General features: G+C 62.0%; 108 protein-coding genes and 2 tRNA genes (1 of these 110 running past the window's edge). 55 read left to right on the top strand and 55 right to left on the bottom strand.

The genetic code is table 11. The features are described 5' to 3' along the window. A partial coding sequence (locus AB5Y54_RS12980; protein ID WP_368153273.1) for an IS1595 family transposase occupies positions 1 to 678 on the bottom strand: 678 nt, incomplete at its 3' end. Positions 679 to 790: 112 nt separating this feature from the next. Then, positions 791 to 2635, bottom strand: coding sequence for a signal peptide peptidase SppA (gene sppA, locus AB5Y54_RS12975; RefSeq protein WP_045525758.1), 1845 nt, complete (start codon positions 2633 to 2635; stop codon positions 791 to 793). 322 nt (positions 2636 to 2957) lie between these two features. On the opposite strand from sppA, the gene AB5Y54_RS12970 reads away from it, so the two are divergent. The 3 genes from AB5Y54_RS12970 to AB5Y54_RS12960 all read left to right on the top strand — a co-directional run bounded on the left by AB5Y54_RS12970 (position 2958) and on the right by AB5Y54_RS12960 (position 7259). After that, a complete protein-coding gene (locus AB5Y54_RS12970) occupies positions 2958 to 4985 on the top strand; it encodes an NADPH-dependent 2,4-dienoyl-CoA reductase (protein ID WP_324018491.1) in 2028 nt (675 codons plus the stop codon). 107 nt (positions 4986 to 5092) lie between these two features. Then, positions 5093 to 5641, top strand: a complete 549-nt coding sequence (locus AB5Y54_RS12965) for an NAD(P)H nitroreductase (protein WP_104455425.1) — start codon at positions 5093 to 5095, stop codon at positions 5639 to 5641. Between the two features lie 538 nt (positions 5642 to 6179). Continuing rightward, positions 6180 to 7259, top strand: coding sequence for a methyl-accepting chemotaxis protein (locus AB5Y54_RS12960; RefSeq protein ID WP_010675414.1), 1080 nt, complete (start codon positions 6180 to 6182; stop codon positions 7257 to 7259). A gap of 20 nt (positions 7260 to 7279) precedes the next feature. Here AB5Y54_RS12960 and AB5Y54_RS12955 read toward each other — a convergent pair whose 3' ends face one another. The 3 genes from AB5Y54_RS12955 to AB5Y54_RS12945 all read right to left on the bottom strand — a co-directional run bounded on the left by AB5Y54_RS12955 (position 7280) and on the right by AB5Y54_RS12945 (position 10532). Continuing rightward, positions 7280 to 7828 carry a sugar O-acetyltransferase gene (locus AB5Y54_RS12955; RefSeq protein WP_201996379.1) on the bottom strand — a complete coding sequence of 183 codons (549 nt, stop codon included), beginning with the start codon at positions 7826 to 7828 and terminating at the stop codon, positions 7280 to 7282. Between the two features lie 277 nt (positions 7829 to 8105). Next, on the bottom strand, positions 8106 to 8984 hold the full coding sequence (gene prmA, locus AB5Y54_RS12950; RefSeq protein ID WP_010675412.1) for a 50S ribosomal protein L11 methyltransferase: 879 nt from the start codon (positions 8982 to 8984) through the stop codon (positions 8106 to 8108). 531 nt (positions 8985 to 9515) lie between these two features. Further along, positions 9516 to 10532, bottom strand: a complete 1017-nt coding sequence (locus AB5Y54_RS12945) for a zinc-binding alcohol dehydrogenase family protein (RefSeq protein ID WP_010675411.1) — start codon at positions 10530 to 10532, stop codon at positions 9516 to 9518. Positions 10533 to 10632: 100 nt separating this feature from the next. On the opposite strand from AB5Y54_RS12945, the gene AB5Y54_RS12940 reads away from it, so the two are divergent. After that, positions 10633 to 11505, top strand: coding sequence for a LysR family transcriptional regulator (locus AB5Y54_RS12940; RefSeq protein WP_368153895.1), 873 nt, complete (start codon positions 10633 to 10635; stop codon positions 11503 to 11505). On the opposite strand, the gene AB5Y54_RS12935 is transcribed toward AB5Y54_RS12940, so the two are convergent. The 12 genes from AB5Y54_RS12935 to AB5Y54_RS12880 all read right to left on the bottom strand — a co-directional run bounded on the left by AB5Y54_RS12935 (position 11506) and on the right by AB5Y54_RS12880 (position 23067). Then, a complete protein-coding gene (locus AB5Y54_RS12935; protein ID WP_109112679.1) occupies positions 11506 to 12930 on the bottom strand; it encodes a PTS transporter subunit EIIC in 1425 nt (474 codons plus the stop codon). 87 nt (positions 12931 to 13017) lie between these two features. After that, complete coding sequence (panF, locus tag AB5Y54_RS12930) at positions 13018 to 14475, bottom strand: sodium/pantothenate symporter (RefSeq protein ID WP_042014456.1); 1458 nt, start codon at positions 14473 to 14475, stop codon at positions 13018 to 13020. Further along, positions 14465 to 14713, bottom strand: coding sequence for a YhdT family protein (locus AB5Y54_RS12925; protein WP_039040309.1), 249 nt, complete (start codon positions 14711 to 14713; stop codon positions 14465 to 14467). The genes panF and AB5Y54_RS12925 overlap by 11 nt, the downstream gene beginning before the upstream one ends. 268 nt (positions 14714 to 14981) lie before the next feature. Beyond that, a complete protein-coding gene (accC, locus tag AB5Y54_RS12920) occupies positions 14982 to 16322 on the bottom strand; it encodes an acetyl-CoA carboxylase biotin carboxylase subunit (RefSeq protein ID WP_039040308.1) in 1341 nt (446 codons plus the stop codon). A 15-nt stretch (positions 16323 to 16337) separates the two neighbouring features. Beyond that, positions 16338 to 16799 (bottom strand): acetyl-CoA carboxylase biotin carboxyl carrier protein, encoded by a 462-nt coding sequence (accB, locus tag AB5Y54_RS12915; protein WP_010675405.1) that lies wholly within the window; start codon positions 16797 to 16799, stop codon positions 16338 to 16340. A 36-nt stretch (positions 16800 to 16835) separates the two neighbouring features. Continuing rightward, positions 16836 to 17285: a type II 3-dehydroquinate dehydratase gene (gene aroQ, locus AB5Y54_RS12910; RefSeq protein WP_039040307.1), complete on the bottom strand. Its 450-nt coding sequence runs from the start codon at positions 17283 to 17285 to the stop codon at positions 16836 to 16838. A gap of 283 nt (positions 17286 to 17568) precedes the next feature. Next, positions 17569 to 19515: an acetate--CoA ligase gene (acs, locus tag AB5Y54_RS12905; protein WP_201932513.1), complete on the bottom strand. Its 1947-nt coding sequence runs from the start codon at positions 19513 to 19515 to the stop codon at positions 17569 to 17571. Between the two features lie 176 nt (positions 19516 to 19691). Next, the gene (locus AB5Y54_RS12900) at positions 19692 to 21029 is read right to left on the bottom strand and encodes a putative bifunctional diguanylate cyclase/phosphodiesterase (RefSeq protein ID WP_368153894.1); all 1338 of its coding nucleotides are present in this window, start codon (positions 21027 to 21029) and stop codon (positions 19692 to 19694) included. Further along, positions 21026 to 21478 carry a PAS domain-containing protein gene (locus tag AB5Y54_RS12895; protein WP_368153893.1) on the bottom strand — a complete coding sequence of 151 codons (453 nt, stop codon included), beginning with the start codon at positions 21476 to 21478 and terminating at the stop codon, positions 21026 to 21028. The genes AB5Y54_RS12900 and AB5Y54_RS12895 overlap by 4 nt, the downstream gene beginning before the upstream one ends. 106 nt (positions 21479 to 21584) lie before the next feature. Continuing rightward, on the bottom strand, positions 21585 to 21953 hold the full coding sequence (locus tag AB5Y54_RS12890; protein ID WP_042014461.1) for a hypothetical protein: 369 nt from the start codon (positions 21951 to 21953) through the stop codon (positions 21585 to 21587). A 7-nt stretch (positions 21954 to 21960) separates the two neighbouring features. Further along, a complete protein-coding gene (gene torD / locus AB5Y54_RS12885; RefSeq protein WP_368153892.1) occupies positions 21961 to 22629 on the bottom strand; it encodes a molecular chaperone TorD in 669 nt (222 codons plus the stop codon). Positions 22630 to 22779: 150 nt separating this feature from the next. After that, complete coding sequence (locus tag AB5Y54_RS12880; protein ID WP_010675399.1) at positions 22780 to 23067, bottom strand: hypothetical protein; 288 nt, start codon at positions 23065 to 23067, stop codon at positions 22780 to 22782. A 341-nt stretch (positions 23068 to 23408) separates the two neighbouring features. On the opposite strand from AB5Y54_RS12880, the gene glyA reads away from it, so the two are divergent. The 14 genes from glyA to AB5Y54_RS12810 all read left to right on the top strand — a co-directional run bounded on the left by glyA (position 23409) and on the right by AB5Y54_RS12810 (position 37648). Beyond that, complete coding sequence (gene glyA / locus AB5Y54_RS12875; RefSeq protein ID WP_010675397.1) at positions 23409 to 24662, top strand: serine hydroxymethyltransferase; 1254 nt, start codon at positions 23409 to 23411, stop codon at positions 24660 to 24662. Between the two features lie 87 nt (positions 24663 to 24749). Continuing rightward, positions 24750 to 25184, top strand: coding sequence for a hypothetical protein (locus tag AB5Y54_RS12870; protein WP_201984957.1), 435 nt, complete (start codon positions 24750 to 24752; stop codon positions 25182 to 25184). A gap of 134 nt (positions 25185 to 25318) precedes the next feature. Further along, entirely contained in the window at positions 25319 to 25768 is a 450-nt protein-coding gene (nrdR, locus tag AB5Y54_RS12865; RefSeq protein ID WP_010675395.1) for a transcriptional regulator NrdR, read from the top strand. A 277-nt stretch (positions 25769 to 26045) separates the two neighbouring features. Then, positions 26046 to 27155, top strand: coding sequence for a bifunctional diaminohydroxyphosphoribosylaminopyrimidine deaminase/5-amino-6-(5-phosphoribosylamino)uracil reductase RibD (gene ribD, locus AB5Y54_RS12860; RefSeq protein ID WP_039040300.1), 1110 nt, complete (start codon positions 26046 to 26048; stop codon positions 27153 to 27155). A gap of 55 nt (positions 27156 to 27210) precedes the next feature. Further along, positions 27211 to 27864 carry a riboflavin synthase gene (locus AB5Y54_RS12855; protein ID WP_039040359.1) on the top strand — a complete coding sequence of 218 codons (654 nt, stop codon included), beginning with the start codon at positions 27211 to 27213 and terminating at the stop codon, positions 27862 to 27864. A gap of 137 nt (positions 27865 to 28001) precedes the next feature. Further along, positions 28002 to 29111 carry a bifunctional 3,4-dihydroxy-2-butanone-4-phosphate synthase/GTP cyclohydrolase II gene (gene ribBA, locus AB5Y54_RS12850; RefSeq protein WP_039040299.1) on the top strand — a complete coding sequence of 370 codons (1110 nt, stop codon included), beginning with the start codon at positions 28002 to 28004 and terminating at the stop codon, positions 29109 to 29111. A gap of 133 nt (positions 29112 to 29244) precedes the next feature. Continuing rightward, positions 29245 to 29715: a 6,7-dimethyl-8-ribityllumazine synthase gene (gene ribE, locus AB5Y54_RS12845; protein ID WP_010675391.1), complete on the top strand. Its 471-nt coding sequence runs from the start codon at positions 29245 to 29247 to the stop codon at positions 29713 to 29715. A gap of 14 nt (positions 29716 to 29729) precedes the next feature. Further along, positions 29730 to 30143, top strand: a complete 414-nt coding sequence (nusB, locus tag AB5Y54_RS12840) for a transcription antitermination factor NusB (protein WP_010675390.1) — start codon at positions 29730 to 29732, stop codon at positions 30141 to 30143. A gap of 57 nt (positions 30144 to 30200) precedes the next feature. After that, positions 30201 to 31160 (top strand): thiamine-phosphate kinase, encoded by a 960-nt coding sequence (gene thiL, locus AB5Y54_RS12835; protein WP_109112126.1) that lies wholly within the window; start codon positions 30201 to 30203, stop codon positions 31158 to 31160. Continuing rightward, positions 31157 to 31645, top strand: a complete 489-nt coding sequence (locus AB5Y54_RS12830) for a phosphatidylglycerophosphatase A (protein ID WP_109112127.1) — start codon at positions 31157 to 31159, stop codon at positions 31643 to 31645. Before thiL ends, AB5Y54_RS12830 begins: the two co-directional genes overlap by 4 nt. A 647-nt stretch (positions 31646 to 32292) precedes the next feature. Beyond that, positions 32293 to 34017: an ABC transporter ATP-binding protein gene (locus tag AB5Y54_RS12825; RefSeq protein ID WP_010675387.1), complete on the top strand. Its 1725-nt coding sequence runs from the start codon at positions 32293 to 32295 to the stop codon at positions 34015 to 34017. A gap of 58 nt (positions 34018 to 34075) precedes the next feature. Beyond that, positions 34076 to 35632, top strand: a complete 1557-nt coding sequence (locus tag AB5Y54_RS12820; RefSeq protein WP_010675386.1) for an ABC transporter substrate-binding protein — start codon at positions 34076 to 34078, stop codon at positions 35630 to 35632. Positions 35633 to 35728: 96 nt separating this feature from the next. Continuing rightward, positions 35729 to 36703, top strand: a complete 975-nt coding sequence (locus AB5Y54_RS12815; protein WP_201921277.1) for an ABC transporter permease — start codon at positions 35729 to 35731, stop codon at positions 36701 to 36703. Between the two features lie 3 nt (positions 36704 to 36706). After that, positions 36707 to 37648: an ABC transporter permease gene (locus AB5Y54_RS12810; RefSeq protein WP_029314771.1), complete on the top strand. Its 942-nt coding sequence runs from the start codon at positions 36707 to 36709 to the stop codon at positions 37646 to 37648. 221 nt (positions 37649 to 37869) lie between these two features. On the opposite strand, the gene dxs is transcribed toward AB5Y54_RS12810, so the two are convergent. The 3 genes from dxs to xseB are packed head-to-tail and all read right to left on the bottom strand — an operon-like array spanning position 37870 to position 40899. Then, on the bottom strand, positions 37870 to 39735 hold the full coding sequence (gene dxs / locus AB5Y54_RS12805; RefSeq protein WP_010675383.1) for a 1-deoxy-D-xylulose-5-phosphate synthase: 1866 nt from the start codon (positions 39733 to 39735) through the stop codon (positions 37870 to 37872). 21 nt (positions 39736 to 39756) lie between these two features. Next, positions 39757 to 40647, bottom strand: a complete 891-nt coding sequence (gene ispA / locus AB5Y54_RS12800) for a (2E,6E)-farnesyl diphosphate synthase (protein ID WP_324034137.1) — start codon at positions 40645 to 40647, stop codon at positions 39757 to 39759. Continuing rightward, positions 40648 to 40899 (bottom strand): exodeoxyribonuclease VII small subunit, encoded by a 252-nt coding sequence (xseB, locus tag AB5Y54_RS12795; protein ID WP_010675381.1) that lies wholly within the window; start codon positions 40897 to 40899, stop codon positions 40648 to 40650. Between the two features lie 233 nt (positions 40900 to 41132). Between xseB and pomA the strand changes: the two genes are divergently transcribed. The 3 genes from pomA (at position 41133) to greA (ending at position 43417) form a co-directional block, all read left to right on the top strand. Beyond that, entirely contained in the window at positions 41133 to 41891 is a 759-nt protein-coding gene (pomA, locus tag AB5Y54_RS12790) for a flagellar motor protein PomA (protein ID WP_029314770.1), read from the top strand. A 10-nt stretch (positions 41892 to 41901) separates the two neighbouring features. After that, complete coding sequence (locus tag AB5Y54_RS12785) at positions 41902 to 42795, top strand: flagellar motor protein MotB (RefSeq protein WP_042878323.1); 894 nt, start codon at positions 41902 to 41904, stop codon at positions 42793 to 42795. A 145-nt stretch (positions 42796 to 42940) separates the two neighbouring features. Continuing rightward, entirely contained in the window at positions 42941 to 43417 is a 477-nt protein-coding gene (gene greA / locus AB5Y54_RS12780; protein ID WP_045525791.1) for a transcription elongation factor GreA, read from the top strand. 47 nt (positions 43418 to 43464) lie between these two features. Here the strand turns inward: greA and AB5Y54_RS12775 are convergent, their stop codons facing one another. Together AB5Y54_RS12775 and yhbY are read right to left on the bottom strand one after the other, a co-directional pair. Then, the gene (locus tag AB5Y54_RS12775; protein WP_109112129.1) at positions 43465 to 44058 is read right to left on the bottom strand and encodes a PilZ domain-containing protein; all 594 of its coding nucleotides are present in this window, start codon (positions 44056 to 44058) and stop codon (positions 43465 to 43467) included. Between the two features lie 105 nt (positions 44059 to 44163). After that, entirely contained in the window at positions 44164 to 44460 is a 297-nt protein-coding gene (gene yhbY, locus AB5Y54_RS12770) for a ribosome assembly RNA-binding protein YhbY (RefSeq protein ID WP_010675376.1), read from the bottom strand. Between the two features lie 97 nt (positions 44461 to 44557). On the opposite strand from yhbY, the gene rlmE reads away from it, so the two are divergent. From rlmE to AB5Y54_RS12690, 16 genes are all read left to right on the top strand, one after another. Next, positions 44558 to 45187 (top strand): 23S rRNA (uridine(2552)-2'-O)-methyltransferase RlmE, encoded by a 630-nt coding sequence (gene rlmE, locus AB5Y54_RS12765; RefSeq protein WP_010675375.1) that lies wholly within the window; start codon positions 44558 to 44560, stop codon positions 45185 to 45187. A gap of 45 nt (positions 45188 to 45232) precedes the next feature. After that, positions 45233 to 47185, top strand: coding sequence for an ATP-dependent zinc metalloprotease FtsH (gene ftsH, locus AB5Y54_RS12760; RefSeq protein WP_041212504.1), 1953 nt, complete (start codon positions 45233 to 45235; stop codon positions 47183 to 47185). 84 nt (positions 47186 to 47269) lie between these two features. Then, positions 47270 to 48115, top strand: a complete 846-nt coding sequence (gene folP / locus AB5Y54_RS12755) for a dihydropteroate synthase (RefSeq protein ID WP_128313236.1) — start codon at positions 47270 to 47272, stop codon at positions 48113 to 48115. An 18-nt stretch (positions 48116 to 48133) separates the two neighbouring features. After that, complete coding sequence (gene glmM / locus AB5Y54_RS12750) at positions 48134 to 49468, top strand: phosphoglucosamine mutase (protein ID WP_201984951.1); 1335 nt, start codon at positions 48134 to 48136, stop codon at positions 49466 to 49468. A gap of 131 nt (positions 49469 to 49599) precedes the next feature. Further along, a complete protein-coding gene (gene tpiA / locus AB5Y54_RS12745; protein WP_041215672.1) occupies positions 49600 to 50364 on the top strand; it encodes a triose-phosphate isomerase in 765 nt (254 codons plus the stop codon). After that, entirely contained in the window at positions 50365 to 50691 is a 327-nt protein-coding gene (gene secG, locus AB5Y54_RS12740; protein ID WP_010633113.1) for a preprotein translocase subunit SecG, read from the top strand. It begins immediately after the preceding gene. 7 nt (positions 50692 to 50698) lie between these two features. Further along, a tRNA-Leu gene (locus AB5Y54_RS12735) sits at positions 50699 to 50783 on the top strand. A gap of 91 nt (positions 50784 to 50874) precedes the next feature. Further along, positions 50875 to 50951: transfer RNA gene (locus AB5Y54_RS12730), tRNA-Met, on the top strand. 166 nt (positions 50952 to 51117) lie between these two features. Continuing rightward, entirely contained in the window at positions 51118 to 51576 is a 459-nt protein-coding gene (gene rimP / locus AB5Y54_RS12725; protein ID WP_010675370.1) for a ribosome maturation factor RimP, read from the top strand. A gap of 14 nt (positions 51577 to 51590) precedes the next feature. Continuing rightward, positions 51591 to 53093, top strand: a complete 1503-nt coding sequence (gene nusA, locus AB5Y54_RS12720) for a transcription termination factor NusA (protein WP_201984949.1) — start codon at positions 51591 to 51593, stop codon at positions 53091 to 53093. A gap of 20 nt (positions 53094 to 53113) precedes the next feature. After that, on the top strand, positions 53114 to 55816 hold the full coding sequence (gene infB / locus AB5Y54_RS12715; protein ID WP_043153231.1) for a translation initiation factor IF-2: 2703 nt from the start codon (positions 53114 to 53116) through the stop codon (positions 55814 to 55816). Positions 55817 to 55871: 55 nt separating this feature from the next. Continuing rightward, entirely contained in the window at positions 55872 to 56306 is a 435-nt protein-coding gene (gene rbfA / locus AB5Y54_RS12710) for a 30S ribosome-binding factor RbfA (RefSeq protein ID WP_010675366.1), read from the top strand. A gap of 1 nt (position 56307) precedes the next feature. Further along, positions 56308 to 57258, top strand: coding sequence for a tRNA pseudouridine(55) synthase TruB (gene truB / locus AB5Y54_RS12705; RefSeq protein ID WP_010675365.1), 951 nt, complete (start codon positions 56308 to 56310; stop codon positions 57256 to 57258). Positions 57259 to 57393: 135 nt separating this feature from the next. Further along, a complete protein-coding gene (gene rpsO, locus AB5Y54_RS12700; protein ID WP_010675364.1) occupies positions 57394 to 57663 on the top strand; it encodes a 30S ribosomal protein S15 in 270 nt (89 codons plus the stop codon). Positions 57664 to 57843: 180 nt separating this feature from the next. Next, positions 57844 to 59982, top strand: a complete 2139-nt coding sequence (pnp, locus tag AB5Y54_RS12695) for a polyribonucleotide nucleotidyltransferase (protein WP_029314766.1) — start codon at positions 57844 to 57846, stop codon at positions 59980 to 59982. 142 nt (positions 59983 to 60124) lie between these two features. Then, positions 60125 to 61336 carry an MFS transporter gene (locus AB5Y54_RS12690; protein ID WP_201984948.1) on the top strand — a complete coding sequence of 404 codons (1212 nt, stop codon included), beginning with the start codon at positions 60125 to 60127 and terminating at the stop codon, positions 61334 to 61336. A 3-nt stretch (positions 61337 to 61339) separates the two neighbouring features. Here AB5Y54_RS12690 and AB5Y54_RS12685 read toward each other — a convergent pair whose 3' ends face one another. Then, positions 61340 to 61693: a DsrE/DsrF/TusD sulfur relay family protein gene (locus tag AB5Y54_RS12685; RefSeq protein ID WP_010675361.1), complete on the bottom strand. Its 354-nt coding sequence runs from the start codon at positions 61691 to 61693 to the stop codon at positions 61340 to 61342. 160 nt (positions 61694 to 61853) lie between these two features. Between AB5Y54_RS12685 and AB5Y54_RS12680 the strand changes: the two genes are divergently transcribed. Beyond that, positions 61854 to 62246: a DUF1090 domain-containing protein gene (locus AB5Y54_RS12680; protein ID WP_039041125.1), complete on the top strand. Its 393-nt coding sequence runs from the start codon at positions 61854 to 61856 to the stop codon at positions 62244 to 62246. Positions 62247 to 62444: 198 nt separating this feature from the next. Here the strand turns inward: AB5Y54_RS12680 and AB5Y54_RS12675 are convergent, their stop codons facing one another. Together AB5Y54_RS12675 and yegQ are read right to left on the bottom strand one after the other, a co-directional pair. Further along, positions 62445 to 62693: a YfhL family 4Fe-4S dicluster ferredoxin gene (locus AB5Y54_RS12675; protein ID WP_201984944.1), complete on the bottom strand. Its 249-nt coding sequence runs from the start codon at positions 62691 to 62693 to the stop codon at positions 62445 to 62447. 1 nt (position 62694) lies between these two features. Beyond that, a complete protein-coding gene (yegQ, locus tag AB5Y54_RS12670; protein ID WP_010675357.1) occupies positions 62695 to 64059 on the bottom strand; it encodes a tRNA 5-hydroxyuridine modification protein YegQ in 1365 nt (454 codons plus the stop codon). Between the two features lie 443 nt (positions 64060 to 64502). Between yegQ and AB5Y54_RS12665 the strand changes: the two genes are divergently transcribed. Next, complete coding sequence (locus tag AB5Y54_RS12665; RefSeq protein WP_041212511.1) at positions 64503 to 65429, top strand: L,D-transpeptidase family protein; 927 nt, start codon at positions 64503 to 64505, stop codon at positions 65427 to 65429. Positions 65430 to 65500: 71 nt separating this feature from the next. On the opposite strand, the gene AB5Y54_RS12660 is transcribed toward AB5Y54_RS12665, so the two are convergent. The 4 genes from AB5Y54_RS12660 to fldB all read right to left on the bottom strand — a co-directional run bounded on the left by AB5Y54_RS12660 (position 65501) and on the right by fldB (position 69789). After that, entirely contained in the window at positions 65501 to 65878 is a 378-nt protein-coding gene (locus AB5Y54_RS12660; protein WP_010673739.1) for a VOC family protein, read from the bottom strand. A 142-nt stretch (positions 65879 to 66020) separates the two neighbouring features. Next, the gene (locus tag AB5Y54_RS12655) at positions 66021 to 67361 is read right to left on the bottom strand and encodes a TldD/PmbA family protein (RefSeq protein WP_368153889.1); all 1341 of its coding nucleotides are present in this window, start codon (positions 67359 to 67361) and stop codon (positions 66021 to 66023) included. Between the two features lie 106 nt (positions 67362 to 67467). Beyond that, a complete protein-coding gene (locus AB5Y54_RS12650; protein ID WP_045525639.1) occupies positions 67468 to 68868 on the bottom strand; it encodes a TldD/PmbA family protein in 1401 nt (466 codons plus the stop codon). A 402-nt stretch (positions 68869 to 69270) separates the two neighbouring features. Continuing rightward, positions 69271 to 69789, bottom strand: coding sequence for a flavodoxin FldB (fldB, locus tag AB5Y54_RS12645; protein WP_045525638.1), 519 nt, complete (start codon positions 69787 to 69789; stop codon positions 69271 to 69273). Positions 69790 to 69972: 183 nt separating this feature from the next. On the opposite strand from fldB, the gene xerD reads away from it, so the two are divergent. Beyond that, positions 69973 to 70872: a site-specific tyrosine recombinase XerD gene (xerD, locus tag AB5Y54_RS12640; RefSeq protein WP_368153888.1), complete on the top strand. Its 900-nt coding sequence runs from the start codon at positions 69973 to 69975 to the stop codon at positions 70870 to 70872. A 72-nt stretch (positions 70873 to 70944) separates the two neighbouring features. Here xerD and mscL read toward each other — a convergent pair whose 3' ends face one another. After that, a complete protein-coding gene (gene mscL, locus AB5Y54_RS12635) occupies positions 70945 to 71355 on the bottom strand; it encodes a large-conductance mechanosensitive channel protein MscL (RefSeq protein WP_010673746.1) in 411 nt (136 codons plus the stop codon). Positions 71356 to 71614: 259 nt separating this feature from the next. Between mscL and AB5Y54_RS12630 the strand changes: the two genes are divergently transcribed. From AB5Y54_RS12630 to nqrE, 6 genes are all read left to right on the top strand, one after another. Next, on the top strand, positions 71615 to 72319 hold the full coding sequence (locus tag AB5Y54_RS12630; RefSeq protein WP_039041117.1) for a disulfide isomerase DsbC N-terminal domain-containing protein: 705 nt from the start codon (positions 71615 to 71617) through the stop codon (positions 72317 to 72319). Next, complete coding sequence (recJ, locus tag AB5Y54_RS12625) at positions 72285 to 74015, top strand: single-stranded-DNA-specific exonuclease RecJ (RefSeq protein ID WP_368153887.1); 1731 nt, start codon at positions 72285 to 72287, stop codon at positions 74013 to 74015. Before AB5Y54_RS12630 ends, recJ begins: the two co-directional genes overlap by 35 nt. 151 nt (positions 74016 to 74166) lie before the next feature. After that, positions 74167 to 75348, top strand: coding sequence for a MerR family transcriptional regulator (locus tag AB5Y54_RS12620; RefSeq protein ID WP_368153886.1), 1182 nt, complete (start codon positions 74167 to 74169; stop codon positions 75346 to 75348). A 40-nt stretch (positions 75349 to 75388) separates the two neighbouring features. Beyond that, positions 75389 to 75892 carry an N-acetyltransferase gene (locus AB5Y54_RS12615; RefSeq protein ID WP_319895061.1) on the top strand — a complete coding sequence of 168 codons (504 nt, stop codon included), beginning with the start codon at positions 75389 to 75391 and terminating at the stop codon, positions 75890 to 75892. A gap of 306 nt (positions 75893 to 76198) precedes the next feature. Further along, positions 76199 to 76492 carry a hypothetical protein gene (locus AB5Y54_RS12610; protein ID WP_010673751.1) on the top strand — a complete coding sequence of 98 codons (294 nt, stop codon included), beginning with the start codon at positions 76199 to 76201 and terminating at the stop codon, positions 76490 to 76492. A 191-nt stretch (positions 76493 to 76683) separates the two neighbouring features. Continuing rightward, the gene (nqrE, locus tag AB5Y54_RS12605) at positions 76684 to 77283 is read left to right on the top strand and encodes an NADH:ubiquinone reductase (Na(+)-transporting) subunit E (protein ID WP_010673752.1); all 600 of its coding nucleotides are present in this window, start codon (positions 76684 to 76686) and stop codon (positions 77281 to 77283) included. 33 nt (positions 77284 to 77316) lie between these two features. Here nqrE and AB5Y54_RS12600 read toward each other — a convergent pair whose 3' ends face one another. From AB5Y54_RS12600 to leuS, 15 genes are all read right to left on the bottom strand, one after another. Then, positions 77317 to 77805 (bottom strand): GNAT family N-acetyltransferase, encoded by a 489-nt coding sequence (locus AB5Y54_RS12600; RefSeq protein ID WP_202015367.1) that lies wholly within the window; start codon positions 77803 to 77805, stop codon positions 77317 to 77319. A 145-nt stretch (positions 77806 to 77950) separates the two neighbouring features. After that, entirely contained in the window at positions 77951 to 78916 is a 966-nt protein-coding gene (gene lipA / locus AB5Y54_RS12595) for a lipoyl synthase (protein WP_151028001.1), read from the bottom strand. A gap of 85 nt (positions 78917 to 79001) precedes the next feature. Further along, positions 79002 to 79694 carry a lipoyl(octanoyl) transferase LipB gene (gene lipB / locus AB5Y54_RS12590; RefSeq protein ID WP_010673755.1) on the bottom strand — a complete coding sequence of 231 codons (693 nt, stop codon included), beginning with the start codon at positions 79692 to 79694 and terminating at the stop codon, positions 79002 to 79004. A 93-nt stretch (positions 79695 to 79787) separates the two neighbouring features. Then, positions 79788 to 80051, bottom strand: coding sequence for a DUF493 family protein YbeD (gene ybeD, locus AB5Y54_RS12585; RefSeq protein WP_010673756.1), 264 nt, complete (start codon positions 80049 to 80051; stop codon positions 79788 to 79790). A gap of 280 nt (positions 80052 to 80331) precedes the next feature. Next, a complete protein-coding gene (locus tag AB5Y54_RS12580; RefSeq protein WP_010673757.1) occupies positions 80332 to 81561 on the bottom strand; it encodes a D-alanyl-D-alanine carboxypeptidase family protein in 1230 nt (409 codons plus the stop codon). Between the two features lie 165 nt (positions 81562 to 81726). Next, positions 81727 to 82650, bottom strand: coding sequence for a septal ring lytic transglycosylase RlpA family protein (locus tag AB5Y54_RS12575; RefSeq protein WP_323899739.1), 924 nt, complete (start codon positions 82648 to 82650; stop codon positions 81727 to 81729). Further along, entirely contained in the window at positions 82592 to 83590 is a 999-nt protein-coding gene (gene mltB / locus AB5Y54_RS12570; protein WP_368153885.1) for a lytic murein transglycosylase B, read from the bottom strand. The genes AB5Y54_RS12575 and mltB overlap by 59 nt, the downstream gene beginning before the upstream one ends. After that, the gene (gene rodA / locus AB5Y54_RS12565; protein WP_010673760.1) at positions 83590 to 84693 is read right to left on the bottom strand and encodes a rod shape-determining protein RodA; all 1104 of its coding nucleotides are present in this window, start codon (positions 84691 to 84693) and stop codon (positions 83590 to 83592) included. Before rodA ends, mltB begins: the two co-directional genes overlap by 1 nt. Beyond that, on the bottom strand, positions 84690 to 86603 hold the full coding sequence (mrdA, locus tag AB5Y54_RS12560; RefSeq protein ID WP_010673761.1) for a penicillin-binding protein 2: 1914 nt from the start codon (positions 86601 to 86603) through the stop codon (positions 84690 to 84692). Before mrdA ends, rodA begins: the two co-directional genes overlap by 4 nt. Before the next feature lie 64 nt (positions 86604 to 86667). After that, positions 86668 to 87135: a 23S rRNA (pseudouridine(1915)-N(3))-methyltransferase RlmH gene (gene rlmH / locus AB5Y54_RS12555; protein WP_005298242.1), complete on the bottom strand. Its 468-nt coding sequence runs from the start codon at positions 87133 to 87135 to the stop codon at positions 86668 to 86670. 21 nt (positions 87136 to 87156) lie between these two features. Further along, positions 87157 to 87498 carry a ribosome silencing factor gene (gene rsfS, locus AB5Y54_RS12550; RefSeq protein ID WP_010673762.1) on the bottom strand — a complete coding sequence of 114 codons (342 nt, stop codon included), beginning with the start codon at positions 87496 to 87498 and terminating at the stop codon, positions 87157 to 87159. Positions 87499 to 87710: 212 nt separating this feature from the next. Further along, positions 87711 to 88364 carry a nicotinate-nucleotide adenylyltransferase gene (gene nadD, locus AB5Y54_RS12545; protein ID WP_134996977.1) on the bottom strand — a complete coding sequence of 218 codons (654 nt, stop codon included), beginning with the start codon at positions 88362 to 88364 and terminating at the stop codon, positions 87711 to 87713. Beyond that, positions 88358 to 89392, bottom strand: a complete 1035-nt coding sequence (gene holA, locus AB5Y54_RS12540) for a DNA polymerase III subunit delta (RefSeq protein WP_109111906.1) — start codon at positions 89390 to 89392, stop codon at positions 88358 to 88360. The genes nadD and holA overlap by 7 nt, the downstream gene beginning before the upstream one ends. A gap of 27 nt (positions 89393 to 89419) precedes the next feature. Continuing rightward, complete coding sequence (gene lptE, locus AB5Y54_RS12535) at positions 89420 to 89902, bottom strand: LPS assembly lipoprotein LptE (protein WP_010673765.1); 483 nt, start codon at positions 89900 to 89902, stop codon at positions 89420 to 89422. A gap of 112 nt (positions 89903 to 90014) precedes the next feature. Beyond that, positions 90015 to 92591, bottom strand: coding sequence for a leucine--tRNA ligase (leuS, locus tag AB5Y54_RS12530; RefSeq protein ID WP_039041103.1), 2577 nt, complete (start codon positions 92589 to 92591; stop codon positions 90015 to 90017). 242 nt (positions 92592 to 92833) lie between these two features. Here leuS and AB5Y54_RS12525 point away from each other — a divergent pair, with 242 nt between their 5' ends. After that, positions 92834 to 93322, top strand: a complete 489-nt coding sequence (locus AB5Y54_RS12525) for a zinc ribbon-containing protein (protein WP_160838694.1) — start codon at positions 92834 to 92836, stop codon at positions 93320 to 93322. An 85-nt stretch (positions 93323 to 93407) separates the two neighbouring features. On the opposite strand, the gene lnt is transcribed toward AB5Y54_RS12525, so the two are convergent. The 5 genes from lnt to miaB form a co-directional block, all read right to left on the bottom strand. Further along, complete coding sequence (lnt, locus tag AB5Y54_RS12520; RefSeq protein ID WP_323899745.1) at positions 93408 to 94937, bottom strand: apolipoprotein N-acyltransferase; 1530 nt, start codon at positions 94935 to 94937, stop codon at positions 93408 to 93410. Between the two features lie 180 nt (positions 94938 to 95117). Then, positions 95118 to 95999, bottom strand: a complete 882-nt coding sequence (gene corC, locus AB5Y54_RS12515; protein ID WP_368153884.1) for a CNNM family magnesium/cobalt transport protein CorC — start codon at positions 95997 to 95999, stop codon at positions 95118 to 95120. Between the two features lie 95 nt (positions 96000 to 96094). Continuing rightward, complete coding sequence (gene ybeY, locus AB5Y54_RS12510; protein WP_042865109.1) at positions 96095 to 96559, bottom strand: rRNA maturation RNase YbeY; 465 nt, start codon at positions 96557 to 96559, stop codon at positions 96095 to 96097. After that, a complete protein-coding gene (locus AB5Y54_RS12505; protein ID WP_368153882.1) occupies positions 96556 to 97614 on the bottom strand; it encodes a PhoH family protein in 1059 nt (352 codons plus the stop codon). The genes ybeY and AB5Y54_RS12505 overlap by 4 nt, the downstream gene beginning before the upstream one ends. Before the next feature lie 50 nt (positions 97615 to 97664). Then, entirely contained in the window at positions 97665 to 99098 is a 1434-nt protein-coding gene (gene miaB / locus AB5Y54_RS12500) for a tRNA (N6-isopentenyl adenosine(37)-C2)-methylthiotransferase MiaB (RefSeq protein ID WP_010673772.1), read from the bottom strand. Between the two features lie 224 nt (positions 99099 to 99322). Here miaB and AB5Y54_RS12495 point away from each other — a divergent pair, with 224 nt between their 5' ends. Continuing rightward, entirely contained in the window at positions 99323 to 100486 is a 1164-nt protein-coding gene (locus AB5Y54_RS12495) for an FAD-dependent monooxygenase (RefSeq protein WP_201984930.1), read from the top strand. A gap of 140 nt (positions 100487 to 100626) precedes the next feature. Continuing rightward, positions 100627 to 101202: a cysteine hydrolase family protein gene (locus AB5Y54_RS12490; RefSeq protein WP_201984928.1), complete on the top strand. Its 576-nt coding sequence runs from the start codon at positions 100627 to 100629 to the stop codon at positions 101200 to 101202. 36 nt (positions 101203 to 101238) lie between these two features. Here AB5Y54_RS12490 and AB5Y54_RS12485 read toward each other — a convergent pair whose 3' ends face one another. Further along, entirely contained in the window at positions 101239 to 102120 is an 882-nt protein-coding gene (locus AB5Y54_RS12485) for a LysR family transcriptional regulator (protein ID WP_201984927.1), read from the bottom strand. Between the two features lie 114 nt (positions 102121 to 102234). On the opposite strand from AB5Y54_RS12485, the gene AB5Y54_RS12480 reads away from it, so the two are divergent. Together AB5Y54_RS12480 and AB5Y54_RS12475 are read left to right on the top strand one after the other, a co-directional pair. Beyond that, complete coding sequence (locus tag AB5Y54_RS12480; protein WP_010673776.1) at positions 102235 to 102459, top strand: hypothetical protein; 225 nt, start codon at positions 102235 to 102237, stop codon at positions 102457 to 102459. Beyond that, positions 102456 to 103127 (top strand): HAD-IA family hydrolase, encoded by a 672-nt coding sequence (locus tag AB5Y54_RS12475; RefSeq protein ID WP_143237187.1) that lies wholly within the window; start codon positions 102456 to 102458, stop codon positions 103125 to 103127. The genes AB5Y54_RS12480 and AB5Y54_RS12475 overlap by 4 nt, the downstream gene beginning before the upstream one ends. Here AB5Y54_RS12475 and AB5Y54_RS12470 read toward each other — a convergent pair. Both AB5Y54_RS12470 and AB5Y54_RS12465 read right to left on the bottom strand, forming a co-directional pair. Next, the gene (locus tag AB5Y54_RS12470) at positions 103091 to 104608 is read right to left on the bottom strand and encodes a diguanylate cyclase (protein WP_367142329.1); all 1518 of its coding nucleotides are present in this window, start codon (positions 104606 to 104608) and stop codon (positions 103091 to 103093) included. The genes AB5Y54_RS12475 and AB5Y54_RS12470 overlap by 37 nt on opposite strands. Positions 104609 to 104713: 105 nt before the next feature. Continuing rightward, on the bottom strand, positions 104714 to 105316 hold the full coding sequence (locus tag AB5Y54_RS12465) for a nitroreductase family protein (RefSeq protein WP_109111898.1): 603 nt from the start codon (positions 105314 to 105316) through the stop codon (positions 104714 to 104716). A 290-nt stretch (positions 105317 to 105606) separates the two neighbouring features. On the opposite strand from AB5Y54_RS12465, the gene AB5Y54_RS12460 reads away from it, so the two are divergent. Then, a complete protein-coding gene (locus AB5Y54_RS12460; protein WP_109111897.1) occupies positions 105607 to 107151 on the top strand; it encodes a sensor domain-containing diguanylate cyclase in 1545 nt (514 codons plus the stop codon). A 241-nt stretch (positions 107152 to 107392) separates the two neighbouring features. Continuing rightward, a complete protein-coding gene (locus AB5Y54_RS12455; RefSeq protein ID WP_039041096.1) occupies positions 107393 to 107866 on the top strand; it encodes a YMGG-like glycine zipper-containing protein in 474 nt (157 codons plus the stop codon). An 86-nt stretch (positions 107867 to 107952) separates the two neighbouring features. On the opposite strand, the gene AB5Y54_RS12450 is transcribed toward AB5Y54_RS12455, so the two are convergent. Together AB5Y54_RS12450 and AB5Y54_RS12445 are read right to left on the bottom strand one after the other, a co-directional pair. Continuing rightward, positions 107953 to 108909 carry a D-2-hydroxyacid dehydrogenase gene (locus AB5Y54_RS12450; protein ID WP_039041095.1) on the bottom strand — a complete coding sequence of 319 codons (957 nt, stop codon included), beginning with the start codon at positions 108907 to 108909 and terminating at the stop codon, positions 107953 to 107955. A 121-nt stretch (positions 108910 to 109030) separates the two neighbouring features. Continuing rightward, complete coding sequence (locus tag AB5Y54_RS12445) at positions 109031 to 109801, bottom strand: DUF3530 family protein (protein WP_109111961.1); 771 nt, start codon at positions 109799 to 109801, stop codon at positions 109031 to 109033. Positions 109802 to 110110: 309 nt separating this feature from the next. On the opposite strand from AB5Y54_RS12445, the gene AB5Y54_RS12440 reads away from it, so the two are divergent. Continuing rightward, positions 110111 to 111151, top strand: coding sequence for an isopenicillin N synthase family oxygenase (locus tag AB5Y54_RS12440; RefSeq protein WP_109111960.1), 1041 nt, complete (start codon positions 110111 to 110113; stop codon positions 111149 to 111151). Positions 111152 to 111172: 21 nt separating this feature from the next. Next, positions 111173 to 111778: the 5' portion of a MetQ/NlpA family ABC transporter substrate-binding protein gene (locus AB5Y54_RS12435; RefSeq protein WP_010673785.1), read on the top strand. It continues 207 nt past the right edge of the window; 606 of the gene's 813 nt are visible here — the first part of the coding sequence; the start codon lies at positions 111173 to 111175; its stop codon lies off the right edge, out of view.

The raw sequence follows: 111778 nt of genomic DNA, 5'->3' as shown, positions 1-111778 counted from the left end.
GCCGTCGCTACACAACACCGCATCTGACGAGACAAGGGGTGTCAAAACAGCTATCACCGTCTCGGCATTCATTTTCTCCAACTGAAAATCCGCATGGTGACCAGCCCGGTCCTGAACCACCATCACCGGGATGTAATCCGGCCCTGTGCCTCGGGTACGGCCTTTGCCCCCACGGTGGCGGGCCGGGCGGGGCAAACCACGTTGCCCTTTAAACGACTCCAAGAAGAAGGTCTCATCAACCTCGACGATACCCCCTTCCCGTGCCGCCTGGTGACTCGCCATGGCTTTCAGGAAGCGGTGACGCCACAAGAAGGCGGTGTTTTTACAGACTCCGCAGCGGACGGCAGCCTGTCGGACGGTCAGACCGTCGATGAGGGCCTGGGCGTAGTCTTCCCAGCATTGTGCCTTGCGAAGTCGAGCCAGAGGCGTCTTGGTGAGAACGGAACTGGTGCGCAGACACTGCTTGCAGCGATAACGACGCAGCCCTCGACTCCAACCCCAGGGAGCCAACTGCGTAGCCTCGGCCTGACAGTGAGGGCAACATCGACAAGCGGGGAGTTGAGCGGCCAGCGAGGTGATTGGGTGAGGGGTAGTGAGTTCATGTTGCGCGAGGCGACGCTGGCGCATGGTGAGCTGTGGAAAGAGAGACAGTAGATGTTGAAAGGCTTGGGTATCCATGATGGAGGCCCTCAGGGTGATGACCTACTTCAAGGTTAGCCTTTCAACATGTAATTGGGACAGCGCCTAAAAAAACCGCCTGTCGGCGGTTTTTTTATGGCTGTCCCCGGCGTCAGGGGAGACAGACCGGGCAGAAGGCGTAGGTGCCCTGGGGATCGTTGAAGCGGGTCAGCGGGTCCAGAGTGCGGTTCATCTCCAGCAGCGCCTTGCCAAGCCCGGCGGGCAGCCAGCTTTGCAGGTGCGGGGCCAGCGCCTGGGCGCTGCTGTCAAACAGCTCGCGCAGGAACTTGTCCCTGGCAGACTCTTCCGGTGCGATGGGGGTGACCTGCCAGCTCTTGAGGTTGGCGAGATCGGCGGCCGCCTTGAGGGCGTCATCCAGATTGCCGAACTCGTCCACCAGCCCCAGTGCCTTGGCATCCTGCCCGGTCCAGACCCGGCCTTCGGCGGCTTTTTCCGCCTCTTCCGGGCTAAGGCCCCGGCCTTTACCCACCAGGCCGACAAAGCGCTGATAGGTGTCTTCCACGCTCAGTTGAATGGCTTCACCCACGTGATCCGGCAGGGCACGGGTCAGCCCGACCCCCACGAAGTCGGTGGTGCCGACGCCGTCGGTGTGTACTCCGTACTGGGAGAGCGCCTTGTCGATGGTGGCGAACATGCCGAACACCCCGATGGAGCCGGTGAGGGTGGTGGGGGAGGCGAAGATCTTGTCCGCATCGGCGGAGATCCAGTAGCCACCGGAGGCGGCGTAGCTGCCCATGGAGATGACCACCGGCTTGCCCGCCTGTTTCAGGGCCAGCAATTCGGCGCGGATCTGCTCGGCGGCAAAGGCGCTGCCGCCGGGGCTGTCCACTCGCAGTACCACGGCTTTCACCTGATCGTCACGGCGGGCCTCGGCCAGCAGATCGGCAAGGCTGTCGCCGCCGATGGTGCCGGCAGGCTGGACGCCATCCATGATGGCGCCGCTGGCGGTGATGAGGCCAACCTCATCCTTGCCGCTCTGGGGGTACTGTTCCGGGATGGCGGCCAGATACTCTTTCAGGCCCACGCCCTTCCAGCCGTGATCATCGGCCTCGCCCACTTCCTTGATCACCGCCTGGGTCATCTCGTCGCGGGTGGCGAGCTGATCCACCAGACCGTTGTCGAGGGCGTAGCTGGCCGCATTGCCGCCGGCCTTGCGCAGCAGTTCGAGGAAGTGATCCTTGTTCGGTGCGACGGCATCCGGCTCGATCTCCCGCTGCTCCGCCACGTCGGCCACATAGGATTGCCACAGCTGATCCAGCCAGCGCTGGTTCGCCTCCTTGCTCTCGGGGGACATCTCGTCCCGGGTGTAGGGCTCGACGAAGGACTTGTAGGTGCCGACCTTGAAGACGTGCGGGGTGATGTTGAGCTTCTCCAGTGCCGACTTGAAGTAGGTCTGGTAGACACCCAGCCCCTCGATCAGCACGGCACCACTCTGGTTGAGCAGCACGTGGTCGGCGTGGGCGGCGAGCAGATAGGCCCCCTGGCTGTAGTAGTCCGCCATGGCGATGACCGGCTTGCCGCTCTCCTTGAAGGCGTCGATGGCGGCCGTCACCTCCTGCAGTTTGGAGAGGCTGGCCCCTTGCAGACCCTGGGGCTTGATCACCAGCGCCTTGATGCGATCGTCATTCCCCGCGCTCTTGATGGCCCACAGCAGATCGGAGAGGACAATTTCGCTTGGCTGCTCGTCCCCCTTGTCCATCTGCCTGAGCAGTTGCACCGTGGGATCGGTCTGGGTGCGCTGTTCTACCAGCACACCGGAGAGATTGAGGGTGAGCGCCCCCTCGATGGGGGTGCTTGGGGTCTCGCTCTGGCTGACGCTGAAGACAATGACCAGCACGACGAGAAGAAACAGCAGGTTGACCAGCATCAAGCGGGTAAAGTTGAGCAGGCGCCAGAGGCTGCGAAAGAGCCATCCCAGACCTTTGAAAATAGACATAGCTGCGTTGTCGCCCTGTTAATGGGTTGAGAGCAGCCATTATTAACCAGTTGCGCAGCCAATTGCCATTTCCCCTTGAGTCGACTGCCTCCCCGCCACTTCGGAACACGGCTGTTCGCTGAAAAAATGTCCAAACATTTGTTTGAAAAAGAGTTTTCGATTCTTTACTCTAGCTCCAGTTTGATAACAAAAAATTAACTGAAAGGCCCGATGAGCCGGCCCCATCTCCACCCACCCCCTTCTTTTTACTGCCCGTCACCCGAGGCAGCCAGGAAGGCTGGAGCATGACCACGTGTACATCGACCTCGACAAGGAGTGCATCATGAGCCGTTATCCCACGCTGCTGACCCCCCTCGATCTGGGTTTTACCCAGTTGCGCAACCGCGTACTGATGGGGTCCATGCACACCGGCCTCGAGGAGGAAAAGGGGGGCTTTGACAAGCTGGCCGCCTTCTATGGTGAGCGGGCCCGTGGCGGGGTCGGTCTCATCGTGACCGGCGGTATCGCCCCCAATTTGCGGGGGCGGCTGGTGCCCCACGGCTCCCAGCTGAGCTTTCCCTGGCAGGTAGCCAAACACCGCAAGGTGACCGAGGCAGTGCACCAGGAAGGGGGCAAGATAGCGCTGCAGATCCTTCATGCGGGCCGCTACGCCTACCATCCGTTCAGCCTGGCGCCGAGCGCCCTCAAGGCTCCCATCTCCCCGTTCAAGCCGCGGGCCATGAGCGAGCGGCAGATCCGCGGCACCATTCGCGACTTCGCCGCCACTGCGGCGCTGGCCAAGGCGGCCGGTTATGACGGGGTCGAGGTGATGGGGTCGGAAGGCTATCTCATCAACCAGTTCATCTGCGAGCGCACCAACAAGCGCACCGATAGCTGGGGCGGCAGCAGCGAAAACCGCATGCGCTTCCCGGTGGAGATTGTCCGCGCCATCCGTGAGCGGGTGGGCACGGATTTCATCATCATCTTCCGCCTCTCCATGCTGGACCTGGTGGAGCAGGGATCCTCCCTTGAGGAAGTGATCGCCCTTGGCCGGGCACTGGAGCAGGTGGGGGTGACCCTCATCAACACCGGTATCGGCTGGCACGAGGCGCGCATTCCCACCATCGCCACCAGCGTGCCGCGCGGTGCCTTCAGCTGGGTGACCGCCGAGCTGAAAAAGCACCTCAAGGTGCCCCTCATCACCACCAACCGCATCAACACCCCTGAGGTGGCGGAGCGCATCCTGGCGGGCGGGGAGGCGGACATGGTCTCCATGGCGCGCCCCTTCCTGGCAGACCCCGAGTTCGTCATCAAGGCGGCTGAAGAGAGGGCGGACGAGATCAACACCTGCATCGCCTGCAACCAGGCCTGCCTCGACCACGTGTTCAAGCAAAAGCGTGCCTCCTGCCTGGTCAACCCCCGCGCCTGTTTCGAGACCGAGTTGACGTTTGGCCGGGTGCCCCAGCCCAAGAAGCTGGCGGTGGTGGGGGCGGGTCCTGCCGGGCTGGCGTTTGCCTGCTACGCCGCCGAGCGGGGCCATCAGGTAAGCCTGTTCGATCAGGCGAGCGAAATCGGCGGCCAGTTCAACTTTGCCAAGCAGATCCCGGGCAAGGAGGAGTTTCACGAAACCCTGCGCTACTTCGCCAAACGGCTTGAGAAGTGCGGCGTCGAGCTCTATCTGGGCCAGCGCCAGAGTGCCGAGAGCCTGCTGGGCGGCGGTTTTGACGAGGTGATCCTCGCCACCGGCATCCGCCCGCGCACTCCCAACATTCCGGGTATCGAGCACCCCAAGGTGTTGAGCTACCTCGATGTCTTGCGTGATCACAAGCCGGTGGGCGAGAAGGTGGCGGTGATCGGCGCCGGTGGTATCGGCTTTGACGTGGCCGAATACCTGGTGGAGAAGAGAGGATCGCCGGATGCCGCAAGCCATCGCGATCACTGGCTCAAGGAGTGGGGCATCGACAAGCAACTGGGTGAGCGCGGCGGCCTGACTACCCCCGAAATCGATGCCCCCGAGCGCCAGATCTGGTTGCTCCAGCGCAAGGAGAGCAAGGTGGGCGACGGCCTTGGCAAGACCACCGGCTGGATCCATCGCACCGTGCTCAAGAATCGTAAGGTGCAGATGCTCTCCGGCGTCCAGTACCTGCGTATCGACGATGCCGGGCTTCACATCCAGGTGGGCGACCAGCAGCAGTGCCTGCCGGTGGATCAGGTGATCATCTGTGCCGGACAGGAGCCCCTCAAGGAGTTGCAGGCCGGTCTGCAGGCTGCTGGCAAGCCGGTGCACATCATCGGCGGTGCCGACGTGGCCGCCGAGCTGGATGCCAAACGCGCCATCCGTCAAGGGGCGGAGCTGGCTGCCGTCATCTAGCCTCCCGGCCCTTTCGTATCCTGACAAACCCCTGAACCTCAGGGGTTTTCTTCATCTGGTGCTGTGCTAAGGTAGCGCCATCATCGCCTTTGACAAGGAACTGCCCCATGGATGCCCTCCATCTGTTACTCAATCGCCACTCCTGTGGTCGTCTGGCCGAGCCTGCCCCGAGTGGCGAAGTGCTCGACAATATCCTCAAGGCCGGGCTGCGGGCGCCGGATCACGGCACTCTGACCCCCTGGCAGTTCATCCTGTTTGAAGGGGAGGGGCGTGAGCGTCTGGGGACATTGCTGGCCGATGCCGCCCATGCCCGTGGCGAGGATGCGGACAGTGTCGAGAAGTGCCGCGTCGCGCCACTGCGTGCTCCCCTGGTGATCGCGGTGGCGACCCGTTATCAGGCGCACCCCAAGGTACCGAAACTGGAGCAGGAGCTCTCTGCCGGTTGCGCCCTGATGGCGATGCAGATGGCGGCCCAGGCCCAGGGCTTCAACGGCATCTGGCGCTCCGGCTGGTTCATCTTCGACGAGCAGATCCATGGTGCACTGGGGCTGGCACCGGAGGATCAACTGGTGGGCTTCCTCTACCTTGGCACCCCCATGCTGGAGGCCCGCAAGCTGCGCGAGTTGCCCATTCAGGACTTCGTGCGCAACTTCTGAAGCGCAGAACGCCAAAAGCCCTGATTATTCAGGGCTTTTTTGTTTTCTGACAAAGCCGTCAGGCTGTACTGATAAATGCGCACTTGCCAAGAGGGTAGAAGGGGGTTGGCCGGACATTTTTTGAATTGTGAGAGATTCTTCTCACTCCTGGTTTATTACGCTATGTAAAACGTTTGCGCCACGTTATTATCCCACTGCCAGTTTAGAAGGTGACCCCTTCTAATTTTCTGCGATGAGAGTCGCAATTCCGTAGCACCTTTTTAGAGCCCAACGTCTTGATGACATTGGGCTTCATTTTTTGTAGGGCTGGCACGTCAGCGTTCTTTCTCCTCCGCCTCTTCTCTACCTCACCCTGTCTCTTTCCGGCGATCTTTTGCACAGTCATTGATGTGGCCTCGATTGGAATCAGGATCAGGTTCAAATATCCTGCATTTGCAGGTGAAATCCGGCCCGGGATCCGCCAGCATCGGCAGAGACAAGAGAGCCAGAGTCTTCCCTTTGACGTCGACTGTCCGCACCTTTGCCATCCGGAGGCCATATGTGGTTCAACCGCAAGCTTGAAAAAGAGAATCAACAGCTCAGGGAGGCGATGCTTCTCAAAGAGCAGCAGCACCAGAGCGAGCTGGCCGAATTGCGTGCCACCATCGGTGAATACGAGCACATGCAGCGCACCAGCCGGGAGCGTGGCGATCTCTTCAATCAGGTGATCTCCTGCCAGAACCAGGGAGGTGAGATGCTGCAGAGCGTGCGGGAAGCGCTGGCCGGCAGTGCCGAGCACCTGATGGCTGAAAAGGGAGCGCTTTGCGAGCTGGATCAGCTCTTTGCCCAGACCCGGGGCGCCATCACCCGTCTCTCCGATCGCGCCCATGCCATCACGGATGAGGCGGCTCGCAGCCTCGCAGCCGTCCATCAGCTCGATGCCAGCACATCCGCCATCAACCAGTTCGTGACCGCCATCCAGGGCATTTCGGATCAGACCAACCTGCTGGCACTCAATGCGGCCATCGAGGCGGCCAGGGCAGGTGAAGCAGGTCGAGGATTCGCCGTGGTCGCCGATGAGGTGCGTCAGCTGGCGAGCAAGGCTCATGAAGCCAGCAGCCAGATCGAGGTGCTGGTCAGACAGATAGTGGCCCAGGCGCAGGAGATCAAGTCCATCATCGATGACAACCAGGCCAGTGCCGCCGAGGTGGCGACCTCTTCCTCCCAGATCGATGTGGTGGTGACCCAGGTGCTGGCACAATCAGGCCGGATGCAGCAGGTGATCCACAGTGCTGCCTCCACCTCCTTCCTCAATACCACCAAGCTGGATCACGCCGTCTGGAAGAACACCATCTATCGGCTCATCGATCAGCAGCATTTTCATGAGCCGGTGAGCGACCACGCTCAGTGCAGGCTGGGCAAATGGTATTTCGAGGGGCAGGGTGCGGAGCTCTTCGCCCACAAGCCGGGCTTTCGTGAACTGGACGGGCCCCACAAGCGGGTCCACGAGAGCGGCAAGGCCGCCTTGCACGCGCGCGAGCAGGGGGATATCAAAAGCATGGTCGAGCAGCTCAAGACCATGGAAAACGCCAGCATGCAGGTGGTGCACTGCATCGACCGCTTGCTGGAAAGCGCCTGAGCGAGCCTCGGGCCTTCCGCTCAACCTTTGACTGGCAGCAGCCGTGCCGGGTTGCCTGCCACCCTGGCACCGGCCGGTACATCTCTGGTCACGACCGAGCCCGCACCCACGACGGCTTCCCGCCCTATGGTGACGCCGGGCAGCAGAATGGCGCCGCCGCCTATCCAGACCCTGTCTTCGATGGTGACCGGCAGCGCCGTCTCAACCCCCTGAATGCGCTTATCGGCGTCCAGCGCATGGGCGGCGGTGTAGATCTGCACGTTTGGCCCAATCATTACCTCGGCGCCGATGCGAATGGGGGCGTTGTCCAGCAGGGTGGCCCCCATGTTGATGTAGCTGCCCTTGCCAAGGTGGATGTGGCGGCCATAGGTGCAGAAGAAGGGTGGGCAGATGAAGGCACCCTGGGCGAGCTCGCCGACGATCTGCAGCAGCAGCGCCAGCTGTTCATCCTCCTCGTCGCTGCGATTGAAGCGGCGGTAGCGGCGAGCCGTCTCCCGGCGCAACAGATCCAGCTCTGGTGCCATGCAGTTGTAGGGCTGGCTGGCGATCATCTTCTCGTATTCGGTCATGACTGGGCCTCGATGGGGTGGAGGAAGAGAGGATAAGCCATCGGGAGGCAGAGAAGCGTGAGGCTCTCCCCAGAGTGGGCAGAAGGAGAACGGCGTCCGGAAACGACAAGGGCACCCTGCTGGGGTGCCCTTGTCGTTCAACGACCTAAGTGTTGCCGCTGTGGCCTGTTGCTTGTCAGCCGAGTGTGCGGCCGATGGGTTGGCAGCCACCGTGGCTTGTTGTTTATCAGCCGAGTGTGCGGCTGATGGGTTGGCAACTGCCGTGGCTTGTTGCTTATCAGCCGAGTTTGCGGCCGGAGAGGCGGCACCACTCTTCCTTCACCGCAGTCGGGTCCATTTCGAACCACTGGCCATAGATGGTCTCCAGCTCCGGCGCCTGGCTTTCCAGCACGCCGGAGAGGGCCATCAGGCTGCCCGCCTTGCCGTGGCCGGCGATAAGCGGCGCCAGTTCCCGCAGCGGGCCGGCCAGGATGTTGGCGACCACCACGTCCGCTTCGACGTCTTGCGGCTGATCCGCCGGCAGGTAGAGTTCGATCTGGTCGGCAACGCCATTTCGCTCGGCGTTGTCACGGCTGGCCTGGATGGCCTGAGGATCGATGTCGATGCCGATGACCCGGGCAGCCCCCAGTTTCAGGGCGGCGATGCCGAGGATGCCGGAGCCGCAACCAAAGTCGACGACGGTTTTGCCGGCCAGATCCAGCCCGTCCAGCCACTGCAGGCAGAGCGCCGTGGTGGGGTGGGTACCGGTGCCGAAGGCCAGGCCCGGGTCCAGCATGACGTTGACCGCATCGGGGTTCGGCACGTCTCGCCAGCTCGGGCAGATCCAGAGCCGCTCGCCGAACTGCATGGGGTGGAAGTGATCCATCCACTCGCGCACCCAGTCCTTGTCTTCCAGCTGTTCGACCTTGTAGCCCACGTCTTCACCGAAGATCTGCTGGAAGAAGGCGATGGTGGGAGCCGGATCGGTTTCGGCGTCGAACAGCCCCATCACTTCGGTCTCGCCCCAGAGCGGGGTTTCACCGGGCATGGGCTCATAGACGGGCACATCCTTGGCATCCATAAAGGTCACCGCCTGGGCCCCACGCCCCAGCAGCATGTTGCTCACCTTGTCTGCGGTCTTGGCAGTGGCGTTGATTCGAATTTGTATCCAGGGCATGGCGTCGGCTCTTCATAAATGTGAAACCGCGGGATTCTATCATCATGGACCCGTGCTGTCGTGGTTTGACCATGGCCTCATGGGGAAGGGAGGTAACTCTGCCAAGTTGGCACGGTTAATGTATTCCTTCATGGGTGACGGGAAGCAACTTGTTCCCGCTGAATGCTTTGCTCTATGAAGTTCCGTCATCTTTTTTCAGCCACCTTCGGGTGGCTTTTTTTATGCCGGTGCGCTGAAAAGTGGTTAATTGGGAGGGAAAAGCAGAGATTGGCACGCTATCTGCAAAGTTACAGATGTCCTGCATAAGGATATGTGTGTGATTGTTACCCCAACGTTCAGGTTTTTAGGGCCATCCCGACGGGATGGCCTCTTTTTTATGGTTTTTTCGGGGGAGATGCCCCGTCAGGGACAAAGGTTACCTGCGGGGCTGTGCACTCTTGGGGCTTGTCACTGGTGATTTCACCCCATGATGGTGCATTTATTTACCTACAAGGGAATAGGCTGGACGGTAAGGCCCGCTTGGGCTGCGCCTCAGCGATGGAAACCGCTCATGTCGATCACCAGCTTGCCCACCATGCGACCCGCTTCCAGCTCGGCATGAGCCCGGGCCAGGGTGAGGGGCGTCAGTTCGGGCACCACCTTGCTGAGGGTGGTCTTGAGCACCCCTTCATCGATCAGGGCCGCGACCCGGCCGAGCAGGTTGTGCTGCTCGATCATGTCCGGGGTCTGGAACAGGGAGCGGGTAAACATGAACTCCTGGCTGAAGGTGACGCTCTTGGGTTTGAGCAGACCCAGATCCCAGGGGTCACTGGACTCGGCGATGGTGCAGATATGACCAAACGGACGGATGAGGCTGGCCATGGTGTTCCAGTGCTGCTCGGTGGCGTTGGTGCAGAAGATGGCATCCACCTCGCTGATGCCGAGCGCCTTGAGCTCCGCCTGCAGATGGTGATGGCTCACCACCTGGTGGGCCCCCATGTCCAGGCACCATTCCCGGGTTTCGGGGCGCGATGCGGTGGCGATCACCTCCATGCCGGTGAGCTGGCGGGCGAGCTGGATGGCGATGGAACCGACTCCGCCGGCGCCCCCGATGATCAGCAGTCGCCCGGTGCTTTCGCGGGTGAGGCTCATGCGCTCGAACAGGGTTTCCCAGGCGGTGATGGCGGTGAGCGGCAGGGCGGCGGCTTCCAGATCGGTCAGGGTGACTGGGGCGATGGCGGCGATGCGCTCGTCCACCAGTTGCAGGGCGCTGTTGCTGCCCGGGCGGCTGATGTCGCCGGCATACCAGACCCTGTCACCGGCCTTGAACAAGGTGACGTCGCTACCGACGGCGATCACCTCGCCCACGGCGTCCCAGCCCAGTACGCGGGGGCTGCTTTCGACCTTGTCCTTGGGGGCGCGTACCTTGGTGTCGACCGGATTGATGGAGGTGGCGTTGACCCGTACCAGCAGATCCCGCGGGCCCGGTGTCGGATCGGGCAGATCGCTCTCGATGAAGCAGTGGGGGTGGTTGCTTGGCAGATAGTGAGTCAGGGCAATGGCTTTCATGGCTTTTCCTTTCAAATAGCAGTGTTCGGGATTGCCACTCACTCTAGTCTGGATGATTATCAACATTAAGATGGGTAATTGGTAAAGACTGTTTGAATATATGAACAATGTCGAACTGGAGTTGATGGGGTTGTTCGCCACCGTGGTGGAGCAGGGGAGCTTCACCGGGGCGGCCGAGGTGCTCGGCATGCCCAAGTCCTCGGTGAGCCAGAAGATCTCGCGCCTTGAATCCCGGCTCGGGGTGAGGTTGCTGCAACGCACCACCCGCAGGCTCAGCCTGACACCCCAGGGGGAGATCTATGTGGTCCATTGTCAGGAGCTGCTGGCACTGGCGCGCAGCGCCAATCTGGCGATGGCGCGGTTGCGCGCGGCTCCTGGAGGGCGGGTGCGGATCACTGCTCCCGAAGCCACGGGAACCTTGCTGCTTGGTCGGATACTGGCCGAATTTCGCGCCCTCTACCCCGAGGTGGTGCTGGAGCTGACCCTTTGCGATGAACAGCTGGATCTGGTGGGGGAAGGTTACGATCTGGCGCTGCGGGCAGCGCCGCTGAAAGATTCCAGCCTCATCTGCCGGCGCATCGGCCAGGTGGCGCGCCATCTGGTGGCATCTCCCGGTTACCTGGCGGCCAACGGGACGCCGCTCCAACTCTCGGAACTGGCCGGACACGCCTGCCTGGTGCATGGCTCCTTGCCGGTGTGGCCATTGCAGGAAGGGGGCTGGCGCCCTCGCGGGGCCTGCCAGAGCAACAGCCTGCTGGCGCTGCGGGAGCTGGCACTCCATGACGGGGGGATTGCCCTGCTGCCGGCCCATGTCTGCGGCGACGATCTGGCGGCGGGGCGACTGCTCAAGGTGCTGCCGGATCTCCTGGTTCCGGTGAACCCCTTTTATCTCATCTACCCGAGCCGGGAACACCTGGCCCCCGCCCTTCGCAGCCTGATGGACTTCGTGGCCGAACGTCTTCCCTTCGCCTGATCACTGGTGCTGGCCAAGAGGAGCCTGAGCCGGTTCGAGACCGAGCGGGACCGACTGGCGTTCCGCCAGCATGCGGATCTGCCCTTCGATGAGGCCTGCATGGGGGCCGAGCACCAGCACCAGCTGATGTTCGTTGAGCACGACCCAGGAGAGGCAGCCCAGTCTGGCCAGGCAGGATTGATCCACCAGGGCCATGTCGCGAACCCGCAGGCTGAGGCGGGTCAGGCAGACGCTCATGGCCTGCAGGTTGTCCATGCCCCCCAGCATCTTGAGGTACTGGATAGCCAGCATCTGGGGATCGGTGGGGGCCACGGTCGCGAGCCGAGAGAGATCCTCGGCCATGGGTTTGCCCGGCAGACTGAGGGGGGCGTGTTCCAGCAGCCGGGAGAAGAGCAGGGCATAGACGACGAAGAAGAGGATGCCCAGGGGGATGAGCCAGAAGCTGTGCAGACCGGCGTGGTAGCTCAGCACCAGATCCAGCAATCCGGCGGAAAAGTAGCTGCCCACCTGGATGTCGAGCCCGCTGCAGATGGCCAGCGACAGCCCGGTCAGCAGGGCATGGGCCAGAAACAGCCAGGGAGCGGTGAAGGCAAACAGGAACTCGATGGGCTCCGTGATGCCCACCAGTGCCGAGGTGAGCGCCAGGGTGAGCAGCAGCCCTCCCTGGGGCAGTTGCTGCATCCGCTGGCGATGGATCCAGATGGCAAAACAGGCACCGGGCAGGCCGAACATGATGACCGGATAGAGCCCGGCCACATAGCCTTCATGCAGCGGCTGGGCGGTCGAGAGGGCTTGCAGGTTGCTCTCCCCGAGCCCGATGAGGCTGCCCAGCACCTGGTGCAGGCCGAGGGGGATCAGCAGCCGGTTCAGCACGCCGTAGCAGAAGGCGCCAAAGGGCGTGGTGAGCAGATCGGAGGCGAGCAGGGTGAGCCCCTGTTCCAGCAGCGGCCAGAGGATGGAGAGGGGGAGCACCAGCAGCAGGCAGGCCAGCGCCGAGAGCAACATGCCCGGCAGATCTTCCTGCAGGGGGCGCAACCAGCCCGGCAGCCGCAGAGCGCGGGCCCGGGAGCAGACCATGGCGGTGACGAGCCCGGCCAGCAGGCCGCAGATCATGTCCGCATGCAGCCCGGGCACCAGGGTGCCCAGCGCCGAGCTCAGCAGCAGGAAGTTGACCGCACCGGCGAGCGCCTGAGCTCCTTGACCCTGGCGACTCAACCCGAAGGCGATGGCCACCGCATAGATGAGCGGCATCTGGCTGAACAGGGCGCGACCGGCGAGGGAGAGCACGGCGAGATCCAGCACGTCCGGTTGGCCGAGCCGGTGGAGCAGGGCGGCCAGGGGCAGGATGGAGACGGGCAGCAACAGGGCATAGCCGAGGCGCTGCAAGGACTGGGTCAGGATCTTTCTGGCGTTCTGGACTGGCATGGGGGCACGGTATTTGTGACGTGGCGCACATTTTACCCGTGAGCCCCCATTTGGGAATAGGCGAGCCTTCCTTTATTGATCCTTTTCTTAATTTTGATCAAACAATCGACGGACACGCTGATCCGGGGCAGGAGTGAGCAGGCTGACAAGAACAAAGGCCGCCAGGCCAAGGGCCAGGCTCGGGACGATGGCGTGCAGACCGGCCACCTTGATCCCCCACTGGCTCAAGGTACCGTAACAGAGGATGCCGCAGACCATGCTGGCCAGGGCTCCCGGGCCGTTGGCCCTGGACCAGTAGAGGCCGAGCACCAGGGGCCAGAGGAAGACCGCCTGCAGGCCGCCGAAGGCGAGCAGGTTGAGCCAGATGATCATCTCGGGGGGCTGGAGCGCCGCCAGCAGCACCAGGGTACCCAGGATCAGGGTGCAGAGCAGGGAGAGGCGCGGCACCCGGACCTCCAGCTTCTCCTGCCTGGGGTTGAGGTAATTGAGGTAGAGATCTTTCACCAGGGTGGCGGAGGCCTGGATCAGCTGGGAGTCGATAGTAGACATGATGGCCGCCATGGGGGCCGCCAGGAAGACCCCGGCCAGCCAGGGGGGGAGCACCTCCATCATCAGGGAGGGCATGATCTTGTCCGGGCTGTCCATGCCGGGCAGGATGGCGCGGCCCAGTGCCCCGGCCAGGTGCATGCCGAACATCAGCAGGGCGCAGACGATGGTGCCGATGAGGATGCCCCGGTGCAGCGCCTTGCTGTCCCGGTAGCCAAAGCAGCGCAGCGCCGAGTGGGGCAAGCCCACCACCCCGATGCAGACCAGCACCCAGAAGCTCAGCATGAAGGGCTGGGTCAGCATGTCGCCGGCCCCCTGGGGGCTCACCAGCTTGGGATCTATCTCCTTGAGCTGGTGGACAAGATTCGGCAACCCGTCACCGGCGATGAGGATGCCCGCCAGCAGGGCGCCAGTGCCGATGAGCATGACGATGCCCTGCAGGGCATCCGTCATCACCACGGCGCGAAAGCCGCCGATCACCGTGTAGAGCAGCACGCAACTGGCAAACAGGAAGAGCCCCTGCTGATAGCTGAGGCCGGTCGCCGTTTCCAGCAGGCGGGCGCCGCCGATGAACTGCACCACCATGGTGGCGATGAAGGCGAGGATGATGGTGACCGAACCCAGCACGACCACCGCCCTGCTCTGGTAGCGGGCCCACAGCATGTCGTTGATGGTCACCGCGTTGACCCGGCGGGCGATGATGGCGAACTTCTTGCCAAGCACCCCCAGGGTGAGCCAGACGGTGGGCAGCTGGATCATCGCCAGTAGCACCCAGCCGAGGCCGACCTTGTAGGCGGCACCCGGCCCGCCGATGAAGGACGATGCAGAGGTATAAGTGGCCACCAGGGTCATGGCGAGCACCAGCCCCCCCATGCTGCGGTTGCCGATGAAGTACTCCTGCATGAAGTTGCCGCCGGTCCGGTGGCGACTGGCCCAGAAACCGACTCCCAGTACCAGCACCAGGTAGATGCAGAGCGGCAGCATCAGCTCAAGATTCATGGGGTGGTACCTCGCTATCCAGGGGAATATCGACGAACAGGCGATCCACCATGAGGGCGCAGAGGCCGATGAACAGCAGGGGCATCAGGATGCAACTGAGCAGGAACCAGAGGGGCAGGTCCCACAGCTCGAGATCCTCGGGGATGAAATAAGCCGAGCCATACCAGGCGACAAAATAGAGCAGGGTCAGCAGCAGGCAGAAGGCTGCTTCCCGACGGGCGAGTGCGAAACGGTTCACTGTGGCCTCCGACGAGTGAGCGGGGCGCAAGAATAACAAAAAAGGGCCATGTCGCCATGGCCCTTTTTTACGTTGGCGATCCGGGTGGATCGCGCAATATCCCGATGAAAGGGGTCTTTGCAGACCCGACTTCTTGTGCAGGGAGTGGCTGCTCATGCGGCCACCGTGCTCAATGGGCCGGGCCTCAAGCCATTACAGACCCAACTTCTTGTGCAGGTAGTGGCTGCTCTGTGCTGCCACCGTGCTCAATGGGTCGGGTCTCAAGCCATTACAGACCCAACTTCTTGTGCAGGTAGTGGATGTTGGTGCCACCGTGCTGGAAGTTTTCGTCCTTCATGATCTCTTTTTGCAGGGCGATGTTGGTCTTGATCCCTTCCACCACCAGCTCGTCGAGGGAGTGACGCATGCGGGCGATGGCCACGTCACGGTTCTCCCCATAGCAGATCAGCTTGCCGATCATGGAGTCGTAGTAGGGGGGGACCTTGTAACCCGCATAGATGTGGGATTCCCAGCGCACGCCCAGGCCGCCCGGCGCGTGGAAGCGCTGGATGAGACCAGGAGAGGGCAGGAAGGTGGCCGGATCTTCGGCATTGATCCGGCACTCGATGGCATGGCCACGGATGCGGATGTCCTGCTGGGTGATCGACAGGGGCTGACCGGCGGCAATGCGCAGCTGCTCCTTGATGAGGTCGACGCCGGTGACCATCTCGGTGACCGGATGTTCCACCTGGATACGGGTGTTCATCTCGATGAAATAGAACTCGCCGTTCTCGTACAGGAACTCGAAGGTACCCGCACCGCGGTAGCCGATCTCGAGACAGGCGCGCACACAGCGCTCACCGATGAACTTGCGCATCTCCTCGGTGATGCCGGGGGCCGGCGCCTCTTCCACGACCTTCTGGTGACGGCGCTGCATGGAGCAGTCCCGCTCACCCAGATAGAGGGCGGTACCCTGACCGTCAGCCAGCACCTGGATCTCGATGTGGCGCGGGTTCTCCAGGTACTTCTCCATGTAGACCATGTCGTTCTTGAAGAACTGGCCCGCTTCGGATTTGGTCAGCGCGATGGCGGAGGCCAGTTCGGCCTCGTTGCGCACCACGCGCATGCCGCGACCACCACCGCCACCGGCGGCCTTGATGATCACCGGATACCCGATCCGCTTGGCGATGGCGGCGTTGCGCTTGGCATCGTTGTCCACCGGGCCGTCGGAGCCGGGTACGCAGGGCACGCCCGCCTTCTTCATCGCCTCGATGGCAGAGACCTTGTCACCCATCAGGCGAATGGTCTCGGCGCGCGGGCCAATGAAGATGAAGCCGGATTTCTCGACCACTTCGGCGAAGTCGGCATTCTCGGAGAGGAAGCCGTAGCCCGGGTGGATGGCGACGGCACCGGTCACCTCGGCGGCGGCGATGATGGCCGGCACATTGAGGTAGGACTCACCGCTGGCAGGTTTGCCGATGCAGATGGTTTCGTCCGCCAGGAGCACATGCTTGAGCTCCCGATCGGCAGTGGAGTGAACGGCCACTGTCTTGATCCCGAGCTCTTTGCAGGCGCGCAGGATCCGCAGGGCAATTTCACCGCGGTTGGCGATGACTACTTTGTCCAACATGGGTGGCATTTTCCCTTATTCGATGATGAACAGCGGCTCGTCAAACTCGACGGCCTGACCATTTTCAACCAGGATCGCTTTGATCACGCCGGCCTTGTCAGACTCGATTTGGTTCATCATTTTCATGGCTTCGACGATGCACAGGGTGTCGCCGACATTGACGTGCTGACCGACTTCCACGAACGGCTTGGCTTCCGGGCTGGAGGAGCGGTAGAAGGAGCCCACCATGGGGGAGCGCATCAGATGACCGCTCGGGGCGGCATCGGCAGCAGGTGCAGCGGCTGCTGCCGGAGCAGCGGCAACCGGTGCGGCAACCTGAGCTGCGGCCTGGGGCATGATCATCTGCGGGGCAACGCTAACCTGGCCGGAGAAATTACGGCTGATGCGAACGGACTCTTCCCCTTCGGAGATTTCCAGCTCGGCGATGCCGGACTCTTCAACCAGTTCAATCAGCTTCTTGATTTTGCGGATATCCATTAGCATTCTCTTTCTTCTTTATCTGATCAGTGATTATCAAGCCGCGCGCAACTGATGCACGGCCGCGGTTAAAGCGAATTGGTAACCATCGGCACCCAACCCGCAGATCACCCCCTTGGCGACATCAGACAGATAGGAGTGATGACGGAAGGGCTCCCTGGCATGAACGTTTGACAGGTGAACCTCGATAAAGGGGATGGCCACACCCAGCAGGGCATCGCGCAGGGCAACGCTGGTATGGGTGAAGGCGGCGGGATTGATGATGATGAAATCCACCTGGCCCATGGCCTGATGGATGCGGCCGATCAGCTCGTGCTCGGCATTGGATTGCAGATGTTCCAGGGTGACACCGAGTTCGCTGGCGCTGCGCGTCAGATCGGCGACGATCTCATCGAGCGTCTTGCTGCCGTAGATTCCCGGTTCCCGCTTGCCCAGCAGATTCAGATTGGGGCCGTTGAGCAGGAGGATTCGGTGATGTTGCGACATATTGAGTACATCCTCGATGATTATGCTGCTATCTATCAGCTATCTTTGGACTACCAAAAATCTAGCCAATTTTTGCACAAATCGGTGTGCCCTGACACACAGATTTCGCAATTATATTGATTTCGTGAAAATTAGCAGCATTTTACTGGTCTAATCTCTACATCTGGCTATTTATTGGCCTGGTTTGCCCGCAAGCCCGGCCTGCCACCGAACTCTGCCCTGTCCGGATCCCGAAGACAACAAAGCCGGCACGTGGCCGGCTCTGTTGACGTGGGGAAGAGACTCACGCCGCTTCCGACTTCTCGCGGATCAGCTTGTCCACGACCCCCGGATCCGCCAGGGTGGAGATATCCCCCAGGCTGTCGGTTTCGCCGGTGGCGATCTTGCGCAAGATACGCCGCATGATCTTGCCGGAACGGGTCTTGGGCAGCCCCTCGGCCCAGTGGATCACGTCCGGGGTCGCGATGGCGCCAATCTCCTTGCGCACCCACTCCTTCACTTCCTTGTGCAGCTCGCGGCTCGGCTCTTCCCCGGCGATCAGGGTGACATAGGCGTAGATGCCCTGTCCCTTGATCTCGTGGGGAACACCCACCACCGCCGCTTCGGCGATCTTCGGATGGGCCACCAGAGCGGACTCGATTTCGGCGGTACCCATGCGGTGGCCGGAGACGTTGAGTACATCATCCACCCGGCCGGTGATCCAGTAGTAGCCGTCCTCGTCGCGACGGGCACCGTCGCCGGTGAAGTAGCGACCCGGGAAGGTGGAGAAGTAGGTCTGCTCGAAGCGCTCGTGATCGCCGAACACGGTACGCATCTGGCCGGGCCAGGAGTCGGTGATCACCAGGTTGCCCTCGGTGGCGCCTTCCAGCGGCTCACCCAGGTTGTCCACCAGAGCAGGCTGTACTCCGAAGAAGGGACGAGTGGCCGAGCCGGGCTTGAGCGCGGTGACGCCGGGCAGCGGAGTGATGAGGATGCCGCCGGTCTCGGTCTGCCACCAGGTGTCGACGATGGGGCAGCGCTCGTCGCCGATGGTGCGGTAGTACCACTCCCAGGCTTCCGGGTTGATGGGTTCACCCACCGACCCCATGATGCGCAGGCTGGTGCGGGAAGTGCCTTCGACAGCCTCCTTGCCCTTGGCCATCAGTGCGCGAATGGCGGTGGGGGCGGTATAGAGGATGGTGACCTGGTGTTTGTCCACCACCTGACTCATGCGGTTGGTGGCCGGGTAATTGGGCACCCCTTCGAACATGACGGTGGTGGCGCCGTTGGCCAGCGGCCCGTAGACCAGATAGGAGTGACCGGTGACCCAGCCCACGTCGGCGGTACACCAGTAGATGTCCTCTTCGTGGTAATCGAACACGTATTTGAAGGTGAGGGCGGCATAGACCAGATAGCCGCCCGTGGTGTGCAGCACACCCTTGGGTTTGCCGGTGGAGCCGGAGGTGTAGAGCACGAACAGGGGATCTTCGGCGCCCATGGCTTCGGGCGGACAATCCGGGTTGGCGGCGTTGACCGCATCATGCCACCAGATGTCTCTGTGATCGTGCCAGGCCACGTTGCCACCGGTGCGCTTGAGGACGATCACCTTGCTGACCTTGGTATCCGGGTGGGTAAGGGCCTCATCCACGTTCTTCTTGAGGGGGATGGGACGACCGCCTCGCAACCCCTCATCGGCGGTGATGACGACGGAGGCGCCGGAGTCGATGATGCGGCCCGAGAGCGCCTCCGGCGAGAAGCCGCCGAAGACGATGCTGTGCACGGCCCCGATGCGGGTACAGGCCAGCATGGCGATGGCCGCCTCCGGCACCATGGGCATATAAAGGCAGACCATGTGGCCACGCTTGACCCCCTGGGTTTTGAGCACGTTGGCAAACTTGCACACTTCGGCGTGCAGTTCGCGATAGGTGATCTTGCGATCTTCGGCCGGGTTGTCCCCTTCCCAGATGATGGCGACTTTGTCGCCGCGCTCGCTCAGATGACGATCCAGGCAGTTGGCCGAGACGTTGAGCAGACCATCCTCATACCACTTGATGGAGACGTGGCCCGGATCGTAGGAGGTGTTCTTGACGCGGGTGTAGGGGGTCATCCAGTCGAGGATCTTGCCCTGCTCCCCCCAGAAGGCGTCCGGATCCTGCACCGACGCCTGATACATGGCTTCATAACCTTCCTTGTCCAGCAGGGCGCCGTTGCCGATGTGGGCCTTGACCGGGTAGACCTTGCTCTCGCTCATCTCTCACTCCTGTGAATACATTTTCTTAATGATTGAGTAACAACTTATACCTTTGGTTCCCGAGGGCAATTAGACTTTTGGATAGCGACGAAGATAGCGGCCCCGAAGGCCATGATGAGGAAGCAGAAGGGAGCCATGGGCTCCCTTCTTTGCGTGCGTGGTGGCGTGGCCAAGGCTCAATGGCGGAGGGGGAGCAGGGAAGGCAGGCTGGGTTCTGGCAGGGGATGGCTGAACAGGTAGCCCTGTCCCTCCTCGCAACGCAGGGATTGCAGGAACTGGCGCTGGGGCTGGGTTTCTATCCCTTCCGCCGTGACGGCCATGCCGAGGGAGCTGGCCAGCTGGACTATGGTCCGGCACAGCTCGCGGCTGTGCTTGTCGTCGGGCAACGCCTGGACGAAGGCCCTGTCTATATTGATGCGATCGATGGGCAGGCTCCTGAGCAGGCTCAGGGAGGAGAAACCGGTGCCGAAGTCGTCGATGGCGATCTGCACCCCCAGCGCCTTGAGACGGGTGAAGAGCCGCAGACTGTGATCCACGCTCTGGATGATGCTCTCGGTCACCTCGATCTCCAGCCGTTCGGCAGGAAAACCGGTCTCGGCCAGAATGGCTGTCACCCGCTCCACGTAGTCGTGGGAACGCATCTCCCTGACCGACACATTGACCGAGAGCCTGGGCACGGCGCGCCCTTCAGCCAGCCACTGCTGCCCTTGCCGGCAGGCGGTGCGCATCACCCATTCGCCCAGTGGTTCGATGAGACCGCACTCCTCTGCCACCGGAATGAAACGGTCCGGGGATATCATGCCAAGGCTGGGATGCTGCCAGCGGATCAGGGCCTCCAGGCCGCTGAGATGACCATCCGCCAGATCCGTCATGGGTTGGTAGAGCAGGCGAAACTCTTGCTGCTCAATGGCCTTGAGCAGTCCCTGCTCCAGCAGCATCCGCTCCCTGGTCTGTGCCGTCATGTCGGGGGAGTGGAACAGATAGCCGTTGCGGCCACGGCGCTTGGCTTCATGCATGGCGTTGTCCGCCGCGCTGATGAGGCTGTCCGGGGTCTGGCCATGCTCCGGATAGAGGGAGACGCCGATGCTGGCGGAGAGCCTCACCCGCTCCTGGGCGATGTCGGCGGGATCGTGCAGCCTGCGTTGCAACCCCTCGATGAGACCCAGCAGATCCTGGGTGTCTCTGATGGCGGGCAGCAACACCAGAAATTCGTCTGCCCCCAGCCGGATGGCGATGTCTCCGGGGCGCAGGCAGTGGCGAATGCGGTCTGCCGACAGCTTGAGCAGCAGATCGCCGGCACTGTGCCCCAGGTTGTCGTTGATGAGCTTGAAGCCGTCGAGATCGATGAACAGCAGCGCCAGGACGTGGTGGTTCACCCTGGCCGTCTCTATCTCCAGGGTGAGGCGCTCTTGCAGCAGATGGCGATTGCCGAGATCGGTGAGAGGATCGTAATAGGAGAGGTGCTGCAAGCGGGCTTCGGCCTGATAGAGACGCAGTGCATGAAGGTGGGTCATTTCCTGCAGGCCGGGGACGCGGGTGCGTCGAGGTGAGGGCCTGTCTGTACGGACTCCCTCATCACGAGGAAGATGCCGCTGAAGGTGCCCTCCTCATCCAGCACGGAGCTGACGCTCACTTGCCAGCGTGCGGGAGAGGCCGCGCGGGAGAGACCGACCGTCTCCACCTCAAATGCGCATCGGGGGGCCCCTTGTCGCAGTTGCTGAAACAGCGGGAGCAGCTGGGGAGTCTGGGCAGGGACAATGTCGAACAGCGTCTTGCCCGGGTGCTCTGCCCGTGCGAGGCCGGTCAGTTCGGCAAAGCGTCCGTTGACGTCGCGATACCTGAATTCGTGATCGAAGACCCCAATCCCGACGGGCGCCTGGGCGAACAGCTGTTGCAACTCGTAGGGAGAGAGCGGGCCTGACAAATGCCGTGTCGGAACCGATTCGGGCAGCACTTTTTCCATGGGGGCTCCTGAATTGATTGCTTTGTCATTTGGACGACTGTGTCAGTATGGCAGGAAGTGTCAGGAGAGAAAGAAAGTGTGAGAAGGGTGTGAAATCAACGAGATGTCAGCCTTTCTGGCGGCCAAACGCCTGGATCCCGCGAACAAATACCAGCCAGCCCACCAGATGAAACGGCAACGCCATGGCGTAGAGCACCAGCCAGTGGCTCTCGGTGCCGCTGCTGTTGATGAAATCTGCCCAGGCGGCGAGCAGGGCCAGCATGCCCGCTATCTGGAAACGGCGACGCAGCACCACTTCCACCCCGAGATTGGCGAGGTAGAGGGTCAGCAGGATGCCGGCAAAGCCGGTGAGCTGGGCGGTGCCGTAGAGCGCGCGGTCCGGGTTGAACAGCAGCGTCACGAGGGGAGTGAGACCCTGATCCAGCGGGATCAGGGCCAGCAGCCAGCATGCGATAAGAAGCAGGGCTGTCTTCATGCCGGGCTCAGTCGGCGGACGGTGCCGGTTTGACCAGGGAGAGGTAGTTGGCGTCCATCTTGAGGAACACCCCCAGCAGGCGGGCACTGGCACCGTAGAAGCCAAACTTGTCGGCGGCCCGGCAGGCCTGCTCGAAGCGCTCGAACCAGCCCAGCAGGTGACCGTGCAGCAGGGACTCCTGCTCGCCGAGCCAGCTTTCACGCTGGGCGGCGGTGGTCGACTCGGCGGCGCGGATGATGAGGCTGCCCATCAGATCCAGCTCGATGGCCAGATGATCGGCAGGCTCATTGTATTTGTCGCTGACGTTGATGCCGAGGCGATCGAGGCGTGCCTGCATCTCGGTCATGGGGGCCTGCATCAGCTGCTTGCCTTCGCTCCGGTAGAGGGATTCGTAGGGCAGGGCACCCTGCCCGGGAGCGCTCAGGAACAGGCCGGCGAAGTCGGCGGCCAGGGCCGTCTGGCGCTCGGGGCGCACCAGCAGGCGGGCGATGGCATCGTTGAGCTCGGCCACGGCTTCGCGCATGGGATCGAGGGTGGAGAGGCTCTTCAAGAAGCTGCGCACGTCATAAGTGTCGTATTCAGCGATCTGTGCATCACTGAGTTCGGCAGCAAACAGGGTGGAAAACCACCAGTAAAGCTCGGCCCGGCGTTCGCTGGTCGCCATGAATTCCTGCATTTTTCCTCCGTGGATGACAATCGGGAGCCTTGATGGCCCCCGATTCTAACGACTTTAAAAATAAAGGAAACTCATGGGGCCTTTTGGCCGGATAGCGCCAGGAGAGGGGGTCGCATTCGCGAGATGACCGTGGGCGACGAGGAGGCCGACTTACTCCTCGACGCGATAGAGCACCTGCTTGCAACGGGGGCAGATGTGCTGGCGGCGGTAATCCATCTGGTGCACCAGGCCGACCTCCCGCTGCTGATGATGACCGCAATGGATGCAGAAAATGAGATCCCCGTCGGCGGCGCCGGGATGGGCCGCCAGGTACTGCTCCCGGGTGGGAAGTGTCTCCCAGTTGGCGGTGCAGGCACCCTTGCGGCTGGCGGTGTAGTAGACCCAGTAGAAGAGAGCGAAGACCGCGACAATCACGAACAGCATCAGATGATCCATCATGGCGTTTCCCCTTGTGTTCCGGGATGGCAGGGAGCGACACCCGCTCGTGCAGATGTCCCATGGCCTAAAGATGTTATCTGTTAGTAAATGCTATATCCATGATCTGGCTCTGGTTTTCATCGCCTTGCCCGGGAAGCGGGGACGATGGCTGGAGCCGGATTGCTGGTGTGGGGAGGCCGGAGGGATGAGCGAAGCCAGAGGGCGGGATTCGAAATTTGCGACGTATTTTACATTTTATAAACAATTTTTTGGGTGGTTGGACTGTCTCTTTGATCCAGCTCACGTTACAATGCGCGGGCCCACTTCACCTATCGCGCAAACGATTTTCAGGAGATAAACGGATGTTGAAACGTGACATGACCATCGCCGGCTATGATCCAGAGCTGTGGCAGGCCATCACAGACGAGACCCGTCGTCAGGAAGAGCACATCGAGCTGATTGCGTCCGAGAACTACACCAGCCCCCGCGTCATGGAAGCCCAGGGCTCCCAGTTGACCAACAAGTACGCCGAAGGCTACCCGGCCAAGCGTTACTACGGCGGTTGCGAGTATGTGGATGTGGTTGAAACCCTGGCCATCGAGCGCGCCAAAGAGCTGTTCGGTGCCACCTACGCCAACGTGCAGCCGCACTCCGGCTCTCAGGCCAACAGCGCCGTCTACATGGCCCTGCTGCAACCGGGCGACACCGTGCTCGGCATGAACCTGGCCCACGGCGGTCACCTGACCCACGGCTCCCCCGTCAACTTCTCCGGCAAGCTGTACAACATCATCCCCTACGGCATCGACGAGTCCGGCAAGATCGACTACGACGAGATGGAGCGCCTGGCCGTTGAGCACAAGCCGAAGATGATGATCGGCGGCTTCTCCGCCTACTCCGGCATCGTCGACTGGGCCCGCATGCGCGAAATCGCCGACAAGATCGGTGCTTACCTGTTCGTGGACATGGCCCACGTGGCCGGTCTGATTGCCGCTGGCGTCTACCCGAACCCGGTGCCCCATGCTCACGTGGTCACCTCCACCACTCACAAGACCCTGGCCGGTCCGCGCGGTGGTCTGATCCTCTCCGCCGCCGACGACGAAGATCTGTACAAGAAGCTGAACTCCGCCGTCTTCCCGGGTGGTCAGGGCGGCCCGCTGATGCACGTCATCGCCGGCAAGGCCGTAGCCTTCAAGGAAGCGCTGGAGCCCGAGTTCAAGACCTACCAGGCCCAGGTCGTCAAGAACGCCAAGGCCATGGCGGCGACCTTTATCGAGCGCGGCTACAAGATCGTCTCCGGCGGTACCGACAACCATCTGATGCTGGTTGACCTGATCGGTCGCGAGCTGACCGGCAAAGATGCCGACGCAGCCCTCGGCAAGGCCAACATCACCGTCAACAAGAACTCCGTACCGAACGACCCGCGTTCCCCGTTCGTGACCTCCGGCGTGCGTATCGGCACCCCGGCCATCACCCGCCGAGGCTTCAAGGAAGCCGAGTCCATCCAGTTGGCCAACTGGATCTGCGACGTGCTGGACAGCCACGACAACGAAGAAGTGCTGGCGACCGTGCGCGAGAAGGTGCTGGACATCTGCCGCCGCTTCCCGGTCTACGCATAATCAGCCTGACCTTCAGGTTGAAGACCAATGCCACCCTCGGGTGGCATTGTTTTTTGCAGCGTCTGGCAAGATGAGACAGAGGTGATCATGTGCGATGACATGGAAGAGGACGTGCTGGAGGCGTCACTGCGGCAGACGGTTCGAACCCAGTACCACTTTCGCGCCAGCGAACAGGGGCTGCTGGCCTGGGATGTGCGCCGCTTGATCCGGCTGAGCCGCAACCTGCCGGTGCAGGCGGTGGCACTCGGCGAGATTGCCGAGCTTGACCGCGACCACTGGTACGGCCATGACGACGCCACGCCCACGGTGCGCAGCGTGGTGGCGCATTGCCAGCTCATGATGGCGGCGGATCTCGCCTATCCCATCCTGCTCGACAGCGCCGGTCGGGTGATGGATGGCATGCACCGGGTGGGCAAGGCGCTGATGCTGGGCCACAGCCATGTGGCTGCTCGCCGGTTCGCGGCGGATCCTGCCCCCGATTACCAGGATTGCGACCCCGAGGCGTTGCCCTATGACGACTGAGTCCTGCCCGAAGGTCTGGCTGGTTGTCCCTTGTTTTCATGGGCTTTTACCGGTTCTGGATGGCCGTGTTACACTGGCCGGCCTAGCGCCAGCCCCCGGGGCCCGCGCCCATTTTCATCCACGCCGGAGGTCAGATGCATTGCCCTTTCTGTAGTGCCGTTGATACCAAGGTGATCGATTCCCGTCTGGTGGCCGAGGGTCATCAGGTGCGCCGCCGTCGCGAATGCCTGCTCTGTCACGAGCGTTTTACCACCTTCGAAATGGCCGAACTGGTCATGCCTCGCGTCATCAAGTCCAACGGCTCCCGCGAGCCCTTCAACGAAGACAAGCTGCGTGCCGGCATTCTGCGGGCGCTGGAGAAGCGGCCGGTGAGCATGGAGGCTATCGAGAAGGCGGTCAACCACATCAAGTCCCGCCTGCGGGCCACCGGTGAGCGGGAGGTGGCCTCCCAGCTGGTGGGCAATCTGGTGATGGATGAGCTCAAGAGCCTGGACAAGGTGGCCTACATCCGCTTTGCCTCCGTCTACCGCAGCTTTGAAGACATTCGCGAATTCGGGGAAGAGATCGCCAAGCTGGAGAAGTAACGTCGGCCTGTCGCTCCCTATGTGAATAAGAGAGGGGCTGCCGTTGCGGCAGCGCCAGTTGTTACACCAGTGAGACATCCAGATAGCGCATCGTTGCACTGGTGAAAAAGTATGAGGGCGTGCGGCCGCATCCTGCGATGTGTGTGCCCGTCGCCATGGCGTCAGATGCCATGGCCGATCTGCCCGAGAAGGCGTGCTGCAAGCGCGTACACCCTATTTTCTTGTCCCATCGGATGGCCGTGCCACCGGGGACAGGTTGCTGGACACAGGAGCCCGGATGTTTAGTCAAGACGATTACCAATGGATGAGCCGGGCCCTCGAACTGGCCCGGCGCGGCCGTTACACCACGGCTCCCAACCCCTGCGTCGGCGCCGTGCTGGTGAAGGCCGGCGTGGTGGTGGGGGAGGGCTGGCACAAGCGGGCCGGTGAGCCCCATGCCGAGGTCTATGCCCTGCACGCGGCAGGGGAAGAGGCCCGCGGTGCCACCGCCTATGTGACCCTGGAGCCCTGCTCCCATCATGGTCGCACGCCCCCCTGCGCCGAGGCGCTCATCAAGGCCGGGGTGACCCGGGTGGTGGCTGCCATGGTGGATCCCAATCCCCAGGTGGGCGGGCGCGGCCTGCGGATGCTCTCCGAGGCGGGGATCAAGACCGATTTCGGCCTGCTGGCCGCAGAAGCCGAGGCCCTCAATCCCGGTTTCTTCAAGCGGATGCGCACCGCGTTTCCGCTGGTGACGGTCAAGCTGGGGGCGAGCCTGGATGGTCGCACCGCCATGGCGAGTGGCGAGAGCCAGTGGATCACCTCTCCGGAGGCGCGCCGGGACGTGCAGCGGCTGCGGGCCCGTCACGATGCAGTCCTCTCCAGCGCCGAAACCGTGCTGGCGGATGGCGCCTCCCTCACCGTGCGCTGGGACGAGCTGCCCCCCTCGGTCAAGGCGGTCTATCCCAAAGAGACCCTGCGCCAGCCACTTCGAGTCATCGTGGATTCGCAAAACCGGCTCACCCCGGATCTGCCCCTGTTCCAGAGCGAGAGCCCGGTACTGCTGGCCCGCCACAAGGCATCCGGTGAGTGGCCCGCCTGGGTGCAGCAGCTGGAGGTGCCGCTGCTGGATGGCAAGCTGGATCTGGTCAGTCTGTTCATGCTGCTGGCCAAACAGAACGTCAACTCGGTACTGGTGGAGGCGGGGCCGCGGCTGTGCGGCGCCCTGCTGGAGAAGGGGCTGGTGGACGAGCTGGTGCTCTATCAGGCGCCCAAACTGATGGGGGATGAGGGGCGCGGCCTGTTCCATCTGCCGGGGCTGACCCGGCTGTTCCAGGCCCCCAAACTCAACCTCAAGGATGTGCGCATGCTTGGCCAGGATATTCGCATCACTGCGAAAATAGCCTGATTTTTCAATGTTCACGGGGGCATCCATCGCCCCCGTCATCAGCAAGGTGATCTGCATGTTTACCGGAATTATCGAAGCGGTGGGAACCCTGGCCGAGCTGCGTCGCCAGGGGGAGGACATGGCCCTCACCGTGCACGCGCCGACCCTGGACTTCAGTGACGTCAAGCTGGGCGACTCCATCGCCACCAACGGCGTCTGCCTCACCGTGGTGGCGCTCGGGGATCACAGCTATACCGCCGACGTCTCCCTGGAGACCCTCTCCCGCACCGGTTTTTCTGCCGCCAAGGTGGGGGATCCGGTCAACCTCGAGAAGGCGTTGATGCCCACCTCCCGCCTCGGCGGCCACCTGGTCTCCGGCCACGTGGACGGTATCGGCGAGGTGAAGAGCAAATCGTCCAGCGGCCGCGCCATCGAATACTGGATCAAGGCGCCGGGGGAGCTCTCGCGCTACATCGCCGAGAAGGGGTCGATTGCGGTGGATGGCATCAGCCTCACCGTCAATGCGGTTCAGGGGGATCTGTTCCGGCTGACCATCGTGCCCCACACCGCCCAGGAGACCACCATCGCCCGCTGGAAACCCGGCTACCGGGTCAACCTCGAGGTGGACCAGATAGCCCGCTATCTGGAGCGGCTGATGACGGGCAAGCGCGAGGAGAGCAGTGCCTCTACCCTGACCCTGGAGAAGCTGGCCCAGTCCGGATTCTTGTGAGCCGTTTTGACGGGAAAACGCGGTTCTGTGATCCCGCGCGGATTGAAACGGGGCCGCGTGCCCCCATCTAGAGCACAATACGCAGTATCAAGTCGAGCCGACTGGCTCAATCCCCAAGCATGTTGATGGAGTAGCCCATGGCGCTGAGCACGACCCAGGAAATCATTGCCGATATCAAGGCTGGCAAGATGGTGATCCTGATGGATGACGAAGACAGGGAGAACGAAGGGGACCTGATCATGGCCGCCTCCTGTGTCCGCCCGGAAGACATCAACTTCATGGCGCGCTACGGTCGTGGCCTCATCTGTCTGACCCTGACCCGGGATCGCTGCAAGCAGCTGGCGCTGCCGCTGATGGTCGATCGCAACAATGCCCAGTTCTCCACCGCCTTCACCGTCTCCATCGAGGCGGCGGAAGGGGTGACCACCGGCATCTCCGCCGCCGACCGCGCCGTCACCGTGCAGGCTGCGGTGGCGCCCCATGCCAAGGCCGCCGATCTGGTGCAGCCCGGCCACATCTTCCCGCTGATGGCGCAGGATGGCGGTGTGTTGACCCGCGCCGGCCACACCGAAGCGGGCTGCGATCTGGCCCGGCTGGCCGGCTTCGAGCCTGCCTCCGTCATCGTCGAGATCCTCAACGAAGACGGCACCATGGCCCGGCGCCCGGATCTCGAGATCTTCGCCGAGCAGCACGGCATCAAGCTCGGCACCATTGCCGACCTTATCGAATACCGCAACCAGCACGAGACCACGGTAGAGAAGGTGGCCGAGTGCAAGTTGCCCACCGAATACGGCGAGTTCGACCTCGTCACCTTCCGCGACACCATCGACAACCAGGTCCACTTCGCCCTGAAGAAAGGGGACGTGAAGGCCGACCAGCCGACCCTGGTACGGGTGCACCTGCACGACGTGCTGAGCGATCTGCTGCTCACCGACCGCCACAGCGCCCGCAGCTGGCCGCTGCCCAAATCCATGGCCCGCATCGCCGACGAGGGCGGGGTGCTGGTGATCCTGGGGGCGGAAGCCCATGGCGCCGAGCTGCTGGCCAGGGTCAAGGGTTTTGAAGCCGCCGACAAGGGGCTGGCGCCGGAAGGGGCCAAGTGGCAGGGCACCTCGCGCCGGGTCGGCGTCGGTTCCCAGATCCTCAAGGCGCTGGGGGTCGGCAAGATGCGCCTATTGAGCTCTCCCAAGAAGTACCATGCCCTCGGTGGCTTTGGTCTGGAAGTGGTGGAGTACGTCGGCGAGTAAGCGCTGCGTACGGTTGAATTCATCACCATGGCCGCCCGTTGCGGCCATGGTTTTTTGTCGCGGCTCTGTTGTGCTAGAATGCGTGCACTTTTGAGCCCGGCCCCTAATTGATTGCACAGAGACAGGATTTCCAATGAAGATTATCGAAGGAAATATCGCCGCTCCCGAGGCGCGTGTTGCTATTGTCGTTGCCCGTTTCAACAGCTTCATCAATGACAGCCTGGTGAACGGCGCGCTGGACGTGCTGAAGCGTCAAGGTCAGGTCCAGGAGAGCAATCTGACCCTGGTGCGCGTACCGGGGGCCGTCGAAATTCCCCTGGCGGCCAAGAAGCTGGCCAAGAGCGGTCAATACGACGCCATCGTCGCACTCGGCACCGTCATCCGCGGCGGTACCTACCACTTCGAACTGGTAGCGAGCGAGAACGGCAAGGGTCTGGCCCAGGTGATGATGGAATACGACATTCCCGTTGCCTTCGGCGTGCTGACCACCGAAAACATTGAACAAGCCATCGAACGCGCCGGTACCAAGGCGGGTAACAAGGGTGCAGAGGCTGCACTGAGCGCGCTCGAAATGATCAACGTCCTGAAACAACTGGACGTGTAACGAGGAGAAATGCATTGAAACCGTCCGAGCGCCGTAAGGCCCGCCATTGCGCCACCCAGGCCATCTACCAGTGGCAGATGACCCAGGCCAACGTGGGCGACATCGAAGAGCAGTTCAAGATCGATCAGGACACCAAGGGTGTGGACCTGAACTATTTCCGCGATCTGCTGTTCGGGGTAGCGGTCCACTGCAACGAGCTGGACAAGGTGTTCGCGCCTTTCCTCTCCCGTCCGCTGGAAGAAGTGGACATGGTGGACAAGGCGATCCTGCGTCTGGCGACCTACGAGCTGACCCGTCGTGAAGATGTGCCGCCGCGCGTGGTGATCAACGAAGCGATCGAGCTGGCCAAAGCCTTCGCCGCCGATGACAGCCACAAGTTTGTCAACGGCGTCCTGGACAAGGTGATCAAGACGCTGCCCAAGCGCTGATCCTGCTGTCCGTCAGCAATTAAGAGAGGAGCCAGCTTATTGCTGGCTTTTTACTGTATGGGTGAATTTGAGCTGATTGAGAAGTACTTCAAGGTCCCCCACGCCCGCAAGGACGTGGTGATGGGCCCTGGAGATGACTGTGCCCTGCTGACCCTGCCCCCCGACGCCCAGTTGGCGGTGAGCACGGACACCCTGGTGAGCGGCGTGCACTTCTTCCCCGACATGGATCCGGTGGATCTCGGCTACAAGGCGCTGGCGGTCAATCTCTCCGATCTGGCCGCCATGGGGGCCGAGCCGCGCTGGGTCTCCCTGGCCCTGACCCTGCCCGCCATCAACGAGCGTTGGGTCGCCGGTTTCGCCGAAGGGTTCCTCGAGCTCGCCGAGTACTACAACGTGGCGCTGGTGGGGGGAGACATGACCCGCGGGCCCCTCTCCATCACCGTCTCGGTGAAAGGATCGGTCCCGGCAGGTCGCGCCCTGATGCGCAGCGGCGCCAAGGCCGGTGACGGGGTCTACGTGACCGGCACCCTGGGGGATGCCGCCCTGGCGCTCTCCCACCTGCTGGGCAAGCGCACCCTCAACGAGAACCAGCTGGCGGCCGTGCTGCCGCGCCTCGACCATCCCCATCCCCGCATCCTGGCCGGTCAGGCCCTGCGCGGGCTGGCCAGCAGCGCCCTGGATCTCTCAGACGGCCTGGCTTCGGATCTCGGCCACATCCTCAAGGCGTCCGGCGTGCGGGCCCAGATCGATCTCAACCTGCTGCCCCTCTCCCCCGTGTTGCAGGATGCGGTGCCGGCCATGGATGCCTGGCAGCTGGCCCTGGCCGGGGGCGACGACTACGAGCTCTGCTTCACCGTGCCCCAGGAGCATCACGGTGCCCTGGACACGGCGCTGGCCAATTGTGGCGTGAAGTTCACCCGCATCGGTCGCATCCTGGTCGGGGAGCCTGGCATCGACTACCTGCAGGACGAACAACCCGTCGAACTGCACCTCAAGGGCTGGGATCACTTCGCATGATGTCTTTCAAGATAAAGCCCGAACTGACGCGGCTGAACCTTAAAAACCCGCTCCACTTTCTGGCGGTGGGGTTTGGCTCCGGCCTCTCCCCCAAGGCGCCGGGCACCATGGGGACCCTGGCAGCCATCCCGCTCTATCTGTTGGTGAGCGGGCTGTCGACCTCCTGGTTCATCGCCCTGCTGGTGGTGGGTTTCGTGGCGGGCATCCGCATCTGCCAGAGCGCCACCGACGCCATCGGGATGCCGGATCACGGGGCTATCGTCTGGGACGAGGTCATCGGATTCGGGGTCACCATGATTGCGGCCCCGGCCGGCTGGGAGTGGGTGCTGGCGGGTTTCGTGCTGTTTCGCCTGTTCGACGTGCTCAAGCCCTGGCCCATCTCCTGGTTCGATCGCCGCATTCACGGCGGGCTTGGCATCATGCTGGACGATCTCATCGCCGGCCTGTTCGCCCTGGCCTGCATGCAACTGCTTGCCCACTGGTGAGGGGAGGCGGCTCCCGAACGCCCGTCTCGTTGTTTTTTCACTCCTCTCCTCTTGCAAAGAGGTCGGATATACCGCACACGCAGGCCCTGAGGGGCCTGCGTTTTTTTGTATGCAATCCCTCCCGGCTTGCCGTGCCGGCGGGCCTGTGGCCCAGGTTGATCCTTCTGCATTGTCCCTATTTAGCTCTGCCTATTTTTCCTTACTCCGGATATGCTGCCGTCAAAAAATCATTTCACATAAATATTCACTACTCATTCGAAGCTCGCCAGCATAATGCTGATAGTGAATAAGATGGTTTGTTGCTATTTTGTTGAAACATAATTGGTTGATGGTCTCGCATTGCCAGCGTAATCTCTGGTAATGTGACTTTTATCGACATTTTAACCCCAGGGTGTCGGCATTCTCTGGGCAAAGTATTGCGAAATTGTATAACTGGATCATTTACACCTGCGGGCAAACCGACTAACTTACTCGCGGGTTATTCCAAAAAAATGCAAAAAACCCGCCCGGATCGCTGGTTTGGCTGCCTCATGGATTGAGCGTTAATTACACAAAAACGGCTCTCGAGCAGTACCAAGGCACAACCAGCATCTGCGGCTGATTTACGGACGAATTATTTGGGACGGATGTCCCCCGCAGAGGTAACCATGTCCTTGCTTGAAGTCAAAAACTTGCGGATCGAGTACCCCTCCCGCTACGGGGTGCTTGCCGCGGTCAAGGATCTCTCTTTTTCTGTTGAAAAGGGCGAGATCGTCGGCGTCGTCGGTGAGTCCGGCGCTGGCAAATCCACCATCGGCAACGCCGTCATCGATCTGTTGAGCCCGCCCGGTCGCATCGCCCGTGGTGACATCTACCTCAACGGCGAGCTCATCTCCGGCAAGAGCCAGAACGAGATGCGGGCCATTCGTGGCTCGCGTATCGGTTTCATCTTCCAGGATCCCATGACCTCCCTCAATCCGCTGTTCACCGTGGAGCAGCAGCTGGTGGAGACCATCCTCGCCAACACCGACCTGTCCCGCGAGGCGGCCTTTGCCAAGGCCCTCGAGCTGATGGGGGCGGTGGGGATCCCGAACCCGGACGTGCGCATCAAGCAGTATCCTCACCAGTTCTCCGGTGGCATGCGCCAGCGGGTAGTGATCGCCATCGCCCTCTCCGGGGATCCCGAGCTCATCATCGCCGATGAGCCGACCACGGCGCTGGACGTCTCCATCCAGGATCAGATCCTCCAGCTCATCCGCAACCTGTGCAAAGAGCGCCAGGTCGGCTGCATGCTGGTGACTCATGACATGGGGGTGGTCTCCAACGTTACCGACAAGGTGGCGGTGATGTACCGCGGCGATCTGGTGGAGTTCGGCACCACGGAACAGGTGCTGGGCCGCCCCAATCACCCCTATACCCGCAGCCTCATCTCGGCGGTTCCCCGCTCGGATGTCAAGCTGGTACGCTTCCCCCTGGTCTCCTATATCGAGGATGCCGGTGCGGCGGATACCAGCATCGATCTCAAGACCCACTGGCTCGGCCAGAGTCAGGACGAGCGCACCTATGAAGGCGCGCTGTTGCGGGTGGAGAACGTGGATCTGAAGTTCGTCACCAAGGATTCCATCTTCCCGAGCCGCCGCCAGTACGTGCGCGCCTGCAACAACATCAGCTTCGAGATCTTCGAGGGTGAGACTTTCGGTCTGGTGGGGGAGTCGGGCTCCGGCAAGTCCACCATCGCCCGTGCCATCACCGGGCTCTATCCGCCCGATACCGGCAAGATTGTCTTCGAGGGGATCGATCTCACCGCCCTGAAAGGGGAGCACGAGCGTCGCCCCCTGCGCCGCCAGATGCAGATGGTGTTCCAGAATCCCTACTCTTCGATGAACCCGCGCATGAAGGTGCGTGACATCATCGCCGAGCCGATCCGCTTCCACCGCCTCGCCGAGAGCGAGCGGCAGATAGAGCAGATCGTCGGGGACCTGCTGGATCACGTGGGCCTGGGCCGCGGCGCCGGGGTCAAGTATCCCCACGAGTTCTCCGGTGGTCAGCGCCAGCGCATCTCCATTGCCCGCGCCCTGGCGACCCGCCCGCGCTTCCTCATCTGCGACGAGCCCACCTCGGCGCTGGATGTCTCGGTGCAGGCCCAGATCCTCAACCTGCTCAAAGACTTGCAACAGGAGCTTGGGCTCACCATGCTGTTCATCAGTCACGATCTGCCGGTCATCCGCCAGATGTGCGACCGCATCGGTGTGATGCAGCACGGTCATCTGGTGGAAGTGGCCGAGACCGAGAAACTGTTCACCAATGCCGAGCATGAGTACAGCCGCAAGCTGATCTCCCTCATGCCGGAATTCAAGGGAATGTCCCGCGAGGGGCTGGAAATCGCAAGCTAGGAAAGCACCGGTTCGCCGGTTTGTCTGTCAATAAAAAGCCAAAAGCATGGAGAAAGACATGAAGAAAGGATTATCCAAGATCGCCATGGCGCTGTTCGCCGCTGGTCTCGCGTTCAACGTTTCTGCTGCCGACATCAAGGTCGCCGTCGCGTCCGACGCCACCTCGCTGGACCCGCAGGAGCAGCTCTCCGGTCAGACCCTGGAGATGTCTCACCTGGTGTTCGACCCCCTGATGCGTTACACCCAGGATCTGCAGTTCGAGCCGCGTCTGGCCGAGAAGTATGAGCGCATCGACGACAAGACCGTCCGTTTCCACCTGCGCAAGGGTGTGAAGTTCCACTCCGGCAACGACTTCACCGCCGATGACGTGGTATGGACCGTCAACCGTCTGAAGGCCTCCCCGGACTTCAAGGCGATCTTCGACCCCATCGCCGAAGCCAAGAAGGTGGATGATTTCACCGTGGATCTCGTCACCGCCAAGCCGTTCCCGCTGGTGCTGCAGACCGTCACCTACATCTTCCCGATGGACTCCAAGTTCTATAGCGGCAAGACAGAGGCGGGCAAGGACAAGGCCGAGATCGTGAAGAACGGTGATTCCTTCGCCTCCACCAATGTCTCCGGTACCGGTCCGTTCAGCGTCAAGTTCCGCGAGCAGGGCGTGAAGCTGGAATACGTGCGCAACGCCAACTACTGGGACAAGGCCTCCAAGGGCAACGTCGAAAACCTGACCGTGGTACCGATCAAGGAAGACGCCACCCGTGTTGCAGCCCTGCTGGGCGGCGACGTGGACATGATCTACCCGGTTGCCCCGAACGATCTGGAGCGCGTGAAGAACGGCAAGGATTCCCAGCTGGTCACCCTGTCCGGTACCCGTGCCATCATCATCGAGCTGAACCAGAACACCAACCCTGCGCTGAAAGACAAGCGCGTGCGTCAGGCGATCAACTACGCCATCAATCAGGTGGGCATCGTCGACAAGATCAACAAGGGCTTCGGTACCCCGGCCGGCCAGCTGAGCCCGAAAGGCTACGCAGGCTACAACGAGGCGCTCAAGCCCCAGTATGATCTGGCCAAGGCCAAGGAGCTGATGAAGGAAGCCGGTTACGAGAAGGGCTTCAAGATGAGCTTCATCTCCCCGGCTGCCCGCTACGTCAACGACGTCAAGATTGCCCAGGCCGTCTCCGCCATGCTGTCCAAGATCAACATCAAGGTGGATCTGAAGACCATGCCGGTGGCCCAGTACTGGCCGGAGTTTGACAAGTGCGCCGCTGACATGCAGCTGATCGGCTGGCACTCCGACACCGAAGACAGTGCGAACTTCTTCGAGTTCCTGACCTTCACCAAGGATGCCAAGACCGGCATGGGTCAGTACAACTGCGGCGGTTATGCCAACGCGGAAGCTGACAAGATGGTGATGGAAGCCAACACCGAGACCGATCCTGCCAAGCGTGCCGCCATCCTGCAGAAGGTGGAAGCCATGCTGATCGACGACGCTGCCTATGTGCCGCTGCACTGGGAAGACCTGGCCTACGGTGCCAAGAAGAACGTCGACATCAAGCCGGTGGTCAACGTGATGAACTTCCCTTATCTGGGTGACCTGGTGGTCAACAAGTAAGCGAAGCGTTTAAGGAAGGACCCGGCGGGGCACCCATGGTTGCCCCGCCATTAACAGAAGCCTGTGCCAAGACACAGGCCACGTAGAAGGACAAGCATGTTTACATTCCTGCTGAAACGGTTCTATCAGGCCGTGATAGTGATGTTCGTCATCAGCCTGGTCGCCTTCTCCATCCAGGACAACCTGGGGGATCCGCTGCGCGAGCTGGTGGGACAATCCGTCTCCGAGTCCGTGCGCCAGGAGCTGCGCGACAAGATGGGACTCAATGATCCCTTCCTCGTGAAATACAGCCGCTTCTTGAAGAACGCGGTACACGGGGATCTGGGCACTTCCTATTTCTTCAAGCGACCAGCCCTCGAGGTTATCCTCGACAAGCTGGTGGCTACCCTTGAGCTGGTGTTTGCCGCCGCGCTCATCATCGTCGTGGTCTCCATTCCGCTGGGGGTTTATTCGGCGATAAGACCGCGCAGCATCCTCACCAAGGTCATCATGGCGGTGAGCAGCATCGGCATCTCGATCCCGGTCTTCCTGACCGCCATCATGCTGATGTACCTCTTCTCCATCCAGCTGGGCTGGCTGCCGGCCTATGGCCGTGGCGAGACCTATAACCTGCTGGGCTGGGATTCGGGCTTCTTCACCTGGGACGGTATCCTGCACCTGGTGCTGCCTGCGGTCTCCCTCTCCTCCATCATGCTGCCGCTGTTCATCCGGCTGGTGCGCTCGGAGATGCTGGAGCAGCTCTCCTCCGAGTACGTCAAGTTTGCCCGTGCCAAGGGGCTGGACAACAACAAGGTCTACTACCAGCACGCCCTGAAGAACACCATGCTGCCGGTCATCACGGTGGGCGGTGTGCAGATCGGGACCATGGTGGCCTACACCATCCTGACCGAAAGTGTGTTCCAGTGGCCGGGGACCGGCTTCCTCTTCCTTGAGGCGATCCACCGTGTCGATACGCCGCTGATCACTGCCTACGTCATCTTCGTCGGCCTCATTTTCGTGGTGACCAATACCCTGGTCGACCTGCTCTACGGGTTGATCAACCCGACCGTCAACCTGACCGCCAAGGGGTAACAGATGACTAATGCTGTAACTGCAAGCCCAAGCCGTTGGGCACGCTTCAAAAATTCCGACATCGTCTACTACTTCCTGCGGGACAAGGTAGCCATGTTCAGCTTTGCGGTGTTTGTGGTCTTCGTGCTGGCGGCCCTGCTGGCACCCTGGATCGCACCGCACAACGTCTATGACCAGACCAGCTTCGATCTGATGGATGCGGAGCTGCCCCCCTCCTGGCTGGAAGGGGGCGAGGCCCGCTTCTGGCTCGGGACCGATAACCAGGGACGCGACATCTGGAGCACCATCCTCTATGGCGCCCGCATCTCGCTGACCATTGGTCTGTTCGCGGTGGGGCTGCAGCTGGTGCTCGGTATCGTCATCGGTCTGATGGCCGGTTACTTTGGTGGTCGCATCGACAACCTGCTGATGCGCTTTGCCGATGTGCAGCTGTCGTTCTCCACCATGATGGTGGCCATCATCATCTCCGCCATCTTCCAGGCGACCTTTGGCTCCGAGTTCTACTCGAAGTTCGCCATCCTGATGCTGGTGGTGATCATCGGTATCGCCGAGTGGCCCCAGTATGCCCGGACGGTGCGCGCCTCCGTGCTGGCGGAGAAGAAGAAGGAGTATGTTGAAGCGGCTCAGGTGATGGGGTTCCGCGCCCCGCGCATCATGTTCCGCCACATTCTGCCGAACTGCCTGTCGCCCATCTTGGTCATCTCCACCGTGCAGGTGGCGAACGCCATCATGAGCGAGGCGGCCCTCTCCTTCCTGGGTCTGGGGATGCCGGTTGATCAACCGTCCCTGGGGTCGCTCATCAGCGTGGGCTTCAACTACATCTTCTCCGGATCCTGGTGGATCACCGCCTTCCCGGGCCTCTGCCTGGTGGTGCTGGTGCTGGTGATCAACCTGCTGGGTGACTGGCTGCGGGATGTGTTCAACCCGAAGATCTACAAGGGCTGATAAACCTTTCCACGAACTGGCTGCGAGGCCGTGATCAAGGTTCATGTGCTGCTCGCTTATGTAGAACCAAGGAGTGCTCATGTATGTCTCGGTTCCTGAGCGGCTTGTAACCTTGTTGACGGCCTTCTCGCGACAGTATCTGAACAGGGTTGGTCTGGCACAGTGAATAACAAAAAAGGGCGCCATCAGGCGCCCTTTTTTATTGCTTGCGATAACCCTTGTCAGGCCTGCAGCCAGCTCTCGATGCGGGTCTGAATGCCCACGCTGTCCAGCCCCAGCAGGGCGTAGATCTCATCCTGGGTGCCCTGCTCGATGAAGCGGTCCGGCAGGCCGAGGTTGAGCACCGGTTTGCACTGCTTGCAGCCCATCAGCAGCTCGTTCACCGCAGAGCCTGCACCGCCCATGATGGCGTTGTCCTCGAGGGTGACGAACTGATCGTGGGAGGCGGCCAGAGAGAGCACCAGCGCCTCGTCCATGGGTTTGACGAAGCGCATGTCCACCAGGGTGGCATCCAGCGCCTCGGCGGCTGCTCTGGCCTGTTGCAGCAGGGTGCCGAACGCCAGGATGGCGGTCCCCTTGCCCTCGCGAACGACGCGTCCCTTGCCGAGGGGCAGGGCCTGCATCTCGCTCTCGGCCTGGATACCGGTGCCGCTGCCACGGGGGTAGCGCACCGCCACTGGCCCGTTGCACAGATAGCCGGTGTAGAGCATCTGGCGGCACTCGTTCTCGTCGGACGGGGTCATCACCACCATGTTGGGCACGGTGCGCAGGAAGCTGATGTCGAACGCCCCCTGATGGGTCGGGCCGTCGGCCCCCACCAGACCGGCCCGGTCGATGGCGAAGAGCACCGGCAGGTTCTGCAGCGCCACGTCGTGGATCAGCTGGTCATAGGCCCGTTGCAGGAAGCTCGAATAGATGGCGACCACGGGTTTCTGGTCGGCGATGGCGAGACCGGCGGCGAAGGTGACCGCATGTTGCTCGGCGATGGCCACGTCGAAGTAGCGATCCGGATATTGCTGGCTGAATTTCACCAGACCGGAGCCTTCGCGCATGGCGGGAGTGATGCCGACCACGCGCTCGTCCTTGGCGGCGATATCGCACAGCCACTGACCGAAGATGGCGGAGAAGGTGGGTTTGCCACCGGCACTCTTGGGCAGGGCACAGTCATCCGGGTTGAATTTGGGGACGGCGTGATAGCCGATGGGATCTTTTTCCGCCGGCTCGTAGCCCTTGCCCTTTTTGGTCTTGACGTGCAGCAGCTGGGGACCCTTGAGGTTGCGCATGTTGCGCAGGGTTTCGACCAGGGCATGGATGTCGTGACCGTCGATGGGGCCGATGTAGTTGAAGCCGAACTCCTCGAACAGAGTGCCGGGTACCACCATGCCCTTGAGGTGCTCCTCGGCCCGCTTGGCGAGCTCCTTGACCGGCGGCAGACCCGCCAGCACCTTCTTGCCCCCCTCGCGAATGGTGGTGTAGAGCTTGCCGGACATCAGCCTGGCGAGGTGATTGTTCAGGGCCCCCACGTTCTCGGAGATGGACATCTCGTTGTCGTTGAGCACCACCAGCATGTCCTTGTGGACGTCGCCGGCGTGATTGAGGGCCTCGAAGGCCATGCCGGCGGTGATGGCGCCATCACCGATGACCGCGACCACCTTGCGGCCAAGCCCTTCGCTCTCGGCCGCCACCGCCATGCCGAGCGCCGCCCCGATGGAGGTGCTGGAGTGGCCCACGCTGAGCACGTCGTACTCGCTCTCTTCCCGCCAGGGGAAGGGGTGCAGGCCATCTTTCTGGCGAATGGTGTGAATGCGCTCCCGTCTTCCGGTCAGGATCTTGTGGGGATAGGCCTGGTGGCCCACGTCCCACACCAGCCGATCGAAGGGGGTGTTGTAGACATAGTGCAGGGCGACCGTCAGCTCGACGGTGCCAAGGCCGGAGGCGAAGTGGCCGCTGGAGCGGCTCACCGAGCGCAGCAGATACTCGCGCAGCTCGTTGCACACCACGGGCAGCCGCTCGAAGGGGAGGGATCGCAAATCGACCGGCGTGTCCGCGAGGGCCAGGTTGGGGAAATCGCTAATATCAACGCTCATATTGTTACTGTTATCCAGCGTTTAGTGGGTTCGCTCGATGATGTAATCGGCAAACGCTTCCAGAATGTCGGTATTGTAGGGCAAGGATTGCAGGGCTGTTAAGGCCTTGTCATGCAGTTCGCGAGCCAGCTCACGGGCATTGTCGAGTCCGAGCAGGGCCGGATAGGTACTCTTTTCCAGCGCCAGATCCGAGCCTTGCGGCTTGCCCAGGGTGGCGGTATCGCCCGTGATGTCTAGGATGTCGTCCTGCACCTGGAAGGCGAGTCCGATGGCGGCGGCATAGGTTTGCAGGGCGATGAGGGTGGCGGGTTCCACGTCAGCCTTGCACAGGGCGCCGAGGGTCACGGCGCACTCGATGAGGGCCCCGGTCTTGTGGCGGTGCACCTGCTCCAGCTCGGCGAGGCTGATCCGGCGCCCTTCGGCGTCCATATCCAGTGCCTGACCGCCACACATGCCGAGATAGCCGGACGCGCGGGCCAGGGCACTCAGCATCCGCACCCGGTTGGCCATCAATGTATCGGGCATGGGGTGGTCGGCCAGAATGGAAAACGCCAGGGTCTGCAGGGCATCGCCCGCCAGGATGGCAGTGCCTTCATCGAAGGCCTTGTGTACGGTGGGCTGACCACGACGCAGGTCGTCGTCATCCATGGCGGGCAGGTCGTCGTGCAGGAGGGAGTATGCGTGAATGCACTCCACGGCGGCGGCGGGGCCATCCAGCAGTTCGCTCTTGACGCCCAGCATCTCGCCGACGGCATAGACCAGGAAGGGGCGCACCCGTTTTCCACCGAGCAGCAGGCCGTATTTCATCGCGTCCCGCAGACGTGGCGCCATGGCGGGCAGGGCGTCAAGCTGTGCCGAGAGGCAATCGTCGATGCGGCGCCGATGCAGGCGGGAGAAATCGTCCAGGGTCACTCACTCCTCTCCTTGTTCTGCTCGAAAAGGGACCGCTTGCTCGCTGCCATCGGCCTGGGTCAGGAGGATCTGGATCTTCTGTTCGGCCTGTTCCAGCTTCTGCTGGCCGGCGCGCACCAGATGGATGCCCTGTTCGAATTGTTTGAGTGCCTCCTCGAGGGGGAGCGAGCCCTGTTCGAGTTGATGCACTATGGTTTCCAGCTCTTCCAGGGTGGCATCAAAACTCAGACGGTCGATTTTTTTACTGGCCATGTCCATCCTCGGGGATTGAAAAAAACGGCTCATCTTAACATCGACCGGCCACAGGGGGGAGGCAGAAAACGCGGCGTCCTCAAACTATCCTGACCCTGGCCGATAATAACGGGCATGCAACCACGCATTGCCGATCGGCGATTGCGGTGTGCCGGACTTGCTGCCGGGGACGCAATAGCAGAAAATTCAACGCAATATAATTAGACGGCACGTTCGGCGACAGGAGTAGGGATGTGGATTTAGGGAGTCTGATAGGCTTAGTGCTGGGGTTCGGGGTCGTAGTGTACGGCATGTTGCTGGGCGGCCCCATGAGCATGTATGTGGACATGCCATCGGTCTACATCACCATACTGGGGTCCGTGTTCATCTGCATGATGAAATTCAACCTCGGTCAGTTTCTGATGGCCTTCAAGGTCGCGGGCAAGGCCTTCATGTACAAGGGGGACAAGCTCGACGATCTCATCACCAAGGCGGTGGAACTGGCGGATGCGGCCCGCAAGGGGGGCTTTCTGGCCCTGGAGGCGGCGGAGATCCCCAATACCTTCATGAAGAAGGGCATCGACATGCTGGTGGACGGCCATGATGCCGACGTGGTGCGTGCGGTGATGGAGAAGGACATCGAACTGACGTCCGAGCGTCACGCCACGGCCATCAAGGTGTTCCGCTCCCTGGGGGATCTCGGTCCGGCCATGGGCATGATCGGTACCCTGGTGGGGTTGGTGGCCATGCTGGCCAACATGAGCGACCCCAAATCCATCGGTCCGGCCATGGCGGTGGCCTTGCTGACGACCCTGTATGGCGCCATCGAGGCCAACATGATTGCCATCCCCATCGCGGACAAGCTAGAACTGCGCAGCGGCGAGGAACAGTTGAGCCGCACCCTGATCCTCGACGCCATCATGGGGATCCAGGATGGACAGAACCCGAGGGTGATCCAGGCCATGTTGCAGAACTACCTGAATCAGTCCAAACGCAACAACGGGACCGAATAGGAGCGCACAGATGGCAAAGTGCAAGTGCCCGCCTCCCGGATTGCCCGGTTACATGGGAACCTTCGCGGATCTCATGTCTCTGCTGATGTGCTTCTTCGTGCTCTTGCTCTCCTTTGCCGAGATGGATGTGCAGAAGTTCAAGCAGATCGCCGGTTCCATGGAGAAGGCGTTCGGGGTGCAGAACATCCTGGAGGTCAAGGATATCCCCAAGGGAACCTCCGTCATCGCCCAGGAGTTTCGTCCTGGTCGCCCCGAGCCGACGCCTATTGACACCATCATGCAGCAGACCATCGACATGACCCAGACCGAGCTGGATTTCCAGCCTGGGGATGCGGACAAGGCGGGCGGACATGACAAGACCGAAGGTCAGCAGAGCGGTGGCGATACCGCCCAGGAGGCCCAGAAGGCGCAGGAACAGTCCAACACCCTGGCCAAGGCACTGGCGGAGCAGATGCAGGCCCAGATCCAGGATGGGGCCATCGAGATAGAGGCGCTGGGTCAGCAGATCATCATTCGCATTCGTGAGAAAGCGGCGTTCCCGGCGGGATCCGCCTTTCTGCAACCCCAGTTCTGGCCGGTGATCCGCAAGGTGGCTGCGCTGCTCAAGGATGTGCCGGGGGAGATCACCGTCTCCGGCCACACCGACAATGTGGCCACCGAGGACGAGTTGTTCCAGTCCAACTGGGAGCTTTCATCCCAGCGGGCGGTGGCGGTTGCCCACCAGATGATCAAGGTGCCCGGTTTTGACGGCAATCGTCTGGTGGTGCAAGGGATGGCGGATTCCCAGCCGCTGGTGCCCAACAATAGCCCGGAGAATCGGCGCATGAACCGACGTGTCGAGATCGCCATCATGCAGGGCAAACCGACGGTGTCGGCTCCGCTTGGCGTCTCGGAATCCAAGTAACGCTGGCCCAAAGCGGGATCCCGCTCGCAGGGGCTGACATGGATTTTGTGGCGGCTTCATATTAAGATGCCCCATCCGAACCGACAGCTGCGGCTCTCTTTTGATTGCCGCAGCTTCTCTTTATAAAGCAACCCAGGTTTCGACTATGAATCATACTCCGATGACTGTTCGCGGCGCTGAAAAGCTGCGTCAAGAGCTCGATTATCTCAAGACCGAGCTGCGTCCCCAGATTATCGAAGCGATTGCTGATGCCCGTGAACATGGCGATCTGAAAGAAAATGCCGAATACCATGCCGCCCGCGAGCAGCAGGGTTTCTGTGAAGGCCGCATTCAGGAAATCGAAGGCAAGCTCTCCAATGCCCAGATTATCGATGTCACCAAGATTGCCAACAATGGCCGTGTCATCTTCGGCGCAACCGTGACCCTGCTCAAAAGTGAAACGGAAGAGGAAGTGATCTACCGCATCGTGGGAGACGACGAGGCGGACATCAAGCAGAACATGATTTCCGTGAACTCCCCCATTGCCCGAGCCCTGATCGGCAAGGAAGTGGATGACGTTGCCATCGTCAAGACGCCGGGTGGCGATGTGGAGTACGAGATCCTGGAAGTTGCCTATCTCTGATTGAACGTCGGGGAAAGAGACAGGGGAGCCGGGCTCCCCTGTTGTCTTTAGTCACCCTGATAGGCCTGGACGAAGGCGTCCTGGTGGCGCTGGAAGAGCCAGTCCCGCAATTGTTCCTGATCCTCCTTGCCCAGCCGGAACTGGACGGCCCAGTCATGGCGATGTGGATTGGCATCCACGTGCCTGACGAGGGTGCCTGTCATGGCCAAGGGAGGGAGATCCTCGATGCGAAGGTATCCGCCAAGTGGATCTCCCTTGGCAAAGGCGTCCGGCAAGCCGGCCACGATGAGACCTCCAAGGGAGAGGCTGTATACCTCGTACTCCGCGTCTTCGGTGCAAAGCACGGCCTTTTCGTCGAGTCGCCAGGCGCGCAGATGGGGCGAACCCAGCTCGGTAATGGTCGGCGCGGCGATGCGCAGCTCGGCGTGGCCCTCCTCTGCCTGGGTGCAGTGGAGCGGGAAACGCAATTGGTAGCCGGCGATGCGGGCTTCGAGTGTCAGGGGCTTGGCTCGCTGCAACAGGCTTTGGAGAGGAAGGGGCAGGGTGCCGCGTAGGTATTGGCTGGTGGCAATGTCTTCATCGTTTCCCAGGTCCCGCAGCATGGCCAGTTCTTCATCGGTGAGGAGCTGATGCTTGTCCATAGTGGGTGTCCACGGCTATTCATCGCAGGTTAAGGGCCTGGCAACTATTTTGGCAAGCGACTTGGGAAGAAGGGAAATGAAGGAAAGAGCGAATGCTCTTTCCTGTTACTTGCGCGGCAACTGGATCTTGGGCTCTTTGGCCTGACGGTAGATGGTCAGTACATGGCCCATGCTCTGTACCTTGATGGCGCCGGTCTCGCGAACGATGGCATCCATCACCAGCTGTTTCATCTCACGATCTTCAGACGCAACCTTAACCTTGATCAGCTCGTGGTGGTTCAGCGCCAGATCGATCTCGGCCAGCACCCCTTCGGTCAGACCGTGTTGTCCCAGCAGGACGACCGGCTTCAGACTGTGGGCCAGGCCCTTGAGGTACTGTTTCTGTTTATTGTTGAGAATCATGGCAATTTCTTCATAAGTCAGGGTTGAAAGGGGCGTATTCTACCCCCACTTAGCCCTTAATACTAATAACCCTTGTGGTTTTTTAAAGTCGACAATCATGACCCAGAAAAAACGTTCCCCCAGTTCAACCCGCTGGTTAAAAGAACATTTCGACGACCAATACGTCAAGAAAGCCCAGAAGTTGGGACTGCGCTCTCGCGCCGTTTTCAAGATCGACGAGATCCAGGGCAAAGACCGGCTGCTCAAGCCGGGGATGACGGTAGTGGACCTGGGGGCTGCTCCCGGTGGCTGGTCCCAATTTGCTATCGACCAGGTCGGTGACAAGGGGCGCGTCATTGCGTGTGATATTTTGCCGATGGATTCCATTGCCGGTGTCGATTTCCTGCAAGGGGACTTTCGGGAGGAAACTGTACTCGGCGCCTTGCTGGAGCGAGTCGGCCCCGACAAGGTGGATGTCGTCATGTCCGACATGGCGCCCAACATGAGCGGTACCCAGCAGGTGGATCAAGCCCGTGCCATGTACCTGGTGGAACTGGCGCTGGACATGTGCAATCAGGTCCTGAGCAGTAATGGCAGTTTTGTAGTCAAGGTGTTCCAGGGGGAAGGGTTTGATGCCTATCTCAATGAAATACGTAGACTTTTCTCTGTCGTCAAGATTCGAAAACCAGACTCGTCCCGTGCTCGTTCACGAGAAGTCTACATTGTGGCTACCGGTTTTAAACTGTAGTACCCTAACCCTCATCGTTAACTGTCAGTCTGCGAGGTCATTGATTTGAGTGACATGGCGAAAAACCTAATCCTGTGGCTGGTCATCGCCGTCGTGCTGATGTCGGTGTTCAATAGCTTCAGCCCCAGCGATACCACCAGTCGCCAGCTGGACTATTCCAGCTTCGTGAAAGAAGTGACCCAGGAGCAGATCCGTGAAGTGCGGATGGATGGCAAGGTCATCAATGGCGTCAAGCGCACCGGTGAACGTTTCACCACCATCATTCCTGCGCCGGATCCCCAACTGCTCAACGACATGCTCAACCATAACGTCAAAGTGATGGGTGAGAAGCCGGAAGAACCGTCCCTGATCACGTCCATCTTCATCTCCTGGTTCCCGATGCTGTTGCTGATCGGTGTCTGGGTCTTCTTCATGCGTCAGATGCAGGGCGGCGGCGGCAAGGGTGCCATGTCGTTCGGCAAGAGCAAGGCTCGCCTGATGAGCGAAGATCAGATCAAGACTACCTTCGCCGACGTAGCCGGTTGTGACGAGGCAAAGGAAGAGGTCAAGGAGCTGGTCGACTATCTGCGTGACCCGACCAAATTCCAGAAGCTGGGTGGCAAGATCCCGACCGGCGTCCTGTTGGTAGGTCCTCCCGGTACCGGTAAGACCCTGCTGGCCAAAGCCATTGCAGGCGAGGCCAAGGTGCCGTTCTTCACCATTTCAGGTTCGGACTTCGTGGAAATGTTTGTGGGTGTCGGTGCCTCCCGTGTGCGTGACATGTTCGAACAGGCCAAGAAATCCTCCCCCTGCATCATCTTCATTGATGAGATCGATGCGGTCGGTCGCCAGCGTGGCGCCGGTCTGGGTGGTGGTCACGACGAACGTGAGCAGACCCTGAACCAGATGCTGGTTGAAATGGATGGTTTTGAAGGTAATGAGGGCATCATCGTCATCGCCGCCACCAACCGTCCCGACGTACTGGATCCTGCGCTGCTGCGTCCAGGTCGTTTCGACCGCCAGGTCGTGGTCGGCTTGCCGGATGTTCGCGGTCGTGAGCAGATCCTGAAAGTGCACATGCGCAAGGTACCGCTGGCGGATGACGTCAATCCGGCGCTGATTGCCCGTGGTACCCCTGGTTTCTCCGGTGCCGATCTGGCCAACCTGGTGAACGAGGCTGCCCTCTTCTCTGCTCGCGAGAGCCGCCGAGTGGTCTCCATGCTGGAGTTCGAAAAGGCGAAGGACAAGATCATGATGGGGGCGGAACGTCGCTCCATGGTGATGAAAGAGTCCGAGAAGGAGATGACGGCCTATCACGAAGCGGGTCACGCCATCATTGGTCGCGTGGTGCCGGATCATGACCCTGTCTACAAGGTCTCCATCATTCCGCGCGGCCGTGCGCTGGGTGTGACCATGTACTTGCCGGAGCAGGACCGCTGGAGCCACTCCAAGCAGCATCTGGAGTCCATGATCTCCAGCCTGTATGGCGGTCGTCTGGCGGAAGAGTTGATCTACGGTGCCGAGAAGGTATCGACCGGTGCATCCAACGACATCGAACGTGCCACCGACATCGCTCGCAAGATGGTCACCCAGTGGGGCATGTCCGAGCGTCTCGGCCCCATGCTTTACGCAGAAGAGGATGGTGAAGTCTTCCTCGGCCGCAGCATGGCCAAGGCCAAGCACATGTCTGACGATACCGCCCGCATCATCGATGCAGAGGTCAAGCAGGTCATCGATCGCAACTACGATCGTGCCAAGCAGATCCTGCTGGACAACATGGATGTGCTGCACACCATGAAAGATGCATTGATGAAGTACGAGACCATCGATGCCAAGCAGATCGATGATCTGATGGCGCGTCGCGAGGTCCGTGCTCCCAGCAACTGGCATGATGAGCATGGTGACACCCCGCAAGGTGGTGCCAGCGTGAACAACGGGCCGGAGGCCAAGGCGCCGGCTGAAGAGGGCAGTGCACCTCTGAGTGACATCGACAAGGCGAACGATGTCCCGGCCAAATAAGTTACTATGATACAAACCCCGGGCTTGCCCGGGGTTTTTCTTTGCACGAAGAGTTTGCCGCTCTTGTTGGAGGTAGTTAAAGCAATGCAGTTAATCAGCAAGGGACGTTCCCTTTCTCTCGACCGTCCCCATGTCATGGGCATTCTCAATGTGACGCCGGACTCCTTTTCAGATGGTGGCCGCTTCAAGCAGATCGATCTGGCGTTGGGTCATGCCCGCGACATGGTGGCCGATGGGGCCACCCTTATCGATATAGGCGGCGAGTCGACCCGCCCGGGCGCCCCCGACGTGAGCGAGCAGGAGGAGCTGGACAGGGTCATCCCCGTGGTGGAGCGCATGGTCTCCGAGCTGGATGTGATGATCTCCCTCGATACCTCCAAGGCGATTGTCATGCGGGAGGGTTGTGCTGCAGGTGGTCACCTCATCAATGATGTCCGCGCTCTGCAAGAGCCGGGAGCGCTGGGCGCGGCGGCCGAGGCTGGCGTACCGGTATGCCTCATGCACATGCAGGGGCAGCCCCGTACCATGCAGGTGGAGCCGCACTATGACGATTTGCTGGGGGAGGTGAGAGCCTTCTTTGACGAGCGGATTGCCGCTTGTCTGGGGGCTGGTATCCCGCGTGAGCATCTGGTACTGGATCCAGGCTATGGCTTTGGCAAGACGCTGGCGCACAACTATCAGCTGCTGGCACAGCAGGCGTCACTGCTCGATTACCAACTTCCGCTCTTGGTGGGCATGTCACGAAAGTCTATGATAGGCAACCTGCTTGACCGCCCGGTAGCCGAGCGGTTGGCTGGTAGTCTGGCCTGTGCCCTGATCGGGTTGCAACATGGCGCCAGGATCATCCGGGTGCACGACGTGCGGGCCACCATGGATGTCTTGCGTACAGGCTGGATGACCATGACGGGACAAGATTTCATATCCAAATAGAAAAACGAGAAACAGACAATGACCAGAAAGTACTTCGGCACCGACGGCGTGCGCGGCAAGGTGGGTGAATACCCGATCACCCCGGATTTCGTCATGAAACTCGGCTGGGCCGCCGGCAAGGTGCTCTCCAAGAAAGGGACCAAGAAGGTGCTGATCGGCAAGGATACCCGTATCTCCGGTTATATGCTGGAGTCGGCACTGGAGGCGGGGCTCTCCGCCGCCGGTCTCAAAGCCATACTGATGGGACCCATGCCCACCCCGGCGGTTGCCTACCTGACTCGCACCTTCCGTGCCGAAGCCGGCATCGTCATCAGTGCATCCCACAACCCCTATTACGACAACGGCATCAAGTTCTTCTCCGCCGACGGCACCAAGCTGCCCGATGATGTCGAGCTGGCCATCGAAGCCGAGCTCGACAACGAACTCAAGTGCGTGGAGTCCGCGGAGCTTGGCAAGGCGCAGCGCATCGATGATGCGGCTGGTCGCTACATCGAATTCTGCAAGAGCACCTTCCCCTCCAATCTGAGCCTGGAAGGGCTGAAAATGGTGGTGGATTGCGGTCATGGTGCCACCTACCACATCGCCCCTTCCGTCTTCCGCGAGCTGGGTGCCGAAGTCATCGCCATCGGCTGCAGCCCGGATGGGCTCAACATCAATGACGGCGTCGGTTCCACCGCACCGGAGGCGCTGGCCGCCAAGGTCCAGGAATGCAAGGCAGATCTCGGCGTCGCCTTCGACGGTGATGGCGACCGTCTGGTGATGGTGGACAGCACTGGTTACATCATCGACGGGGATGAGATCCTCTACATCATCGCCCGGGATGCCCTGCGCCATGGCCGCCTCAAGGGGGGTGTGGTGGGCACCCTGATGGCTAACATGGGGTTGGAGCTGGCACTTCAGACCCTGGGCATCCCCTTTGCCCGTGCCAAGGTGGGTGACCGCTACGTGCTTGAGATGATGAACGAGAAGGGCTGGCGCATCGGGGGCGAAAACTCCGGTCACATCATCTGCCTGGATCAGACCACCACGGGGGATGGTATCGTCGCCGCTCTGCAGGTGCTGACGGCCATGCGCAGTGCCGAGATGCCGCTGGCCACACTGCGTTCGGGCATGAGCAAGTTCCCGCAAGTGCTGGTCAATGTGCGCTTCGCCGAAGGCAAGGATCCGCTCACATCGGACGCCGTTCAGCAGGAAGTGGCGACAGTGGAGCAGGAACTGGCCGGCCGTGGCCGGGTGCTGCTGCGCAAATCCGGCACCGAGCCCCTGATCCGGGTCATGGTCGAAGGTGAACACGAACAGCAGGTGCGCGATATGGCAGAGCGCATCGCCAAACAGGTCGAATCGGCGTTTTAATGAACAACCAAGGCGGCTTTTTAGTCGCCTTGGTTGTATCTTGTTCAAACGATTCGAAAATTTGAAAATAGCACTTGTCAGCTGAGCATCCTCTGGATATTATCAGCCCCGCTTTCGCAAGGGAGTTGCCGATGGGACATCGCAAGCCGTTTGTAGCAGCCAACTGGAAGTTACACGGTAGTAGGTCGCAGTTAGAGCAGTTTACGAGTCAGTGCACAGAACGCATTGATGAAGACGTAGATGTGGTCTTGTGTCCATCCCATGTGCATATCGGTTTCACGGCCGAACTGCTCGGTGAGCAGGGAAGAGTGAAGCTGGGGGCTCAGAACGTGAGTCAGCACAGACAGGGCGCTTATACGGGTGAAATCTCGTGTGAGATGCTGGTCGAGGCAGGTTGCCGATATGTACTTGTTGGCCACTCCGAGCGCAGGCGTCTCTTTGGTGAGACCAGTTTTATCGTCGCAGAGAAGTTTGCGGCAGTCAGAGCAGCAGGTCTGATACCCATACTTTGTTTGGGTGAGTCAGGAGCAGCGAGGCAGGCAAGAAGAACCTTCGAGGTGATTGCCGAGGAACTGGACATCGTCATAGAGAAAAATGGCGCGATGGCTTTCGATAATGCTATCATCGCCTACGAGCCAATCTGGGCTGTAGGTACAGGTAAATGCGCCACACCCGAGCAGGCACAAGAGGTTCATTCCTTTATTCGCAGTCGCTTGGCGGAGGATACTCCGGTAATAGGTGAGAAAGTCAGAATCATCTATGGTGGGAGCGTGACACCGGCCAATGCACAAGATTTGTTTGCGCAGCCCGATATTGATGGCGGTCTGATAGGCAGGGCAAGTCTTGATGGCGAGGCGTTTTTAGGAATAGTTGAAGCGGCAAAGGGTGCAAGTTAAATGTACGAGATTCTTTTGGTCGTTTATCTGCTGGTATCGCTGGCTCTGATTGGTCTGGTGATGATTCAGCAAGGTAAAGGGGCTGATATGGGCGCCTCATTCGGCGCAGGGGCATCGAACACAGTGTTCGGCTCCGGTGGTTCAGGCAGCTTCCTGACCCGCACAACAGCGATTTTGGCTACTCTGTTTTTCTTGATTAGTCTGGTTCTGGGTTCCATGTCCAGCAACAAGGTCAAGCAGGGTAGTGAATGGGAAAATCTGCAACAGACTCAACAAGTTGAGCAGAGCAAAGCGCCAGTGAAGAAAGATACTGACGTTCCCGAATAAGAGTTTTGCCGTGGTGGTGGAATTGGTAGACACGCTATCTTGAGGGGGTAGTGCTCTAGGGTGTGCGGGTTCGAGTCCCGCCCACGGCACCAATTAAGCAGTGAACCCGGGTAACCGGGATGTTATAGCCGCTGAGTCTTGTCTCACGAGAGTGAAGTGGCTATAATCTCGCACGATTTCGGACGCGGGGTGGAGCAGCATGGTAGCTCGTCGGGCTCATAACCCGAAGGTCGTCGGTTCAAATCCGGCCCCCGCAACCAAATTTCACGCATTTCCTACGCTCAGGAAGGCGGTCGCTGCGAGGCGACAATCAGGGTAAAGCGCCAAGCCCCGATTTGACATCGGGGCTTTTTGTTATGTGCAATTTACTCTGAATCTATTTCTATCTGGGCTATATGCCCTTTTTTCGTTTTTCGGAGGGTGACTTTGGCTACGTTGGAACAACGTTTGACCGATCTGCTCGAGGCTCCGGTCGTTGCCTTGGGTTTTGAACTGTGGGGTATCGAGTTTATCCGTGCGGGTAAGCACTCGACCTTGCGCGTTTTCATCGACTCGGAGCAAGGCGTGACGGTGGAAGACTGTGCCGAGGTGAGCCGCCAGGTCGGCGCCATCATGGATGTCGAAGATCCCATCACCGAGGAGTACTACCTTGAGGTGTCTTCCCCGGGTCTGGATCGTCCACTGTTCAAGGTCGCCCAGTTCGAAAAATACGTTGGCCAGGAGGCGGCGGTAACGCTTCGGATGGCAACAAACAACCGCCGCAAGTTCAAAGGCGTAATCAAAGCCGTGCAGGGGGACATGATCACTCTGACGGTAGATGGTAAGGACGAGGTGTTGGCTTTCACCAATATCCAAAAAGCGAACATAGTGCCGAACTTTGGTTAACGAGGCTATCGGATATGAATAAAGAGATTTTGCTGGTCGTTGACGCTGTGTCCAACGAGAAGGCTGTCCCCCGCGAGAAGATTTTCCAGGCTCTGGAGACTGCGCTGGCGACTGCGACCAAGAAAAAATACGAAGGCGAGATTGAAGTGCGTGTCGAGATCGATCGCAAGACCGGTGACTACGACACCTATCGCCGTTGGGTCGTGGTGGCCGATCAGGCTTCCATGGAGAACCCGTACGGGGAAATCACCCTCGAAGCCGCTCAGATCGAGCAGCCGGATATCCAGATCGGCGACTATGTTGAAGACCAGATTGACTCTGTGACCTTCGACCGTATCACCACCCAGACCGCCAAGCAGGTCATCGTGCAGAAAGTGCGCGAGGCTGAGCGTTCCCAAATCGTTGACCAGTTCAAGGACAAGGAAGGCACCATCATCAGCGGCGTGGTCAAGAAGAGCAACCGCGACAACGTGATCCTGGATCTGGGCAGCAATGCCGAAGCCGTGATCTTCCGTGACGACATGCTGCCCCGTGAGACCTTCCGTCCCGGCGACCGTATCCGTGGCCTGCTCTACGCCGTGCGTCCGGAAGCCCGTGGTTCCCAGCTGTTCGTCAGCCGCTCCAGCCCGGACTTCCTGAAAGAGCTGTTCCGCATCGAAGTGCCGGAAATCGGCGAAGAGATGATCGAAATCATGGGCGCCGCCCGTGATCCGGGTTCCCGCGCCAAGATCGCGGTGAAGACCAACGATCGTCGTATTGACCCGATCGGTGCCTGTATCGGCATGCGTGGTGCCCGCGTTCAGGCCGTCTCCGCCGAGCTGAGCGGTGAGCGTGCCGACATCGTGCTGTACGATGACAACCCGGCCCAATACGTGATCAACGCCATGGCGCCAGCCGATGTGGCCTCCATCATTGTCGATGAAGACAACCACACCATGGACATCGCCGTGGAAGCAGCCAACCTGGCCCAGGCCATCGGCCGCAACGGTCAGAACGTACGTCTGGCCTCCCAGCTGACCGGTTGGGAACTGAACGTGATGACCGTCGAGGACATGCGTGCCAAGCACCAGGCCGAGAACGACCGCATCCTGACGCTGTTCACCAGCACCCTCGACATCGACGACGATTTCGCCGGCCTGCTGATGGAAGAGGGCTTCTCCACCCTGGAAGAGATCGCCTTCGTCCCGGTCAACGAGCTGCTGGCCATCGACGGTCTGGATGAAGACATGGTCGAAGAGCTGCGCAAGCGTGCCAAGGATGCCCTGACCACCAAGGCCCTGGCCAAAGAAGAATCCTTTGAAGGCGTCGAGCCTTCCGAAGAACTGCTCAATCTCTCCGGTCTCGGTCGTGAAATGGCCTATGCCCTGGCCGCTCGCGGCGTCGGCACCCTGGAAGATTTGGCAGAGCAAGGTATCGATGACCTTGCCGACATCGAAGAGTTGACCGCCGAGAAGGCAGGTGAGCTCATTATGGCTGCTCGCAATATCTGTTGGTTCGGAGAAGAGCAGTCTGAATAAGGTCAAACGGAGGAAAATGAATGGCAGAAGTATCAGTTAAGCAACTTGCCACTGACATCGACACGCCGGTTGATCGTCTTCTCCAGCAGTTTGTCGATGCCGGCATCGTGAAGAGCAAGGCCGACGACATGGTCAGCGAGTCTGAGAAACAGACTCTGCTGGCACATCTGAAGAAACAGCATGGAGGTGACGAGGTCACCGCACCTGCTCGCATGACCTTGCAGCGCAAGACCAAGAGCACTCTGAGTGTTCAGGGGACTGGTGGCAAGAACAAGGAAGTGCAGGTAGAAGTGCGCAAGTCTCGCACCTATGTAAGACGCTCGGCGCTGGAAGATGAACAGCGCCAGGCGGAAGCCGAGGAAACAGCGCGTTTGGAAGCAGAAGAAAAAGCTCGTCGCGAGGCCGAAGAGAAGGCCCGCCTCGACGCTGAAGAGAAGGCTCGCCGTGAGGCTGAGCAGGCTCGTCGTGAAGCTGAGGAAAAGGCGCGGATCGAGGCACAACAGAAGGCTCGACAGGCTCAACAGCCCGCCAAAGCAGCCGGTAGCACAGCTCAGCAAGAGGCAGAAAAGATGGCCAAGCGCGAAGCAGAAGAACTGAAGCGCCAACAGGAACAGACAGCTTTGCAAAAAGCTGAAGAACTCGCCGCGAAGAAAGCCGAAGAGGCTCGCATCATGGCGGAACAGAATGCGGCCCGCTGGGCTGAAGAAGAAGCGGCTCGCGCCAAAGAGAGCAGCGATTACCATCTGACCACCAACAAGCACGCGCAAGCGGCCGAAGATGAGTTGGATCGTAAGGAAGAGACCAGCCGTCGCACGGCTGCCGCTGCCAAGGCGCCGAAGAAAGTCGGCCGTCGCGAAGACGACCGCAATGACCGCAACTCCCGCGATCCCCGTGCCCGCAAAGGCAAGCGTGGCAAGATGGCCATGCCGAACGCCATGAAACACGGCTTCAACAAGCCGGCTGCCGTGGTCAACCGTGACGTCGTCATCGGCGAGACCATCACAGTGGCGGAGCTTGCCAACAAGATGGCCGTCAAGGGCGTTGAAGTCATCAAGGTGATGATGAAGATGGGTGCCATGGCTACCATCAACCAGGTGATCGACCAGGAGACCGCTCAGCTGGTCGCCGAGGAGATGGGTCACAAGGTAGTGCTGCGTCGTGAGAACGAGCTGGAAGAGGCGGTACTGTCCGATCGTGACGAAACCTCCGAAGCCAAGCCGCGCGCGCCGGTCGTGACCATCATGGGTCACGTCGATCACGGCAAGACCTCGCTGCTGGACTATATCCGTAAAGCCAAGGTCGCCGCAGGCGAAGCCGGTGGCATTACCCAGCACATCGGTGCGTACCACGTACAGACCGACAGCGGGATGATCACCTTCCTGGATACCCCGGGTCACGCGGCGTTTACCTCCATGCGTGCTCGCGGTGCCAAGGCGACCGACATCGTTGTTCTGGTTGTTGCAGCTGACGACGGCGTGATGCCGCAAACCATCGAAGCTATCCAGCACGCCAAGGCGGCCGGTGTGCCGCTGGTTGTTGCGGTGAACAAGATCGACAAGCCTGAAGCGGATCCGGATCGCGTCAAGACCGAGCTGGCCCGTTACAACGTCATGTCCGAAGACTGGGGTGGCGATTGCCAGTTCGTGCACGTCTCCGCCAAGTCTGGCGAAGGCATCGACGACCTGCTGGAAGCCATCCTGATCCAGGCCGAAGTCCTGGAGCTGAAAGCGGTGGTTGACGGCATGGCCAACGGCGTCGTGATCGAATCCTTCCTGGATAAAGGTCGTGGTCCGGTTGCCACCGTGCTGGTACAGGAAGGTACTCTGCGTCAGGGCGACATCGTGCTGTGCGGTCTCGAATACGGCCGGGTGCGCGCCATGCGTGACGAACTGGGTCGCGAGATCAAAGAAGCAGGTCCCTCTCTGCCAGTGGAAATTCTGGGTCTGTCCGGCGTTCCCTCTGCCGGTGACGAAGCCACGGTCGTGCGTGACGAGAAGAAAGCCCGTGAAGTGGCGCTCTACCGTCAGGGCAAGTTCCGCGAAGTCAAGCTGGCTCGCCAGCAGAAGGCCAAGCTGGAAAACATGTTCGCCAACATGACCGAGGGCGAAGTGTCCGAAGTGAACGTGGTGATCAAGGCCGATGTACAAGGCTCTGTGGAAGCGATCTGCGATGCGCTGGTCAAACTCTCCACCGACGAAGTGAAGGTGAAGATCGTGGGTTCCGGCGTAGGTGGCATCACCGAAACCGACGCGACCCTGGCCGCGGCTTCCAGCGCCATTCTGGTGGGCTTCAACGTCCGTGCCGACGCTTCTGCGCGCAAGGTCATCGAATCCGAGAGCCTGGATCTGCGTTACTACTCCGTCATCTATGACCTGATCGACGAAGTGAAGCAGGCCATGAGCGGCAAGCTGGCTCCTGAGTATCGTCAGGAGATCATCGGTCTGGCTGAAGTGCGTAGCGTCTTCAAGTCGCCGAAGTTCGGCGCTGTTGCCGGCTGTATGGTTACCGAAGGTGTGGTCAAGCGTTCCAACCGCATTCGCGTTCTGCGTGACAACGTGGTTATCTATGAAGGCGAGCTGGAATCCCTGCGCCGCTTCAAGGATGACGTCAACGAAGTTCGCAACGGCTACGAGTGTGGTATCGCGGTCAAGAACTACAACGACGTGCGCGAAGGCGACCAGATCGAGGTGTACGAGACTGTTGAAATTCAACGGACTCTGTAAGCCGAGCGTTAGACAAAATAGGGGGCCGCGGCCCCCTTTTATCGCAGGATAGAATATGGCCAGAGAATTCAGCCGGACCCGTCGGGTCGGACAGCAGATCCAGCGTGAAATCGCGCTGATCCTGCAGCGCGAGGTGAAAGACCCGCGCATCGGCATGGTGACCGTCTCCGACGTGGAGGTCTCCAAGGACCTCAACTATGCCAAGGTTTATGTCACCTTCTTGCAACTGGAGAATGACGCCGAGCGCATCAAGGAAGGGCTCAAGGGCCTGACCGAGGCTGCCGGTTACATCCGCAGCCTGCTGGGTAGCGCCATGCGTCTGCGGGTGGTGCCCGAGCTGCGTTTCTACTACGACCAGACCCTGGTCGAGGGGATGCGCCTCTCCAACCTGGTGACCAACACTGTGCGTGAAGACAAGCGTCGCATGACTGAAGCCGGTCGTGACGAAGAGCAATCCGCACCGGATGACACGACTGAGGATAACGCCTGAGATGTCTCGTAGACGTCGTTTCAAAGGCCGTGACGTACACGGCATCCTGCTGCTGGACAAACCGACCGGCCTGACTTCCAACGATGTGTTGCAGAAGGTCAAGCGGATCTACAACGCCGCCAAGGCTGGCCATACCGGCGCCCTGGACCCCCTGGCCACCGGCATGTTGCCGATCTGCCTCGGGGAGGCCACCAAGTTCTCCCAGTATCTGCTGGAAGCGGACAAGCGCTATGAGGTGACCGCCAAGCTCGGCGAGCGGACCAATACCAGCGACTCCGACGGCGAGGTGGTCTCCACCCGCCCGGTGAACGTGGCCGTGGGTACCCTGATCGAGGCGCTTGACCAGTTCCGCGGCCCCATCATGCAGGTGCCGTCCATGTACTCCGCCCTCAAGCACAACGGCCGCCCGCTCTACGAATATGCCCGTGAAGGGATCGAGATCGAGCGGGAAGCCCGTCCCATCACCATCTTCGAACTCAAACTGCTCGGCTTCGAGGGGGACGAGGTGAAGCTGGAAGTGCATTGCAGCAAGGGTACCTATATCCGCTCCCTGGTGGACGATCTGGGGGAAGTGCTGGGCTGTGGTGCTCACGTCACCCAGCTGCGTCGCACTCAGGTGGCGAGCTACCCCTACGAGCGGATGCTGACCCTGGAGCAGCTCGAGTGTATCTTCGAGCAGGCCAAGGCCGAAAGCATTCCGCCACGGGAGCAGCTGGATCCCCTGTTGCTGCCGATGGACACCGCCGTGGCCTCTCTGCCCGAGGTGAACATGCTGGTCGCCGTGGCCGCCTATGTGAACCAGGGTCAGGCCGTGCAGGTGGCAGGTAGCCCCCAAAGTGGCCAGGTCCGCATGACGGTTGGCCCGGAGCGCGAATTCATCGGGGTTGGCGAGATCGATGACGAGGGGCGCGTGGCGCCCAAGCGTCTGGTTCGCTACCACGACGAGGAGTGATCCTCAGGCGGTATCGGTCTGTCACGCGTCTTTCCCGTTGCGAAAAGGGGCGGGGACGATTATGATACCGCCCTCATTTCACGGCTGAATTAGAGATTGGCTGTGAACCTTTAAACACTCTACTGGAGTAATACCATGTCTCTAAATGCTGAGATCAAAGCTCAAATCGTTGCCGACAACGCTCGTGGCGCCAACGACACCGGTTCCCCCGAAGTGCAAGTTGCCCTGCTGACTGCCCAGATCAACCATCTGCAAGGTCACTTCAAGGAGCACGCCAAGGATCACCACGGTCGTCGCGGTCTGCTGCGCATGGTTTCCCAGCGTCGTAAGCTGCTGGACTACCTGAAGCGTAAAGACGTTCAGCGTTACGCTGCTCTGATCGCCAAGCTGGGTCTGCGTCGTTAATCGACCATCAGATTTCGCAAAAAAGGGGAACCGCGAGGTTCCCCTTTTTTATTGCCCGTTTCAAACAGGATGCAGGCCGTTGCCTGCCTCACAGAATTGACGTCCGCGCTTACCTTTTGATGCGAATCAAGTATACTTGCACGCGAATTTAAAGCGCCAAATTGTTAAAAGGAAATTCACGTGAATCCTATTGTAAAGTCATTCCAGTACGGTCAACACACCGTCACACTGGAAACCGGTGTGATGGCCCGTCAAGCCACTGCGGCCGTCATGGTCAGCATGGACGATACCTGTGTCTTCGTGACTGTCGTTGGCAAGAAAGAGGCCGATCACGGCCGTGATTTCTTCCCGCTGACCGTCAACTATCAGGAGCGTACCTATGCTGCTGGTCGTATCCCGGGTGGTTTCTTCCGTCGTGAAGGCCGTCCGAGCGAGGGTGAGACCCTCATCTCCCGTCTGATCGACCGTCCCATCCGTCCGCTGTTCCCGGAAGGCTTCCTCAATGAGGTTCAGGTGGTTGCCACCGTCATGTCCGTGAACCCGGCCGTTTCTCCCGACATCGTTGCCATGATCGGTGCCTCTGCGGCCCTGGCCATCTCCGGCATCCCGTTCGGCGGCCCGATCGGTGCAGCCCGCGTGGGTTACATGAACGGCCAGTACGTGCTGAACCCGACCACCACCGAACTGCCCCAGAGCGATCTGGATCTGGTGGTTGCCGGTACTGCCAATGCGGTGCTGATGGTGGAATCCGAAGCGGCCATCCTCTCCGAGGAGGTGATGCTGGGCGCCGTGGTCTACGGTCACGAGCAGATGCAGACCGTGATCAACGCCATCAACGAATTCGCTGCCGACGTCGGTACCAAGCCCTGGGACTGGACCCCGCCTGCCGTCAACGAAGCGCTGAAAGCCAAAGTTGCCGAACTGGCCACCGCTGAACTGGGTGAAGCCTACCGCATCACCGAGAAGGCTGTTCGCTACGAAACCATCGCTGCCATCAAGGGCCGCGTGGTCGAGCAAGTCATCGCATCCGGCGTGGAAGAAGATGCCAAGAAGATCGGCGAAGAGTTCCACAGCCTGGAGAGCCGCATCGTCCGTGGTCGCGTAGTACGTGGTGAGCCGCGTATCGACGGTCGCGATCCGGAAATGATCCGCGCCCTCTCCGTCGGTACCGGCATTCTGCCCCGTGCCCACGGTTCTGCCCTGTTCACCCGTGGTGAAACTCAGGCCATCGTGGTGGCCACGCTGGGTACCGAGCGTGACGCCCAGAACATCGACGAGCTGACCGGCAATCGCGCCGATCGCTTCATGCTGCACTACAACTTCCCGCCCTACTGCGTCGGCGAGACCGGCATGATGGGCAGCCCGAAGCGTCGTGAGATCGGTCACGGCCGTCTGGCCAAGCGCGGCGTTGCTGCCGTGATGCCGAGCGCCGCCGAGTTCCCGTACGTGGTGCGCGTGGTCTCTGAAATCACCGAATCCAACGGTTCCTCCTCCATGGCGTCTGTCTGTGGTTCCTCCCTGGCGCTGATGGATGCCGGTGTGCCGATCAAGGCCTCCGTTGCCGGTATCGCCATGGGTCTGGTGAAGGAAGAGGAAGGTTTCGTCGTGCTGTCCGACATCCTGGGTGACGAAGATCACCTGGGCGACATGGACTTCAAGGTAGCCGGTACCAGCGAAGGTGTGACCGCGCTGCAGATGGACATCAAGATCGAAGGCATCACCAAAGAGATCATGGAGATTGCGCTGAAGCAAGCTCGTGGCGCTCGTCTGCACATCCTGAAAGTGATGGACGAAGCTATCCAGGCTCCCCGTGCTCAGATCTCCGATTTCGCACCGCGCATCCACACCATCAAGATCAATCCTGAGAAGATCAAGGATGTGATCGGCAAGGGTGGTTCCGTGATCCGTGCACTGACCGAAGAGACCGGCACCAACATCGAGCTGGATGATGACGGTACCGTTCGCATCTCCGCCGTGGCCAACGAAGCCGCCATGGAAGCGATCCGCCGCATCGAGGCCATCACCGCCGAGATCGAAGTGAACCGCATCTACGAAGGCAAGGTCGTGCGCCTGGCTGACTTCGGCGCCTTCGTCAACATCCTGCCGGGTAAAGACGGTCTGGTGCACATCTCCCAGATCACCGATGCCCGCGTGCAGAACGTGGCAGACTTCCTGAAAATCGGTGACGTGGTGAAGGTGAAGGTACTGGAAGTGGACCGTCAGGGCCGTGTGCGTCTCTCCATCAAGGAAGCGAACGCACCGACCGAAGCGGCTGCTGCTCCTGCTGCCGTTGCCGTCGAAGAGCCGGCTGCCGAATAAGGCTGCCGTATGTGAAAGAGCCGACCCTTGGGTCGGCTTTTTTGTGCCTGTCGCCCGGCATGGCGCAGATTGTCTCCTTGTTCCTTTTGGCGCCCCTTGATATAAGGGACGACCCCGCTTCGTTGGCAAAAGGAATTGCAGCATGTCATGGGCCTACCTCAGGCAGTTTCCTTCCCTGGTCTGGATCGTCATTCTGGGCACTTTCATGGTGCGTACCACCTTCTTCATGGTCTGGCCCTTTCTCTCCATCCTGCTCTACCGTGACTACGGACTTTCGGCGACCCTGATAGGCGCCATCCTGGGGGCCACGGCGGCGCTTTCCACTCTTGTCAGCTTCTATGGCGGCTGGCTCTCGGACAAATGGGGGCGGCGCAACATCCTGCTGTTCGGCTGCCTGGTTTCCGCCGCCAGCGTGGCCCTGCTCGGCCTCTCCCACCAGGTGGGCTGGCTGGCACTCGGGGTGATCGGCAGCGGACTCTCCTACGGTCTCATCGACTCACCGGGCAAGGCACTGATGGCCGACAATCTGGCCGAGCCCAAAGCCCGTGAGCTGGCGCTGCACCTGCGTTATTTCCTGCTCAACCTGGGGGCGGCCATCGGTCCTCTGCTCGGCGTCACCTATGGCCTGAGCGCGCGTCAGGAGACCTTCCTGTTGCTCAGTGCCAGCTATCTGCTGCTTGGTATCGTCTTTGTCATCGGGTTCAGGCTGGCAGGTTGCCACACCAGCCAGGCGGCCGGGCCCGGCATGCGTGCCGTGCTGCGGGTGCTCTGGCAAGACAGGGGGTTTCTGCTGCTGATCATGGCCAATCTGCTGCTGATGCTGGTATATGCCCAGTTCGAGTCGCCCCTCATCCAGTATCTGACCCGCGCGGGGACGCCGGAGGTGGAGCGGCTCATCGGCTGGCTGGTGACGACCAATGCGCTGACCATAGTGATGCTGCAGTTCCCCCTGCTGCACCTGACTGCCCGCTGGTCCACGTGGCGCAAGCTGCAATTCGGGGTGGCGCTCTTTCTCGGCGCCCAGTTGCAGTTTGCGCTGGGGGATACCGCCATCTGGTGGCACTGGATAGTGGCGGTGATCCTCCTGAGCGTCGGGGAGTGCATCCTCTTCCCCTTGCTCAATGTGCTGATCGATCAGATGGCGCCTGGTCATTTGAAGGGGAGCTATTTCGGGGCGGCCTCCATCTCCGGACTCGGGGTGGCCATGGGGGCCTTGCTGGGAGGCTGGGTGCTGGCCCACTGGGGCGGGAGCTGGCTTTACGCCCTGATGGCGCTGCTCTGCCTGGTGATCCTGATGCTCTATGGTCTGAGTACCCGGACCTCGCGCCCAGCGCTGGTCCGGGCCGGGCCCTGACGGCTAGAAGGTCAGCACCTTGTCGGCGGCCAGAGTCCATTGGGCCAGCAAGGGGAGGGTGCCTATCTCTATGCCCTCGACAAGGGGTAGCGGGGTGATGCCGCGCGCATCGGTGCAGCTCTTGCAAAGCCGGATCCGGGTGCCCTGAGCCAGCAGTATCTCCAGCATCTGGCGCAGGTTGTAGCCCTCGGCCGGAGCCTGCCCGGCCAGAGCAGCAGTGACGGCATCCGACATCAGGAAGAGGTTGAGGTCTACCTTTCCCTCCTCTTTGAGGGCGATGCCGAGGCGCAGGGCATTGAACAGGGACTCGCTGCCATAGGGGGCGCCGTTGGCAATGATGAGAATGTGTTGGGTCATGTGGCTCTCCTGATTGAAAGGGCCATTGTAGCCTCGGCGAAAGCGGCCCGGCATGATGCAGAGCACACTCTGTCGTAGCCCGGCCCCGTGTGTCTTGACCTCACACAGGGAGTCAGGTTTCATGGACGGCCATCCAGTATGACAGAACAAAGAGGTTGTTATGTGGAAGATCGCCGGAATAGGCTTATTGTTGTTGGCCGGACAAGCCTATGGTAGTGAAAACATCGGCTGCAAGGCCAGACAGCAGGCCGTGACGGATCAGCTTGCGTTCGCCAGGGCGCACAACAACCAGGAGCAGGTAGCCGGCCTTGAGCGGGCACTGCGCAACCTGGAGGCCCATTGTACCGATGCCGGGCTCCTTGAGGAGCAGCAACGCAAGGTGGTCAAGCAGAGGGAAGAAGTGGAAGAGCGGCTGGCCGAGTTGCAGAGCGCACGGGTATCGGGCAAGCCGGACAAGATTGCCAAGAAGCAGTCCAAGCTGGAGGAGTCCCAGGCCGAGTTGCTGGAAGCCCAGCGCGAACTCGAGGCGCTGCAAAAACTGGTCAAACCCTGAGGGAAGGGCAGCGCAATAGAAAAAGCCGGGCATGCCCGGCTTTTTCTATTTCTGGATAATGCGCCAGCGAGTGTCAGACGCTGACTGCCTGTGCATCCGCACGAACTTTTCCATCAACTGATCTTCGGTTTCCACCCTATGGACGGGATCTCGGAGGATGCCGTCCATAGGGCGCAGATGCTGATGCAGGTGCTACAGCTACTGCCTGTGCATCCGCACGAACTTTTCCATCAACTGATCTTCGCTCTCCACATGGGCGGGATCCCAGATGATGCAATCGATGGGGCAGACGCTGATGCAGGTGGGCTTCTCATAGTGGCCGACGCATTCGGTGCAGCGATCCGGGTCTATCTCGTAGATCTTGCTCCCCAGGGTGATGGCCTGGTTCGGACACTCCGGATCGCACATGTCACAGTTGATGCACTTGTCGGTGATGAGCAGTGCCATCTCAGGCCGCCGAGTGAGGTTGACGGGTATCCTCGCGCTCGCCGAGGTTGCGCAGCAGGATGCCGTAATTCACGTCGATCTCCTTGGGAACCGGCACGTAGACCACGTGGCCGTTGCCCGGCGCGGTGTCGATGAGCTCGCCCTTGCGGTTCTGCATCTGCTCCAGGTTGAAGCTGAGGTTGCCCTGGGGGGTCATCAGCTCCAGGCTGTTGCCCAGCAGGAACTTGTTCTTCACCTCGACTTCGACCATGTCACCATTGCGACCGGTGATCTCGCCGACGAACTGCTGGGTGTCGGAGACGGAGTAACCGTAGTCGTAGTTCTGGTATTCGCTGTGGTTGTGACGGCGCAGGAAGCCCTCGGTGTAGCCGCGGTGGGCCAGGTTCTCGAGGGTGCCCATCAGGGTCGGATCGAACGGACGGCCAGCCACCGCATCGTCGATGGCCTTGCGATAGACCTGGGCGGTACGGGCGCAGTAGTAGAAGGACTTGGTACGGCCTTCGATTTTCAGGGAATGAACGCCCATTTTGGTCAGGCGCTCAACGTGCTCGACGGCGCGCAGATCCTTGGAGTTCATGATGTAGGTGCCGTGCTCGTCTTCAAACGCAGTCATGAACTCGCCCGGGCGGTTGGACTCTTCCAGCAGCACCAGGGCATCGGTCGGCTTGCCTGCGCCCAGGGTCGGATCCACCTTTTGCACGGCGATGGGCTCCTGGCGGTGGACGATCTGGCCCACGTCATCTTCCTTGCCCTCGTGCACCTTGTACTCCCAGCGGCAGGAGTTGGTGCAGGTACCCTGGTTGGGGTCACGCTTGTTGATGTAGCCGGAGAGCAGGCAGCGGCCGGAGTAGGCCATGCACAGCGCCCCGTGGACGAAGACTTCCAGTTCCATCTCCGGCACCTGCATGCGGATCTCCTCGATCTCGTCGAGAGACAGCTCGCGGGAGAGGATGGCACGGGTCAGGCCCATCTGATGCCAGAACTTCACCGTGGCCCAGTTGACCGCGTTGGCCTGCACCGAGAGGTGGATAGGCATGTCGGGGAAGGCTTCGCGCATCATCATGATGAGGCCGGGGTCGGACATGATGAGTGCATCCGGCTTCATATCCACCACGGGGCGCATGTCGCGGATGAAGGTCTTGAGCTTGGAGTTGTGGGGCTGGATGTTGGCCACCACATAGAACTGCTTGCCGAGGGCATGGGCCTCGTTGATGCCGAGCTGCAGATTCTCGTGATCGAATTCGTTGTTGCGTACCCGCAGGCTGTAGCGCGGCTGGCCCGCATAGACGGCGTCTGCACCATAGGCATAGGCGTAGCGCATGTTCTTGAGGGTCCCGGCAGGGGAGAGCAATTCTGGTCTGAACATGTTGGACTCTTATATCTGATTGCAAATCAGGACGGCGCCACCTGATGGCGTCGTGTGGGTTCATCGGTGGCGCGACCGTCTTCGACGCACGCCCATCCGATGGGGGTACATCGGAGCAGGAGGTGACTCGATACTCCGGATATACGGGGTGCGAGATTGTACTCGTGACTGCCTCGTCATGCAATTTGGGACGGTCTTGGCATGCCTGCGCCATGTTCATTTTACGCTCAGACTGGGGTTGCTAGAGTGCAAGGGGTGAAAGAGGCCCCCGAGTTGGCGGTGAAATGGATCTTTTCGGCGAAAAAGACCATCTCCAAGTTGAAATTTTGCCCTGCTCGGGAAAGAATGCGCGCTCGGTTGTTGGTCCCCGGTGACGGGCCCACAAGAGACCGATGATGAGCAGGGCAAAGGCCCACAGGAACAGGAAACCATACAGGAATTTTATGAATCCCCTTCGCATTGCCGCTTCGGCTCTTTTATGTACGCTGGCGCTGGTCAGCCAGCAGGCCGCCGCCGTTGAATACCAGCTGCCTGCAGCCAACAGCCGCCTGATCGGTGAGAACCAGGAATACGTGGTGCCCGCAGACAACCGTCCGCTGGAGCAGATCGCCTCCGACTTCCAGCTGGGTCTGACCAACATCATGGAAGCCAACCCGGGCGTCGACCCCTACCTGCCCAAGGCGGGCAGCACGCTGATCATTCCCCATCAGCTGATCCTGCCCAACGCTCCCCGCGAAGGGATCGTCATCAACGTGGCCGAGATGCGTCTCTATTACTACCCGAAGGGCAAGAACGTGGTGCATGTGCTGCCCATCGGCATCGGCCAGCTCGGGGTCAACACCCCGGAGAACTGGATCACCAAGGTTGAGCGCAAGCGTGCCAACCCGACCTGGACCCCGACCGAGAATATCCGTCGACGCTACGCCGCCCAGGGCAAGACCCTGCCCGCGGTCTGGCCGGCCGGCCCGGACAACCCCATGGGCCTGCACGCGCTCTACATCGGCAACCTGTACGCCATCCACGGCACCAACGCCACCTTCGGCATCGGTCTGCGGGTGAGCAGCGGCTGCGTGCGCCTGCGCGCCGACGACATCAAGTACCTGTTCGATCATGTGCCGGTCGGCACCCGCGTCCAGTTCGTCAACCAGCCGGTCAAGACCACGGTCGAGCCGGATGGCGGTCGCTACATGGAAGTGCACGAGCCGCTGTCGCGCACCGAGGAAGAGTTCAACTCCACCGCCTCAGTGCCGCTGCCCATGACCCCGGCTACCACCCGCTTCATCGCCCACGCTGACAGCGATTCCAACGTGGTCAAGCAGGTGCTGGAACAGCGTACCGGCATCCCGACCCGCCTCAATCCAGAGGCGTAATGGCCGGCAAGTGCAGTTAAACAACAACGGCGACCATCAGGTCGCCGTTGTTGTTTCTGCGTATCCGGACGTCAGCTGGCTGGTGGGGCATAGAGGGCCAGCCAGTTGCCTTCGGTATCTTCGATGATGACCCGGGAGCCATGACCGCTGCCGATGCTGTGCAGAGGCTCCAGCACCCGCCCGCCGAGCCGGGGGACCAGCAGCTCCGCCTCCTGCAGCCTATCACCGAGGGAGAGATAGATGAGGGGACCGGCACCGCCGGGCTGGTGATATTTGTCCATGGGGCCGAGACAGGCCGCCGCGTTACTGCCGTCGTGGCGCAGCATGGCAAAGCGCATGGTCTCTTCCTGGATGGGGGTGACCTGCACATCGAGCAGGGCCGAGTAGAAGTCCATGGCACGATCCAGATCCCGTGTCGGAATGTCGGCCCAGACCAGGGTGTTGTCCATCGTCGTATTCTCCAGAGTTCCCGGCCAACGCGGTCGGTGGCTCTTTGAGGTTAGAAGTGGCTGTCGGGGGGCGCCATGGATAAAAAAAGCGGCGCCTGATGGCGCCGCTTGTAGGGGGAAGAGCCGAGTAAGGCTCCCCCTCTTATTTGCCGGCAATGCTGAGCCCGCCAAAGCGGATCAGCGGGGCATAGAAGTCCTTGCCATCGTCGTGGTGCAGCTGGTTGCCGACCGCTTCCAGCTCCCCGAGCAGACGATAGAAGTTGCCCGCCACCGTGATGCCGCGTACCGGCGCCACGCGCTCGCCATTTCGGCAGAGGAAGCCGGAGGCGCCGAACGAGAAGTCGCCGCTCACCGCATCGGCCCCAGAGTGCAGGCCGTCCAGCTTGACCAGCTCCAGGTACTCACCGCTTTGTACCTCGGCCTCGCCGTGGGGGCCGAGCCCGAACACCAGGTGACGAGGGGCCACGTCCAGGGCACTGCGGGCACTGCGGGCGGCTGCACCGTTGCTCGTCACGCCGAAGTGACGGGCGGTGGCGCTGTTGTGCAGCAGGGTCTTGAGCTCTCCCTCGCCGATGAGCAGGAGATCCGAGGTGGCGGCTCCTTCGCCGTCAAACGCCTTGATCTTCATGCCCCCCGGCATATAGGCACGGCTCTCCAGGGTGAGCCAGCGAGACGCCACGCTTTGGCCCAGCTTGTCGCGCCAGGGGTTGATCCCCTGCTGGGCCCACTTGCCAGACAGGGCGGACTGGAAGCAGCCAAACAGGCTGGCAAAGCAGTGGGTGCTGAAGATGACGCTGTAGCGACCGCTCGGCACCGCCTCACCCATCAGCAGGCCATCGGCCACGGCGTGGATCTGGCGGATGAGAGGCTGGCTCTCCAACTCGTCGAAGCGCCGTGTGTACTGTCCCTGGTAGTGCATGGACTGGCGGCCCTCCCGCTCGATGAGAGCGGAGCTGTGGCAGCCGACGCTGAATTCCTGATGTTCGCAGAGGCTGCCCTGGCTGTTGGCAAGCCAGAGGCGGCTCTCCCCCTCGAAGAAGCCGTTGTAGGGGGCGCCGGTCACGTCCGGCAGGGCCAGCATGTCGGACTCGAGGCGCAGGGTCAGGGCGATCTTCTCTTCCACCGCCGTGGTGTCGGCCTGATGTATCTCGGCGCAGTCGGTGATGAGCCTGCTCTGCTGCACTGTGATGCGCTGATCCGGGTCCACCTTGGCGAAGCGGCTCGCATCGAGCGCATCCTGCACCATGGCGTCCAGGGCCGACGCGTCGAGGGACTCGGAATAGGCGATGCCGACCCGGCCTTCCTTGATGAGGCGAATGCCGATCTGCTGGCTGCTGGTGACCTTGTATTCACTGAGTTCGCCCTTGTCGGCCTTGAGGGAGAAGGCCTTCTCCTGATTGGCGATGACGTCTGCCTCGGCACCCAGATCGGCGACCTGGTCCAGCAGACGGGCAAGCAGTTGGTTCATGTCGAGCTGGCTCATCAGGCGTTCCCTCCGACCAGAATATTGTCAACCTTGAGCGGCGGCTGGCTGACTGAAACGCGAATGAGGCAGGAGATGGAACCGCATAGAGTGTCATGGATGTTCATCAGGCGTTCCCTCCGACCAGAATGCTGTCAACCTTGAGCGGGGGCTGGCCGACCGAGGCTGGAATGGATCCGGAGACCGAGCCGCACATGCCGGCGGAGAGGGCCAGATCGCGCCCCACCATGGAGATCTCCTTCAATACCTGCGGGCCGGTGCCGATCAGGGTGGCCGACTTGAGGGGCCGGGTGATCCTGCCCCCTTCGATGAGGTAGGCCTCCTGCACGTTGAAGTTGAACTCGCCGGTACCAGGCTGCACAGAGCCACCCCCCATCCGCTTGGCATAGATGCCGTGCTCCACGGTTGCCAGCATGTCGTCGAGGCTGTAGTTGCCCGGTTCGATATAGGTGTTGCGCATGCGGGAGGCGGGGGCGAACTTGTAGGATTCCCGGCGCCCGGAACCGGTGCGGGCGTAGCCGGTGCGAAGGGCCCCCATTCTGTCCACCAGGAAGCCGGTCAGCACGCCGTCCTTGATGAGCTGGGTGTGCTGGGTCGCCATCCCCTCGTCATCGACGTTGATGGAGCCCCAGGCGTTGCCCTGCAAGCCCTCGTCCACCGCGCTGACCGCGGGGTTGGCGATGAGCTGGCCCATCTTGTCGTGGAACACGGATGCCTTCTTGGCCACCGAGGTGGTCTCCAGCAGGTGACCGCACGCCTCGTGGAAGATGACGCCGCCAAAGCCGCTCTCCATGATGACCGGCAGCTTGCCGCTCGGGCAGGGGGCGGCTCCCAGCTTCACCAGTGCCTGGCGGGTGGCGGTGAGAGCCAGCTCGCGGGGATCGATGCTCTCGGCATGTTCCCATCCCTTCATGGCACCGGGGGCTTCATAACCTACGCTCTGCTCGCCCCCGTCCAGGGCGATGGTCTGGGCCATGATGCGGTTGTAGTGGCGGCGATCGCTCACCTGCACCCCTTCGCTGTTGAAGATCTCCACCTCCTGCTCCCAGCCGAGCACGTTGCCCGAGAACTGGCTCACCTTGTCGCTCTCGGCGCGGGCCGCAGCGTCCATGGCATGCAGGTAGGCGATCTTCTGCTCCAGCAGCTTGTCGGCCGACAGCGGCAGAGCGATCGGGTTGCGGTCGGTCAGGCGGGTGAAGTCAAAGGCGGTGGCGGTGACCACGGGGTCACGCCTGTCCTTGGCCGCCAGCAGGGTAACGATGCGCAAGAGCTCGTTGCGATCGGCCAGGTTGGTGTAGCCGTAGAGCACCTTGTGGCCGTAGCACAGGCGAACGCCGATACCGAAGTCGAGACCACCGCTGATGTTCTCTATCTGGCTGGAGAGCAGGCTGAGCTGGCTGCGGCGCTTGCGCTCCACAAACAGCTCGGCGAAGTCGGCACCCAGCGCCAGCGCGTGATCGAGCACGTCGCGGGCGATGGCGGGGGCCAACAGGGAGAATGAAGTCATAGAATATCCTTTTCTGGTCTGTCCGTTTGCTTCCGACACCCGGCGTTGTGTTGTTATGGGGTGTCGACCTCATTGTTGCAGACCAGAAGCAAAAAGTCGCTATAGCGTCAGCCGATGATACCAAACGAGAAAATCGGTACGATTTATGCGCCCGGCAGCCCGAGCGCAGGCTACCGGCAGGGGAGGTTGGCGCCGCTCATGGCGCTCGCTTGATATCTGGTCGACCCACTGCTCGATGCGGGGTCGGTCTGGTCGTCCATTGGCTGGCGTCGTCGAACATCCAGGCGATCAGTATCAGAGCAGTTCGTGGATCTCGCTCAGGATCTGGTCGACCCACTGCTCGATACGGGGTCGGTCTGGTCGTCCATTGGCCGGCGTCGTCGAACATCCAGGCGATCAGGGTCAGAGCAGTTCGTGGATCTCGCTCAGGATCTGGTCGACCCACTGCTCGATGCGGGACTCGGTCTGGTCGTACTGGTTGGCGTCATCGAGGGCAAGCCCGACGAAGTGACGGCCATCGTCGATGAGCGCCTTGGAGGCGTCAAACTCGTACCCCTCGTTGGGCCAGTAGCCCACCAGCTTAACCTCCTTGGGGACCAGCTGATCGTGCAGCAGGCCGAGGGCATCCTGATACCACTCCCCATAGCCCAGCTGATCGCCCATGCCAAACAGGGCGATGATGCGTCCCTCCAGATGCAGGTCGGCGATGTCTTCCCAGCGAGATTCCCAGTCCTCCTGCAGCTCGCCGAAGTCCCAGGTGGAGATGCCCAGGATCAGGATGTCGTACTCCTGCATGCGGGCGAGGGGCACATCCTTGATGTTGTGGAGATCGACCAGCTCGGGGCCGATGAGGGCGCGGATCTTCTCGGCGGCCATCTCGGTGTAGCATGTGGTGGAGCCATAAAACAAACCTATCTTCATCGCTCTTCTCTTGATCGCAGTCGGCAAGGGGCGTGACCGGCACAGCGGCGCCCGGGGGGAGGGCGCCAGTCTAGCAGATTGCACCGGGCTCTTCACCGCCTGAGGGGATGTGCAGCCTTGCCTTGCGGCCCGGGTGGGTCGGCACGTTACAATGGCGACCTGTTTCCCTGAGCGCGGCGCACCATGAGCAAAGCAGAATCCCATCCCCTGATCGAGCCGTTTCTCGACGCCCTCTGGCTGGAGCGGGGGCTCTCCGACAACACGGTCAGCTCCTATCGCACCGACCTGGAAAAATTTGCCCTCTGGCTCGATGAGCAAGGCGGTTCCCTGCTGCTGGCGGGGCTGGACGACATCCAGCACTACCTCGCCTGGCGGGTGGACCATCAGTTCGCGGCCAGCAGCACGGCCCGTTTCCTCTCGGCCCTGCGCCGCTTCTACCAGTACCTCAATCGCGAGAAGCTGCGCAGCGACGATCCCACCGTGCTGCTGGAGGGGCCAAAGCTCCCCAAAAAGCTGCCATCGGATCTGAACGAAGCCGAGGTGGAGGCGCTGCTGCAAGCGCCCCTGGTGGACGACCCGCTGGAGCTGCGGGACAAAGCAATGCTCGAGCTGCTCTACGCCACCGGGCTGCGGGTGTCCGAGCTGGTGGGGCTGACCGCTGAACACGTCAGCCTGCGCCAGGGGCTGGTGCGAGTGGTGGGCAAGGGCAACAAGGAGCGCCTGGTACCCATGGGGGAGGAGGCGGTGCACTGGCTGGAGCGCTACTACCGGGAGGGGCGCACTCTGCTGCTGGGTGGCACCAGCTCGGACGTGGTGTTCCCCTCCAAGCGGGCCCGGATGATGACCCGCCAGACCTTCTGGCACCGCATCAAGCTCTATGCCCTGAGAGCCGGCATCAGGGGGGAACTCTCCCCCCACACCCTGCGTCACGCCTTCGCCACCCACCTGCTCAATCACGGCGCCGATCTGCGAGTGGTGCAGATGCTGCTGGGCCACGCGGATCTCTCCACCACCCAGATCTATACCCACGTGGCCAACGAGCGGCTCAAGGCACTGCACGGCCAGCACCACCCCAGAGCCTGATCGCCTCACCTGCCTTGCAACAAAAAACCGCCCGAAGGCGGTTTTTTTCAGCACACGACAGGGAGGAAACGGTTATTTCCCCTGCTGGGATTTCAGCAAGTCGCGGATCTCGGTCAGCAGCTCCTGATCCTTGGTGGGGCCGGCCGGGGCAGCGGCTTCCTCTTCCTGCTTCTTCTTCAGGGTGTTGATGGCCTTGAGCCCCATGAAGATGGCGAAGGAGATGATCAGGAAGTCGATACAGGTCTGGATGAACTTGCCGTAGGCGATGACCACGGCAGGGGCATCCCCTTCGGCGGCCTTCAGGGTCACGGCGAGATCGCTGAAATCCACGCCCCCCAGGATCAGCCCGATGGGGGGCATGATCACGTCTCCCACGAAGGAGGAGACAATCTTGCCAAAGGCGGCACCTATGATGATACCGACCGCCATGTCGATCACATTGCCCCTGGATGCAAAGGCCTTGAACTCTTGAATCAGACTCATTTTTCCCCCTAGAAATGGACGACGTGCCACCTGAGCGCACGTCGATTTGAATAATAAAACATCAGCAAAACAGAGGGATGACTAAAGATGTCTCCCGTCGTCCTGATTAGCTTGCGGGGCTCAAGCCCGATTGGCAACCTGTCATCCCGTGATTTTTTCTTGCGGACGTTATTAATCGATCACTAATTAAGGTCTTTGGGAGAGGGAATTGTCTGGGTTACCTTATGAGACCCTTCAATCATGCCAAGTGAATGAGCTGATGCGATATTTACTGCTGGGAATGATGCTGCTGTGCGCTTTTGCGGCCAGCGCGGGGATGGACCCCCATGTGTTGAAACAGACCATAGAGCAGCGCCTCGGTGTGCAGGTCTACCTGGTGGACGAGACCCCCATGCCGGGCCTCTATCTGCTGGGCACGGCCCAGGGACTGCTCTACAGCGATGCCAGGGGAGACTATGTGCTGCAGGGCTCCATGCTGGATCTGGCCCACGATATGAGAAACCTCACCCGGCTCAGCCAGCAGCAGCAACGCAGGCTGGCGCTCTCCCAGATAGGGGAGGCCCGGCTCTGGCTCAAGGCCACCCCTGAACGCCACCGCCTCACCCTGTTTACCGATCTCGCCTGCGGTCCTTGCCGCATCGCGCTGGAGGAGTTGCCCCGCTTGCAGGCGAGGGGCGTGAGCGTGCAACTGCTGCCTGCGCCTGTCGCCGCCTCGGATCAGGCTAGCTGGTGCGATCCCGGGCTGCTGCGCGAACTCAACTTCAGCGATCGTTTGCCTGAGAGCGGCTGTAATGCGATCCTTGCCCATCATATCGGCCTGAGCCAATGGCTCGGGATCAAGGCGTCACCGAGCTGGGTCCTGCCCAATGGCGACCTGGTGCGCGGTTACCAGAGCCCCGAACAACTGCTCAAGATACTGGATCACATCAATGCCCCTGCAAATCCGTCGTCGTCCGCGAGTTGATGATTCCCATCTGCCCGCCACCCTGCACCCGCTGCTTCGCCAGATCTTCGCCAGCCGCGGGGTAGAAGACCCTGCCCTGCTGGAGCGCAGCGCCAACCAGCTGCTGCCGCCCCAGCGTCTGTTCGGCATGGCGCAGGCGGTGCCGCTGCTGGCCGAGGCGCTGACGGCGCAAAAACGCATTCTCATCGTCGGTGACTTTGACTGCGACGGCGCCACCAGCTCGGCGCTGTGCGTGCTGGCCTTGCGCGCCATGGGGGGGCACCACATCGATTTTCTGGTGCCCAACCGCTTCGAGTTCGGCTATGGCCTCACCCCGGAGATCGTCGAGCTGGCGGTGGCCCGCGGCGCCGAGTTCCTGATCACGGTTGACAACGGCATCTCCAGCATCGCCGGGGTGGCGGCGGCCAAGGCGGCCGGCATGCAGGTACTGGTTACCGATCACCATTTGCCCGGCCAGGAGCTGCCTGACGCCGACGCGATAGTGAACCCCAACCAGCATGGCTGCGACTTCCCCTCCAAGTCCCTGGCCGGGGTCGGGGTCGCCTTCTATCTGATGGCGGCTCTCAACACCCATCTGCGCCAGAGCGGCTGGTATGAGCGCCAGGGGCTGCGCGCCCCCAACGTGGCGGATTACCTGGATCTGGTGGCCCTCGGCACCGTGGCCGACGTGGTAGTGCTCGATGGCAACAACCGCATCCTGGTCCATCAGGGGTTGCAGCGGATCCGGGCTGGCCGTTGTCGCCCCGGCATCCAGGCGCTGGTGGATGTGTCGGGTCGCGACGGTCGTCGCCTGTGCGCCGCCGATCTCGGCTTTGCGCTGGGGCCGCGCCTCAACGCGGTGGGCCGGCTCGATGACATGTCCCTCGGGGTCGCTTGTCTGCTCTGTGACGACATCAACCTGGCGCGCCAGCTCGCTTCCGAAATGGACAGCCTCAACCAGGAGCGCAAGGAGATCGAGCAGGGGATGCAGCAGGAAGCGCTCGCCACCCTGGAGCAGATCCGTTTTCGCGACGGCGAGGTGCCCTCCGGCATCGTGCTGCACCGAAACGAGTGGCATCAGGGGGTGGTGGGGCTGGTGGCCTCCAAGGTGAAGGAGAAGTACTATCGCCCGGTCATCGCGTTTGCCGAGAGCAGCGAGACCGAGCTCAAGGGCTCCGGGCGCTCCATCCCGGGGGTGCATCTGCGCGATGCGCTGGAACTGCTCGACACCCGCCACCCCGGCTTGATGGGCAAGTTTGGCGGCCACGCCATGGCGGCCGGGCTGACCCTGCCCAAGGCCAATATCGAGGCCTTCGGTCGGGCCTTCGAGGCGGTCATCGGCGAGCTGGTGACCCCTGAGCTCTTGACCGGAGTGCTGCTCACCGATGGCGAGCTGCTGCCCGATGAGCTGAGTCTGGAGCTGGCGGAGCTTATTCGCGCCTCCGGCCCCTGGGGTCAGGCCTTCCCCGAGCCGCTGTTTGACGGGGAATTCGTGCTGGTGCAGCAGCGGCTGGTGGGGGAGAAGCACCTCAAGATGATGCTGACCACGGATTCCGGCCACGCGGTGGATGCCATCGCCTTTGGCGTCGACTTGCAGCGCTGGCCCGATGCCTCGGTGAAGCGGGTGCGGCTGGTCTACCGGCTCGACGTCAACGAGTGGCGCGGCAACCGCAGCGTGCAGTTGCTGGTGGAGCATCTGGAGGCCGCCGGCCTCTGACGTTCGTGAGTTTCTTTTGCTGCCTATGACGGCCACCTCAGGGTGGCCGTTTTTTTATGGTGTTAACCCGGATGTTGTCGTTGACCCGTCTATTGCTTCACAGTTTAAGCTTCTCTTCATCGGGTCACGGACCCCACTGCGAGTCGCTGTCATGAAAATATCCGAACTGGCCCGGCGCTGCGGCCTGGCCCGCTCCACCCTGCTCTATTACGAGAAGCTGGGGGTGATTGCGGGCACGAGGGGCGCCAACGGCTATCGCCACTACGACGATGACGATCTGCAGCGGCTGCGGATGGTACAGGCCCTGCAGGCCGGCGGGCTCAGCCTCAAGCAGTGCCTCGCCTGCCTGGCGGGCGAGCTGGAGCAGGCAACGCTGGCAGCCCGGGTCAGGGAGCTGGATGAAGAGCTGGCGCGGATGCAACGCGCCCGGGATCTGCTGGCGGATCTCGCCGGTTTGCGTGCGCACTCCGGCGACGAGTTCAAGGCCTGGCAGCGGCAACTGCAGCATCAAGCCCCGCAGGCCTACTTTGCCTGGGTGATGAAGCAGGGATTCAGTGAAAAAGCGCGTTACCACCTCCAGTGGCTCAGCAAAGACATGAATGAACATGAGCGCTACATCCGGGATTTCAAGCTGCTGCTGGATGGCATGAGCTATTGGGGGCCGGGCGATAGCCTCTTCACCCAGCAGCAATTTGCCGCGCTGCCCAGCCAGCCTCGCCGGATCCTCGACATGGGCTGCGGGCGCGGCGCCGCCACCTTGGCGCTGGCACAGGTGACGGACGCCACCATAGTGGCCATCGATCTGGACGAGGAGGCGCTGGCCGCCGTGGCGAGATCGGCCAGCGCGGCTGGCTTTGAGCAGGTCACTACCCTGTGCGCCAACATGGCGGCGCTGCCGGCAGATCTTGCCCCCGCCGATCTCATCTGGGCCGAGGGGAGCGCCTACACCATCGGGGTGGCCAACGCCTTGCAGGCATGGCGGCCGTACCTTGCCGATCCTGCTGCCTGCCTGGTGCTGAGCGACCTGGTGTGGCTGACGGACACGCCCCCAGAGGAGGCGTTGGCGTTCTGGCAGCGGGATTATCCCGCCATGCAGACCCTGGCGGGCCTGCTCAAAACGGTGCAGGAGGCGGGTTATCGCTGCCTGTGGCACACCCCGTTGCCGCAAAGGGCCTGGGACAACTATCTGGATCCCATCGAGCGCAATCTGGCGCGCCACAGTGCCGAGCTGGGGGATAGCCCAGCCTGGCAGGATCTGAGTCGGGAAGTGGCCATCCACCGCCAACACCTGGGCAGCTACGGCTATGTGATCTGCTGCCTGCAGGCAGTCTGATCAGGTCATCCATTGAAAGAGAGCAAACGGAGAAAACCTTATGAACATCATCATTCGGCCCGAAACAGGCGCCGATCACGACGCCATTGAAGCGCTGACCGTGGCCGCGTTCCTCAATGCCCCCCATACCGATCACAACGAACAGCTGATCGTGCGCGCCTTGCGCCAGGCCGGGACACTCAGCCTGTCGCTGGTGGCGGAGCAGGCGGGGCGGGTGGTCGGCCACCTCTGCTTCTCGCCGGTCACCATCAGCGATGGCAGCCCGCACTGGTATGGCCTTGGCCCCATTTCCGTCTCCCCTGCGCTTCAGGGCAGGGGGCTGGGGTCACGGCTGATGGACGCGGGTCTGGCCGAGCTCAAGGGGATGGGAGCGGCCGGCTGCGTGGTGCTGGGGGATCCCGGCTTCTACGGCCGTTTTGGTTTCGTGTCCGAGCCGGGGTTGACGCTGCCCGGCGTGCCGCCCGAGTACTTCATGGCCCGCTCGTTCGGCGCTGCCATGCCCAGTGGTGAAGTGCGCTATCACCCGGCCTTCGAGCAGGGCTAAGCCCTCACCTTGAGGAAGATGAAAGTCGCTTTCTCAAGGTGGTGCAACCTTGTCGGTTTTAGGGAATGGGGCGGTGTTTAATATCAACCTTTCTGATATCTCATGGTGGAAAATGCAATAAGTGACGGTATTGTGATATATTCCACCTGTAATTTTTCTTGACGGACCGCCCCCTTGTCATCCTCTCGCCGCCCCTCGTCATGGCCGATGGTGCTTGCCATCGCCTGCCTTCTCTGGCTTGCCGCTGCGGCGGCGGCAGGGGTCGTTGCAACGCCGGGAATGGAGACGCAAGGGCAGGAGCGGCCGATGCTGTTCCATGAGCCAGCGAACCCGGGGCTTGCCGACAACGTCAGCCTGCCGCCCGCCTCCCAGTGGCGGCTCGGTTTCGAACAGGGACGGCGACTGGAAGGGGCCGCTCATGCCGAGCTCTACCAGATGCTGCTGGCCTGGTTCCAGCACGAGATCCTCGGCCTGCTCTGCGGCCTGCTGTTTTTCCTGCCTCTCATCTATCTCAGGCAGCGGCCCGACTACTTCGGCGCTCTGCACACACGGCGGCTTCGCTGCCACCACCTGCAATATCGCTTCTGCCAGGGCGACTAGGTTCACCAGCCGGGCGCCCGCCCGTTTGAGCCCCGTCATTGAGTACCGCTGACCGGGCTGCTCGGCAGTCTGGCGGCTGCCGTGGTCATTACCGGGTGCTGCGCCAGCTCTCTCTGTAAACGTCATCTTCGCGACTGGCCGTTGGCCGGGCGCGGACATGCTCTTATTGCAACCAAGTGGTGAACTCATTCATGGACTATTACGTCAATCTCTTCATCCAGTCGATCTTTGTGGAAAACCTGGCGCTGGCCTTCTTTCTTGGCATGTGCACCTTCCTGGCCGTTTCCAAGAACATCAACACCGCCTTCGGTTTGGGCATGACGGTGCTGGTGGTCATGGTGATCGCCATCCCCCTCAACAACCTGATCTACCGCCATATCCTGCGTCCCGAGAGTACCTTCCTCGGGGAGTTTGATCTGGGCTTTCTCGATTTCATCGTCTACATCGGGGTGCTGGCGGCCCTGGTGCAGGTGATGGAGATGGTGCTCGACAAACATTTCCCGGCGCTTCATCACGCGCTCGGCATCTATCTGCCGCTGCTGACGGTGCATTGCGCCATCTTCGGCGGGGTGATGTTCATGGCCCAGCGGGATTACGACTTCATCGAATCCGTGGTGTACGGGGCGGGCTCAGGGCTGGGCTGGCTGCTGGCCATCGTCGCCATTGCGGGATTGCGCCAGAAGATGAAGTATTCGGATGTGCCCGAGGGGCTGCGCGGCATCGGCATCACCTTCATCGTGGCCGGGCTGATGTCCCTCGGCTTCATGTCTTTTTCCGGCATCTCGCTCTGAGCCATGGGCCGGGTGGTGGCCCAATGAAGGTGCTCAATCCAGACGCTTTGCCATGTTGTAGCCCGTGATGGTGAAGCCCAGCGCCTGATAGAGCGCCAGTGCCCTCGGGTTGTCATGGGCCACCCTCAGCTTGAGCTGGCGGATACCTAGGGGGGCGAGCTGCGCCTCCAGGGCGGCCATGGCTGCCTTGCCGAGGCCGCGACCACGATGGGGCGGTGTCACATAGAAGTCGTAGATGAAGGTGGTGCCGGCGGCGCCGTCGATGGCGTGCCAGAGATAGCCCAGAGGCTCGCCCGGCGCGTTCGAGGCTTCAGGTACCATGGCGAGCAGGTGATGACCCGGGGTGGCGACACCCAGTGGCAGGAGCTGCTGCAACGAGGCGTCGGCCTGACGGTGGGCGTCAGGCAGCGCCATCCCGTGGTTGCTGGCAAGATCCTGGGCGTAATCCTCGATGAAGTAGTCGCGATAGGCGGGAAAGTCTGCGTCACGCAGGGGGATCAGGCGAACGGTGAGAGTCGGCATCCGGCACAGCACTCCAGAGAAGGGGAGTGGCCACGTTACGCCAGAACGGCGTCAATCACAAAGGGACAACCGCTGCCTGCGAGGTGACGGCGATAAAAAAAGAGCGCTCAGGGGCGCTCTTTTTTCTGCCAGCAGGAAAAGAGGCTTATTTGACCTCTTCCCCCTTGGCTTGCAGGTCTGCGTGGTAGGAGGAACGCACGAAGGGACCGCAGGCGGCGTGGCTGAAGCCGAGATCCATGGCCACATCCTTGAGTTCGTCGAACTCTGCGGGCGGCACGTAGCGCTTCACCGGCAGGTGGTGGCGGCTCGGCTGCAGGTACTGGCCCAGGGTCAGCATGTTGACGCCGTGCTCGCGCAGGTCCTTGAGCACCTGGACTATCTCTTCGTTGGTCTCGCCCAGGCCCATCATGACGCCGGACTTGGTCGGCACGTGGGGGTGCATCTCCTTGATGCGGCGCAGCAGCTCCAGAGACCACTTGTAGTCGGCACCCGGACGGGCAACCCGGTACATGCGCGGGGCGGTTTCCAGGTTGTGGTTGAAGACGTCAGGCGGGGTCTCGCGGAACACCTCCAGCGCCTGCTCCATCCGGCCACGGAAGTCCGGGGTCAGGATCTCGATGCGGGTCTGGGGGCTGTGCTCGCGGATCTCGCGGATGCAGTCGGCGAAGTGCTGGGCACCGCCGTCGCGCAGATCGTCGCGGTCCACCGAGGTGATCACCACGTACTTGAGGTTCATCTCCTTGATGGTGAGTGCCAGCTTCTTCGGCTCCTCCGGATCCAGCGGCAACGGACGGCCGTGGGCCACGTCGCAGAAGGGGCAGCGGCGGGTACAGATGGCGCCCATGATCATGAAGGTCGCGGTGCCGTGGTTGAAGCACTCCGCCAGGTTGGGGCAGGAAGCCTCTTCACACACAGAGTGCAGCTTGTTTTTGCGCAGGGTGCTCTTGATGTGCTCGATCTTCTGGCTCGACGGCGGCAGCTTGATCCGCATCCACTCCGGCTTGCGCAGCACTTCCTCGTTGGGATCCGGCATGAATTTCACCGGGATCAGGGCCATCTTGTCGCCATCGCGCAGCTTGACGCCCGGCTCCATACGAACGGGTTTGCTCATGATTCACTCTCGGTGTTTGTTATTGTCTGGTTGACGGTCACCAGGGGCCTCCCGGCTCCCTCGTGACCACGGGGCATGGGGTTGCTCATGCCGCCTCTTCGGTATTCGTGATCTCTTGGTAGCCAATCAGGCGGGCCAGCTCCGTCACCAGCAGGGACTGTGCCTCGGCGACGCTCTGCGGGCCGCCCAGGGCGCTGGTCTGGGTCATGGCCATGCCCGCATAGCCGCATGGATTGATGCGCAGGAAGGGAGTCATGTCCATGTTGACGTTGAGGGCCAACCCGTGGAACGAGCACCCCTTGCGAATGCGCAAACCCAGGGACGCCAGCTTGGCTTCCATACCCAGATCGCTCTTCACGTAGACGCCCGGGGCATCGGCCTTGGCGTAGGCCTCGATATTGCTTTTGGCGAGCGTGTTGATGATGGCGGTTTCGAGGCAGGTCACCAGCTCCCGTACAGAGAGCTTGCTGCGGCGCACATCCACCAGCACGTAGAGCACCAGCTGGCCCGGGCCGTGATAGGTCACCTGGCCGCCGCGATCACTCTGCACCACCGGGATGTTGCCCGGGGCGAGCAGGTGTTCGGCCTTGCCGGCCTGACCCTGGGTGTAGACGGGGTCATGCTCCACCACCCAGAACTCGTCCGGGGTGTCGGGGGTGCGATTGTCGGTGAACGCCTTCATGGCGTCCCACACCGGCTGGTAGGGGCGACGGCCCAACTGTCTGACGAGCAGTTGGCCGGCTGACGGTTGTGGCTCGGCGGGCGTTTCGAGTGACATCTTTCCTCACTGGCGGCGCGGTGTCGGTACGGTCGCCGCTGCGACCGGGCGGCAAATAATCAGTCGCCCCGGTGGCGGGGCGAGAGAGGCAACTTACAGGACGTAACGAACCAGCTCGATCTTGCCAAGGGCGGTATACATGGCCTCGATGTGTTCCTTGCTCTGGGCGGTGACCGTCACCCGTACCGAGTGATAGTTGCCCTTGGAGCTCGGTTGAACGGTCGGGCTGTAGGTGCCGGGAGCATGTTGCTGCAGCACTTCCACCACCATGTCGGGCAGGGCGGGATCGGCCACGCCAAGCACCTTGAACGGGAACTTGCAGGGGAACTCCAGCAGTTCATCAAACTTGGTATTCATCTACTTCACCTTTCTGGGTCGCCGGGAAGCGACGTCATCTTTACGTCTTTGAGGGCCGTTTAAACGGTCCCCCTATCTGCCCAGAAGGGGCAGTCTCCCATTCTATATGGGCATGAGCCGCCTCGGGATCAAGGCCCGGCGGTTCGGCAAGACGTGGAAATGCTGCTTTTTACCACAAATCGTCAGTCGGCGGAACCTGCAGATTACAGGGTTATTGACTGGACAGACCGCAAAAGACAGCAGCGGCGCCTGTTGGCGCCGCTGCTGGAGGAGGGGTCTGTTACTTGAACCAGCTGGAGACCAGCATCACCAGGTAATCCCACAGACGGCTCATCAGGCCACCTTCCTGCACCTCTTCCAGGGCGACCAGGGGCACCTGCTTGATCTCCTTGTCCCCCTGCTTGAGGTACACGGTGCCGACGCGCTGGCCCTTGGCCAGGGGCGCCTTCAGCTCGCTCTCCAGCTGGAAGTCCGCCTTGAGGTTGTTGCCCTGGCCACGGGTGACCAGCACGGAGACGTCCTTGTCGACCCCCAGCTTCACTTCCGGCTTGTCGCCCATCCAGATCTTCTGGGTGACCAGTTCGGTGCCCGCCTTGTAGGGGGTCAGGCTCTGGAAGAAGCGGAAGCCGTAGGTGAGCAGCTTCTTGCTCTCGGCAGCGCGGGAGGCCTCGCTGTTGGCCCCCATGACGACGGCGATCAGGCGCATGCCTTCGTTGTTGGTGGCGGAAGAGACCAGGTTGTAGCCTACCTGGCTGACGTGGCCTGTCTTGATGCCGTCAACCTGCAGGGATTGGTCCCACAGCAGGCGGTTGCGGTTGTGCTGGGTGATGCCGTTGAACACGAAGGACTTCTGGGAGTAGATCTTGTACTCCTCCGGCTGATCGTGGATCAGAGCCTGACCCAGGCGGGCCATGTCGCGGGCGGTACTGTAGTGGCCCTCTTCATCCAGGCCGTGGGGGTTCTTGAACTGGGAGTCCTTCATGCCGAGCTTGGCGGCCCAGGCGTTCATCAGGCTGGCGAAGGAGTCGGTGCTGCCTGCCAGGTGCTCGGCCATGGCGACGCAGGCGTCGTTGCCGGACTGGATGATGATGCCCTTGTTGAGATCATCGACGGAGACCTGCTTGCCCACCTCGATGAACATCTTGGAGGAGTCGGAGTAGTTCTTGGACCAGGCGTTCTGGCTGATGGTCACCATGTCGGTGCCCTTGATGTTCCCCTTGTGCAGCTCGTCGCCGACGATATAGGAGGTCATCATCTTGGTCAGGCTGGCGGGGGGCAGACGCTCGTCGGCGTTCTGCTCGGCCAGCACCTGGCCGGAGAAGTAGTCGATCAGGATGTGGGCCTTGGCGGAGATCTCGGGCGCGGCAGGCACCACCATGGGGGCGCTGTTCAAAGTGGGGACCGGCTGGGCACTCGGCAGGGCCGAATCCGGGGTCGGAACAGGCTGGTTGGCCTGAGCGGTGGCGCTTAACAGGGAGGCCAGAATAACGGAGCGGGCAAATTTGGACATCTTGAAATTCCTGGTGCCTGGATGGGATGTACCCAAGTTGAAAAAAAGCGGGCCCCACTATACCAGATGTGCGTGTCGGTCATAGTCCGAGATGCGACCTGGACGGGATTTTATGGGATGGTCCCCGACCTCGCGTCGTATCCCGGCGCGAGGTCGGGGCGGGTATCAGGGCACGATGAAGGCCTGCTCCAACCCACCCTGGCGGATCTGCTCGAGCAGGGGGGCCTGCTTGTCGCTGGCCACGGGTCCGAGCAGGACGCGGAAGACGGCGCCGTGCGCCACCACCTGGTACGGCACGCCATAGCGCTGGGTCATCACTTTGCCCATGGCCTCGGCCCGCGCCTGCGAGCCGCTGGCGAGCACCTGGATCATCTTGCCCTGGGTCGCTCCGGCCTTGGGGGGGGAGACGGTGGTGGTTGCCGTGGCGGCAGGAGCAGGCGCGGCCTTGGCCGGTGCCGTGGGGGCCGGCGTCTCGTTGACGAAGGAATTGACGGCTGGCGCCGCAGGCTCCATGGGCGTCATCGGGGTCATGGGGACCATCTCCACCATCTGATCCGGCTGATCGGTGATGAGTTCGAGGCGCACCCGGGCCTCACCCCCTTCCACCATCTCCAGCTGCGCGGCGGCGGCGTGGGAGAGATCGATGAGGCGATCGCTGCCGAAGGGGCCGCGATCATTGACGCGAACTATTGTCTCCAGACCGTTGTCCAGATTGGTGACCCGCACGTAGCTTGGCAGGGGCAGGTTGCGGTGGGCTGCGCTGAACAGGGTGCTGTCCTGCACGTCGCCGTTGGCAGTCTTGTTGCCGTCCAGATCCCGGGAGAGCCAGCTGGCAGTGCCTTCCTCGCTGTAGTGCTTGATATCGCGCCACACCTCAAACTTCTGCTTTCCGATCCAGTAGTCCCGGTTGCCGCTCTCGCTCATGGGTTCGGGGCGGGGAATGGCGCCGGTCGCCTGGGGGATCTCGATGACCTGGGGCTTCTCCTGGGGGACGGGCTCCGGGGGCAGCGGCTGGGGTTCGGGTTGGCTGCTACAGGCGGCCAGCAGCAAGGTCAGGCTGAGGGGAAGAAGTTTGTGGCTGTAATGCATAAGCGTCCTGGATTGCTTGACTGAGTTGATGCACCGCCATCGCATAGAGAGGGCTGCGATTGTAGCGGGTGATCACGTAAAAATTGTGGCGCGCGACCCAGTATTCCGGTCCTTCGGCCTGCTCCATCGCCAGCAGTTTTACCGGCGTCTCGGGTGACGGCGGTGTGGCGACTTCTATGCCCGCAGCGGCCAGCTCTGCCCAGCGGTGTCTTAGCTCGGGCTCGGGTGCAAGCAGGGTACCTACTGGCGCCAATCCGATCAAGGCGGGCTCCACCACCGGCTCGCCCCAGCGCCAGTGGTGCAGGGCGAAGTAGTTGGCCACGCTGCCGATGGCATCTGCCGGGTTGGCGAAGAGATCCCGCTTGCCGTCTCCGTCGAAGTCGACCGCGTAGTGGCGGTAGCTGGAGGGCATGAACTGGCCCATGCCCATGGCGCCGGCATAGGAGCCCTTGAGATTGGTGATCGGCCACTTCTCTTCCCGGGCAAGCAGCACCAGCTGGGCAAACTCCTTGGCGAAGAAATCCGCCCGTTCTGGGTAGTGGAATCCCAGGGTGTAAAGGCTGTCGAGCACCGGATGGCGGCCCATCTGTCGACCGTAAAAGGTCTCGATGCCGATGATGGCGACGATGAGGGAGGCGGGGACCTGGTAGGTCTGCTCGGCCCGTGCCAGGGTGGCGGCATGGCGCTGCCAGAATCCCACTCCGTCCCGGATGCGCTCCGGGGTGACGAACAGCGGCCTGTAGCGGTGCCAGGGCTTGGCTTCCCAGGGGCGGCGGATGGTGTCCAGCACCTCCTGGCGCAGGCTGGCCTGGTCGGCGGCGGCCTGCAATTCTGCCAGCGGCACCTGCTGCTGCTCGGCCAGCAGGCTGAGCCGGGCCGGCGAGACGGCAGCACCCGCCGTCAGGGTGCACAGAGATAGAGCCAGCCAGCCGAGCCGCATCAGGCGAGCAGCCGCCTGTGGGTCTGGATGGACATCAGAACGCCGAAGCCCGCCATCAGGGTCACCATGGAGGTGCCGCCGTAGCTCACCAGTGGCAGGGGAACTCCTACCACTGGCAGGATGCCGCTTACCATGCCCATGTTGACGAACACATAGACGAAGAAGGTCAGGGTCAGGGCGCCCCCCAGCAGGCGTTCGAAGCTGTTCTGGGCCTGCATGGAGATAAACAGGCAGCGGCTGATGATGTAGAGGTAGATGACCAGCAAGAGGGCCACTCCCACCAGACCGAACTCCTCGCTGAAGACGGCGAAGATGAAGTCGGTGTGGCGCTCTGGCAGGAATTCGAGCTGGGACTGGGTACCTTGCAGCCACCCCTTGCCGAACACGCCGCCGGAGCCGATCGCAATCTTGGACTGGATGATGTGATAGCCGCGACCGAGCGGGTCCTTCTCCGGGTCCAGCAGCATCAGCACCCGCTGGCGCTGGTAGTCGTGCATCAGGAAGAACCAGAGTACCGGCATGAAGGCGCAGATGAGCAAGACCGCGAGCCCGATGAGCCACCAGCTGATCCCCGCCAGGAAGATGACGAAGAAGCCGGAAGCGGCCACCAGGATGGAGGTGCCGAGATCGGGTTGGGCCGCGATCAGCAGGGTGGGTAGCAGCACCATCACCAGGGCGATCATCACATGGCTGAACTTTGGCGGCAGGGAGTGCCGGCTGAGCCAGGCGGCCACCATGATGGGCATGGAGAGTTTCATCACCTCGGAGGGCTGGAACTTCATGAAGCCGAGATCGAGCCAGCGCTGGGCCCCCTTGCCGATGTGGCCGAACACGTCCACCGCGATGAGCAGCAGCACCACCACCGCAAACAGGGGCACCGACCAGCGGGCATAGAGGGAGGGTGGCAGCTGGGCCATGCCGATCATCAGACCGAAGGCCAGGGCGCCGCGCACCAGCTGGCGCACGATGGAGTCGAGATCCTGGCCCGAGGCGGAGTAGAGCACCACCATGGAGAGGGCCATCAGGGTCAGCAGGCCGAGCAGCAGCGGCAGGTCGATGTGCAGCTTGTACCAGATGCTCTGCTGGCGGGCAGAATTACTCATTGGGAAACGACCTCACTCGGTTGGGACGGCTTTTCCGGTGCCGGTGGCAACTGGGGTTCCGGCGGCAGCAGATAGGCATCCAGCATGTGGCGGGCGACCGGTGCCGCCATGGCGCTGCCGCCCCCGGCGTTCTCCAGCACCAGGGCGACGACCGCCTTGGGTGCCTCGAAGGGGGCGAAGGCGACGAACAGGGCGTTGTCGCGGTGCTCCACCTTGGTGGTGGCCGCGTTGTAGACCTGGTTCTCCTTGAGGCCCACCACCTGGGCGGTGCCGGACTTGCCCGCCGCCTTGTAGGGGGTATTGGCGAAGGCGCGGCGCCCCGTCCCTTCGTGGCCGTTGATGACGCGCCACATGCCGTCCTTGGCCACCTGCCAGTAGGTATCGCTCTTGGCGGCGATGGCCACGTTCGGGTTGATGGGGGCGTTGACCACGCCATCGGAGGAGGCGGTGCTCTTGAGCAGGTGCGGCGTCACGTCGTGACCGTTCTGGGTCAGGATGCTGATGGCCTTGGCGAGCTGGATCGGGGTGGCGCTCCAGTAGCCCTGGCCGATGCCGATGGAGATGGTGTCCCCCTGGTACCAGGGTTGACGCCAGCGGGCCATCTTCCAGTCCCGGGAGGGCATGACGCCCCGGGTCTCTTCATAGAGGTCCACGCCGCTGTACTGGCCGAAGCCGAACTTGGTCATGTAGCTGTTGATCTTGTCGATGCCGACCCGGTAGGCGAGATCGTAGAAATAGGTATCCGCCGAGACCTCGATGGCGCGATAGACGTCGAGCCAGCCGTGGCCCCAGCGGCGCCAGTCCCGGAACTTCTTGGTGGTGCCCGGGATGGAGAAGCTGGGCCCGCCGAAGTAGCGGTAATTGGGGGTGATCGCCCCCTCATTGAGCCCCATCACCGCCATCATGGGCTTGACGGTGGAGGCGGGGGCATAGATGCCCTGGGTGGTGCGGTTGACCAGCGGCCGGGCGGGATCGTTGAGCAGCGCCGAGTAGTTGGCGCTGGAGATGCCGGTCACGAACAGGTTGGGGTCGTAGCTCGGGCTCGACTCCATGGCCAGGATGGCGCCGGTGTTGGGCTCCATCATCACGATGGCGCCCCGGCGGCCGGCCAGCAGCTCCTGGGCCTTCAACTGCAGGCGGATGTCGATGTTGAGGTAGATGTCCTTGCCGGGCTCGGGGGGCTGGAATTTCAGGGTGCGCACCACCCGGCCGCGGTTGTTCACCTCGACCTCCTGATAACCCGCCACGCCGTGCAGCTGATCCTCGTAGTACTTCTCCACCCCCTGTTTGCCGATGTCCTTGGTGGCGGCATAGTTGGCGAGCTTCTCCTCCTTCTCGAGGCGCTCCACGTCACGGGTGTTGATCTTGGCCACGTAGCCCAGGGCATGGGTGAGGGTGTCGCCGAACGGGTAGTAGCGCTTGAGGTAGGCCTCGATGCTGGCCCCCGGGTAGTTGTGCTGGTTGACCGAGAAGAGGGCGACCTGGTATTCGGTCAGCTTCTCGAACAGGGGCACGGGCTTGAAGCGGCGCTGACGTTTGACCTCGGCCAGGAACTTCTCCTTGGTCCCCTCCGGCAGGGCCAGCAGGGTGATGAGGTCGTCCGCGGTCTTCTCCAGGTTCTCGGTCTCTTCGGGCACGATCTCCAGGCTGTAGACCGGGCGGTTTTCCGCCAGCAGGACACCGTTGGCGTCGTAGATGAGACCACGGGGCGGCGCCACCGGTACCACACGGATGCGGTTGTCGTTGGATCGGGTCTGATAGGTTTCGTAAGACTCTACTTGCAGGTAGTAGAGGTTAGCCAGCAGCACCAGCATGAGGGTGACCATGCCGATGTAGGCGACCAGGGTGCGCCGGAAGAACAGACGTCCCTCGGCACTGTGATCGCGCATTTCAATGCGATTCTTCAGCATGCCGTTACCTTGTGGCTGACGTGCGGGTGAGAGAGGAGAAATGCATGCTCAGGGTCGGCATGGGTCACTCTCTGTGATAAGGGTGATTGGTGGTGATGCTCCAGGCGCGGTAGAGGCTCTCGGCCACCAGTACCCGCACCAGGGGATGGGGCAGGGTCAGGGGCGAGAGCGACCAGCTCTGTTCCGCGGCAGCCTTGCACTCGGGGGAGAGCCCCTCCGGGCCACCCACCAGCAGCGCCACGTCCCGGCCATCCAGCTTCCAGGCTTCCAGTTGCACGGCGAGCTGCTCCGTGGTCCAGGGCTTGCCCGGAATGTCCAGGGTCACGATGCGGGAGCGGCCGGCGGCGGCCAGCATGGCTTCCCCTTCCTTTTGCAGGATGCGGGGAATGTCGGCATTCTTGCCGCGCTTGCCTGCGCCTATCTCGACCAGCTCGAACGGCATGTCTTTGGGGAAGCGGCGACGGTACTCTTCGAAGCCATGCTCTACCCAGGCAGGCATCTTGGTGCCCACGGCAATCAACTGGATCTTCATCTTTGGTTACGCTGTCGCCCTTTATTGCGAATTGACCTGGGCGGCGCCGCTCCAGAGTTTTTCCAGCTGGTAGAAGTCGCGGTACTCATCCTGCATCACGTGGACGATGACCGACCCCATGTCCACCAGCACCCACTCACCGGTGAGTTCCCCTTCCACGCTCAGCAGGTCGAGCCCCGCATGACGGGCCTCGCTGGCGAGGTTGTGGGCGATGGCACTGACGTGACGATTGGAGTTGCCGGAGCAGATGATCATGGTGTCCGTGATGCTGGATTTGCCGCGCACATCGAGGGTGATGATGTCGCGGCCTTTCATGTCATCGATCTTGTCGACGATAAAGGCGAGCAATTCTTGGCCTTGCAATGTCTTCTCCTATCTTCCGGCGCCAGAGGGCGGCGGATTATATCATGGTCACTCCCGTTTCCCAGCCTGGCAAAGGGAGCATCGCCCGGGGAGCCGTCCCGTGGGGGAGGGGCCCCTTGACGATCACTATAGTGTGCAACCCGGCCTGGCAATAGTCAGGGCCGGGCCCGGTGCGCCCGGACGTGTCGGCTGACCCGCCTGCGTGACGCCGTTTACTGCGTTGCCGATGAGCGGTAGAGCCCGTGGCGCCGGATATAGTCGGCAACCGGGTTGGGCAGCAGGTATTTGGGATCCTGGCCTGCCGCGAGCAGGGCACGCAGCCGTGTGGCCGACAGCTCGACGGGCAGATTGTCACAAAGCCAGACATGACCGTGGCGCTGGCGATGGAGAGCCCGAATGTCCCGGGTCTGGTGGCGGGCCAGCAGCTCGGCCACCTGGACGGGATAATCCGGTTGCCAGCCTGGGCGGCAGCTCACCACCAGGTGGGCGTAATCGAGCAGCTCCTGCCAGCGGTGCCAGCCCGGCAGGCCGAGCAGGGAATCCATCCCCATCAAAAAGCAGAGCGGGGTGTCCGGCAGCTCGCTCCTCAACTCGACAAGGGTGTCGATGGTCCAGGAGGGGGTGTCGCGCCTGAGCTCCCGCTCATCCACTACGAATCCCGGGTTGTCCGCCGCAGCGAGCCGGACCATGGCGAGCCGCTGCTCGCTGGAGCAGAGCGGATTGGCCCGGTGGGGCGGGATATGGTTCGGGAGCAGGCGCACCTCGGCCAGACCCAGGGCCTCCCGGGCCTCGATGGCGGGTCTCAGGTGGCCGATGTGAATGGGATCGAAGGTGCCGCCGAGGATCCCGATGGGCGGTGTCAGCATGATTCCGTCTCCAGCAGGGGGAGCGGGGTTCCGTCACGAAAGCCGAGGGCGATGGTTTGCAGCATCAGCCAGGCCTGTTCGGTGTCGAAATGGCGCTGGGCATGGTCCAGCTGGGCCATCAGTTGCCAGAGTTGCCGGATCTTGGGGAAGGGAAGCCGGGTCAGCGCCTGCTGGATGAGCTGCTGGCGGCTCTGCCAGATGCGCAGGCGGCTGAAATGCTCCACCAGGGGCTGTCCGGCGCGGGCGGCCAGCGCCAGCTCGGTGAGCTGCTCCAGTTCGCGGCACAGGGTCCAGGCCAGCATGCCGGGTTCGGTGCCCTCGGCGCGCAGGGCCAGCAGGATGCGCTGGGCCCGGTTCACCTTTCCTTCCAGCAGGGTATCGACGAGCTGGAAGGGGGTGAAGTGGGCGTGGCGGATGATGGTCTCCTGCAGATAGGCGACGCTGATGGGCTGGGGCGGGGAGAGCAGGGTCAGCTTCTCGATCTCCTGGCTCGCGGCCAGCAGGTTGCCCTCGTAGGCGTGGCACATGAAGTTGACCGCATCCGGCAGTGCCTTGAGGCCGAAGCGCTGAAAGCGGGCGCTCATCCAGCGCGGGAAGAAGCGGGGTTCGGGGTGGTTGACCGGCACATAGGTGCCGCTCTGGCTCAGCTTGTCGAACCAGGCCGCCTTCATCTGGGTCTGGTTGAGGCGGGGGCCCGAGAGCACCAGCAGCAGGTCGGGGTGGAGCTGCTTGCCAATGTCGCTGATGCGGGCGGCGAGATCCTTGTCGATCTTGGCGGGCAGCACCAGCTCGATGATCTGGCGGGCCGAGAACAGGCTCATGGCCTGGCAGGCATCGTAGACCTGGTTCCAGTCCAGCCCCTGTTCCACCACGAAGCTGTGGCGTTCATCGAAGCCCTGTTTGCGTGCCACCTGACGCACGGCGTCGACAGCTTCCAGTTTGAGCAGGGGCTCGTCCCCAAAAATGAGATAGCAGGGCTTGAGCCCTGCCTTGAGATGATCCGCAAACTGCTCGGGATAGACTCTCATCAACACCCTCTCATCAAGATACGCGCATCAGAACTTGACCTGACTGAGCTGGCGAATAACCAGGTTGGCGGCCTGCTCCTGCATCTCCTTGCCGAGCTGTTCCTGCTCGCGGGAGGAGGCGAGTGCCGCATCCGGCTTGTTCAGGAAGCTGCGGTTGAAGGTGATGGGGAAGACCTGGGTCGGTTTGCCCGGCATGACCACGGTGAACTGGGTGCTGTAACTCAGCAGGTATTCGCGGTCCTGGCCGATGGAGTCGACGGAGGCGACCTGGCTGCGGCTACGTACCCCGGCCAGGGTCAGCACCGGGATGCCCTCCTTGTCGGCGAGCTGCACGCCAGCGGCCTTGAGGCGGGTGGTGACCAGTCGGTAGAAGTCGCTCTTGTTGTCACCGACCACTTTCATGGTCATCAGTTCGGGGGGAATGGCGGTGCCCCGCATCTGAAAACCGCAGGCCTGCAGCAACAGTCCTGCCAGCACGATGGCCATCCAGCGCGTGAAGATGGTGCCCATAAAAAATCCTCTTTGCATGAAGGGAAGAGCGGCGGGCGCAGGGCCCGCCGTCATCATCCGTGTGTCGTCAGCCCCTGGCCCAGACCGTCGGCCGCCGCCAGGGGAGGCGTCATCAGTTGGCCACGATGTTGAGCAGTTTGCCCGGCACGTACACGACTTTGCGCACGGTCAGACCGTCGGTGAACTTCTGTACGGACGCATCGGCCATGGCCAGCTTCTCGACGTCGGCCTGGCTTATCTCGGCCGGCACGGTCAGCTTGCCGCGCATCTTGCCGTTGATCTGCACCACCACCAGCTTCTCGGTCTCGACCATGGCCGCTTCGTCGGCCACCGGCCAGGCCGCGACATCGATGTCCCCTTCCTTGCCCAGCATCTTCCACAGCTCGAAGCCGATGTGCGGGGTGATGGGGTAGAGCATGACCACGACCGCTTCCAGCGCTTCCTGCATCAGGGCGCGATCCTGAGCGTCGCTGCCCAGTTTTGCCAGGTTGTTCATCAGCTCCATGATGGCAGCGATGGCGGTGTTGAAAGTCTGACGGCGACCCACGTCGTCGCTCACCTTGGCGATGGTCTTGTGCAGCTCGCGGCGCACGGCTTTCTGGTCGCTGGTGAGGGCGGCGACGTCCAGTGCGGCAACGGCGCCACCGGATACGTGCTCGAAGGTGATGCGCCACAGGCGACGCAGGAAGCGCTGGGCACCCTCTACGCCGGAGTCGGACCACTCCAGGGTCATCTCGGCCGGGGAGGCAAACATCATGAACAGACGGACGGTATCGGCGCCGTAACGCTCCACCATCAACTGCGGGTCGATGCCGTTGTTCTTGGACTTGGACATCTTGGTCATGCCGGAGTGGATCACTTCACGACCCTCAAGGTCGACCGCCTTGGTGATGCGGCCCTTGTCGTCACGTTCCACCTTGACGTCGAGGGGGCTGACCCAGACGTTGCCGCCCTTCTCATCCTTGTAGTAGAAGGCGTCGGCCAGCACCATGCCCTGGCAGAGCAGGCGCTTGAACGGCTCGTCGCTGTTCACGAGGCCCGCATCACGCAGCAGCTTGTGGAAGAAGCGGGCGTAGAGCAGGTGCATACAGGCGTGCTCGATGCCGCCGATGTATTGATCCACCGGCAGCCAGTGGTTGGCAGCCGCCGGATCCAGCATGCCCTTGTCGTAGTCCGGGGAGCAGTAGCGGGCGTAGTACCAGGAGGACTCCATGAAGGTGTCGAAGGTATCGGTCTCGCGGAACGCTTCCTGGCCGTTGTAGGTGGTCTTGGCCCATTCTGCGTCGGCCTTGATCGGGCTCTGGATGCCATCCATCACCACGTCTTCCGGCAGCAGTACCGGAAGCTGATCTTCCGGGGTCGGCACCACGGTACCGTCCGCCAGGGTCAGCATGGGGATGGGAGCGCCCCAGTAGCGCTGACGGGAGACACCCCAGTCGCGCAGACGGTAGTTGACGGTGCGCTTGCCCTTGCCGAGCCCTTCCAGCTTGTTGGCGATGGCATCGAAGGCACCCTGGAAGTCGAGGCCGTCGAACTCGCCGGAGTTGAACAGCACGCCCTTCTCGGTATAAGCCGCTTCGCTCACGTCGACGTCACCATCAACCGGCTTGATGACAGGCTTGATCTCGAGGCCGTACTTGGTGGCGAATTCGTGGTCACGCAGGTCGTGACCCGGTACCGCCATCACGGCGCCGGTGCCGTAGTTCATCAGCACGAAGTTGGCGACCCAGACGGGCACCTTGCGGCCATCCAGCGGGTGAATGGCGTAGAGGCCGGTTGCCATGCCCTTCTTCTCCATGGTGGCCAGTTCAGCTTCGGCTACCTTGGTGTTCTTGCACTCTTCGATGAAGGCGGCCAGCTCCGGATTGTTCTGGGCTGCTTGCAGCGCCAGCGGGTGACCGGCGGCGATGCCCACATAGGTCACACCCATGAAGGTGTCCGGACGGGTGGTGTAGACCTCGAGGTGCTCGGCCTGACCGTCGATATTGAAGCTGATGTTGACCCCTTCGGAGCGGCCAATCCAGTTGCGCTGCATGGTCTTGACCATCTCCGGCCAGCCTTCCAGATTGTCGATGTCGTTCAACAGCTCTTCGGCGTAGTCGGTGATCTTGATGAACCACTGAGGGATCTCTTTTTGTTCCACCGGGGTGTCACAGCGCCAGCAGCAGTTGTCCACTACCTGCTCGTTGGCCAGCACCGTCATGTCGTTCGGGCACCAGTTGACGGAAGAGGTCTTCTTGTAGACCAGGCCCTTTTCGTAGAGCTTGGTGAAGAACCACTGCTCCCAGCGGTAGTAGTCCGGCTTGCAGGTGGCCAGCTCCCGATCCCAGTCATAGCCCAGACCCAGCATCTTCAGCTGGTTCTTCATGTATTCGATGTTTTCGTAGGTCCAGGGGGCCGGCGCCGTGTTGTTCTTGATGGCGGCGTTTTCTGCCGGCAGGCCGAAGGCGTCCCAACCGATGGGTTGCAGCACGTTCTTGCCATTGAGCCGTTGATAACGGGAGATCACATCACCTATGGTGTAGTTGCGAACGTGCCCCATGTGTAGACGACCAGACGGATAGGGGAACATGGAGAGGCAGTAGAACTTTTCCTTGTCTACTTTCTCCACCGCCTTGAAGGTTTTCTTGGCATCCCAGTGCTTCTGCACTGCTGGTTCTATGGATTGGGGAACGTATTGCTCTTGCATTGGTGACATCCGGATCTGTGAAATGAATAGATAAAACGGCTGGGAAATCCCGATAGAATACCCATATCCTGCGGCGGCAACAACCGCCAGCATCCGCCCGGTCTCGGGCCAGGTCCGGTACCCGCGAGGATTTGCAGAGCCGCAAGAGTCGCAACGAAGTGAGAATGGCAACCGCCGCCCGTATCCGCCGAGCCCGAGGTCAGGGTCTGGCTCGATCGGGATTCAGCAGAGGAGTGATGGCCATGGACAAACGTCGACAAGGGTATGAAGCCTTTATCGCCCAGCTCAAGAAGCAGTGGGAAGAGACGGAAGCGTTTCAGGGAGAGCGCCTCAACCGGATGATCGCCAAGGTGCAGGCCTATCTGGAGGCGGCCGGGGATCTGACCCAGGACGAGCTGGCGCTGATCGCCGAGTATGTGAAGCGGGATCTGGGCAACTATGACGAAGGGCGCAAGGATGAGCAGGTGGAGGAGTCCGCCTTCATGCTGGCGCTCAAGGACACCGCCTGGTCCTGGCTGGCGGACGTGACCGACCGTACCCAGGTGGAGTGGCAGGAGTTGGCGGACGAGCTGGAGCACAAGGGGGTCTACCGGGCGGGGGACTGGGTGGGACTCGGGGTGCTGGTGTGCGATCACTGCGAGTGGCGCCATACCGTGCTGCACCCGGAGCAGCTTGCCACCTGCCCGGAGTGCGGGGCCGATGAATATCATCGCGAGCCGCTGTCTCCTTGAGCCGCCAGACTGTGCCAAGCCATAAGCCAAACCATAAAAAGAGGCGCCCAAGGGCGCCTCTCTTGTTTATCGGCGTTGTGTGGTCTTAGCCCTTGCGTGCCCAGGGGTGGGCACGGGGGCGCAGCCACAGGGCCAGCCCCAGCAGGGCGGCGGCCAGGCCATACATTGGCCAGCTGCCAAAACGCAGATAGGGGGTCATGCCGTGGGCGGGGCGTACCTCGGCACGCAATACTCCAGCCTCGAACTGCGGGATCTGGGCGATGATGCTGCCGTCTATCTCGGTGACGATGGTGATGCCAGTGTTGGTGTCGCGCAGCAGCGGGCGGGCCAGCTCCAGGGCGCGCATGCGGGCGATCTCCATGTGCTGCCAGGGGCCGATGCTGGTGCCGAACCAGGCGTCGTTGGAGACGGTCAGCAGAAAGTCGGTATCCGGCTGCACGTTGCGGCGCACCTCGTCCGGGAAGATGATCTCGTAACAGATGGCGGCGGCAAACTTGAACCCCTTGGCGATCAGGTTCGGCTGCACCTCGTCACCCCGGCTGAAGGAGGACATGGGCAGGTTGAAGAAGGGGGCGATGGGACGCAGCAGATCTTCAAAGGGTACGAACTCGCCGATGGGCAGCAGGTGGTACTTGTAGTAGCGGTTCTTGTGCTCGTAGTAGTAGGACTCCTTGCCTTCTGCATCCTGCACCCCCATGCCGAGCACGGTATTGAAGAAGCGCTGCTGTTTCAGATCGTAATGGATGATCCCCGCCAGCAGGCCGGTGTCGTTCACCTTCATCGCCTTGTCCAGGCTCTCCAGATAGGTACCCATCTCCTTCTCGATGGCCGGGATGGCGGACTCCGGCCAGACGATGATGTCGGCATCCTGGTTCTCGCGGCTGAGATCCTGATACTTGCGCACGGTCGGCACCAGGGCCTCCGGATCCCACTTGAGGGACTGCTCGATATTGCCCTGCACCAGCGCGACCTTGACCGGCTCACCCCGGGTCACCCAGTTGAGCTGCATCAGCCCCTGTGCGGCGCCCACCAGGGCGACGGGGAGCAGCAGCCAGGCCGGCTTGCGGTGTTGCCATACCAGCCAGAGGGCGGAGGCGGTGAGCAGCAGGGCGAGGGTGATGCCCTGCACCCCGAGAAGGGGAGCGAAGCCCTTGAGGGGGCCGTCTATCTGGGTATAGCCGAACCAGAGCCAGGGGTAGCCGGTCATCACCCAGCCCCGCAGCCAGTCGGCCATCAGCCAGAGCGCCGGGAAGGCGAGCAGCCAGCGGCTCCAGTGGCGGCCGGCAAAGAAGCGGGCGAAGAGCCAGCAGGCCAGGGTCGGGTAGAGGGAGAGATAGGCGCAGAGCCCGGCCAGCAGCACGAAGGCGGCTGGCAGCGGAATGCCGCCAAACTCCGTCATGCTGACGTGGATCCACCACTGCCCGGGCAGGAACAGACCCATGGCGTAGCCGAAGCCGCGCCAGGCTGCCTGTTTGGGGGTGGCCTTGTCCAGCAGGGCGTAAAGGCCGAGCAGGGAGGGGATCACCAGGGGCCAGTAGCCGAAAGGGGAGAAGGCCAGCACGGCGATGGCGCCGCTGGCAATGGCAAACAGGCTGGTCAGGAGTTTCGATTTCACGGGGGATCGGGGCTCGAATTGGACTGAATGGAAACACAATGGCCGACATCTTAACCGCAAACCGGGTCAACGGCGAGCCTCGCGGTCGGCGTGGGCCAAGTGGCGGTAGCGCGGCGGGAGGGAGGCAAAAAAAGCGCCCCTGACGAGAGGGGCGCGGGATGTGCGTGGGGCTGGGCGGGATCAGGACTCCGGCTGCGCCGCCGCATGATGCTCGGGGATCTTCACCTGCAACTGTTGCAGGCGACGGCGATCGGCGTGCATCACCTTGAACAGGTAGCCGTCGAGTTCGATCTCTTCACCCTTCTTGGGCAGGTGGCTGAAGGCGTGCATCACCAGACCGCCGACGGTGTCCACCTCTTCATCGCTGAACTGGGTGTCGAAGAAGTCGTTGAAGTCCTCGATCTCGGTCAGCGCGCTCACCGAGAAGACCCGCTTGCTGATGCGGCGGATCTCTTCCGGCTCGTCCTCGATGTCGTCGAACTCGTCGTCAATCTCGCCGACGATGAGCTCCAGAATGTCCTCGATGGTCACGAGACCAGAGACACCGCCAAATTCGTCCACCACGATGGCCATGTGGTAGCGCTCTTCCCGGAACTCCTTGAGCAGGCGATCGACCCGCTTGCTCTCCGGCACGATCACCGTGGGACGCAGGATCTTCTCCAGCTGGAGCGGTTCGCTGGCATGCTGGCCGCCAAAACCGAACGGCAGCAGATCCTTGGCGAGCAAGATGCCCTCCACGTGATCCTTGTCTTCGTTGATCACCGGGAAGCGGGAGTGGCCGGATTCGATGATGACTGGCAGGAACTCGTCCACCGGCTGGGACTTCTCGATGGTCACCATCTGGGAGCGGGGGATCATGATGTCACGCACGCGCAGCTCGGCAATTTCGAGCACGCCCTCGATCATGTCCTTGGTGTCCTGATCGATGAGGTCCCGCTCTTCGGCATCGGCGATGACCTCTACCAGATCGTTGCGGTCTTTTGGCTCGCCCTGGAAGAGTTGGCTGAGTTTGTCGAGCCAGGTTTTCTTCGGCGAGCCGGTACTAGGGTGATCGTCGGTCATTTTCTCTCTTGGTTACTCGTATGAACACACTTGAAATCGTTGTGGCTATATGAGGATGGGCATCGGCTGTTTCAAGACGATGACCATCCGGTTCGTTACTCTTCGTCGTTCAGATAAGGATCGGCGAAGCCCAGTTCCTGCATGATGTCGCGCTCGAGCTGCTCCATCTCCTCGGCTTCCTCGTCCTCGATATGGTCATAACCTAGCAGATGCAGACTGCCATGCACAACCATGTGAGCCCAGTGGGCCATCAGGGGCTTGCCCTGTTCGACGGCTTCGGCCTCGACCACCTGGCGGCAGATCACCAGATCCCCGAGCAGGGGCAGCTCGAGACCCGGTGGCGCCTCGAAGGGGAAGGAGAGCACGTTGGTGGGCTTGTCCTTGCCGCGATAGGTGTGGTTGAGCTCGCGGCTCTCCGCCTCGTCCACCAGGCGCACCGTCACCTCGGCCTCGGGCTGGAAGCCCAGAATGGTGCCGTCGAGCCAGCCTTGCAGTTGGGCCTCGCTCGGCAGGCCGTCCGGGCTGGCGCAGGCCAGTTGCAGATCCAGGGTCACGCTCATTGGGCACTCTCTTTGCTGGTGTTCTCGTTGCGGGGAGTGGCTGCGCTCTTCTCGGCCGCCTGCTGGGCATCGAATGCCTCGTAGGCCTGCACGATGCGGGCCACCACGGGATGGCGCACCACGTCCTTGGACTCGAAGAAGTTGAAGGAGAGGCCATCGACCCCCTGCAACACCTCCAGGGCGTGGCGCAGACCGGATTTGGTGCTGCGGGGCAAGTCCACCTGGGTGATGTCGCCGGTCACCACCGCCTTGGAGTTGAAGCCGATGCGGGTCAGGAACATCTTCATCTGTTCCGTGGTGGTGTTTTGGGCCTCGTCCAGGATGATGAAGGCGTCGTTGAGGGTGCGGCCGCGCATGTAGGCGAGCGGCGCCACCTCGATGACGTTGCGCTCCATCAGCTTCTCCACCCGCTCGAAGCCCAGCATCTCGAACAGGGCGTCGTAGAGGGGGCGCAGGTAGGGGTCCACCTTCTGGGAAAGATCGCCGGGCAGGAAGCCGAGCTTCTCACCGGCTTCCACCGCCGGGCGGGTCAGCAGGATGCGGCGGATCTCCTGGCGCTCCAGGGCATCCACGGCGGCGGCCACGGCGAGATAGGTCTTGCCGGTCCCGGCGGGCCCGATGCCGAAGCTGATGTCGTGGCGCACGATATTGGCGATGTACTGGGCCTGGTTCGGGCTGCGGGGCTTGATGAGACCGCGCTTGGTCTTGACCGTGACCTCCTTGCCGTAGGGCAGGGAAGGGGCGGGTTCGTCGTCCTGCTCCAGCACGCGGGACTCCTGCACCGCCAGGTGCACCATCTCGGGGGGGATGTCGCTCACCTTGCTCCCCTTGAGGGGTTGGGTTTCCACATAGAGGTGTTTGAGGATGACGGCAGCCGCCTCCACCTGGGCCTGCTTGCCGATCACTTGGAAGTGGTTGTCCCGGTAGCTTATCTCGATGCCGAGACGGCGCTCCAGCTGCTTGAGGTTGTCGTCAAAGGGTCCGCACAGGCTGGCGAGGCGCTGGTTGTCGGCGGGTTCCAGATGCAGATTCAGGGTGGAGATGTGTCGGCTCAAGGTGTCCTCTTATCGGTTGTTCCCCCGCCACGGGGCGGGGGAGAGAGTCATCAATGGGGTCTGAAGGCCGCAACGCCCAGATCATCGGGCACGTTGTCAGGACGACGGGCGAGGATCTCGCTCGGGGCTGTGGCGATGCGCAGGTTCATTTCGTCCTCGCCGCGGATGAAGCGGCCGCGCAGGGAGTAGGGGCGTACGTCGGTGATTTCCACGTCGGCGAAGCCGCCGATGAGGCGGTGCGGCCCCTCGAAGTTGACCACCCGGTTGTTCTCGGTACGGCCACTGAGCTGCATGGGATCCATCTTGGAGGGCCCCTCCACCAGGATGCGCTGCACCGAGCCCAGCATGGCGCGGCCGATGAGCATGGACTGGTGATTGATGCGGTTTTGCAGTCGGGTCAGGCGGGCCTTCTTCACTTCCATGTCGACGTCGTCCGGCAGGTCCGCGGCCGGGGTGCCGGGGCGCGGGCTGTAGATGAAGCTGAAGCTCATGTCGAAGTTGATCTCCTCGATGAGTTTCATGGTGGCCTCGAAGTCTTCGTCCGTCTCGTTCGGGAAGCCGACGATGAAGTCGGAGCTCATGGTGATGTCGGGACGCACGGCGCGCAGGCGGCGGATCTTGGACTTGTACTCCAGCACGGTGTGCGGGCGCTTCATCATGGTCAGGATGCGATCCGAGCCGCTCTGGATGGGCAAGTGCAGGAAGCTGACCACCTCGGGGGTATCACGATAGACCTCGATGATGTCGTCGGTGAACTCGACCGGGTGGCTGGTGGTGTAGCGAATGCGGTCGATGCCGTCGATGGCAGCCACCAGGCGCAGCAGCTCGGCGAAGGTGCAGACCTCCCCGTCGAAGGTCGGCCCCCGGTAGGCGTTGACGTTCTGGCCGAGCAGGTTCACTTCGCGCACCCCTTGCTGGGCGAGCTGGGCGATTTCATAGAGCACGTCATCCAGCGGTCGGCTCACCTCCTCGCCACGGGTGTAGGGCACCACGCAGAAGGAGCAGTACTTGGAGCAGCCTTCCATGATGGAAACGAAGGCGGTCGCCCCCTCGGCACGGGGTTCGGGCAGGTTGTCGAACTTCTCGATCTCGGGGAAGGCGATGTCCACCTGGGCACCGCGCCCCTCCTGCACCTGCTTGATCATGGTCGGCAGGCGGTGCAGGGTCTGGGGTCCGAAGACGATGTCCACATAGGGCGCCCGGCTGCGCAGGTTCTCCCCTTCCTGGGAGGCGACGCAGCCGCCCACCCCGATCACCAGCCCCGGTTTTTTCGCCTTGAGCTTCTTCCAGCGACCGAGCTGGTGGAACACCTTCTCCTGGGCCTTCTCGCGGATGGAACAGGTGTTGAGCAGCAGCACATCTGCCTCTTCCGGCTCCTCGGTAAGCGTGTAGCCATTGCTGGCATCCAGCAGGTCCGCCATCTTGGACGAGTCGTACTCGTTCATCTGGCAGCCCCAGGTCTTGATATGAAGTTTCTTGCTCATTGCTTCTCGTGACTGGTTTTGAAATCGGCAGGGTCAAAGGACCGGCCATTTTACTCCGCAATCCCGGTGCTGACCAGTCTGGGGCCGCCCGTCGCCATCAGGGCCGGCTTGTCGTCGGCAATTGCGCATCCCCCTCACTGTTTCTGCCGCCTCCTTGCGTTATCATGCCCCATTCGGTTCGGCCCTTGCCCCTTATCGCGGGGACTCCTTGCAGGAATCAAGTTATGGAACAGTGTGATATTGCCATCGTCGGCGCCGGCATGGTGGGTGCCGCCACCGCCTGCCTGCTGGCGGCAGAGGGGCTCTCGGTGCGGGTCATCGAGACCCGGTTGCCCGAGCCCTATGCCCCCGAGCAGCCGCTGGATCTGCGGGTTTCCGCCATCAGTCAGGCCTCGGTGGCGCTGCTGACCCGGGCCGGTGCCTGGCAATATCTGCAGCAGATGCGGCTGTGCCCCTATCGCCGGCTGGAGACCTGGGAGCTGGACGGCTTCGCTACCCGCTTCGACGCGGTGGATCTCGGGCTGCCCCAGCTCGGCTACATCATCGAGAACCGGCTGATCCAGCTCGCGCTCCTGAAAAGGATGGAGGATTTCCCGACCATCCAGACCCATACCCCGGCGGCGGTGACGAGTCTGCGCCAGGGTGCGGATGACGCCGTGCTGACCCTGGATGACGGCACCGAGCTGCAGGCGCGCTGGGTGCTGGCCTGCGACGGTGCCGAATCCCACACCCGGCGATTGGCCGGCATCGGGGTGTCGCGTTTCGAGTACCGCCAGCACTGCATGCTGATCAACATCGACACCGATTTTGCCCAGGAAGACATCACCTGGCAGCAGTTCACCCCGAGCGGCCCGCGCGCCTTCCTGCCGCTGCCGGGCCGCCATGGCTCCCTGGTCTGGTATGACAGCCCGGCCCGCATCCGGGCGCTGGCCGCCATGAGCAACGAGACCCTGGCCGTCGAGGTGCGCCGCCACTTCCCGAGCCGCCTTGGCGGTTTCACCGTGACGGCCAAGGGGAGCTTCCCCCTGGTGCGCCGCCACGCCAACGACTATCACGCCGGGCGAGTGGTGCTGCTCGGGGATGCGGCCCACACCATCAACCCGCTGGCGGGGCAGGGGGTCAACCTCGGTTTCAAGGACGTGGCCTGCTGGACCGGGTTGCTCGGCAAGGCGGGGGCACAGTGGCACGAGCTGGCGCTGGCCGGGCGTTACGAGGGGCGACGCCGCCCTGACAACCTGCTGATGCAGTCGGGGATGGATCTCTTCTACGGGGTCTTCAGCAACGAGATAGGCCCCCTCAGGCTTGCCCGCAACCTGGCGCTGAATCTGGCGGACAAGGCGGGCCCCCTCAAGGAGATGGCGCTACGCTATGCGCTTGGGCTGGTATGAGGCAGTGCGTGGCACTGCCAGGTGCCAATCGGGTGGCATATCAATCCGTGTGATGGTGCCAGCCGGTTTTTTATATGGCCGCGAGGAGTGATCCGGGCGGCGCAGGGGCAAAACGGCCTCAGGCAAGGGGGGAGCACACCATGAACAAGGCATTGCTGGTGATCGATTTCATCAACGACATCGCCCACCCGGACGGGCGCATCGCCGCCTCGGCGGCCCAGGTGATCGAGCAGGACGCCATTGCGCACGCCAACCAGGCGCTCGCTCATGCCCGCGCTCACGGCTGGCTGGTGGTGCTCATCAAGGTGGGGTTTGACGAGGGCTATCTGCTGCAACCCAAGGGCTCCCCCATGTTTGGCCGTGCCCGGCAGTTCGGGGCCCTCTCCCTGGCCGACAGCGGCACCGACTTTCACCCGGAGCTCGATGTGCAACCCGGGGATCTGGTGCTGACCAAACCCAGAGTCAGCCCCTTCTACGGCACGGCGCTGGAGCCTGCGCTACGGGCCAATCGCATTGAGCATATCTATGTGTGCGGCGTGAGCACCAGCTGGGCCATTCAGGGGGCGGTGCGAGATGGCCACGATCGGGACTACGCCATCACCATCCTGGAGGATGCCTGCGCGGCGGCGGATGCCGCAGAACACCAGGCTTCCCTGCGCATGCTCGGTCGCATTGCCGAGATCATCAAGGTCGCGGAGCTGGCGGAGCGGGACTGAGCCCGGCCATCCTCTCCTGCAGGCATCTCATGCACCTCATGCGGGCTCGGGGTGCGTTTCTCTCACCATGGCGAGGAAACGATCCCGGATGGGATCGGCAAATTCCGGGTTCCACACCAGGCTGATTTCCCATTCCGACCAGGGGCCGGAGAGGTGGTAGAGGGTAACATCTTTGCCCGCGATGAACCCCACGCTGCGCGGCAGGATGGCGTTGCCGATACCGGCGGCCACCAGGGCCACCAGGGTCTGGATGTCTTCCGCCTCCTGAATGAGACCGGTCAGCCGGTTGGCGCCGAGGAAGCGGGCGATCTGCTGGCTGAGACCCGGGCAGCGATGGCCCACCATCTGCAGCAAGGGATCGCGGATCAGCGCCCGCTCCAGGTCGAAGTCCGGCCCTGCCACCTGGGTGGGGACGGCCAGCACCAGTCTGTCCGTCAGCAACCTGTGTTCCCTCAGTTGTGGCGCATCAGGCCGTCGCATGAAGCCCAGTTGCAGCCGACCCGCCAGCAAGTGCTCCTGCTGGATGGCGGACGTGGTGTCCCGCAGGTGAACCAGCACGTCGGGGGCCTGCTGCTTGAAACGGGCCACCAGGGAGGGGGCCAGTGCGAAGCTGGAGAGCCCGAACCCGATGTTGAGGCGTCCGGCGGCACCGCTTGCCAGCGCCAGGGCATGCCGCTCGAATCCCTTGCCGTGATCCACCAGAGCCCTGGCCTGGGGCAGCAACTGGAGGCCGATGGCGGTCAGCTCGGCCCCGTGGCGGCCCCGGTTGAACAGGGTGCTGCCGAGGGCCTGCTCCAGTCCCTGGATCTGCTTGGTCAGGGCCGGTTGCGTCACAAAAAGCCGGCTGGCCGCCTCCCGGTAGTTGGCACTCTCGGCCAGCATGACGAAGGCCTGCAATTGTCTCAGGTCGAATCTCATTCCATTTGGTTATCCAATGTGGCGATTTATTGATTATAAATTATCTAATCTCCTTGTTCTAATGGTCTCGAAACGGGCCTGCTTGCCCGCTGTTCAGCCACAAGGAGTCATGTCATGTCGAGCGAACGCTATCTGTTCTTGATCAAGGGGAGCCTGGTGATGGCTCAGCCGCTGGCCGCACCGGAGACCGGGGAGCTGCTGACCAGCCTGTTGCAGCAGGGGTTCGTCGTCGCCCCCTTGCCGGTGTGGGCCAGCAATGCGGAGCAGGCGCTCGCCTGTTACGAGGCCGCTGCCCAGCGGCAGGTCTTCGCCGATGCGCTGGCGGGGAGAGCCCTGTGAGCGCGGTGCGCGTGAGGGCAGCGGCCCTGCTGCTGGACATGGACGGGACCTTGGTCCACTCCACCGGCGACGTGGAAGTCGTGTGGCGGCGCTGGTGTCAGCACCATGGGCTGGATCCCGCTCCCGTGCTCGCCATGTGTCACGGCGTGCGCTCACGGGAGGTGATAGGGGCCCTGGCTCCCCAGCTGGACATGGCGGTGGAGGTGGCCCTGCTCGACGATCTGGAGATGGAATACGCTGCGGCGCCGATGCCCCTGGACGGTGCCCGGCGACTGCTCGAACAGCTGCCGCCGACGCACTGGGCGCTGGTGACCTCCGCAAGCCGGAGGGTGGCAGAGCACCGGCTGCTGCACGCCGGATTGCCGCTGCCCCGTCTCCTGGTGTGCGCCGGGGATGTGGTACGGGGCAAGCCGGATCCCGAGCCTTATTTGCTGGCTGCCAGCCGGTTGGGACTGGCTCCGGCCGATTGCCTGGTGTTCGAGGATGCGCCAGCGGGCATCGCCAGCGCCCTGCAGGCGGGTTGCCAGGTGGTGCAGATGGGGGGAACAAGGCGGTATGACGACAGGCTCAAGGGCTGGCTGCGGGACTGGCGCGGGATCGAGATCGAGGTGGCATCGGACGGGCTCCATCTTCATCTGCCCGCCCCGCAGCCGGCAGAGGCCGGATGATGACGACAAGAGCCACGCCATTCAGGTGCCGCAAGATTGCCCGACGCTGGGGGAAGCCTGCTCAGGCGAGTAGCGTTCCACCCGGTTGCGGCCATTGTGCTTGGCCAGATAGAGCGCCTGATCGGCGCGAGAGAGCAGCTCGTCCAGATTGAAGGGGCCCTCTCTCTGGGAGGCGATACCGATGCTGACCGTGATGCAGACGGCGGGCTCGGCTCCATTTTCTTCCCCTGGCTGCGCGACGATTTTTCGCAGCCGCTCGGCCACCGCCATGGCCTGCTCCTCGCTGAGGCCGGGCAAGATGGCCACGAATTCCTCTCCCCCCAGGCGACAGAAGAGGTCCCCGGTCGAAGCTGGTCGCGCACTCGGGCCGCGAAGCCGCTCAACTGGTTGTCCCCCTCTTCGTGACCGTGACGATCATTGATGCGTTTGAAATGATCGATGTCCAGCATGCAGATCGCCACAGGGTAGCGCTGCACCGTGAGGTGCTGGAGCAGTTCATTGGCGGCCGACCAGAAGCCGGCCCGGTTCAGCGCACCGGTCAGGTGATCGTGGTGGGCCAGGTGTTTCATCTCCCGCAGCAGGCTGTTGCGGGCCGCCATGATGCTGGCGGCGGTCAGGGGGGTGAGAGCGATCAGCATGACCCCTATCCGGACGGAGAACATCCAGTACTGGGTCTGGACATCGTGATTGATGACGAGGTGGCCGTTTGAGAGGGCGATCAGGATCAGGGTGCTGTAACCCAGGGTCAGCAGGCTGGTGGCGAAGACGGAGTAGGTGACGGCGCACCAGAGCAGTGCCGGTACCGGGAAGGCGATGGATCCCGGCCCCTCGATGAGCAGGGTGAGCAGCAGGGAGGCCACCAGGCTCAGCAGCGGCATCAATCCGGTCCAGGAGAACTCGGTGCGGTAGAGGAGGGTACGCCAGGGGGGCACGCTGTCATGGGGAGGCAGTGTCAGGAGCACCGGCAGTATGGTCATGTAGTTCACCAGCTCGCTGGCAAACCAGAAGCCCAGCCCGTAGAGCGGGGGGCCCAGAGACAGGATGGGATTGATGATGGCGCCGACCACGCCGGCGGCGAGGGAGGCGGCCAGGGTGTTTCGCAGCAGGAGCACGAGGGAGGTGGGGCGCCTGAGGAGCTTGTCGGCAGGCGCGAGCCGATGCATCAGCAGATACCCGACGCCGATGCCGGCCAGGTTGCCGCAGGTCAGCAGGATGGTTTTGAACAGGGGCTCGCCGGTGAAGAGGGCGGCGAGAAAAAAGCCCAGTATGCCGCCGGCCCAGCCCGCCGGGGTGGCCAGGCGTGGATAGCGCACCATGCAGCCGAGCAGGACCGCATTGGCAGGCCAGAAGGCCGCCAGCAGGTTGGGGGGGCGGGTGAAGATGCCGATTAGCGAGAACAGCAGTACCAGGGCGGCGACACACAACAGAGCGGACAAGGGCGTCAATGTGCATGAGGTACGTTGGCGTGCGATGTCCCCCATGGGGACCTCCTGACAAGAGAGGGTTTGCTCAGAGTATGGCTGGCACGTGACAAGGGTGAACGTGTGAGAGAAGAAAACGCCCCCTGGTGGAGGGGGCGTGAAGGCTTACTTGAAGACCCGGAAACGCACCTCGTCGTCGATGAAGGTCTTGTCGCCGGCAGGTTGCTCTATGCTGCCAAAAGGCATCTGGGCACGGAGCAGCCAGCTGGCGGGCAGGTCCCACTCCTTGCGCACCGCATCGTCGATGAGCGGGTTGTAGTGTTGCAGGGAGGCGCCGATGCCCTCCTGGGCCAGGGTGGTCCAGACCGCGAACTGGGCGATCCCGGTGGCATGTTCGGACCAGATGGGGAAGTTGTCGGCATAGAGAGCGAATTTCTGCTGAAGATCCTCGATGACGGCGGTGTCTTCGAAGAAGAGCACGGTGCCAGCCCCGGCGCGGAAGCTGTCGTTGATCTTGGCTTCACTCTGGGGATAGGCCTCCGGCGGCACTATCTTCTTGAGCTCCGCCTTGACGATGTCCCACAGCTTGTGGTGCTGCTCGCCGAACAGGATGACGGCGCGGGAACTCTGGGAGTTGAACGAAGAGGGGCTGTGCTTGACGGCATCCTTGATGAGGGCGGTCAGCTGGGCCTCGGAGTGGGTCACCCGGTTGCCCAGGGCATAGATGGTACGACGTGCTTTGATCTGTTCGATAAACGGACTGCTCATAACATCTCCTTGGTTGATGAATCATCACCGCCAGCGTTGCCGACAAAGGTCATCTGGCTCCGATTTCTCGAGTCATCGACTATAACACCTTGCGGGCAATAAACCGTCAACGACGAGTAATGACTGTTTCTACTTTTTATGGATATTCACATGACGGATGTGAATATGGCCGCGAGACACCTTGATATCTTTTTTATCATTAGCAGTGGATGTTAATGACTTCAATCAATATCTTTTGCAGATTTTTAATCTATAAAATTCATAAAATATGACATTTTATAGAGGGTGGCATGACGGCGGCGCTGATCAAGGAACGCTATTACATACTGACTCCGCTGTCGCTTCTCCTGGGAGGGCTGGTGCTGATCGCCACCCTGTTGCTGGCGGCAGCCAGCTACCTGAGCAGCATCGACAAGACGGTGGCGGGTTACGGTCACATGCTGGCTGCCCTCGACGCCACCCTGTTCCAGGACATGGCGCAGGACAACCGCCGCCAGCTTGGCGTGCTGGAGGCGTCCTTGGACAAGCAGGCCATCGCTGCCGGGGCATCGGCCATCAATCCCATCTGGCCCATTGCCCATCAGTTCAAGTACGACGCCCACTTCCTCTATTTCTACAATGCGCGCACCCATCGGCTCGACGGCTATCCCGACTGGCAGCAACCGGAGGGCTACCGGGCACAGGCGCGGCCCTGGTACCAGACCCTGTCCGGCGAGGGTGATGATCTCGTCTGGTTCGGTCCCTACCCGGAGTTCGATTCGGCCCGGCAGGTACTGACTCTCATCAAGCGGGTCAAGGATGATGAGGGGCAACTGCTTGGGCTGCTGATGGTGGACATGTCGTTCAGCGCCTTGCAGGGGGCGTTGCACCGGGCAGTGGGTGAGGATCCGGTGGCCCTCTACATCACCGAGCGCAAGGGCGGCAAGCTGGTGGTGGGGCACAATTTGTCGCTGTTGCCGCCCCGTCTCGAGCGGGAGACGCAGGCGGCTGGGCTGGACGGGTTCTGGGAAGGACGCCATCTGCAACACGCTCTGGAGGGGATGGAGTGGGATCTCAACGTCTATCTTCCCCCCTCCCATTTTCATGAAAACCTGCAAGACACCCTGCTGATGGTGGTGCTGCCCGCCCTGGCATTGCTCTGCATCTGGCTGTGCAGCCTGTGGTTTCTGGTGCGGATCTTTCGTCAGGAGCAGGCGCTGGTGCAGGGCTCGCTCAGCGGCCTCATCCGGGATGAGGCGAGAAAGGAGATCCAGCGGCGTCAGCGAACCTGGTTCGTGCACGGCAGCCTGGGAGAGATAGAACAGGTGCGAGACAGCCTGCTGCAAGGGCAGGATGCCCTGCTCCACGACCCTCTCACCGGCATCCTGAACCGGCGAGCCTTCGATCAGCAGCGGGCGGGGCTGGAGCAGGCGGGGAGGCCCTACTGGCTGGTGCTGTTCGATGTGGACAACTTCAAGCGCGTCAACGACAGCTGGGGACACGGTGTGGGGGATGCGGTGCTGTTTCGGGTAGCCACCATCATGGCGAGAATCCTGGGGGATGAGCAGGTCTACCGCATCGGGGGCGATGAATTTGCGGCCTTGCTGCCCTGGGAGCAGGCGGAGGTGGAATGTCGCCTGACCCACCTGCTCGGTCGGGTGAAGGCCCTGAAATGGCGGGAGTTCGCCGACGCCATCACCCTGAGCGCCGGCGGCGCGCGCTATCCGGATGATGCCCTGACGCTGCTCGAGCGGGCGGATGCCTGCCTGTACGAGAGCAAGCACCAGGGGCGGGATTGCTGGCATCTGGCGGCGTCGTCGCCCGTTGACGGGGAGGTTGTGACAGTATCTGTCTGACGGTGATCGCTGCAAAAAAGGGCCTTTGGGCCTAGAAAAGGGTCATGACGGGGATGATTTCTCGTGTGACCTTTTTTTTTGATGTGGTTTCAGGTGGTTAGCCTGCTTTCTTGCATCGTGTCGCGAACCGGAGACAGGGAGGGCTGGCCGTGAGGTGCCCCTTGCGGCAGTGGCGCAGGTCAGGGGGCTTTGTATAGTGCAGGGAAAAATAATCAATCATCAGGTTTGACAGGAGTACCCCATGAAAATGAAACCGTTTGGCATGAGCGCACTGGCGCTGCTGGGGGCGTTGCTGTTGGGCACAGGACAGGTGCAGGCATCCGAGACCCTCAACACCATTCTCGGCGGCGGAGCCGGCGGGGTGGCGGGCACCATGATCGGCAAGGAGCTGGGTGGCGACACCGGCGCCCTGGTGGGGGCCGCCCTGGGGGGCGCGGCCGGTGGTGCGGCCACGGCCAATAGGGGCAACAAGAACGAAGCTGCGCTCGGCGGCGCCGTCGGTGCCCTGGGCGGGGCTGCCATCGGCAAGAGCGTCGGTGGCAGCACGGGCCAGCTGATCGGCGCCGGTATCGGTGGTGCCGGTGGCTCCGCCATCGGAGCCAGGACCGGGGATGGTCACGAGAGCCGCGGCGATCGCTATTACGATGACAGGCGCTATCACAAGCACCACAAGAAACACAAAAAGCACCGCAAGCACAGATGGCATGACGACTGATGCCGCGGCAAGCTGACCGACAAAAAGGGGCCCTTGGCCCCTTTTTTGATCCCGCTGCCGGCCCGTGAGGGGCGGCGAGCGGCCTCTTACACCAGCCGGTGCTGGCGCCTGCCAAGGGAGAAGGCGTTGATGTTGTCGATGAGCTGATCCGCGAGGCGCTGCATCGACTCTTCGCTGGCCCAGGCCACGTGGGGAGTCAGGATGAAATTGGGGTAACGCAGGGCCTGCATCAGGGGGTGATCCGGAGGCGGCGGCTCGACACTCGCCACATCGAAACCGGCGCCCCCCAGACGGCCGTTGCCGAGGGCTTCGAGCAGCGCCTGCTCGTCCACCAGGCCGCCACGGCCCACGTTGATGAGCAGGGCGCCCGGTTTCATCAGGGCCAGCTCCCGCTCCCCGATGAGATGGCGGGTGTAGGGGGTGAGCGGGCAGTGCAGGCTGATCACATCCGAACTTTGCAACAGGGCATCCAGGGGCAGTCTGTCGTCATCCCCCGGGGAGCCGACCTGGCTCTGGGCATAGTAGACCTCCATCCCGATGGCGCTGGCCCGCTGTCCCAGTGCCTGTCCCAGGGTTCCCTTGCCGATGATCCCGAGGCGCTTGCCATGCAGATCCGTGATGGGGTGGTCGAAGAAGCAGAACTGGCCGCTTTGTTGCCAGCGCCCCTCCAGCAGGGACTGGCGCCAGGCGAACAGGTTGCGCGACAGGGCGAGCATCAGGGCCATGGCGTGCTCGGGGACGGAAGGGCCCGAGTAGTTGCGGATATTGCACACGGCGACATTGGCGGCGCGGCACGCCTCCAGATCCAGGTTGTCGCTGCCGGTGGCGGCCAGAGCGATCAGGCGCAGTTCGGGCAGCTGGGCCAGTTCATCGGCCCCGATGCGCACCTTGTTGATGATGGCGATGCTGGCGCACTTGAGCCGCTCCACCACCTGATCCGGCGCCGTGGTCGGGTAGCTTTGCCAGTGATGGGGAAAATCGGGGCGGCGCAGATTGATGCCGGTGTCCAGGGTGTCGCTGTCGAGAAACACGATTTGCTGCATGAAGCCTCCTGCCATTGGTTCGGACATGATGCCAAACATGGAGGGCGGCTGACCAGCGCGGTGGCATCGGGTCAAGTCCGATGGGGAAGGCAAAAGGCGGGTGGCTGTGCCTCGGAGGGACTCAGATCCAGCCCAGGTGCGTCAGCCAGCCCTGGATGCGCCCCGGCGTCTCCTCCAGATCCATCAGGGCATAGGGGCGGTAGTTGAGCTTGTGGCTGCGGCGGCTCTCGCTTCTGCGGGCTTCGGCCGCCAGCAGGGGCCAGCGTCCTCCCTCCTCCTGATAGAGATCCAGGGTTGGGATGCTGCCCTGGGCTATCTGCTTGGCGAGGGTCTGGTTGCTCAGCTGGTTGGGGAAGAAGCCGTCGAGCAGCACCAGGGCATCGGGGGCGGGCAACTGTTCGCTGGCGATGAGGTTGGCGGCCCAGGCGGCGCTGGTACCCTGGGCCAGCAGCAGCTTGAAGCCCCCCTCCTGCAGCTTGGCATCCCCCAGCTTGCTGATGCGGGAGGCAAACTGCTTGCGAAAATCGTCGATGACCTGCTGTTTCTTCTCGGCGGCGGGGTCGAGCTCGGTCTGCTGCGGCGAGGGGAGCAGCAGCAGGGTATCGAAACCGAGGCGCCCCAGCTCCCGGGTCAGTTGCCACAGCTGGCCGCTGCGCTGCCAGTCGGGCAGCAGGATGACCAGACCCACGTAGTTGTCGCTGTCGTGCTTGGCAAACAGTACCTGTTGCTTGTCCACCCTGGTGCTGTCGGGTATTTCCTGCCAGTCGCTGCTCTGCCAGTAGTCGGGAGGAACCAGGGGGGCTGGATCCGGGGCGGCGCCTGACGGTGCCTGCCCGGCGCCGTGGGCGGCAAAAGCAAGCAGGGTCAGCAGCAGATAGGGGCGAAATGTCATGGGGGATCCTCCAGCACTCCCTCATAGCGGCCTCGCCGGGGGTTTCTTTAGGGCAAGGGGGCACATCGGCATCGGCGGTGGCGAAGAGGGTCTGACCGGCGGGCCGGACACGGGGCCGGGATTGTTCCAAATGGCAAAGCATTCCCGGTTTTGATTGTTCCATCCTGTGACCCATACATGGTTCAGTAAGGGCAGGCAGACAGGGGGCCGGGGCATGTCGCCACTGGCCGCAGGCGGAGAATTCTCCCCCCTGTCTCGTCAGAACGAGAGGTTCACCCTCACTTTCCATCGACAGGGAGCGTTATCGCCATGAGCACCTTGGTTCACTTGCCCATCCTCGACCTGAGGCAGCTGGATGCCTCGCCCGACGCTCGGGCCGATTTTCTGGCATCGTTGCGCGATGCCGCGAGAGAGACGGGATTTTTCTACCTGACCGGCCACGGCATCGATCCCGAGCTGCAACAGGAAGTGCAGCAGCTGTCGCGGGCCTTCTTTGCGCTACCTCTGGCGGCCAAGCAGCAGGTCGCCATGATCCACTCTCCCCATTTTCGTGGCTACAACCGATCGGGGGCGGAGCTGACCCGGGGTCAACCCGACTGGCGAGAGCAGTTTGATATCGGTGCCGATCGCCCTGCCTTGCCGCGCGCGGCGGGCGACCCGCCCTGGTGGCGGTTGCAGGGGCCGAATCAGTGGCCGGAGGCGCTGCCGACACTGCAACCCGTGCTGACGCGCTGGCGTGGGCAGATGACCCGCATGTCCCGTACCCTGCTCGGGGCTTTTGCCGAGGCGCTCGCACTGTCGCCAGATGCCTTCGATGCCCTGCACGGAGAGCGTCCGAACGAACATATCAAGCTGATCCGCTATCCCGGTGAGCGGGGCGCCACCCAGGGGGTCGGTCCCCACAAGGATTCGGGCTTCCTGAGCTTCCTGCTGCAGGATGACCAGCCCGGCCTGCAGGTGGAGGTGGCGCCGGATCACTGGATCGACGCGCTCCCGCTCCCCGGCACCTTCGTGGTCAACATCGGTGAGCTGCTGGAGCTCGCCAGCAACGGCTACCTGCGTGCGACCGTGCACCGGGTGGTGCCGTCGGCGCCGGGGCAGGAGCGTCTCTCCATCGCCTTCTTCCTGGGGGCCCAGCTCGACGCTGTGGTGCCCGTCTATCCGCTGCCCGAGGCACTGGCCCGTGAAGCCAGGGGGCCTGCCACCGACCCGCACAATCCGCTGCTGCGGGAGGTGGGCTGGAACTACCTCAAGGGGCGGCTGCGTTCCCACCCTGACGTGGCATTGCGCCACCATGCCGATCTGTTGCCGGCGCCCCGGGCGCTGGCGGTCGGCGAAACCACCCATTGATTGCATGGCAAGGAGCACAAGATGAACAAGCACGGACTGTTTTCCCTGAGCGGCCTGGTATTGGCCCTCGGACTCTCTCTCTCCGCCCAGGCAGCCCAGGCGCTGCGGGTTGCCGCGGATCCACTGCCCCATGCGGATATCCTCGGCGAGGTGAAACGCCAGGACCCTTCGCTGGATCTGCAGGTGATCGAGCTCAGCGGCGGCATCAATGCCAATGCCCTGTTGGTGGCGGGTGATGTGGATGCCAACTACTTCCAGCACGTCCCTTACCTGCGGGATCAGGAGAAGGCGCTCGGCACCGAGCTGGTGGTGGCCGCGACCGTACACGTGGAGCCTCTTGGCATCTATTCGAAGAAGTTCAAGCACCTGAGGGAGGTACCGGAAAAGGCGGTGATCGCCCTGCCCAACAATGTCACCAACCTGAGCCGGGCCCTCTATCTGTTGCAGCACGAGGGGCTCATCACCCTCAAGGCCGGCCATGAAGATCCGGCGCGGGATCTGGCGACGGTGCACGACATCGCCACCAACCCCAAGGCGCTCAAGATCCTGGAGATCGAGGCGCCGCAGCTGCCGCGCTCCCTCGACGACGTGGATCTGGCGGTGATCAATGGCAACTATGCCCTGGAG

Origin of the sequence: Aeromonas sp. s9 (assembly GCF_040907765.1) — a bacterium.
In the GTDB taxonomy this organism is placed as follows: domain Bacteria; phylum Pseudomonadota; class Gammaproteobacteria; order Enterobacterales; family Aeromonadaceae; genus Aeromonas; species Aeromonas caviae.
Note: the sequence above shows the minus strand (reverse complement) of the source record. Positions and strands in the feature narration are given on the sequence as shown.

Bases quoted from the DNA above. Each gene is read 5' to 3' on its own strand.
- sppA (WP_045525758.1), bottom strand. From the start codon at position 2,635: ATGTCTATTTTCAAAGGTCTGGGATGGCTCTTTCGCAGCCTCTGGCGC.
- AB5Y54_RS12970 (WP_324018491.1), top strand. From the start codon at position 2,958: ATGAGCCGTTATCCCACGCTGCTGACCCCCCTCGATCTGGGTTTTACC.
- AB5Y54_RS12965 (WP_104455425.1), top strand. From the start codon at position 5,093: ATGGATGCCCTCCATCTGTTACTCAATCGCCACTCCTGTGGTCGTCTG.
- AB5Y54_RS12960 (WP_010675414.1), top strand. From the start codon at position 6,180: ATGTGGTTCAACCGCAAGCTTGAAAAAGAGAATCAACAGCTCAGGGAG.
- AB5Y54_RS12955 (WP_201996379.1), bottom strand. From the start codon at position 7,828: ATGACCGAATACGAGAAGATGATCGCCAGCCAGCCCTACAACTGCATG.
- prmA (WP_010675412.1), bottom strand. From the start codon at position 8,984: ATGCCCTGGATACAAATTCGAATCAACGCCACTGCCAAGACCGCAGAC.
- AB5Y54_RS12945 (WP_010675411.1), bottom strand. From the start codon at position 10,532: ATGAAAGCCATTGCCCTGACTCACTATCTGCCAAGCAACCACCCCCAC.
- AB5Y54_RS12940 (WP_368153895.1), top strand. From the start codon at position 10,633: ATGAACAATGTCGAACTGGAGTTGATGGGGTTGTTCGCCACCGTGGTG.
- AB5Y54_RS12935 (WP_109112679.1), bottom strand. From the start codon at position 12,930: ATGCCAGTCCAGAACGCCAGAAAGATCCTGACCCAGTCCTTGCAGCGC.
- panF (WP_042014456.1), bottom strand. From the start codon at position 14,475: ATGAATCTTGAGCTGATGCTGCCGCTCTGCATCTACCTGGTGCTGGTA.
- accC (WP_039040308.1), bottom strand. From the start codon at position 16,322: ATGTTGGACAAAGTAGTCATCGCCAACCGCGGTGAAATTGCCCTGCGG.
- accB (WP_010675405.1), bottom strand. From the start codon at position 16,799: ATGGATATCCGCAAAATCAAGAAGCTGATTGAACTGGTTGAAGAGTCC.
- aroQ (WP_039040307.1), bottom strand. From the start codon at position 17,285: ATGTCGCAACATCACCGAATCCTCCTGCTCAACGGCCCCAATCTGAAT.
- acs (WP_201932513.1), bottom strand. From the start codon at position 19,515: ATGAGCGAGAGCAAGGTCTACCCGGTCAAGGCCCACATCGGCAACGGC.
- AB5Y54_RS12900 (WP_368153894.1), bottom strand. From the start codon at position 21,029: ATGACCCACCTTCATGCACTGCGTCTCTATCAGGCCGAAGCCCGCTTG.
- AB5Y54_RS12895 (WP_368153893.1), bottom strand. From the start codon at position 21,478: ATGGAAAAAGTGCTGCCCGAATCGGTTCCGACACGGCATTTGTCAGGC.
- AB5Y54_RS12890 (WP_042014461.1), bottom strand. From the start codon at position 21,953: ATGAAGACAGCCCTGCTTCTTATCGCATGCTGGCTGCTGGCCCTGATC.
- torD (WP_368153892.1), bottom strand. From the start codon at position 22,629: ATGCAGGAATTCATGGCGACCAGCGAACGCCGGGCCGAGCTTTACTGG.
- AB5Y54_RS12880 (WP_010675399.1), bottom strand. From the start codon at position 23,067: ATGATGGATCATCTGATGCTGTTCGTGATTGTCGCGGTCTTCGCTCTC.
- glyA (WP_010675397.1), top strand. From the start codon at position 23,409: ATGTTGAAACGTGACATGACCATCGCCGGCTATGATCCAGAGCTGTGG.
- AB5Y54_RS12870 (WP_201984957.1), top strand. From the start codon at position 24,750: ATGTGCGATGACATGGAAGAGGACGTGCTGGAGGCGTCACTGCGGCAG.
- nrdR (WP_010675395.1), top strand. From the start codon at position 25,319: ATGCATTGCCCTTTCTGTAGTGCCGTTGATACCAAGGTGATCGATTCC.
- ribD (WP_039040300.1), top strand. From the start codon at position 26,046: ATGTTTAGTCAAGACGATTACCAATGGATGAGCCGGGCCCTCGAACTG.
- AB5Y54_RS12855 (WP_039040359.1), top strand. From the start codon at position 27,211: ATGTTTACCGGAATTATCGAAGCGGTGGGAACCCTGGCCGAGCTGCGT.
- ribBA (WP_039040299.1), top strand. From the start codon at position 28,002: ATGGCGCTGAGCACGACCCAGGAAATCATTGCCGATATCAAGGCTGGC.
- ribE (WP_010675391.1), top strand. From the start codon at position 29,245: ATGAAGATTATCGAAGGAAATATCGCCGCTCCCGAGGCGCGTGTTGCT.
- thiL (WP_109112126.1), top strand. From the start codon at position 30,201: ATGGGTGAATTTGAGCTGATTGAGAAGTACTTCAAGGTCCCCCACGCC.
- AB5Y54_RS12830 (WP_109112127.1), top strand. From the start codon at position 31,157: ATGATGTCTTTCAAGATAAAGCCCGAACTGACGCGGCTGAACCTTAAA.
- AB5Y54_RS12825 (WP_010675387.1), top strand. From the start codon at position 32,293: ATGTCCTTGCTTGAAGTCAAAAACTTGCGGATCGAGTACCCCTCCCGC.
- AB5Y54_RS12820 (WP_010675386.1), top strand. From the start codon at position 34,076: ATGAAGAAAGGATTATCCAAGATCGCCATGGCGCTGTTCGCCGCTGGT.
- AB5Y54_RS12815 (WP_201921277.1), top strand. From the start codon at position 35,729: ATGTTTACATTCCTGCTGAAACGGTTCTATCAGGCCGTGATAGTGATG.
- AB5Y54_RS12810 (WP_029314771.1), top strand. From the start codon at position 36,707: ATGACTAATGCTGTAACTGCAAGCCCAAGCCGTTGGGCACGCTTCAAA.
- dxs (WP_010675383.1), bottom strand. From the start codon at position 39,735: ATGAGCGTTGATATTAGCGATTTCCCCAACCTGGCCCTCGCGGACACG.
- xseB (WP_010675381.1), bottom strand. From the start codon at position 40,899: ATGGCCAGTAAAAAAATCGACCGTCTGAGTTTTGATGCCACCCTGGAA.
- AB5Y54_RS12785 (WP_042878323.1), top strand. From the start codon at position 41,902: ATGGCAAAGTGCAAGTGCCCGCCTCCCGGATTGCCCGGTTACATGGGA.
- greA (WP_045525791.1), top strand. From the start codon at position 42,941: ATGAATCATACTCCGATGACTGTTCGCGGCGCTGAAAAGCTGCGTCAA.
- AB5Y54_RS12775 (WP_109112129.1), bottom strand. From the start codon at position 44,058: ATGGACAAGCATCAGCTCCTCACCGATGAAGAACTGGCCATGCTGCGG.
- yhbY (WP_010675376.1), bottom strand. From the start codon at position 44,460: ATGATTCTCAACAATAAACAGAAACAGTACCTCAAGGGCCTGGCCCAC.
- rlmE (WP_010675375.1), top strand. From the start codon at position 44,558: ATGACCCAGAAAAAACGTTCCCCCAGTTCAACCCGCTGGTTAAAAGAA.
- folP (WP_128313236.1), top strand. From the start codon at position 47,270: ATGCAGTTAATCAGCAAGGGACGTTCCCTTTCTCTCGACCGTCCCCAT.
- glmM (WP_201984951.1), top strand. From the start codon at position 48,134: ATGACCAGAAAGTACTTCGGCACCGACGGCGTGCGCGGCAAGGTGGGT.
- tpiA (WP_041215672.1), top strand. From the start codon at position 49,600: ATGGGACATCGCAAGCCGTTTGTAGCAGCCAACTGGAAGTTACACGGT.
- secG (WP_010633113.1), top strand. From the start codon at position 50,365: ATGTACGAGATTCTTTTGGTCGTTTATCTGCTGGTATCGCTGGCTCTG.
- nusA (WP_201984949.1), top strand. From the start codon at position 51,591: ATGAATAAAGAGATTTTGCTGGTCGTTGACGCTGTGTCCAACGAGAAG.
- infB (WP_043153231.1), top strand. From the start codon at position 53,114: ATGGCAGAAGTATCAGTTAAGCAACTTGCCACTGACATCGACACGCCG.
- rbfA (WP_010675366.1), top strand. From the start codon at position 55,872: ATGGCCAGAGAATTCAGCCGGACCCGTCGGGTCGGACAGCAGATCCAG.
- truB (WP_010675365.1), top strand. From the start codon at position 56,308: ATGTCTCGTAGACGTCGTTTCAAAGGCCGTGACGTACACGGCATCCTG.
- rpsO (WP_010675364.1), top strand. From the start codon at position 57,394: ATGTCTCTAAATGCTGAGATCAAAGCTCAAATCGTTGCCGACAACGCT.
- AB5Y54_RS12690 (WP_201984948.1), top strand. From the start codon at position 60,125: ATGTCATGGGCCTACCTCAGGCAGTTTCCTTCCCTGGTCTGGATCGTC.
- AB5Y54_RS12685 (WP_010675361.1), bottom strand. From the start codon at position 61,693: ATGACCCAACACATTCTCATCATTGCCAACGGCGCCCCCTATGGCAGC.
- AB5Y54_RS12680 (WP_039041125.1), top strand. From the start codon at position 61,854: ATGTGGAAGATCGCCGGAATAGGCTTATTGTTGTTGGCCGGACAAGCC.
- AB5Y54_RS12675 (WP_201984944.1), bottom strand. From the start codon at position 62,693: ATGGCACTGCTCATCACCGACAAGTGCATCAACTGTGACATGTGCGAT.
- yegQ (WP_010675357.1), bottom strand. From the start codon at position 64,059: ATGTTCAGACCAGAATTGCTCTCCCCTGCCGGGACCCTCAAGAACATG.
- AB5Y54_RS12665 (WP_041212511.1), top strand. From the start codon at position 64,503: ATGAATCCCCTTCGCATTGCCGCTTCGGCTCTTTTATGTACGCTGGCG.
- AB5Y54_RS12660 (WP_010673739.1), bottom strand. From the start codon at position 65,878: ATGGACAACACCCTGGTCTGGGCCGACATTCCGACACGGGATCTGGAT.
- AB5Y54_RS12655 (WP_368153889.1), bottom strand. From the start codon at position 67,361: ATGAGCCAGCTCGACATGAACCAACTGCTTGCCCGTCTGCTGGACCAG.
- AB5Y54_RS12650 (WP_045525639.1), bottom strand. From the start codon at position 68,868: ATGACTTCATTCTCCCTGTTGGCCCCCGCCATCGCCCGCGACGTGCTC.
- fldB (WP_045525638.1), bottom strand. From the start codon at position 69,789: ATGAAGATAGGTTTGTTTTATGGCTCCACCACATGCTACACCGAGATG.
- xerD (WP_368153888.1), top strand. From the start codon at position 69,973: ATGAGCAAAGCAGAATCCCATCCCCTGATCGAGCCGTTTCTCGACGCC.
- mscL (WP_010673746.1), bottom strand. From the start codon at position 71,355: ATGAGTCTGATTCAAGAGTTCAAGGCCTTTGCATCCAGGGGCAATGTG.
- AB5Y54_RS12630 (WP_039041117.1), top strand. From the start codon at position 71,615: ATGCGATATTTACTGCTGGGAATGATGCTGCTGTGCGCTTTTGCGGCC.
- recJ (WP_368153887.1), top strand. From the start codon at position 72,285: ATGCCCCTGCAAATCCGTCGTCGTCCGCGAGTTGATGATTCCCATCTG.
- AB5Y54_RS12620 (WP_368153886.1), top strand. From the start codon at position 74,167: ATGAAAATATCCGAACTGGCCCGGCGCTGCGGCCTGGCCCGCTCCACC.
- AB5Y54_RS12615 (WP_319895061.1), top strand. From the start codon at position 75,389: ATGAACATCATCATTCGGCCCGAAACAGGCGCCGATCACGACGCCATT.
- AB5Y54_RS12610 (WP_010673751.1), top strand. From the start codon at position 76,199: ATGCTGTTCCATGAGCCAGCGAACCCGGGGCTTGCCGACAACGTCAGC.
- nqrE (WP_010673752.1), top strand. From the start codon at position 76,684: ATGGACTATTACGTCAATCTCTTCATCCAGTCGATCTTTGTGGAAAAC.
- AB5Y54_RS12600 (WP_202015367.1), bottom strand. From the start codon at position 77,805: ATGCCGACTCTCACCGTTCGCCTGATCCCCCTGCGTGACGCAGACTTT.
- lipA (WP_151028001.1), bottom strand. From the start codon at position 78,916: ATGAGCAAACCCGTTCGTATGGAGCCGGGCGTCAAGCTGCGCGATGGC.
- lipB (WP_010673755.1), bottom strand. From the start codon at position 79,694: ATGTCACTCGAAACGCCCGCCGAGCCACAACCGTCAGCCGGCCAACTG.
- ybeD (WP_010673756.1), bottom strand. From the start codon at position 80,051: ATGAATACCAAGTTTGATGAACTGCTGGAGTTCCCCTGCAAGTTCCCG.
- AB5Y54_RS12580 (WP_010673757.1), bottom strand. From the start codon at position 81,561: ATGTCCAAATTTGCCCGCTCCGTTATTCTGGCCTCCCTGTTAAGCGCC.
- AB5Y54_RS12575 (WP_323899739.1), bottom strand. From the start codon at position 82,650: ATGCATTACAGCCACAAACTTCTTCCCCTCAGCCTGACCTTGCTGCTG.
- mltB (WP_368153885.1), bottom strand. From the start codon at position 83,590: ATGCGGCTCGGCTGGCTGGCTCTATCTCTGTGCACCCTGACGGCGGGT.
- rodA (WP_010673760.1), bottom strand. From the start codon at position 84,693: ATGAGTAATTCTGCCCGCCAGCAGAGCATCTGGTACAAGCTGCACATC.
- mrdA (WP_010673761.1), bottom strand. From the start codon at position 86,603: ATGCTGAAGAATCGCATTGAAATGCGCGATCACAGTGCCGAGGGACGT.
- rlmH (WP_005298242.1), bottom strand. From the start codon at position 87,135: ATGAAGATCCAGTTGATTGCCGTGGGCACCAAGATGCCTGCCTGGGTA.
- nadD (WP_134996977.1), bottom strand. From the start codon at position 88,364: ATGCTGACACCGCCCATCGGGATCCTCGGCGGCACCTTCGATCCCATT.
- holA (WP_109111906.1), bottom strand. From the start codon at position 89,392: ATGAGAGTCTATCCCGAGCAGTTTGCGGATCATCTCAAGGCAGGGCTC.
- lptE (WP_010673765.1), bottom strand. From the start codon at position 89,902: ATGGGCACCATCTTCACGCGCTGGATGGCCATCGTGCTGGCAGGACTG.
- leuS (WP_039041103.1), bottom strand. From the start codon at position 92,591: ATGCAAGAGCAATACGTTCCCCAATCCATAGAACCAGCAGTGCAGAAG.
- AB5Y54_RS12525 (WP_160838694.1), top strand. From the start codon at position 92,834: ATGGACAAACGTCGACAAGGGTATGAAGCCTTTATCGCCCAGCTCAAG.
- corC (WP_368153884.1), bottom strand. From the start codon at position 95,999: ATGACCGACGATCACCCTAGTACCGGCTCGCCGAAGAAAACCTGGCTC.
- ybeY (WP_042865109.1), bottom strand. From the start codon at position 96,559: ATGAGCGTGACCCTGGATCTGCAACTGGCCTGCGCCAGCCCGGACGGC.
- miaB (WP_010673772.1), bottom strand. From the start codon at position 99,098: ATGAGCAAGAAACTTCATATCAAGACCTGGGGCTGCCAGATGAACGAG.
- AB5Y54_RS12495 (WP_201984930.1), top strand. From the start codon at position 99,323: ATGGAACAGTGTGATATTGCCATCGTCGGCGCCGGCATGGTGGGTGCC.
- AB5Y54_RS12490 (WP_201984928.1), top strand. From the start codon at position 100,627: ATGAACAAGGCATTGCTGGTGATCGATTTCATCAACGACATCGCCCAC.
- AB5Y54_RS12485 (WP_201984927.1), bottom strand. From the start codon at position 102,120: ATGAGATTCGACCTGAGACAATTGCAGGCCTTCGTCATGCTGGCCGAG.
- AB5Y54_RS12480 (WP_010673776.1), top strand. From the start codon at position 102,235: ATGTCGAGCGAACGCTATCTGTTCTTGATCAAGGGGAGCCTGGTGATG.
- AB5Y54_RS12470 (WP_367142329.1), bottom strand. From the start codon at position 104,608: ATGGGGGACATCGCACGCCAACGTACCTCATGCACATTGACGCCCTTG.
- AB5Y54_RS12465 (WP_109111898.1), bottom strand. From the start codon at position 105,316: ATGAGCAGTCCGTTTATCGAACAGATCAAAGCACGTCGTACCATCTAT.
- AB5Y54_RS12460 (WP_109111897.1), top strand. From the start codon at position 105,607: ATGACGGCGGCGCTGATCAAGGAACGCTATTACATACTGACTCCGCTG.
- AB5Y54_RS12455 (WP_039041096.1), top strand. From the start codon at position 107,393: ATGAAAATGAAACCGTTTGGCATGAGCGCACTGGCGCTGCTGGGGGCG.
- AB5Y54_RS12450 (WP_039041095.1), bottom strand. From the start codon at position 108,909: ATGCAGCAAATCGTGTTTCTCGACAGCGACACCCTGGACACCGGCATC.
- AB5Y54_RS12445 (WP_109111961.1), bottom strand. From the start codon at position 109,801: ATGACATTTCGCCCCTATCTGCTGCTGACCCTGCTTGCTTTTGCCGCC.
- AB5Y54_RS12440 (WP_109111960.1), top strand. From the start codon at position 110,111: ATGAGCACCTTGGTTCACTTGCCCATCCTCGACCTGAGGCAGCTGGAT.